The organism is Streptomyces sp. SA15, assembly GCF_002291145.1.
Taxonomy (GTDB): Bacteria; Actinomycetota; Actinomycetes; order Streptomycetales; family Streptomycetaceae; genus Streptomyces.
The window spans coordinates 1-82,861 of the sequence record NZ_NTGE01000110.1; the positions used below are offsets into that span (position 1 = coordinate 1).

The window sequence follows — 82,861 nt, forward strand, 5'->3', positions numbered from 1 at the left end:
CAGCACCCGCACCCCGGACTCCGGGTCGTGCAGCACGGCCGGTTCGACGGGCGCGTCGCGGGTGCCGCCGTCCGGCTCCGGCTCCAGCCGCAGCAGCCCGACGACGCGCCGGGCGGCCACCGCGCCCCGGCCGAGCATGTAGCCCCAGTCGATGAAGTACGCCACCGGACGCACGATCACGGCGACATAGCCGTAGACCGCCACCAACTCGCCCACGGTGATCGCCCCTTGGGCGGCCAGCCGGGCCGCCAGCCAGGTCACGACGGCCAGGAACAGCGTCGGCAGTCCCACCCCGACCGCCTGCATCCAGCTGGTGACGGCCCCGACCCGGTACCCCTGGTCCCGCAGCCGTCCCGAGTCCCGGCGGAACCCGTCGGCGATCAGCCCCTTCCCGCCGAGGCCGTTGAGGACGCGCAGCCCGCCCGCGAGGTCGCCGATCCGCGCGGTCAGCACCCCCTGCCGCTCCCGGTACTCCGACTCCGTGGCCTGTAACCGCCGCATCAGCGGTCCGACGATCACGGCGATCACCGGCAGCCCGAGCACCACCACCACGGCCAGCTGCGCGGACACCGACAGCAGCAGCCCGGCGACCGCGCAGTAGGCGACGACCGCGCCGACGCCGGGCCCGACGACCGTGAGCGCGGAGGCGATCGTCTGCACGTCCCCCACACCGATGGTCACGACCTCCCCGGCCGCCGTCCGCCGCGGCAGCGCCGCCCCCAGCCGTACCACGTGGCCGACCACGACCTTGACCGTGCGGAAGTTGGCGTCCATCCGCACCCGGGTCATCGTGCGGTGGCGCATGATGCTCAGCCAGGCGTTGAACGCCCCGACCGCGACCAGCGCCGCCGTCCATCCGGCGAGGGCGCCCATGTCGCCCCGCTCCAGCCCGTCGTCGACGGCCCGCGCCATCATGTACGGCGTGGCCGACAGCAGCACCATCCACACGCTGCCCAGCAGCGCCCCCGCGACGGACCGCCCCGGCTGCCGCCGCACCAGCCACCACAGGTACGACCATCCACCGCGACAGTCGGGCGTACCCGGATCCTCGTACGCGTCGATCATGTTCTGTTGTCCCCCGATCGTTCACGCCAGACTGTCCCGCCACGCCCGGTGCAGATCCGCGAACCGGCCGGTGCCCTCGATCAGTTCCGCCGGCGTGCCGTCCTCGACGATCCGGCCGTGCTCCATGACCAGCACCCGGTCGGCGATCTCCACGGTCGACAGCCGGTGCGCGATCACGACCGCCGTACGGCCGTGCAGGACCGTCGACATCGCCCGCTGCACGGCCCGCTCGCCCGGGATGTCCAGCGAGCTGGTCGCCTCGTCCAGGATCAGTACGGCCGGATCGGCCAGCAACGCCCGTGCGAACGCGACGAGTTGGCGCTGGCCGGCGGAGATACGGCCGCCCCGCTTGCGTACGTCCGTGTCGTAGCCGTCGGGCAGCTCGCTGATGAAGTCGTGCGCACCGATGGCCTTCGCGGCCTGCTCGATGTCCTCGCGGAGGGCGTCCGGCCGTCCGATGGCGATGTTCTCGGCGACCGTGCCGGAGAACAGGAACGCCTCCTGTGTCACCATGACCACCCCGCGCCGCAGCTCGGGCACGGCGAGGTCGCGCAGGTCGACGCCGTCCAGGAGGACCCGGCCGTCGGAAGGGTCGTAGAACCGGGCGAGCAGCTTGGCCAGCGTCGACTTGCCCGCGCCGGTCGAGCCGACGACCGCGACCGTCTGCCCGGCCGGCAGGGTCAGGTCGAAGCGGGGCAGCACCTCGCCGCCGGTGCGGTAGGCGAACCGGACCCCGTCGAAGACGACCTCGCGGCCGGGCTGCTCGGAGGCTAGGGCCTGCGTCGGAAGTGGCGTCGTCCGCCCGGAGGGCGGGCCGGGCGGCGTCTGGTGCGTGCTCTCGGCGTGCCGGGCGGAAGCCCTCGTACTGGATGTACTTGGGCTTTCGCCCGGTGCGGCGAGAGTGCGTGCCAGGCGTCGCCCGGCAGGCGCCACTTCCGACGCAGGCCCTAGGGGCGGAAGCTGCCGGGGCGTAGCGGGCTCGGGCACGGACGGCGTCTGGGCGAGCAGCCCGGCGATCTTCTCCAGCGAGGCCGCCGCCGACTGGTAGGAGTTCAGGAACATGCCGAGCCGGTCTATCGGGTCGTACAGCCGGCGCAGATACAGCACCGCCGCCGCCAGCACGCCCAGCTCCAGCGAGCCGTCCGCCACCCGGTAGGCGCCCCACAGCACGATCAGCGCGACGGCCGCGTTGGCGACCAGCCGGGAGCCGACGACATACCGGGCCATCTCCAGGAGCGCGTCGCCGTTGGTCCGCTCGTGCCGCTTGTTGAGTACGGCGAAGTCGGCGTCGTTGACGGCCTCGCGGCGGAACGCGCGCACCGGCCGGATGCCGTTCATCGTCTCGACGAACTTCACGATCACGGCGGCGATGGCGGTCGACCGCTTCCCGTACACCCGAGCCGCACGCCGCCGGTACAGCCGTACCAGGAGATACAGCGGCACGAAGGACGCCACCGCGACCGAGCCGAGCCCGAGGTCCAGCCAGAGCAGCAGCGCCGCGATGTAGACGAAGGACAGGATGACGGTGACCAGCTCCTGCAGGCCCTCGTCGAGCAGCTCGCGCAGGGACTCCACGTCCGTGGTGGAGCGGGAGATGAGCCGGCCCGAGGTGTAGCGCTCGTGGAAGTCGATGCTGAGCGCCTGCGCGTGGCGGAAGATACGGCCGCGCAGGTCCAGCAGCACGTCCTGGTTGACGCGGGCGGAGGCGATGATGAACGTGTACTGGAGGCCGCCGGAGGCGAGCGCGCAGAGCAGATAGCCCACGCCGACCGCGACGAGGGGACCGTTGTCGTGGTCGCGGAACGCGGGAACGGCGCTGTCGATGGCGTACGCCACCAGGAGTGGGCCCGCCTGCACGGCCGCCTGCTGGAGCAGCAGGAGGAGCGTGGTGACGGCGACGCGCGCCTTCATCGGGGCGAGGAGGGAGCGCAGGAGGGCCGCGGTGGCACCCGGGGGCGTGGGCAGGACGTCGCGGTCGAAGGCGTCGCCCGAGGCGTGGGGGTCCTCGGCCGGGTTCTTCCGGTCCGGTTGCCCCTTGTCCGGTGGGGTGGTCGTGGGCGCCGTCATCGGGCGGCCTCCTCGGTCCCGGCCATCAGATGGGCGTACTCGGCGTTGGTGCGAAGCAGTTCGTGGTGGGTGCCGACGGCGGCGATACGGCCGCCGGAGAGCAGGGCGACGCGGTCGGCGAGCAGAACGGTCGACGGGCGGTGCGCCACGATGAGGGCGGTGGTGTCCGCGAGAACGTCCCGCAGGGCGGCCTCCACGGCGGCCTCGGTGTGCACGTCCAGGGCGGACAGCGGGTCGTCCAGCACCAGGAAGCGGGGGCGGCCGACGACGGCCCTGGCCAGCGCGAGGCGCTGCCGCTGGCCTCCGGAGAGACTGTGGCCCTGTTCGCCCACCTGGGTGTCGGTGCCCTGAGGGAGGGCGTACACGAAGTCGGCCTGCGCGACGGCGAGGGCGCGCCGCAGCTCCGCGGTGCCGGCGGTGTCTTCGGCGCCCATGAGAACGTTGTCGCCGACGGCGGCGGAGAAGAGGGTGGGTTCTTCGAAGGCGACGGCGACCTTTGAGCGTAGCTCTTCTCGGGACATGTGCGTGATGTCCTCGCCGTCGAGCGTGATGCGGCCCGACGTCACCTCGTGGAGGCGGGGGACGAGGGCCGTGAGGGTGGTCTTGCCGCTGCCGGTGGCGCCCACCAGGGCCATGGACTCGCCGGGGCGGATGTGGAGGTCGATGTGGTCGAGGACGGGGGGTGAGTCCTTGGGGGCGTCGGGGTAGCGGAACCGTACGTCATGGAATTGGAGGCCACTGCTGTCGCCCACAGCGGTAGTGGCGGTAGCAGGGGCAGCGGTCGGCTCCTCCGGTTCCTGGTCCATCACCTCGAAGTACCGCTCCGTAGCCGTAGCCGCCTCCTGGCTCATCGCCAGCAGGAAACCGATCGAGTCGACAGGCCACCGAAGTGCGAGCGCCGTGGACAAGAAGGCGACCAGCGTCCCCGCCGACAACTCCCCGTCCGCCACCTGCACAGCCCCCAGCACCAGCGCCGCCCCGATGGCCACCTCCGGCAGCGTCACGATGACGCCCCAGATCGTCGCCAGCAGCCCCGCCTTGCGCAGCTCGGTCCCGCGCAGGGTGCGGGACAGTTCCCGGAAGGCCCGCGCCTGGCTCCGGTGCCGCCCGAAGCCCTTGATGATCCGGATACCGAGCACGCTCTCCTCGACGACCGTGGTCAGATCCCCCACCTGGTCCTGCGCGCGCCGCGCCACCTTGGCGTACCGCTTCTCGAACACCACGCACGTCACCATCACGGGGATGGCCGGCCCCAGGATCACCAGCCCCAGCGACCAGTCCTGCAACAGCATGATGATCACGCCGACGACGATCGTCACCCCGTTGACCAGCAGGAACGTCAGCGGAAAGGCGAGGAACATGCGCAGCAGCATCAGGTCCGTCGTCCCCCGGGACAGCAGCTGACCCGAGGCCCACCGGTCGTGGAACGCCACCGGCAGCCGCTGCAGGTGCCGGTACAGATCCGCCCGCATCGCCGCCTCGACCCCCGCCAGCGGCCGCGCCACCAGCCACCGCCGCAACCCGAACAGCAGCGCCTCCGCGAACCCGAGCAGCAGCAGGTACAGCGCTCCGAGCCAGACGCCCGCCGGGTCCCGGTCGGCGACCGGCCCGTCCACCATCCACTTCAGGACGAGCGGGATCACCAGCCCCACACAGGAGGCGAGCACCGCGACGAACGCCGCGCTGAACAGCCGCACCCGCACGGGTCTGACGTACGGCCACAGCCGCAGCAGCGTGCGTACGGCGGATCGGTCCGTGGTTTCTTCGGTTTGTTCGGGGTCCTTGGCGGTGGCAGGTGTAGTGGGCATCAGATGGGAGCCTACGGATCGGCACTGACATCGCCCACCGAGTTTTGGCCGGACCCGGTTCGGCCGCTGGTCCTACGACCTGCGCGTTCGAACGGTCATTCCACCTCACCCGACCACCTTGAGCAGCAGCACGGCCCGCGCCGGCACCGTAATCGCCGCCCCCGCCCGATGCACAACCCCCGGCGCCTCCCCCTGCTCCTCCCGTGCCGTGTCGACGACCACCTCGTACCGTTCCGCCCACGGCGGCCCCGGCAGCGCGAAACTCGTCGGGCGGTCCCCGGCGTGCAGGACGGCGAGGAAGCTGTCGTCGAGGATCGGGGCGCCCCGCTCGTCGCGGCCCGGGATGTCCCGGCCGGAGAGGTACATGCCGAGCGTGGCGGCGGGCGCGTACCAGTCCTGTTCCGTCATCTCCGTGCCGCGTGCCGTGAACCAGGCCAGGTCCCGCAGGCCGTCCGCGGAGTGCGCCCGCCCGGAGAAGAAGGCGCGGCGGCGGAGCACCGGGTGGCGGTGGCGCAGGTCTATCAGGCGGGTGGTCAGGTCGAGGAGGGCCTTCCAGCCCTGGTCCTCCAGCAGGCCCCAGTCCACCCAGCTGATCTCGTTGTCCTGGCAGTACGCGTTGTTGTTGCCGCGCTGCGTCCGCCCCAGCTCGTCGCCCGCGACCAGCATCGGCACACCCGTCGAAAGGAGCAGCGTCGTCAGCAGGTTCCGCAGCTGGCGGCGCCTGAGCGCCCGTACGCGCTCGTCGTCCGTCTCTCCCTCCGCGCCGCAGTTCCACGAGCGGTTGTCGTCCGTGCCGTCGCGGTTGCCCTCGCCGTTCGCCTCGTTGTGCTTGCGCTCGTAGGACACGAGGTCCCGGAGGGTGAAACCGTCGTGCGCGGTGATGAAGTTGACGGAGGCGTACGGCCGCCGCCCTCCCCAGGCGTACAGGTCGCTCGATCCCGACAGCCGGTAGCCCAGGTCCCGTACGTCCGGCAGCGCGCCCCGCCAGAAGTCGCGGATCGCGTTGCGGTACCGGTCGTTCCACTCCGTCCACAGGGGCGGGAAGGCCCCTACCTGGTACCCGCCCGACCCCACGTCCCACGGCTCGGCGATCAGCTTCACCCGCCGCAGCACGGGATCCTGCGCGATCACCGCCAGGAAGGGGGACAGCATGTCGACGTCGTGCATGGAGCGGGCCAGCGCGGCGGCCAGGTCGAAGCGGAAGCCGTCGACGCCCATCTCCGTCACCCAGTAGCGCAGCGAGTCCGTGATCAGGCGCAGGACGTGCGGCTGGACGACGTGCAGGGTGTTGCCGCAGCCCGTGTAGTCGGCGTACCGCCGGGCGTCCGACTGCAACCGGTAGTAGCCGCGGTTGTCGATGCCCTTCAGGGAGAGCGTGGGCCCCAGTTCGCCCGCCTCCGCGGTGTGGTTGTAGACCACGTCGAGGATGACCTCGATGCCGGCCGCGTGCAGCGCACGCACCATGCGCTTGAACTCGCCGACCTGCTGACCCGTCGTACCGGAGGCGGAGTAGGCCGCGTGGGGCGCGAAGTAGCCGATCGAGTTGTAGCCCCAGTAGTTCTTCAGGCCGCGCCTGAGCAGATGGTCCTCGTGCGCGAACTGATGCACCGGCAGCAGCTCGACTGCCGTCACGCCCAGCTTCACCAGGTGCTCGATCGCCGCCGGGTGCGCCAGCCCGGCGTACGTGCCCCGCAGCTCCTCCGGGATGCCGGGGTGCCGTTGCGTGAACCCCCGTACATGCACCTCGTAGATCACCGAGTCGGCCCACGGCGTCTTGGGCCGGCGGTCGTCCATCCACTCGTCGTCGGGGGCGTCGTCGTGGACGACGACGCCCTTCGGGACGTACGGCGCCGAGTCCCGGTCGTCGCGCACGGTGTCCGCGACCTGCTGCTGCGGCCAGTCGCGGACGTGCCCGTACACCTCCGGCGGCAAGCTGAAGTCGCCGTCCACCGCGCGGGCGTACGGGTCGAGGAGCAGCTTCGCCGGGTTCCAGCGGCCGCCGGTCCACGGGTCCCAGCGGCCGTGCACCCGGTAGCCGTACCGCTGCCCGGGCATCACGCCCGGCACGAAGCCGTGCCAGATCTCGTGCGTCAGTTCGGTCAGCCGGGCCCGGGTCTCCTTGCCGGCCTCGTCGAACAGGCACAGCTCGACCGCCTCGGCCCCGCCCGCCCACAACGCGAAGTTGGTGCCCGCAACCCCGTCCGGACCGACCCGGAACCGGGCCCCCAGCGGCATCGGCGCACCCGGCCACACGGGCACGGCCGGCGCTTTGCGCTGCGCGCCGTTCACCAGGGCGGCAGGACGCCCCTTCTCGGCGGCAGGCACCGCCTCCTGCTCGGCTGCGCTGGACACCTGTCAGCCTCCCACGGCTCGCGGAACGACGTGGGAAAGGGCGAGTGACGTCCCGGCCACGGCACCCCCTCGCGTCGTTCTCCCCACTGTTCTGCCCAGAGCTTGGGTCGCACTCACGTTTCCCAGAAGCGGGCCCGGTCGTTGGGATCGTCGTGAGGCACGTAACTGGGCGCGCACGGCGCGTGGGGGTCGCACTGGCCGCCGTACTGACATGGGCAGGACTGCTCGCCGGGGCCGCCGGCTGCACGGCCGACGGCACGGGCGGCATCGGAGGCATGGGGGGCATCGGAGGCATCGGCGGGCTCGGCAAACCCCCGGCTCCCGAGGACATCATCCGGATCTCCCCGGACGACGGCAGCAAGGGCGTACGGCCGGACGAGAAACTCCGGATCCGGGTGCCCAGCGGCCGACTGGAGTCGGTGAAGGTCATCAAGTCCCAGGACGCCCAGGAGTCCCCGGTGCCCGGGCACCTCTCCGAGGACGGCCTGAGCTGGGAGCCCGACGACCGCAGGCTCGCGCTGGCCGCCAAGTACACGATCGACGCGGTGGCCCTGGACGGCCAGGGGCGCCGCTCCGCCCGGCACACCAGCTTCACGACGTACGTCCCCGAAGAGCGCTTCGTCGGATACGTCACCCCGGAGAACCGCTCCACCGTCGGCACCGGAATGATCGTCTCCCTGGAGTTCAACCGGGAGATCGAGCGCCGCGCGGCCGTCGAGCGGGCCGTCCACGTGAGCGCGAAACCGCCCGTGGAGATCCGCCCGCACTGGTTCGGCACGTCCCGCCTCGACTTCCGCCCCGAGCACTACTGGAAGCCCGGCACACAGGTCACGGTCTCCTTGCGCCTCAGGGACGTCGAAGGGGCACCCGGCGTCTACGGCCTCCAGCACAAGACGTTCTCCTTCACCGTCGGCCGCAGCCAGGTCTCGCTGGTCGACGCGGCCGAGCACACCATGGAGGTACGGCGGGACGGCGCGCTGCTGGCCACCGTGCCGATCACGGCCGGGGCGCCGAAGACCACCACGTACAACGGCCGGATGGTCGTCACCGAGATGCTCGAAGTGACCCGCATGAACAGCCGCACGGTCGGCTTCGGCGGCGAGTACGACATCCCGGACGTCCCGCACGCCATGCGCCTGACGGAATCCGGCACCTTCCTGCACGGCAACTACTGGGCGTCGGAGGAGGTCTTCGGTGAATCCAATGTCAGCCACGGCTGTGTGGGGCTGAGGGACGTGAAGGGCGGCGGGTCGGACACGCCGGCGGGTTGGTTCTTCGACCGCAGCCTCATCGGGGACGTCGTCGAGGTCGTCCACAGCAATGACAAAAAGGTCGCTCCCGACAACGGCCTCGGAGGATGGAATATGGGCTGGAAGGCGTGGAAGACGGGCAGTGCGGTGAAGTAACCCGACAGGGGGGCGGGTTCTGGCACCTTTCCGTTGAAGTCAGTACTGATGAAGTCGGTACGCAACAGTGACCATGAGCTGACGAGATGCCAAAAATCTTGCGGTTAATATGCGCCGATGCGTGCGGGCCGCGCGCTGGGGAGCGGGTCTGAGCAGGCCCGGCGAGGGGAGAGAACTTGAACGTGCGACCGATATCGGGGGCGTCGGTTGACGCGCGCGCGAGCGAGCCGCAGGGGCGCGTCGGTGTCGAGAGGCCGAGCGCGCGGAGGCCCGAAGGGCTGAGCACGGTCGGGCTCTCGACACCGACTTTGGCGCCCCGGAGGCGAGCGAGCCAAAAAGAGGGGCGAGGCGGCAGGGGGGTACTGGCGCTGATACTCGGCGTCCTGCTGCTGGCCGTCACCGCGTGCGGCGGGGGCGGCGGCTCCGACTCGGAGTCCGAGGGGAAGGACAAGGCCAAGGACTCCTCCCAGGCGGAGACCAAGCAGTCACAGGCCGTCGTCTCCATATCCCCCAAGGACGGCTCCAAGTCCGTCGACACCAGCGGTGCCCTCAAGGTCGGTGTCGCCAAGGGCAAGTTGACCAAGGTCGAGGTCAAGGACGCCGAGGGCACCGCGATAGCCGGGAAGATCACCGCGAACGGCGCCGCCTGGCAGCCGTCCACGCACCTCGCCGCCGGCACCAAGTACACGGTGCACGCGGTCGCGAAGGACTCCGAGGGCCGGGAAGCCGCCGAGAGCGCCAGCTTCACCACCCTGACGCCGAAGAACACCTTCATCGGCAACTTCACGCCCGAGGACGGTTCGAAGGTCGGCGTCGGAATGCCGTTCTCGATCCGCTTCACCCGGGGCATCACGAACCCCGAAGACGTCGAGAAGGCCATCACCGTCAAGACCGAACCGGCCGTCGAGGTCGCGGGCCACTGGTTCGGCAACGACCGCCTCGACTTCCGCCCCGAGAAGTACTGGAAGGAAGGCACCAAGGTCACCGTCGACCTCAACCTCGACGGCGTGGAGGGCCGCGACGGCGTCTACGGCAAGCAGGACAAGACCGTCTCCTTCACCATCGGCCGCAACCAGGTCTCCGTCGTCGACGTGAAGACCAAGCAGATGAAGGTCATGCGGGACGGCAAGGTCATCAAGACCATCCCGGTCACCACCGGCAAGCCCGGCTACGACACCTGGAACGGCCAGATGGTCATCAGCGAGCGGCTCACGGTGACCCGTATGAACGGCGAGACGGTCGGCTACGGCGGCGAGTACGACATCAAGGACGTCCCGCACGCCATGCGCCTGACCACCTCCGGCACCTTCATCCACGGCAACTACTGGGGCGGCGGCGCCTTCGGCAACTACAACGCCAGCCACGGCTGCATCGGCCTGCGCGATGTGAAGGGCGGCTACGACAGCGGCGTGCCGGCCGCGTGGTTCTTCAACCACTCGATGATCGGCGACGTGGTGACGGTGAAGAACTCCAACGACGCGACGGTCGCCCCGGACAACGGGCTCAACGGCTGGAACATGTCGTGGGAGAAGTGGAAGGCGTGAGCGTTCGCTGACGTAGGGCCGGCCCGGTGCTGTGACATACGGCACCGGGCCTTATGTCGTTAGCCCCCGTGCTGTGCCTGCCTGGGGGTCAACCCCCAGACCCCCGGCCGAGTGTGATCGACCGCACCCGACCGGTTGCCGTTAGCCCCCGTTAACCTGCCTGCATGACCGTGAATCTCGAAGTCGCCGAGGGCGTCGGCACGATCCGCCTCGACCGCCCGCCGATGAACGCGCTGGACGTGGCCACCCAGGACAGGCTGAAGGAACTCGCCGAGGAGGCCGCACGCCGCGAGGACGTGCGCGCGGTGATCCTGTGGGGCGGGGAGAAGGTGTTCGCGGCCGGCGCGGACATCAAGGAGATGCAGGCCATGGACCACACGGCGATGGTCCTGCGCGCCCGCGCCCTGCAGGACTCGTTCACGGCGGTGGCCCGCATCCCCAAGCCGGTGGTGGCCGCCGTCACGGGCTACGCGCTGGGCGGCGGCTGCGAGCTGGCACTCTGCGCGGACTTCCGTATCGCCGCGGACAACGCCAAGCTGGGCCAGCCGGAGATCCTGCTCGGGCTGATCCCGGGCGCGGGCGGCACGCAGCGCCTCTCCCGGCTGATCGGCCCGTCCAAGGCGAAGGACCTGATCTTCACGGGCCGCATGGTCAAGGCGGACGAGGCGCTCACGCTGGGCCTGGTGGACCGGGTCGTCCCGGCCGACGAGGTGTACTCCGAGGCGCACGCCTGGGCGGCGAAGCTGGCGCAGGGCCCGGCGATCGCGCTCCGCGCCGCCAAGGAGTCGATCGACATGGGCCTGGAGACGGACATCGACACGGGTCTGGCCGTCGAACGGAACTGGTTCACGGGCCTGTTCGCCACGGAGGACCGCGAGCGGGGCATGCGCAGCTTCGTTGAGGAAGGGCCGGGCAAGGCGAAGTTCCTCTGATGCTCATCGAATTGATCTCGGGGAATCCCTCGAACCGCTTGCAATTGACATGACGTCTGATCCGGGTCCCCCGATGGGGCGGTTTATGGGAGCCTTAAGGCAACCTTAAATCTGCCTTGTCGAGGAGGCCTGTCGATTGCCCGCGATCGAGCCTTCGCCGCAGGTCGGACAGGCTGCCACGGGGTCCGAACTGCCACTGGCATATGCCGATCGACTCCTGGGGAATGAAGGATTCCGGCGGGTGTATTCGTCGGGAACGGCCCCGAGGGGCGCTTTGGGCGGCCATGATGGGGGCATGGCGGGGCTGGAGGGTATCGAGCAGCCGCGGGGAGAGGGCCGTGCGACTGCGGCGCGCTGGTCTCCGGCGGTCGAGGACGAACACGCACTCAAGGCGCTCGAGTTGTTCGGCAACCCCACGGAGGCGGAGATTCCGCTGCCGTCCCGCCCCGAATCGGCGGCCACGGCACGCCGGCTGGCCCAGGTCGTGGTGCTCCGCCAGTGGGGCCTCACCCCCAAGCTGACGGAAGACGCCGTCCTGCTGGTCTCGGAACTGGTCGGCAACGCCGTACGGCACACCGGCGCCCGCGTCTTCGGCCTTCGTATGCGCCGCCGCCGGGGCTGGATCCGCATCGAGGTCCGCGACCCCTCCCGGGGGCTGCCCTGTCTCATGCCGGTCCAGCCGATGGACACCAGCGGCCGGGGCCTTTTCCTCGTCGACAAACTCTCCGACCGCTGGGGCGTGGACCTGATGCCCAGGGGCAAGACGACGTGGTTCGAGATGAGGGTGGCGGACCGCTAGGGCGTGATTCGCCGGACAGGCCCCAAGCCCCTGTCCCCGCGACGACCCGCACCGGCGCCGCCATTCGGGCGAATCACCCGATTTTCGCCGCAACCCCCCTTAAATGGTGCGGTGACCACGACCGACCGCCGGACGGCCCTCCGCACGGGCGCCGTCCTCACCGCCCTCACTGCCCTCGCCGCGCTGGCCGCCTGCGGCACCGAGACCAGAGACCGCGCCCCCGAAGCCCGCGGCACCAAGGCGGCCGTACCCGCGCCGCCGAAGAAGAAGGCCGTCCAGGGCCTGCCCGGCATGCCACCCGTCCTCGACCCGGAGGACGTCTACGCGGCCGACCGCCCGAACCGGCTTTCCCCGGTGGTCAAGGACTTCCCGTCCCGGGTCTACGTCCCCAACACCGAGTCCGACACCGTCTCCGTCATCGACCCGAAGACGTACGAGATCATCGAGACCATCCCCGTCGGCCGCCAGCCCCAACACGTCGTGCCCTCCTGGGACCTGAAGACCCTCTGGGTCAACAACAACCGCGGCCACACCCTCACCCCCATCGACCCGAAGACCGGCAAGGCGGGCAAGGAGGTGGAGGTGCACGACCCCTACAACCTCTACTTCACGCCCAACGGCAAGCACGCCGTCGTCATGGCCTCCCTCGACCGTGAGCTCGTCTTCCGGGACCCGCACACCATGAAGCGGATCAAGACGGAACCAGTCACCTGCTACGGCGTCAACCACGCCGATTTCTCCCTCGACGGCCGGTACTTCATCGTCTCCTGCGAGTTCAGCGGCGAACTGCTGAAGGTCGACACCGAGAAGATGAAGGTCGTGGGGCAGCAGAGGCTGCCGTTCGAAGGTGCCATGCCGCAGGACGTCAAGGTCTCCCCGGACGGCAAGAAGTTCTACATCGCCGACATGATGGCCCACGGCATGTGGGTCCTCGACGGCGACAAGTTCGACATGCCGAAGCTGCTGCCCACCGGCAAGGGCTGCCACGGTCTCTACGTCAGCCGCGACTCGCGCGAGATGTACGTCTCCAACCGCGGCGAAGGCTCCGTCTCCGTCTTCGACTTCACCCAGAACAAGCTCACCAAGAAGTGGCACCTGCCCGACGGCGGGAGCCCCGACATGGGCGGCGTCTCGGCCGACGGCAAGGTCCTGTGGCTGTCGGGGCGTTACGACGGCGAGGTGTACGCCATCGACACCCGCACCGGCATCCAGCTCGCCCGCATCCCCGTCGGCAGCGGGCCGCACGGCCTGGCCGTCTACCCGCAGCCGGGCCGCTACTCCCTAGGCCACACGGGCATCTTCCGCTGACGCCAGGTCAGTTGACACGCCGCCGCACGAGTGACGGTCCCCAACCCGTCGCGTACACCCGGAATCGTGGACCCCATGATCACCACTCGCCTGCGGCGGCGCGCGGCCGCCGCCGTCCTGTCCCTGGCCGCCGTCCTCGCCACCACGGCCGCCACGGCCCCCGCCACGACCGCTCCCACGGCGGCTCCCACCAAGACCGCTCCCGCCTGCCCCCAGTTTGACGACCCGGTCAAGGCCGCCGCCGACCGCCGGGTCGACGTCCGCCGCATCACCCCCAAGCCGGTCTGGCGCAAGACCTGCGGCACGCTCTACCGCAGCGACGGCCGCGGCCCGGACATCGTCTTCGAGCAGGGCTTCTACCCCAAGGACGTCGAGGGCGGCCAGTACGACATCGAGAAGTACGTCCTGGTCAACCAGCCCTCCCCGTACGTGTCCACGTCGTACGACCACGACCTGTACAAGACCTGGTGGAAGTCCGGCTACAACTACTACATCGACGCCCCCGGCGGCGTGGACGTCAACAAGACCATCGGCGACACCCACAAGTGGGCCGACCAGGTCGAGGTCGCCTTCCCCGGCGGCATCGCGCGGGAGTACATCATCGGGGTGTGCCCGGTCGACAAGAAGACCAAGGTGGAGATCATGAGCGACTGCCGGAGCAACCCGCACTACAAGTCCTGGCACTGAGCAGCACTTCCGACCCCACCGGCAGATAACCGGCCGCCTGGAACGCCCGCAGACTGCGGGCGTTCCCCGCCGATACCTGGGCCCACACCGGCTCGCCCCCGCTCAGCTGCCGCGCCGCGTGCACCAGCGCACGCCCCAGCCCCCGATGCCGTACGTCCTCGTCGACCTCGACCGCGACCTCCAGCCGCCCGGCGACTCCGCGCCCCAGGACCAGCAGCCCGCCGTCCGCGGTCCACACCCGCACGTCGTCGCGCCGCTCGCGGGAACTCATCACCCTCGGATGCCCGGGATCCTCGACCTCCTTCAGCGCGAGCGGCGGCTCACCCGGCAGCGGAGCGCCCACCGTCAGCACGTCGATCGTGTCGCTGCGGCGCCCCGTACGGTCCATGAGCGCCGCGAGGAACCGCGCGTTCATGGTCGCGGCGAGGGCGTCACAGTCGACGGCGCGCAGGGTCTCGTACACCCACTCCGGGTCCTCGTCCGTGAAGACCACGGAGTGCGCGGTGAAGGCGAGGACACCGGCGTCGCGAGGGGAGGGCTGGGGCACGACGGTCGTACCGCCGTCCGCCGGCGGGAAGACGCCCCGGGCCGCCGCGTCGAGAATGTCCCGCAGTGTGTCCCTCACGAAGGCGCCCCACTCCTTGAGTCTCCACCCACTGGAAGGCCCACACTCGCAGACATGATCGAACACGGCACCGGACTTTTCACCATCGGCGAGCTGGCCCGGTCCACCGGACTGACCGTGCGCACCATCCGCTACTGGTCCGACGAGGGAGTCCTGCACCCGGTGACCCGCTCCACGGGAGGCTACCGGCTGTACGACGCCGAGTCCGTCGCCCGTCTGGAACTGATCCGTACCTTGCGCGAACTGGGCCTGGGGCTGGAGGACGTACGCAAGGTCGTCAGCGGCGAGAAGGACGTGGCGTCGGTCGCGGCCGCGCACGTGGCGGCGTTGGACGCGCAGATCCGGTCCCTGAAGGTGACCCGTGCGGTGCTGTCGACCGTGGCGCGACGCGGCTCGACCGCGGAGGAGATGACCCTGATGAACAAGTTGGCGCGGCTGTCGGCCGCCGAGCGCAGGCGGATCCTGGAGGAGTTCGTGGACGAGATGTTCCACGGACTGGACACGGCGGACCCCGTGATCCGCGAGCGGATGCGGAGCATGGCCGTGGACCTGCCGGACGAGCCGACGCCCGAGCAGGTGGACGCCTGGGTGGAGCTGGCCGAGATGTTGCAGGACCCTCAGTTCCGGGCGCACATGCGCAAGGTGGCCGAGTTCAACGCGGCCGGCCGTGGGCCCGAGACCCCCGTCGGGGCGTCGATGTGGTTCGCCCGGCGGCTGGTGCAGCTGGCGGCCGAGGCACGGGAGCAGGGCATCGCGCCCGGGTCGCCGGAGGCGGAGCGGATCCTGGGGGACCTGCTGGGCGACGCCGACCCGGCCGCCGTACTCGAACGCCTGAGGTCCACCACGAACGACAAGGTCGCCCGCTACCGAGAGCTGCTGGCCACCGTGAAGGGGCAGGGGCCGGAGGTGGCCCGCCGGGAGGAGTTCGGATGGGTGGTCGCCGCGCTGGAAGCGAAGGCGGGCAGCTAATCTGACCTTCGTCAGGAAGCCGACCAGGCGCGAGCAACACAGCAACACGAGACAAAAAGGGGCGGATCGGTGGCGGACATCGAGGAAGCACGCAAGCAGTTCGAACGGATCGACGCGGACGGTGACGGCCTCATCACCCCCGCCGAGTTCAAGACCGCCCTGGCCCAGGGGGGCGACTGGAACGTCACCGAGTCCGTGGCCGAGGCGATCATCGCCTCCCGCGACCTCGACGGCGACAAGCTGATGTCGTTCGACGAGTTCTGGACGTACCTGAACAAGTGACGCACCCGGAAGGGGCGCCCAGACGGGGTTTCCGGCGGGCGCCCCTTTGTCATGCGGTGCGCGGGAGTTCCCTCACCGCATCGCCGTTGCCGGCAAGACGCCAAAGTGACGTGGCATTCTGCGGCCCGTCCGGCCATGGCGGCGAACAGCCCGCTTCCGTACGGTTGCTGTCGACGGCTGGACGGGCCGCAGGGGGGAGGCCGGGGTGCGGTACGACGCTCTGCCTCACGTCGACGAGCACCCCACGGACGTCGCCGCGCCACCCGACGCCGTCTGGCATGCCCTCTCCGACACCCTGGACGACTCCTTCGCCGGCCCGACCGCCACCCGCTACGCCCGCTTGGTCGGTTGCCACGACCGCACGTCGTCGGGCCCTCGCCCCCTGGCCGAGGGCTCGACGCTGCCCGGCTTCCGGGTGGTCACCGCGGACCGGGCCCGCACCCTTGTCCTGCGGGGCTCGCACCGCTTCTCGGCCTACACCCTGACTTTCCGCATCGAGGAACCCACCCCGGGCCGCACCCATCTACGAGCGGAAACCCGAGCCACCTTCCCCGGCCTGACGGGCACCCTCTACCGCCGGCTCGTCATCACCACCGGCTTCCACGCGAACGGCATGCGCCGCCTGTTGACGGGAGTGCGACGCCGGGCCGAACGGGCCGGATGAGCTGTCAGGCGGCCCGGGCCCATGTGCGCAGCGCGGCCTTGCTCTCGAAGTCGGCCACGTTCTTGTCCAGCGGATCGTCGGTGTACTGGTGAAAACGCCACTTCGCCTTGATGCGGGGCTTGCCCGCGGTGACGTAGTCGGCGATCCATAGGCCGTCGCCTGCGTAGGAGGTCGTGTCGACAGTGAGCCAGTAGTTGCGGTTGCAATAGAGCACGACCCGGTTGTCCGGCCGCAGTTCCTTCACCTTCCGGATGAAGCGGTCCTTCTCGGCGTTGCTCGCGTGCGTCCCCTCGCCGGTCGTCTCCCAGTCGACGGCGAGGATGTCGCCCGGTCTGTCCGGGGCCTTGCCGACGAAGTACTCGGCCTGGGCCGTGAGGTTGCCGGGCCAGAGGAAGTGGTAGAAGCCGACGACCATGTCGGCCTCGCGGGCTCTCTTCGTCTGGGCGGCGAGTTTGGGGTTGACGTACGAACGGCCCTCCGTCGCCTTGACGAAGACGAAGGAGAGGCCGTCGGTGTCGTAGGTGGAGGACTGGTACGAGCTCACGTCGATGCCGCGCAACATGAGGCCTCCCTGAAGGAACTGTGGGGGGACGGGAGTTGTTGTATGCCCCACCGTGGCACGGGTGATCCGGCGGTCACGTGTAAACGCCACCTTCGGGTGGCCGCGGAATCGGGTCAGGCACGCCCACGGCGGTCAGCACTCGATGATGTTCACCGCCAGCCCGCCCCGCGCCGTCTCCTTGTACTTCACGCTCATGTCCGCGCCGGTGTCCTTCATCGTCTTGATGACCTTGTCCAGGGACACCTTGTGCGAGCCGTCGCCGCGCATCGCCATCCGCGCGGCCGTGACCGCCTTCACCGCGGCCATGCCGTTGCGTTCGATGCAGGGGATCTGGACGAGGCCGCCGACCGGGTCGCAGGTCAGGCCGAGGTTGTGTTCCATGCCGATCTCGGCGGCGTTCTCGACCTGTTCCGGAGAGCCGCCCAGTACCTCCGCCAGCGCGCCCGCCGCCATGGAGCAGGCCGAGCCGACCTCGCCCTGGCAGCCGACCTCGGCGCCGGAGATGGAGGCGTTCTCCTTGAAGAGCATGCCGATCGCTCCGGCGGCCAACAGAAACCTCACCACCCCGTCCTCGTCCGCCCCCGGCACGAAGTTGATGTAGTAGTGCAGGACCGCGGGGATGATGCCCGCCGCGCCGTTCGTCGGAGCCGTCACCACCCGGCCGCCCGCCGCGTTCTCCTCGTTCACCGCCATCGCGTAGAGCGTGATCCACTCCATCGCGTGCGCCAACGGGTCGCCGTCCGCGCGGAGTTGGCGGGCGGAGACCGCCGCCCTGCGGCGCACCTTCAGGCCCCCCGGCAGGATGCCCTCGCGGGACATGCCGCGTGACACGCAGGCCCGCATCACGCGCCAGATCTCCAGCAGGCCTTCGCGGATCTCGTCCTCCGTGCGCCAGGCACGCTCGTTCTCCAGCATCAGCGCGGAGATCGACAGGCCCGTCTCCTTCGTCAGGCGCAGCAGCTCGTCGCCCGTGCGGAAGGGGTACTTCAGGACCGTGTCGTCCAGCTTGATGCGGTCCGCGCCCACCGCGTCCTCGTCGACGACGAAGCCGCCGCCGACCGAGTAGTACGTCTTCGTGAGCAGCTCGGCGCCCGCCGCGTCGTACGCCCACAGGGTCATGCCGTTCGCGTGGTAGGGGAGTGCCTTACGGCGGTGCAGGATCAGGTCGTCGTCGAAGGTGAACGGGATCTCGTGCTCGCCGAGGAGGCGGAGACGGCCCGACTCCTTGATGCCCTCGACCCGTTCGTCCGCCGTTTCCACGTCCACCGTGCGCGGTGAGGCGCCCTCCAGGCCGAGCAGCACGGCCTTCGGGGTGCCGTGGCCGTGTCCGGTCGCGCCCAGGGAGCCGTAGAGCTCGGACCGTACGGACGCGACGGAGGGCAGCAGGTCCTCGCCCCGCAGCCGGCGGGCGAACATACGGGCCGCGCGCATCGGGCCGACCGTGTGGGAGCTGGACGGGCCGATGCCGATCGAGAACAGGTCGAAGACCGAGATGGCCACGGGGACTCCTCAGGACGGGGTGGTGCAGGAGGTGGGGTGCCCCGCACACGTACGAGTGTGCGGGGCACCCCACGAAAAGGAACTACTTGTTCAGACCGGGGTACAGCGGGTGCTTGTCCGCCAGCGCCTTGACCCGGGTCTTGAGCGCCTCTACGTCGTACGACGGCTTCAGCGCCTCCGCGATGACGTCCGCGACCTCGGCGAAGTCCTCGGCCGTGAAGCCGCGGGTGGCGAGGGCGGGCGTGCCGATGCGCAGGCCCGAGGTGACCATCGGGGGCCGCGGGTCGTTCGGGACGGCGTTGCGGTTGACCGTGATGCCGACCTCGTGGAGGCGGTCCTCGGCCTGCTGCCCGTCCAGCTCGGACTCGCGCAGGTCGACCAGGATCAGGTGGACGTCCGTGCCGCCGGACAGGACGTTGACCCCGGCCTCGCGGGCGTCCGGCGCCGTCAGCCGCTCGGCGAGGATCCGCGCGCCCTCGACCGTACGGCGCTGACGTTCCTTGAAGTCCTCACTCGCCGCGACCTTGAAGGAAACTGCCTTGGCCGCGATCACGTGCTCCAGGGGACCGCCCTGGAAGCCCGGGAAGACGGACGAGTTGAGCTTCTTCGCGAAGTCCTTCTTCGCCAGGATGATGCCGCCGCGCGGGCCGCCCAGCGTCTTGTGCGTGGTGGATGTGACGACGTCCGCGTACTCCACCGGGTTCGGGTGGAGACCGGCCGCGACCAGGCCCGCGAAGTGCGCCATGTCGACCCACAGGTAGGCCTCGACCTCGTCGGCGATCCGGCGGAACTCGGCGAAGTCCAGCTGCCGCGGGTACGCCGACCAGCCCGCGATGATCACCTTCGGCCGGTGCTCCTTGGCCAGCCGCTCCACCTCGGCCATGTCCACCAGGCCGGTCTCGGAGTCCACGTGGTAGGGCACCACCTGGAACTGCTTGCCGGAGAAGTTCAGCCGCATCCCGTGGGTCAGGTGACCGCCGTGCGCCAGGTCCAGGCCGAGGATGGTGTCGCCCGGCTTGGCCAGCGCGAACAGGGCGGCCTGGTTGGCGGAGGCGCCCGAGTGGGGCTGCACGTTGGCGTACTCGGCGCCGAACAGGTGCTTGACCCGGTCGATCGCGATCTGCTCGGCGACGTCGACGTGCTCGCAGCCGCCGTAGTAGCGGCGGCCCGGGTAGCCCTCGGCGTACTTGTTGGTGAGGACCGTGCCCTGCGCCTCCATGACCGCGACCGGCGCGAAGTTCTCGGAGGCGATCATCTCGAGGGTGGACTGCTGGCGGTGCAGCTCGGCGTCGACCGCGGCGGCGACCTCCGGGTCGAGCTCGTGCAGGGGCGTGTTCAGAACGGACATCGGGTGTACGACTCCTCAGCCGGCGGAAAAGGCGGTGTACTCGTCGGCGGAGAGCAGGTCGGCCGGCTCCTCGGTGACGCGGACCTTGAACAGCCAGCCGCCCTCGAAGGGGGCGGAGTTCACCAGTGACGGGTCGTTCACCACGTCCTCGTTGACCTCGGTGACCTCACCGGACACCGGGGCGTACAGGTCGCTGACCGACTTGGTCGACTCCAGCTCGCCGCAGGTCTCGCCCGCGGACACGGTGTCACCGACCTCCGGGAGCTGGACGAAGACCACGTCGCCGAGCGCGTTGGCCGCGTGCTCCGTGATGCCGACCGTCGAGACGCCGTCCTCGGCGGCCGACAGCCACTCGTGCTCCTTGCTGTAGCGCAGCTGCTGGGGGTTGCTCATGGCCTGAATTCTCCTGTACGCGGGGGAGTGCTGGCGAATGGGGGACTGCTGGAAACGTGCGTGAGCAGCGGAAACATGCGGAGGATCACGCACGGTCCGCGTGGCTCAGTGTCTACTTCCGGCGCTTGTAGAACGGCAGCGCCACGACCTCGTACGGCTCGTGACTGCCCCGGATGTCCACACCGACACCCGGCGTACCCGGTGCCGCGTGCGCGGCGTCGACGTACGCCATGGCGATCGGCTTGCCCAGCGTGGGGGAGGGGGCGCCGGAGGTGACCTCGCCGATCACGTCGCCGTCGGCGACGACCGCGTACCCGGCGCGCGGGACGCGGCGGCCCTCGGCGATCAGGCCGACGAGGACGCGCGGAGGGTTCTTCTCCGAGCGGGCGGCGGCCTCCCGCAGGGCCTCGCGGCCCACGAAGTCGCCCTCCTTCTCGAACTTCACCACCCGGCCGAGACCGGCGTCGAAGGGCGTCAAGGAAGTGCTGAGCTCGTGCCCGTACAGCGGCATGCCCGCCTCCAGGCGCAGGGTGTCCCGGCAGGACAGCCCGCAGGGGACGAGCCCGGCCGGGGCGCCCGCCTCGGTCAGCGCCTGCCACAGCTTCTCCGCGTCGGCCGGGGCGACGAACAGCTCGAAGCCGTCCTCGCCGGTGTAGCCGGTGCGCGCGATGAGGGCCGGGACGCCGGCGACCGTGCCGGGCAGGCCCGCGTAGTACTTCAGGCCGTCGAGGTCGGCGTCGGTGAGCGACTTCAGGATGCCGGGGGACTCGGGCCCCTGGACGGCGATCAGCGCGTACGCGTCCCGGTCGTCGCGCACCTCTGCGTCGAAGCCGGCGGAACGCTCCACAAGCGCGTCCAGCACCACCTGGGCGTTGGAGGCGTTGGCGACGACCATGTATTCGGTCTCGGCGAGGCGGTAGACGATCAGGTCGTCGAGGATGCCGCCGTCGGGGCGGCAAATCATGGTGTAGCGGGCGCGGCCCACCTTCACGCCTCCGATGTTCCCGACCAGGGCGTAGTCCAGCAGGGCGGCCGCCTCAGGACCGGTCACCGTGATCTCGCCCATGTGCGAGAGGTCGAAGAGCCCGGCCGCGCCGCGTACGGCGTTGTGCTCGTCGCGCTCGGAGCCGTAGCGCAGGGGCATGTCCCAGCCGGCGAAGTCGGTCATCGTCGCGCCGAGCGCGCGGTGCACGGCGTCGAGGGCGGTATGACGCTTTTCTGCGGCTTCTGCGGGTTCGGTGCTGCTCATCGGTCGGTCGTCTCCCAAGGCATGACGGCGAGGTCGTTCCTCCCCATCTGTCATCGGAACCTGAGAGGTTCGTCACGACCCCACCGAAACGGTGGTCATGACTTGCACCTTGGGTGGAGCCACTGTCGCAGCGGCCCGCTTTTCAGATGTGCCTCGCCCGCGCGGTAACGGGGCCTGAGAGATTCAAGGGAGGGACTTGCTCCTTCGGCGCCCGGGCATCCGTACGACAAACGTACGACCCGGAACTCTCCCGCGCGGATTCAAGCGGCCGGTATGCAGTTGGCGCGGACATCATTGCACGCATCGGTCCGGCGCGGCAGGGGGAGCCATCTCCTGCGTCCCACAGCGGCCGCACAGGCTTCATAGTGAGGCACAGCACGCTGTAGCAGGCTTGTTGCGGTAAACGGACGGAAATGAGAGACGCCGCGCATTACCTTCTCTTTACACTCGACGGGGATGGGACTCGTGACCACCCCAGGGAGGACGACCACGGTGAACAGGACCACGGCGTACGCGACCACCTCGGCCCTCGCGCTGCCCCAGCAGCCGACGGTCCCGGCCAAGGAGGCCTGCGGCCCGATCACCGCACCCGTCGTCCGCGACCTGCGCGAGCGAGACGGCCACAGCCCCCATGCCCTGCTCTTCGGCCCTCAGGACCTCGTCGTGATCACCGGCCTGCCCGGCAGCGGCAAGTCCACGCTGATGCGGCGCACGGTCAAGGGCCTGCGCATCGACTCCCAGGACACCCGCGACCGCTGGGACGCGAGGATGCCCCGCCTCCTGCCGTACGCGGTCTACCGCCCCCTGGTCCGCCTCGCGCACTACGCCGGCCTGCGCCGCGCCCTGCGCTCCGGCGAGGGGGTCGTCGTGCACGACTGCGGTACGCAGGCCTGGGTGCGGGGCTGGCTGGCCCGCGAGGCCCGCCGCCGGGGCGGCACCCTGCACCTGCTGCTGCTCGACGTCGCCCCCGACACCGCCCTGGCCGGCCAGCGCGAGCGCGGCCGCGGCGTCTCGCGGTACGCGTTCCAGCGCCACCGCGGCGCGGCCGCCCGCCTGATCAGCTCCGTGGAGAAGGGCGACCTGCCCCCGGGCTGCGGCTCGGCGATCCTGATCGACCGGGACGCGGCGAACGTACTGCGCCGGATCGGCTTCACAGGCTGAACACCATCCGGGCCGCACGCTAGCCTTTCCAGCCACAGCAGCGGTTCACAGCAGGCGGTCAGACAGATGGATTTCCCAGCGGATCTCCCCGCGGACTTTCCCACCCAGGCGCACCCCCATTCGCACGGCGGATGGCCCGGCAACGAACTGGAGGAGGTGCTCTCCGCCTCCCTCGGCATCCCCGGAGCCGGGGGGCGGATCATCGAGGTGCTCGGCCGCAGCTTCGTCTGGGTCCCGCTGCCCGAGGGCGGCGGCCCGCACAACGGTCCGCTCGACCTGCCCACGCTGGAGATCGAGGGCCAGGCGTATGTGCCGGTGTTCAGCTCCGAGGAGCAGTTCCGCCAGGTCGCCGGCGCGCACATGTCGTACACCATCGCCCCCGCCGTGGAGTTCGCGCGCGGTCTGCCGCCGCAGGTGGGCATCGCGGTGAACCCGGACGGCGTGCTCGGCGTCCCGCTCCCCCCGGCGGCCGTCGCCGAGTTGTGCCGCGTCGGCCGGACCCCGCTGGACGGACCCACCAGCGGCGGCCGGGTCAAGCTCTACGAACCCGACTGGCAGGACGACCCGATCGACTTCCTGTCCGCGGCCTCGGCCGAGTTCGCCGAGACGGGCGTGGTACGGACGGCCCGCCGCTGCCTCGCCGCCATCGAGACGGCCGACCCGGTCATGTTCGTGGGCGTGGAACTCTCCCAGTGGGAGGGAGACATACGCGCCCTCCCGATGGAGGCCCTGTCCCGAGCCCTGGGCAGGACCCCCCTCCAGTGGCCGGTCAACCTGGTCCTCCTGGACGTGGCGGACGACCCGGTGTGCCACTGGATGCGAGAGCAGGTACGGCCCTTCTACACGAGCGGTTACTAGAAAACTCCGCTAGGGGCAGCCAACCCAGGGGCGCGGGGCTGTATCGATAGGCGGCTTCGCCGCGTGGGCGCGATCAACCACGATGAACCCGCACTCGCCGACGAACCACAAGCCCCGAGTTCTTAGGCACCCTGCTGTCGGCAGAGCCACTTAAGCTGGTGTCATAATCCGGGGCAACTTCCAGAAGGGGCGGTACAGGTGAGCGCCAGCGGCATCGCGGCCGGACAGGTCGAGCACATGCTGCGCCAAGTGACGCCTGGGCGCTACGACGCCTATGAGGCACTTCTGCGCGCCCTCGCGACCCCCTCCTCCGGCCAGGTCTGGATGCTCCTGTGGCACGGCCAGGCAGGCTCCCCCGACGCCCAGTACGGGAACATGGAAGTGGACGGCTACGGCTACGCCCCGTGCGTCACCTCCGCCCAGGAACTCTCCGCCAGCGGCTGGAACCGCTCGTACGAGGTGGTCGACGGGGTCGACGTCGCCCGCACCCTCTACCCCGACCACTACGGCCTCTGGCTGAACCCGCACGCCCCGGGCGGCGGCGTCGGCATCCCCTGGCTCGATCTGCGTCGTATCGCCACCGGCCTGGAGCGCCAGCCCGCCGGGCCCCTGCGGCTGTCCGAGCCCGGCATCGAGATCCCGCAGTTCTACGCCCTGCTCGCGCAGAACGCCCACCGCACCCCGGCGGTCCGCGCACTGCGCCGCGCCTGGGTGCAGCCGGCGCTCGGGGCGCCGTATCTGGCCATCGGGCTGGATGTGTACGACACCAGCCCGCCGGCCGTCGACTCGGTGCGCGCGATGATGCAGCAGTCCATCGGCGCCGTCCCGGACGGGCTGCCGGTCTCGACCGTGGCGATGTCCGACGAGTACGACCCGGTCGCGCTCTGGATGCGGGCCAACGCCCGTCCCTTCTACGACCGTGAGGCCCACGGGGCGCCGGCAGCCCCGGCCGCTCCCGCCTCCCCGGTGCAGGCCCCGGCGGCGGGCTACGGCTATCCGCAGGCCCGCGGCGGCTTCTGACCGAACGGCTCCTCCGGCGTTGGAGGCCAACTCCGGCCCCCGGATGTCTTCGCGCGTAGATCAGGGCGTATGATCCTCCACTGCCCACAAATGTCCCAGCTGGCCCGCGTCCGCCCCCCGTTACCCGCTGTCCGGATAACGGAAGCCTCCTACCCGCATCACGTTTATGCATCCTTTCACCGCCAAGTCTGGCAACAGATCGCCAAAGCGTTGAAGACTCCCGCACCAGGGGTGTTCGCCCCTGTGTACGACGGACTGATCACGCCGCCACAGCGGCAAGTGCGGGCCGGCTACCGCCGGTTGAGAAGAGGGGTCCCTGCCAGATGACGGCACCATTGCACGAGCCGACCGCGGAAGCGGCCCCGAGTGCTGCCGAGGAAGCGGCGGTTGCCACCGCCGGCGAGAAGGCCGTGCAGGGTCGCTCCCTGGGCCGGATCGCCTGGGAGCGCCTGAAACGGGACAAACTCGCCCTCGCGGGCGGCGCCGTGGTGCTGTTCCTCGTCGTTGTCGCGCTGCTCGCGCCCGTGATCACCAACCTGTACGGGCAGGACCCGGACGCCTATCACGAGGAACTGATCGACCCGCTGTTCGGCACGCCCACGGGGTCCCTGGGCGGGGTCAGCGGCGAACACTGGCTGGGGGTCGAGCCGGTCAACGGCCGCGACATCTTCGCCCGCATCCTCTACGGCGCCCGGATCTCCCTGCTGGTCGGCTTCCTGTCCGCGATCGTCGCCGTCATCCTCGGCACGATCCTGGGCGTGCTCGCCGGCTTCTTCGGCGGCTGGGTCGACTCCGTCATCAGCCGTGTGATGGACGGTCTGCTGGCCTTCCCGCAGCTGCTGTTCATCATCGCGCTGGTCTCCGTCATGCCGAACGAGATGCTGGGACTGACCGGCTCGTCCGTGCGCGTGTTCGTGATGATCCTGGTCATCGGTTTCTTCGGCTGGCCCTACATCGGACGCGTGGTGCGCGGCCAGACGCTCTCCCTGCGTGAGCGGGAGTACGTCGAGGCGGCCCGCTCGCTGGGCGCCGGGCGGCTGTACATCCTGTTCAAGGAACTGCTGCCCAACCTGGTCGCGCCGATCATCGTGTACACGACGATGATGATCCCCACCAACATCCTCACCGAGGCGGCACTCAGCTTCCTGGGCGTGGGCGTCAAGCCGCCCACGTCCTCCTGGGGGCAGATGCTTTCGAGCGCGATCGACTACTACGAGTCGGACCCCATGTACATGGTGGTCCCGGGCGTGGCGATCTTCATCACCGTTCTTGCCTTCAACCTTTTCGGCGACGGCGTGCGCGACGCGCTGGACCCGAAGGCCTCCCGCTGAACTGCCGTACCACAAGTGTCCCGTGGCACCTACACACGGGGTCTCTCATCAAATCCGGAGGATCCGAGATCGTGACTACCCAACGCACCTCAGGGCGGCGAAAGCAGGCATGGGCCGCTGTCGCCGCGGTCGCCGCGCTGCTGACCACGGCGGCGTGCGGCGGCGGTGACAGCGACGGCGGCTCGAAGACGGGCGCGGCCGGTTTCGACGCCGCGAACAACAAGGTCGCCCAGGCCGACCTGGCCAAGAAGGGCGGCACGCTGAAGTTCGGTGGTGCCCAGGACGCCGACTCGTGGGACACCACGCGCGGCTACTACGGCATGATGTGGAACTTCGCGCGCTACTACAGCCGCCAGCTCGTCACGAACAAGACGGAGCCCGGAAAGGCCGGCGCCGAGCTGACCCCGGACCTCGCCACCGGTCTCGCCAAGGTCACCGACGACGGCAAGACCTACACGTACACCCTGCGTGACGGCATCACGTGGGAGGACGGCAAGCCGATCACGTCCAAGGACGTCAAGTACGGCATCGAGCGCGTCTGGGCGCAGGACGTGCTCTCCGGCGGCCCGGTCTACCTGAAGGACGTGCTGGACCCGAAGGGCGAGTACAAGGGCCCGTACAAGGACACCTCCCCGGACAAGCTGGGTCTGAAGGCGATCGAGACGCCGGACGACAAGACCATCGTCTTCAAGCTGCCGGCCGCCAACTCGGACTTCGAGGAGATGCTGGGCCTGATCTCCGCGTCCCCGGTCCGCCAGGACAAGGACACCAAGTCCAAGTACGGTCTGAAGCCGTTCTCCTCCGGCCCGTACAAGTTCCAGTCGTACAGCCCGGGCAAGGACCTGACCCTGGTCCGCAACACCGAGTGGAAGCAGGCCTCGGACCCGATCCGCAAGGCCTACCCGGACAAGATCACCGTCCAGTTCTTCTCGGACGCCAACCAGCTGGACCAGCGTCTGCTCAACGGTGACCTGGACCTCGACCTCAACCAGACCGGCCTGTCGCCGCAGGGCCGCACCACCGCCCTCAAGCAGCACAAGGGCAACCTGGACAACCCGGTCTCCGGCTACATCCGCTACGCGACCTTCCCGCAGAGCGTCGCGCCGTTCGACAACATCGAGTGCCGCAAGGCCGTGATCTACGGCGCCGACCACGTGTCGCTGCAGACCGCGCGCGGCGGCCCGATCGCCGGTGGTGACATCGGCACCAACATGCTGCCGCCGTCCGTGGCGGGTGCCGAGGGTCAGAAGTACGACCCGTACGAGATGGCCGGCGCCAACAAGAAGGGCAACGTCGCCAAGGCCAAGGAAGCGCTGAAGGCCTGCGGCAAGCCGAACGGCTTCTCCACCACCATCGCCGTCCGCAACAACAAGCCGGTCGAGGTGGCCACCGCCCAGTCCCTGCAGGCGTCGCTGAAGAAGATCGGCATCAACGCCGAGATCGACCAGTTCGACGGTTCGCAGACCTCCGGCATCATCGGCAGCCCCGAGAACGTGAAGAAGAAGGGCTACGGCATCATCATCATGGGCTGGGGCCCGGACTTCCCGACCGTCCAGGGCTTCGGTATGCCGCTGTGGGACAGCAAGTACATCCTGGAGAGCGGTAACAACAACTTCGCCCTGATCAAGGACAAGGCGATCGACGGCCTGTTCGACGACTACGTCACCACGCTGGACGACGCCGGCAAGACCAAGATCGCTACGGAGATCAACCACAAGGTCATGGAGGGCGCCTACTACCTGCCCTTCGTCTTCGAGAAGTTCATCAACTGGCGCTCGGACCGACTGGCGAACGTGTACACGACCGACGGCTACAGCGGTATGTACGACTTCGTCAACCTCGGCCTGAAGTCCACGACCTGATAACCGGCACACCCGCCGTACGGCACGAAAGGCAGGTGAAGGCCGGCGCGGCGTGATCGCGGGCCACCGGACGACCTCCGGTGGCCCGTGGTCCGCAGCGGGCCGAGAGCTGTGCTCGCTTACCTCATCAGGCGGTTGTTCGCCGCCGCAGTGATGCTCGTGGTCATCATCCTGGTGGTCTTCGGCATCTTCTTCCTCGTCCCCAAGTGGGCGGGCGTCGACATCGCCTCGAGCTTCGTGGGCAAGCAGGCCGACCCCGCCGCCGTCGAGGCGGTGCGGCAGAAGCTCGGGCTCGGCGACCCGATCTACGCCCAGGCCTGGGAGTTCTTCAAGGGCATCTTCGCGGGCCGTACCTACGCGGCCGGCGGCGACGTCAACCACTGCTCCGCGCCGTGCTTCGGCTATTCCTTCCGCAGCGAACAGGCCGTCTGGCCGGTGCTGACCGACCGCTTCCCGGTGACCCTGGGTCTCGCGCTCGGCGCCGCCGTGCTGTGGCTGATCTTCGGCATCGCGGCGGGTGTGCTCTCCGCGCTCAAGCGGGGCAGCATCTGGGACCGCGGCGCGATGGTCGTCGCGCTGTCGGGTGTCTCCCTGCCCATCTACTTCACCGGCATGCTCTCCCTGTCGATCTTCGTCTTCGGGCTGGACTGGTTCGACGGTCAGTACAAGCCTTTGGCGGAGAGCTTCACCGGCTGGTTCGGCGGCATGATCCTGCCGTGGATCACGCTGGCCTTCCTGTACGCGGCGATGTACGCGCGCATCACCCGCGCCACCATGCTGGAGATCCTCGGCGAGGACTACATCCGCACCGCCCGCGCCAAGGGCCTCAAGGAGCAGACCGTCATCGGCAAGCACGCCATGCGCTCGACGATGACGCCCATCCTGACCATGCTCGGCATGGACCTCGGTGCCCTCATCGGCGGCGCGATCCTGACCGAGTCCACGTTCAACCTCCCCGGCCTCGGCGAGGCCGTGCTGGACGCCATCAAAAACCAGGACCTGCCCATCATCCTGGGCGTCACCCTGATCACTTCTCTCGCGGTGCTGATCGCCAACCTCGTGGTGGACGTCCTGTACGCCGTGATCGACCCCCGAGTGAGGCTCGCATGACCGAACTCAGCAAGAGCGGAGCGGCCGTGGGGGAGCCCACCGGCACCTCGCCCGCTCCGACCGCCTTCCTCGAAGTACGCGACCTGAAGGTGCACTTCCCGACCGACGACGGCCTGGTCAAGTCCGTCGACGGGCTCAGCTTCCAGCTGGAGAAGGGCAAGACCCTCGGCATCGTGGGCGAGTCGGGCTCCGGCAAGTCGGTGACCTCGCTCGGCATCATGGGCCTGCACACCGCCGGCCAGTACGGCAAGCGCAAGGCGCAGATCTCCGGCGAGATCTGGCTGGACGGCACCGAGCTGCTGACCGCCGACTCGGACTACGTGCGCAAGCTGCGTGGCCGCGAGATGTCGATGATCTTCCAGGACCCGCTGTCCGCGCTGCACCCGTACTACACGATCGGCCAGCAGATCGTGGAGGCGTACCGCATCCACCACAACGTGGACAAGAAGACGGCCAAGCGCCGTGCCGTGGAGATGCTCGACCGCGTCGGCATCCCGCAGCCGGACAAGCGCGTCGACAGCTACCCGCACGAGTTCTCCGGCGGTATGCGCCAGCGCGCGATGATCGCGATGTCGCTGGTCAACAACCCCGAGCTGCTCATCGCGGACGAGCCGACGACCGCCCTCGACGTCACCGTCCAGGCGCAGATCCTCGACCTGATCCGGGACCTGCAGAAGGAGTTCGGCTCGGCGGTCATCATCATCACCCACGACCTGGGCGTCGTCGCCGAGCTCGCCGACGACATCCTGGTGATGTACGGCGGCCGTTGCGTGGAGCGCGGCCCGGCCGAGAAGGTGTTCTACGAGCCCCGCCACCCCTACACCTGGGGCCTGCTCGGCTCGATGCCGCGGCTGGACCGCGAGCAGCAGGAGCGCCTGATCCCGGTCAAGGGCTCCCCGCCCTCGCTGATCAACATCCCGTCCGGCTGCGCCTTCAACCCGCGCTGCCCGTACGCCGACATCCCGAAGGACGACGTCACCCGCACGATCCGCCCCGAGCTGACCGAAGTCGGCAGCAAGCACTGGGCCGCCTGCCACATGACCCAGGAGCAGCGGGAGCGCATCTGGACCGAAGAGATTGCGCCGAAGCTGTGAGCGAGAACTCCAAGGACACAGTCGTGACCACTCCCGCGAAGAGCGACGGCACCGAGGCGAAGGCCTCAGGCGCGGCCACCCTCACCAAGGACGCCGCCCCCGGCGAGATCCTGCTGAAGGTGACCGGGCTCCAGAAGCACTTCCCGATCAAGAAGGGCCTGCTCCAGCGGCAGGTCGGCGCGGTGCACGCGGTCGACGGCATCGACTTCGAGGTGAAGTCCGGCGAGACGCTCGGCGTCGTGGGTGAGTCCGGCTGCGGCAAGTCCACGATGGGCCGGCTGATCACCCGGCTCCTCGAACCGACTGGCGGCAAGGTCGAGTTCGAGGGCAGGGACATCACGCACCTCGGTGTGGCGGGCATGCGTCCGATGCGCCGCGATATGCAGATGATCTTCCAGGACCCGTACTCGTCGCTGAACCCGCGTCACACCATCGGCACCATTGTCGGCGCCCCCTTCCGGCTGCAGGGCGTCTCGCCCGAGGGCGGCATCAAGAAGGAGGTCCAGCGCCTGCTGTCGGTGGTCGGCCTCAACCCCGAGCACTACAACCGCTATCCGCACGAGTTCTCCGGCGGCCAGCGCCAGCGCATCGGCATCGCCCGCGCGCTCGCGCTCAACCCGAAGCTCGTGGTGGCCGACGAGCCGGTCTCCGCGCTCGACGTGTCGATCCAGGCGCAGGTGGTGAACCTGCTGGACGACCTCCAGCAGGAGCTGGGCCTGACGTACGTGATCATCGCGCACGACCTCTCGGTCGTCCGGCACGTCTCGGACCGGATCGCGGTGATGTACCTCGGCAAGATCGTCGAGCTGGCCGACCGCGAGTCGCTGTACCGGGCGCCGATGCACCCGTACACCAAGGCGTTGATGTCGGCGGTCCCGATCCCGGACCCGCGCCGCAAGTCGGCCAAGAGCGAGCGCATCCTGCTCAAGGGCGACGTGCCCTCGCCGATCTCCCCGCCGAGCGGCTGCCGCTTCCACACCCGGTGCTGGAAGGCGACGGAGACCTGCAGGACGACCGAGCCGCCGCTGATCGAGCTGAAGCCCGGCCAGCAGGTCGCCTGCCACCACCCGGAGAACTTCGAGGACCAGGCCCCGCAGGACACGGTGCTGATCACCGCCGCCAAGGAGGCGGCCGCGCTCGTGGCGGACGAGGTGCTGGCGGAGTCGGCGGAGACGTCGGCGGCTGTGGCGGCGGAGGTTGGTGAGGCGCCTGCGACGTCCTCAGGGGAGTCCACTGACGAGTCCGCCGAGAACAAGGCTGAGGCCTCCTCCAAGGAAACCGAGGCTCCCTCCAAGGAACCCGGAGACAAGTAACCCAGCCCCCCAGCCCCGCCTTGCCTTGCAAGGCGGGGCCCCGCATCGCCGTCCTCGCCGAGGTCACCGGCGCGCTCGCGGTCGTCACCGCCTTCGTCCTGCGCCTGCTCGCCATGCGGTTCCACCGCGGTCGTCACCGCCTTCGTCCTGCGCCTGCTCGCCATGCGGTTCCACTGGCGAGCGCCGCGTGCGTGGAACCGGCGGTCGACGGTGTCGGAGGAGTAGCGCCGGTCCGTGGGCGGAGCTGCCCCATCTCCTCGGTCAGCCAACGGAACGCAGGGACCACCTGCGGCCGCCACAGCGCCATGGTGTGCCCGCCCGCGCTCCTCGGGATGTAGACGACGTGTACGGTCGTCGGCGCCTTCGCGCTCTGTTCGAGGGCCACGCCCGCCTCGTAGCCGTCGTGCGGCTGGCCGGAGAGGTACAGGGCGATCCGGGGCGGGGTGCGGGCCTCGCGCAGCAGCAGGAGTGGGTTGTTGGCGTTGCGGAGCACGGGGTTCTGCGCGGCCAGCGAATCGCGTTCGCCGATCGGGTCGTTGTAGCCGGACAGGCTGATCGCGGCCCGGTAGCGGCCGGGGTGGGCGACGGCCAGCTTCGTCGCGCAGTGCGCGCCCGCCGAGTACCCGGCGACCGCCCAGCCCGCGGGCGCGGACTCGGCGCGGAAGTTGTCCATGACCATCGTGGGCACGTCGATGCTGAGCCAGCTGTCGGCGTTCACCGTGCCCGGGATGTTGGCGCAGCCGGTGTCCACCCCGGCCAGCAGGTTGGTGCGCGGGGCGACCAGGATGAACGGCGCGATACGGCCGTCGCGCATCAGCGGCAGCAACTGCTCGTGGGCGTGCAGCGCCCCGAACCAGGCCTTCGCCGAGCCCGGATAGCCCGGCAGCAGCTCCACCACGGGGAACTTGTGGTGCCGGTAGGCGGGTTCGTCGTACTGCGGCGGCAGCCAGACGTAGACCTCGGCGTTCACGCCCGACACCCGGCCCTTGAGCTGCGTGACGCGCACGCCGCCGGCCGCCCGCATGCCGGGCCCGCCGGCCGGCGTGAACGTCTGCCGGACCTTGGGCAGCCGGCGCAGCGCGATGCCGCCGGTGCCGTCGGCGCCCAGGTTCGCGGCCTGCTGGACGTGGTCGCCGGTGCCGAGCAGATCGGCCCAGTTGTCGTACAGATTGTTCTCGTTGTTGACCATCACGAAGACCAGGGCGACGGCGGTGCCCTGGGCGAACAGCAGCATCAGCACCCGGGCCACGGTGCGCAGGGCCTGCGGCCCCCGGATCCGCGACCACAGGGCGAGCGGCAGGACGAGGGCCATGGCGGCCAGCGCGATCAGGGTGTAGAGGAACGACGTCCCGGTGAGGCTCATGTCCTTACAGAGGGCATGGCGGCTCACTCGGGTTGACGGACGAGTACGGACACTTACCGAGAAATTGCCCGCGGCTCACCTGTATCAAGGCTTTCGGCCAAGGCTTTCGGCCCCGAGGCTTTTGCCGACTCCAAAGCTACCGCTTAGTAGTTTCCTGTTGTACCGTTCAGCCATGTCAGAAGCAGCTACCGTGCGGGCCACGATCGGTGACAGCGAGTTCGACCGGGACACCGCGGTCACCCGGCGCGAGCCCGGGGTCTACGACATCGACCTCTCCGCCGGCTGGACGATCCTCGACGCCGTCAACGGCGGCTTTCTGCTGGCCGTCCTCGGCCGCGCACTCGCGGACGCCCTGCCGCACTGCGACCCGTTCACCATCTCGGCGCACTACCTGACGGCGTCCCGGCCCGGCCCGGCGGTCGTGCGCACGGACGTCATACGGACCGGACGCACGCTGTCGACCGGCCAGGCCTCCCTCTTCCAGTACGACGACCAGGGCCGCGAAGTCGAACGCATCCGCGTTCTCGCCTCGTACGGAGACCTGGACGCGCTGCCGGACGACGTCCGTACGACGGCCGAACCGCCCGCGATCCCACCGATGGACCAGTGTTTCGGGCCCGAGGACGGCCCCGCTCCCGTCTCCGACAGCTCGGCGATCGCCGACCGGCTGATGGTCAAGATGGACCCGTCCACCTTGGGCTGGGCGCTCGGTTCGCCGTCCGGCAAGGGGGAGATGCGGGCCTGGTTCGGACTCGCCGACGGCCGTGACGCCGACCCCTTCTCGCTGCTGCTGGCGGTCGACGCGCTGCCGCCGACCGCCTTCGAACTGGGCCTGACCGGCTGGGTTCCGACCGTCGAACTCACCGTGCATGTCCGTTCCCGCCCGGCGCCGGGCCCGCTGCGTGTCTCGATCACCACCCGTAATCTCGCCGGCGGCTTCCTGGAGGAGGACGCCGAGGTCTGGGACAGCGCGGACCGGCTGGTGGCACAGTCGCGGCAGTTGGCACGGGTCAGGCTGGGGTGACGGCGGGCTGACGGCCCCTTGGGTGGGATGCGGCCCCTTGGGTGGGATGCGGCCCCTCGGATGGGATATGGCCCCTCGGGTGGGATTCTGAGGGCGTGAAGTCCGACCGCCTGCTGTCGATCCTGCTGCTCCTGCAGACCCGCGGCCGGGTACCCGCGCACGAACTCGCCGAGCGGCTCGAGGTGTCCGTGCGGACCATCTACCGGGACGTCGAGGCCCTGTCGGCCTCCGGCGTCCCGGTCTACGCCGAACGCGGCCGGCACGGCGGCATCGAGCTGCTCGCCGGGTTCCGTACGGACGTCACGGGCCTGACCGCGGACGAGTCCCGGGCACTGTTCATCCTGGCCGCCCAGGGCGCGCACGCGGCGCTCGGCCTGGACGCGGCACTCGGCTCGGCCCTGCGCAAGGTGATGGCGGCGCTGCCCGCCCCGCACCGCCCGGCCGCCGAGGTCACCTCCCGCCGCGTCCTCGTCGACGCCACGCGCTGGAAGGGCGGCCCGCACAAGGCCGTCGACCTGGACGTGTTGCAGGACGCGGTCTTCGCCGACCGGCGCCTCAGACTGCGCTACCGGCACAGCGACACGAAGGAGCCGCGGACCTACACCGTCGACCCGTACGGCCTCGTCGCCAAGGCGGGCATCTGGTACCTGGTCGCCGACCGGCGGGCGAAGCCCCAGCTCTTCCGCGCCGACCGGGTGCACTCGGCGGCCGTCCTGGACGACCCGGTACGGCGGCGGCCGGACACCGAACTCGCCGACGTCTGGGAGGTCCTGCGCCGTCAGGTCGAGGAACGCCCCGGCGGACTCGACGTCACCGTCCGCGTCCGGCGCGACCGCCTCGACCTGTTCCTGCGCCTGACCGCCGCCTGGCTCGCCTCCCCTCCCGAGGACGACGGTACGAGCGAGTGGGTCACGGCCCGGCTGTCGTACGGCGTCGTCGGCGAGGCCCGCCAACTGCTCATGTTCGCCGACCGCGTGGAGGTCCTCTCCCCGCCGGAAGTGCGCGAGGAACTGGCCGCGGCGGCCGCCTCCGTCACGGAGCTGTACCGGCGGACGGCCGGCGGGCGGGACTGAAATGCCTGGTCAGCGCGGCTGCTTGGGCCGCGCTTTACCCCATTGACAGGCAGACGACAGGGTGGTCCCAAGGACCCCACAAGTGTTGTTGGTTGAGTGCCCGCCTCAGGACTCCCTCATCCTCTTCGGAGCTGGTTCTCATGAAGCGTGCGCGTCTCATCCCCGCCGTGGCCCTGCTGGCCCTCTCGCCGCTGCTGCTCGCGGCCTGCGGTTCGGGCGATACCTCGTCCTCCGGCAGCGGCAACGGGAACTCCGGGCAGCAGCAGGGCTGTCAGACGCCGTCGGGCCGGCCGACCGGCAAGCCGTCGGGAGCTTCTTCAGGGGCGCCGTCCGGTGCCCCGTCAGGTGTTCCCTCGGGTGCTCCGTCAGGTGCCCCGTCGGGCATGTCGAGTGGCGCGCCCGGTGGGGGGCAGGGCGGACCGGGCGGGGGTCAGGGCGGTGGCTGCGGGGGCCCGGGCGGCGGGCAGGGGCAGCAGGCCCAGCAGGGCTGACGGAGGACTTCGTACCTCTACGGCAGGCGGCGCACCCAGCGGGGGTGTGCCGCCTTCTTCTTTCGCGCCGGGTCAGTCCAGCCAGTGGTGACGGCCGATGCTGATCAGCCGGAGCTGGCGTTCCGCCACCTGCGTGACTCGCTCCCGCTCCTCCGGGGATGCCTCCAGCGCCTCCAGGAACAGTGAGGCGGTGATCAGCATCTGATCGACGTACAGGTTGGCGAGCATGAGGAGGTCGTCCTCGTTCCAGCCGGCGGACTCGGGGTCCTTGGCCAGTTCGGCCTTGACCTCCTGGCCGAAACGGGCCAGTTGGTCCCGTATGGCGTCCCGCACCGGCTGAACCCCGCCATGTCGCTCACGGGCGATAAAACGGACATGGGCTGGGTACGCGTTCACGTGGCGGGCGATCAACTCGACGGCGCGCTTGATGCGTTGGTCGCTGTCGTCCGCCGCGGACACCGTCGTCCGGATCATCGGGTGCAGGCTGCTCAGCGCCTCCTCGACCAGGGCCACGCCGAGATCCGCGGTGGAGCGGAAGTGGCGGTAGAAGGCCGTCGGGGCGACGCCGACGGCGCGTGTGACCTCGCGCAGGCCCAGACTGCTCAGGCTCTGCTCCTCCAGCAATCCCAGCGCCGCGTCCAGGAGCGACTGCCGGGTCTTCTGTTTCTGTGCCTGCCGGATGCCGAGGGTGTGACTCATGCCATGCAGTTAACAACTGTTCTCTGTAATTGGAAAGCGGTACGACGCGCTAGACTGGGAAGTCAGTGAACAAGTGTAACTACAACCGTTCACCGAAACGTAACGGAGGGGGATCCCCGACATGCTGTTCCTCGTCGCCGCACTCCTGATGTTCGGCGTCGTCGTGGGCACGGTCGCCCACGCGCCGCTGGGCTTCACCGCCGTGGCCGCCGCCGTGATCGCCGTCTGGCTCGGCATCTTCGCGGTCCGCGAGCGCCACGGACGCCGTAGCGGCCCGTCCACCAACTGACATCCGCCCACTCGAGCCTTCGGGAGCTGATCCGCCATGCAACTCACCGCACCGGCCACCCGCCGCACCGGAATCCGCGACGCCGACGGCATGGCCGTCGCGTCCTTCGTCCTCGGCCTCATCGGCCTCCTCGTCTTCAACGTCTTCCTCGGCCCGATCGCGATCGTCCTGGCGGCGGTGGCGCTGTGGCGGGACACGAACCGTCGGGGCCGGGCGTACCTCGGAATGGGACTGGGCGTCGCCGACCTGCTGGTCCTGGTGGCGTTCATGCAGGCCGACAGCACGGTGTCCTGGAGCTTCTGAGGCGTTCCGCCTTGCGGAACGACTGCCCGACGCCACCAAGCTCCAGTGCGGCCGAGCCGAGGCGCACGGCCCGACCCCACTGCAAGGGCCACGTAGAATCGGCGTCACCATGGCATACCTCGACCACGCCGCGACCACCCCGATGCTCCCCGAGGCAGTCGAGGCACTCACCGCGCACCTGAGCGTCACCGGAAACGCCTCCTCCCTCCACGCATCCGGCCGCCGGGCACGCCGCACGGTGGAGGAAGCCCGCGAAACCCTCGCCGAAGCTCTCGGCGCTCGCCCCAGCGAGATCGTCCTCACCTCCGGCGGCACCGAGGCCGACAACCTCGCCGTCAAGGGCCTGTACTGGTCCCGCCGCGACGGCGACCCGGCCCGCACCCGGGTCCTCGCCAGCCCCGTCGAACACCACGCCGTCCTCGACGCCGTCCACTGGCTCGGCGAACACGAGGGCGCCACGGTCGAGTACCTCCCCGTCGACCGGTACGGCCGCGTCCACCCCGAGGCGCTCCGCGAAGCCATCGCCCGCAACCCCGACGACGTCGCCCTCGCCACGATCATGTGGGCGAACAACGAGATCGGCACGATCCTGCCGGTCCGCGAACTCGCCGACGTCGCCGCCGAGTTCGGCATCCCCCTGCACGCCGACGCCGTCCAGGCCTTCGGCCAGGTCCCCGTCGACTTCGCCGCCTCCGGGCTCGCCGCGATGACGGTGTCGGGTCACAAGATCGGCGGCCCGTACGGCATCGGCGCCCTGGTTCTGGGCCGCGAGTACACCCCCGTCCCCGTCCTGCACGGCGGCGGCCAGGAGCGCCACGTCCGCTCCGGCACCCTCGACGTCCCCGCGGTCGCGTCCTTCGCGGTGGCCGGCCGCCTGGCCGCCGAGCAGCGCGAGTGGTTCGCCCGGGAGATCGGCGCCCTGCGCGACGCCCTGGTCGAGGCGGTCCGTACGGCCGTCCCGGACGCGATCCTCGGCGGCGACCCCGTGGACCGCCTTCCGGCCAACGCCCACTTCACCTTCCCGGGCTGCGAGGGCGACTCCCTGCTCCTCCTCCTGGACGCCCAGGGCATCGAGTGCTCCACCGGCTCCGCCTGCACCGCCGGAGTCGCCCAGCCCAGTCACGTCCTGCTCGCCACCGGCATCGACCCGGACCTGGCCCGCGGCACCCTCCGCTTCTCCCTCGGTCACACCTCCACGGAGGCGGACGTCGAGGCGGTCGCGAAGGCGATCGGCCCGGCGGTGGAACGGGCGCGCGCGGCGGGACTGACGTAAGGGCGCTTACGCGTGAACGCGTAACGGCCGCTCTTACGCGTAAACGCGTGTCGGCCGCTCAGGCCACCGCCGTACGGGCCTTCCGTACGAGCTCCATGTACCGGTCCCAGTCCCAGTGCGGCCCAGGGTCGGTGTGGTCCGTCCCCGGCACCTCCACGTGCCCGATGATGTGCTCGCGGTCGACGGGTATGGCGTAGCGCGCGCAGACCCGGGCCGTGAGCCGCGCCGAGGCCTCGTACATCTCGTCCGTGAAGTCCTGCGGACGGTCCACGAAGCCTTCGTGCTCGATGCCGACACTGCGTTCGTTGTAGTCGCGGTTGCCCGCGTGGTACGCCACGTCCAGCTCGCGGATCATCTGTGTGACGTGCCCGTCCTTGCGGACGATGTAGTGCGAGGCCGCCCCGTGCCCCGGGTCCTGGAACACCTTCACCGCGCTGGCGAAGCTGCCCTGCGTGACATGGATGATCACCATCTCTATGGCGTAGTCGTCGGGGCGGTCGGCGCGCCGCCAGTTCGCCTCCGACGCCGACACCCATCGCGCGCCCGCGTAGTCGACCTCGCCCTCCTTGCGCGGCTTCTCCACACCGGGCGCGCGCCACCACAGGCGTGCCAGCTGGTCACGGGCCAGCACGGCCGTGCCCGCCGCGGCCGCCGTCCCGCCGATCAGCAGGGCACGGCGGCCGATGCGCCGGTCCGCGTCCGCGCCCGTGCGCTTGGCCTTGTCCGTGTCCTTGGATGCTCGTCTCGCCCCCATGTGATCGTGAACGGATATGCGTGGGCTCCGGTTCCCGCGCACCCGTACCCTTGAAGGGTTATGACTGACACCACGCAGCGCTCCCGTCCTCTTCGCGTCCTCGCCGCCATGTCGGGCGGAGTCGACTCCGCCGTCGCCGCCGCCCGCGCGGCCGAGGCGGGCCACGACGTGACCGGCGTCCACCTCGCCCTCTCGGCGAACCCTCAATCGTTCCGCACGGGCGCGCGTGGCTGTTGCACCATCGAGGACTCGCGCGACGCCCGTCGCGCCGCGGACGTCATCGGCATCCCGTTCTACGTGTGGGACCTCGCCGACCGCTTCCGCGAGGACGTGGTCGAGGACTTCGTCGCCGAGTACGAGGCCGGCCGCACACCGAACCCCTGCCTGCGCTGCAACGAGAAGATCAAGTTCGCCGCCCTGCTCGACAAGGCGCTCGCCCTCGGCTTCGACGCGGTCTGCACCGGCCACTACGCCAAGGTGATCTTGCGCGGTGACGGCACTCGCGAGCTGCACCGCGCCTCCGACATGGCCAAGGACCAGTCGTACGTCCTCGGTGTCCTGGACGACCGCCAGCTCGCCCACGCGATGTTCCCGCTCGGCGACACGGTCACCACCAAGGACGAGATCCGCGCGGAGGCCGAGCACCGCGGCCTGGCGGTGGCCAAGAAGCCCGACTCGCACGACATCTGCTTCATCGCCGACGGCGACACCCAGGGCTTCCTAGCCGACCGCCTCGGCAAGGCGGAGGGCGACATCGTCGACGAGTCCGGCGCCAAGCTGGGCACGCACGAGGGCGCGTACGGCTTCACCATCGGCCAGCGCAAGGGCCTCAGGATCGGCACCCCGGCGCCCGACGGCAAGCCGCGCTACGTCCTCGACATCTCCCCGGTGGACAACACGGTGACGGTCGGCCCGGCCGCCGCCCTGGACGTCAGCGCGCTCACCGCCGTCAAGCCCCGCTGGTGCGGCGCCGCCCCGACCGGCCCCGGCACCTACACGGCCCAGCTCCGCGCCCACGGCGGCGAGACGGAGGTCACCGCCGAACTGGTCGACGGCGACCTCCAGGTGCGCTTCACCGAGCCGGTCCGCGGCGTGGCCCCCGGCCAGGCGATCGTGCTGTACGACGGCACGCGCGTGGTCGGCTCGGCGACGATCGCGTCGACGCGGCGGGCGACGGCCGGGGTGGCCTGACCCCCGCCAACGGGTCGCTGTCGGGTGTCGCTATCGGGTGTCGCTACTGGGTGAAGAACTCTGCCAGCACCGGCGCCAGGACGTTCGGATCCACCATGTGGGTCTGACCCTCCAGCGTCCGGTACGAGCCCTCCGGTGCCGCCTGAGCGACCGCCTGCGCGGCCTCGCGCATCCATGCGGGGCTCGCGTCGCCCGCCATGGCCAGCACGGGGACGGTGATCGAGGCCAGCCGCTCCCGGGGCACCCGGCCGTCGCCCATCACGGCGTCGTCGTAGGCGAGGCTCGGCGCGATGGCCTCCATGCCGGCCCACATGGGGGAGTGGCGGGCACCCTGGATCATCTCCTCGGCCAGCCCGGTCAGCCTCAGGAACAGCTCGACCGCGTCGCCGCGCCGCCCCTGTGCGAGCGCCTCGGTCAGGTGCTCGGTGTACTCGGCGCGCTCTTTCAGACCGCCCTCGTACACCGCGAACGGCACCTCGTACACGGCGACCCGGCTCACCGGCAGCCCGCTCGCCGCCGCGTGCAGTGCCAGCGCACCGCCCGAGGAGACGCCGTACAACGCCGCCTCGCCGCCCACCGCGTCGATCAGCGCCGCGAGGTCCTCTACCTCACGGGCGACCGCGTAGGGGGCCGTGTCGCCGCTCTCGCCCCGGCCCCGGCGGTCGTACGAGACCACGCTGAAGCGGTCGGACAGGGGCCCGGCCAGCGGCGCCACGGTGGCCCCTGTGGACATGGCCCCGCTGATGAGGATGACCGCCGGACCCTGACCGGTGCGCTGGTACGCGAGGGAAGTGCCGTCGCGTGAAGTCGTCTTCTTGTCCATGTCTGTGAAGACTGCCCCACGACGGCGTATTAATCGGTCACAACACTTCTATTGGGACCCCTATGGGACCTCTATGAGGACACTTCCACTTCGTAGAAGCAAAGGTGGTCCTTGATCTCGGCGACGTCGGGCTTGGGCTCGGGATACGCCCACACCAGGTCCGCCGCGTCCGGCAGGGACCAGTAGGACGCGGTGCCCTTGAACGGGCAGTACGTGTGCGTGTCGGAGGGGGTCAGCAGGTCCAGTCGTACGTCGTCGGCGGGGATGTAGTACCGCACCGGACAGCCCGTCTCCCGCAGGAGGAGGGGGCGGTCGCTCTCCGCCAGCACCTGGTCGCCATGGACGACCCGTACGCGCTGGGTGCCCTGCTCGATCGTGATCGTGTGTCCTTCGGCCATACCCGGACAGCACTCGCGGGCCGCCGGTTCTTCCCGCGTACGGTGACTCCATGCGAATCTGCGTCTTCCTCTCCGCCGCCGACCTGGACGACCGATACACCCGCCCCGCGCGGGAGTTCGCGAAACTGATCGGCAAGGGCGGGCACACCCTGGTCTGGGGCGGTTCGGACGTCGGGCTGATGAAGGTGGTCGCCGATGGGGTGCAGGAGGCGGGTGGGCGGCTCTGCGGAGTCTCTGTGGACTTCCTGGCGGCCAAGGCGCGGCAGGGTGCCGACGAGATGGTCGTCGCGCGGGATCTGGCCGAGCGGAAGAAGCTCCTCCTGGAGAACGCCGACGCCGTGGTGATCATGGTGGGCGGCACCGGCACGCTCGACGAGGCCACCGAGATCCTGGAACTGAAGAAACACGGGCACACCGACAAGCCGGTGGTGCTGCTCAACACCGCGGGTTTCTACGACGGCCTCAAGGAGCAGTTCCGCCGCATGGAGGACGAGGGCTTCCTGCCCCGGCCGCTGACCGACCTGGTGTTCTTCGCGGAGGAGCCGGTGGGGGCGCTGGCGTATCTGGAGGAGAGCCGGGGCGTCGAATGACGCGTCTGCGATGCGGCCGCGTGTGATGCGAGCATGGCGGACATGGCTACTCATGTGATCACCGGGGCGGGTTCCGGCATCGGCGCGGCCGTGGCCCGCCGGCTGCACGCGCGCGGGGACGACCTCGTGCTGCACGCGCGCGACGCGGGCCGTGCGAAGGAGCTCGCGGCGGCGTTCCCCGGCGCGAAGACGCTGGTCGGCGATCTGGCGGACCCCGACAGGCTCTCCTGGGCGTTCTCGCACCAGACGCTTCCCGACCGGGTGGACTCCCTGCTGCACATCGCCGGCGTGGTCGACCTCGGCCCGGTCGGTGAACTGACCCCGAAGTCCTGGCGCCACCAGCTCAACGTCAACCTGATCGCCCCCGCCGAACTGACCCGCCACTTCCTGCCCCAACTCCGCGCCGCCCGCGGCCACGTGGTGTTCGTGAACTCGGGCGCGGGCCTGAACGCCCACGCCGACTGGTCGGCGTACGCCGCGTCGAAACACGGCCTGAAGGCCCTGGCGGATTCCCTGCGGCACGAGGAGCACGGCAACGGCGTCCGCGTCACCTCGGTCTACCCCGGCCGCACCGCGAGCCCCATGCAGGCGAAGGTCCACCAGCAGGAGGGCAAGCAGTACGACCCGTCGAAGTGGATCGACCCGGAGTCGGTGGCGACGACGATCCTGATGGCCCTGGACCTGCCGAGGGACGCGGAAATCAACGACGTGACGGTACGCCCGGGCCGCTGACTGAGGGCTCCGCCCCCAGACCCCAGGCCTATGCCCACCCACCACCCGTCTCGCTTGGATGAATGGTCAGCCACATCCAGCCTGTCCGGCGTTTGAGGACGAGGCCGTTCAGGCCGACGGGGGTCCAGGGGGCGGAGCCCCCTGGCGGGGTCGAAGGGGCGGAGCCCCTGGGATGGGACGGGTAGGGGAGGCGGGGGCGAGAAACCGAGGGCCCGCACCAGAGCACACCGCACCCGACAACCTACGTAGGCTTCCAAACGTGAACGAAACCTTCAGCTTCGGCCCCGCCACCGGCATCGGCTCCCTCCCCGGAGCCGACGCCCGCGAGGCCGCCAAGACCGCGACCGGCACCTTCGAGGACTTCCCCTTCCTCCCCGAGCTCCCCGCCCGCGGCCCTGGCGCGGACATGATCGGCCGGACCGCGGGGATGCTCGTCGAGCTGTACGCGCGCGTGGAGCCCAGCGGCTGGCGAATCGGCGACCGCCCGGGCCGGGACACCAAGCGAGCCCGCTCCTGGCTCGGCGAGGACCTCGACGCGCTGGAGGAGTTCACCCAGGGCTACGAGGGCCCGTTGAAGGTACAGGCCGTGGGCCCCTGGACGCTGGCCGCCAACCTGGAGCTGAAGAACGGCGAGGCCGCGCTCTGCGACCCCGGCGCCTGCCGTGACCTCGCCGCCTCCCTCACCGAGGGCCTGCGGCTCCACCTCGCCGAGACACAGCGCCGCGTCCCCGGCGCGAAGCTGGTGCTCCAGCTCGACGAGCCGTCCCTCACCCCCGTACTGCGCGGCCAGGTGAGGACCGCCAGCGGCTACCGCACCCACCGCGCCGTCGACCGGCAGATCATCGAGGCCACGCTCCGCGACGTCATCGGCGTGCACGAGGGCGGACCGGCGGTCGTCCACTCGTGCGCCCCGGACGTCCCGTTCGCCCTGCTGCGTCGGGCCGGCGCGGCGGCCATCTCCTTCGACTTCGCGCTCCTCACCGAGCGTGACGACGACGTGATCGGCGAGGCGGTGGAAGGGGGGACCCGGCTCTTCACCGGCGTTGTGCCGACCACGGACGGCCGATTGTCAGACCCTGCCGGTAGCGTCATGGGTGTCAGAACGCTGTGGCGCAGGCTGGGGCTGCATCCGGGGCTTCTCGCGGACGCGGTCACGGTCACTCCGTCGTGCGGACTCGCGGGGGCTTCCCCCGGGTACGCACGCGAGGCCCTCGCCCATTGCGTCCGGGCGGCGAGATCCCTCGCGGACAACCCTGAGTAACGGGAGGACAATACGGTGGCCGGCGAAAAGCAAGCGGAGACGACGGTGCCCGTCGAGGCACGGGAGAAGCACGCGCAGCTCGCTGAGCAGATCGAGGAGCACCGCTTCCGGTACTACGTGAAGGACGCTCCCGTCATCAGCGACGCGGAGTTCGACAAGCTCCTGCGCACCCTGGAGGCGCTGGAGGAGGAGCACCCCGAGCTGCGCACGCCCGACTCGCCGACCCAGAAGGTCGCGGGCGCGTACGCGACGGAGTTCACGGCCGTCCAGCACCGCGAGCGCATGCTCTCGCTGGACAACGCCTTCAGTGACGAAGAGCTGGCCGCCTGGGCCGAGCGCGTCGCCAAGGACGTCGGCGCGCCCGACTACCACCTGCTGTGCGAGCTCAAGGTCGACGGCCTCGCCGTCAACCTCACGTACCAGCACGGCCGCCTCACGCGCGCGGCGACCCGCGGCGACGGCCGTACGGGCGAGGACATCACGCCCAACGTCCGTACGATCGCGGAGATCCCGGACCGCTTGAAGGGCGACCGCATCCCGGAGTTCGTGGAGATCCGCGGCGAGGTCTACTTCCCGATGGAGAAGTTCCAGGAGCTCAACGCCCGCCTGGTCGAGGCCGGCGACAAGCCCTTCGCCAACCCGCGCAACGCGGCGGCCGGTTCGCTGCGCCAGAAGGACCCGCGCGTCACCGCCACCCGCCCCCTGCACATGGTCGTCCACGGCATCGGCGCCCTGCAGGGCTTCGACGGCATGACCCGTCTCTCCCAGGCGTACGACCTGCTGAAGGCCTGGGGCCTGCCCACCTCCCGGCACAACAAGGTGGTCGACGGCCTCGACGGCGTACGGGAGTTCATCGCGTACTACGGCGAGAACCGCCACTCCGTGGAGCACGAGATCGACGGCGTGGTCGTCAAGCTGGACGAGATCCCGCTCCAGGGACGGCTGGGCTCCACCTCCCGCGCCCCGCGCTGGGCGATCGCGTACAAGTACGCGCCGGAGGAGGTCAACACCAAGCTCATCAACATCCGCGTGGGCGTGGGCCGTACGGGCCGGGTCACGCCGTACGCCCAGGTCGAGCCGGTGACGGTGGCCGGCTCGGAGGTCGAGTTCGCCACCCTGCACAACCAGGACGTCGTCAAGGCCAAGGGCGTCCTCATCGGCGACACCGTGGTGCTGCGCAAGGCCGGTGACGTCATCCCGGAGATCCTCGGACCGGTCGTCGACCTGCGCGACGGCAGCGAGCGCGAGTTCGTGATGCCGAGCGAGTGCCCCGAGTGCGGTACTCCGCTGAGGCCGATGAAGGAGGGCGATGTCGACCTGCGCTGTCCGAACGCCCGTTCCTGCCCTGCCCAGTTGCGCGAACGCCTGTTCTATCTCGCGGGTCGCAAGTCGCTGGACATCGAGCACTTCGGGTACGTCGCCGCGGCCGCCCTCACCAAGCCGCTGGAGCCCGAGGAGCCGCCGCTGAAGGACGAGGGCGATCTGTTCGACCTCACCATCGAACAGCTGCTGCCCATCAAGGCGTACGTCCTCGACCAGGACAGCGGCCTGCCCAAGCGGGACCCGAAGACCGGCGAGGAGAAGGTTGCCACGGTCTTCGCCAACCAGGAGGGCAACCCGAAGAAGAACGCGCTCGCCATGCTGGAGAACATCCAGGTCGCCAAGCAGCGCCCGCTCGCCCGCATCCTCACCGGCCTGTCGATCCGTCATGTCGGCCCGGTCGCCGCCGAGGCGCTGGCCCGCGCCTTCCGTTCGATCGACCGCATCGACCAGGCGAGCGAGGAGGAGCTCAAGAACACCGACGGCGTGGGCGAGATCGTGGCGCGTTCCGTCAAGGAGTGGTTCGCCGAGGACTGGCACCGCGAGATCATCCGTAAGTGGAAGGCGGCAGGCGTCCGTATGGAGGACGAGGGCTCCGGCGAGGACGAGGGCCCCCGCCCGCTCGAAGGGATGACCGTCGTCGTCACCGGCACGCTCGAACACTTCACACGCGACGGAGCGAAGGACGCGTTGCAGACCCGTGGCGCGAAAGTAACCGGTTCTGTTTCGAAGAAGACGTCCTTCGTAATTGTGGGTGACAATCCTGGATCGAAGTACGACAAGGCGATGCAGCTCAAGGTACCTGTTCTGAACGAGGAGGGCTTCAACGTCCTGCTGGAACAGGGCCCGGAGGCGGCGGCCGAAGTCGCGCTTCCGGCACAGGAGTAGCGAGGAGCAGCGGTTGAAGGCCACCCGATCGGCGCATACCAGATGCATATGGGTGGCCGGAGCGCATTCGGGCAACCGCCGACGACCAGTGCCCGTGGAAGCCTTCTGCGGCCTACTGTTGAGATGTGCGCCTGCCGTGCCCAGCTGCGGTTGGGGCATCCCTTTTGTTCTTGAAGGGCCCTTGAAGGACAAAAGGGAAGGGTTTTCCAACGCGGCGCCGCCCAACGGTTGTCGGGTATCGGCCGCGTGGCGTGGGCACCGCCGGCTGTGAGAGGGACGGGAATGGAACCGACCGAGAGCGCCGCCCCGGACTCACGGCTGCGCCTGCGCCGGATGGTCGGCGCATGGCGGGAAAGCCGATGGGCCGGGCGGCCTTCGGAGCGTCCGGGCGCTCAGGGGCGTGCCACCGGACAGTACGTGGCGGGACAGTACACGGCGGCCGAGGGCCTCGGCGCCCCGCAGCTCACCGCGGAACGCGCTTCCGGGCTGCCCGGAGCCGAGGCCGAACGGCACCTGTTCTGGCCCGCCCTGCCCGCGGCGACCGTCGCGGCGGCCGGGTTCGTCCTGGGCGCCGGCTTCTACCGGGCCTTCACCGGCGGCCACGCGCTCTTCCCGTCCGGCACCGTGGGCTGGTCGCTGGCCCTGCTGACCGGTATCATCGTCGGCCACCTGGTGGCGCTCGGCCGCGCCCGCTGGTGGGGCGGCACCGGCTCCGGCGCCGCCCTCACCCTCGCCGTTCTGCTGCTCTACGGCTGGGTGGCCGCCGGCATGGTCAGCCTCACGGTCGTCCTGCTGGTCGGCGTGGCCCGCCGGCACCGCTGGCGACAGGGCGTCCTGCACGGCGCGGTGGACATCCTCGGCATCGGTGCCGGGGCCCTGCTGCTGGGCGCCTTCGGCCGGGTGCCGTCGGTCGAGAACCCCTGGAACCCCGCCAGCTGGACGGTCTACACCGCCTCCGAGGTGGTGCTGGTCGCGGTCGCCTACCTCGCGGTCAGCCGCACCCTGGGCTGGTATCTGCACGCCCCGCGCTCCGGCCTGCCCACGGTCGCCCGTACCGCCCTGGTCAGACAGGGCCTGGTCGCGGTCGCGCTGCTCGGCATCGCACCGCTGATCTGCGTGGTCGCCATCGCCAAGCCCATCCTGCTGCCGCTGTTCGCCATCCCCCTCATCGCCCTCGACTCCACCCTGTGGATAGCCAGGGCCCGGGCCGAGGAGCAGCTGCGTGATCCACTGACCGGGCTTCCCAACCGGCAGTGGCTGCTGGAGCGCATCTGGACCGCCCTGGACGACGCCGAGCGCATCGGTGCCCGCGCCGCGCTGATGCTGATCGACCTCGACCGTTTCCGCTCGGTCAACGACACACTGGGGCACCTGGCCGGTGACCGGCTGCTGCTCCAGATAGCCGACCGGCTCCGAGTGGCACTGCCGCGCGGTGCCGAGGCCGCACGGCTGGGCGGCGACGAGTTCGCAGTCTTACTACCCGTCGCCGACTCCACGACCTCCGCGACCCGGGTCGCCCGTGGCCTCGTCGCCGCCCTGAGCTCGCCGCTCGACCTCGACGGCCTCACCCTCGTGCTGGAGGCCAGCGCCGGAGTCGCCGTCTTCCCCGACCATGCCCTCGACGCCGAGGGGCTGCTGCGCCGGGCGGACGTGGCGATGTACCAGGCGAAGCGGGACCGTACCGGCGTCGAGGTCTACGAGTCCAAGCGGGACTCCAACACCCCGGACCGGCTCGGTCTGCTCGGCGATCTGCGCCGGGCCCTGGACGCGCACGAGGTCCAACTGCACTACCAGCCCAAGGTCCGCTTCGACGGACAGGTGGCCGGCCTGGAGGCCCTGGTCCGCTGGGTGCACCCCGAGCGCGGCAAGGTCCCGCCGGACGAGTTCATCGCCATCGCCGAGTCGTCCGGCCTGATGCCCCATCTCACGGAGTACGTCCTGGAGACGGCCCTCGGCCAGGTCGCCGAGTGGCGCTCGCAGGGGCTGTTCGTCCCGGTCGCGGTCAACGTCTCCCCGCGCGATGTGCACACCCCCGGTTTCGCGGGCTCCGTCGCCGCCCGCCTCGCCCGCCACGGCGTCCCCGCGGGAGCGCTCCAACTGGAGATAACGGAACACGTCCTCCTGGAGGACCCGCAGCGCGCCGCCGATACCCTCGCCGGGCTGACCGGCCACGGCGTGAAGATGTCCCTGGACGACTTCGGCACCGGCTACTCCTCGCTGGTGCATCTACGGCGACTGCCGGTGAGCGAGCTGAAGATCGACCGCTCGTTCGTGGCCCGGCTGGCCGTCGACACCGAGGACGCGGAGATCGTCCGCTGCACGGTGGACCTGGCGCACTCCCTGGGCCTCCTCGTGGTCGCGGAGGGCGTCGAGGACGACGAGACCTGGGAGCGGCTGAGGGACCTGGGCTGTGACGCCGTACAGGGCTGGCTGGTCGCGGCGGCGATGCCGCCGGAGGAGACGACGGCGTGGCTGCGGGCGCGGGGGTCGCGGGGGTGGCAGCGGCCGCAGCGGCCGAGGGCGGCTCTGCCGGCCGCGGAGTGACTCCGGGCGGGCATGCCGAGACAGCACACCTCGGCCTCAGCTCGTCCCTGCCGTGAAGTGGGCGAACAGCAGGGCCAGCCTGCGTTCGTGTGCCTCCTCCGGCAGGCGGCCGCTGCGCATCAGGGTCACCAGGCCGTGCAGGCCCGCCCAGTACGTCTCCGACAGCAGGCCGAGGTGGTCGCCCTCGGCGGCGATCGGTGCCACTGCCCGGGCCAGCTCTCCGAAGGCCTCCTGAAGAGCGGCCGGGGCCTCTTCCGTGGCGAACGGCAGGTCCACGGTGTGCGTGACCATCACCGCGTGCACCCTGGCCGTCGTGCTCGACCTGTTCGTCGTGTTCAGTCGTGTTCATCGGGGTCCGGTTCCTGCTCCAGCCCCGCCTCCACCGGCTACGGCGTGCCGGCCAAGCCGGACGGCGACGCCGCCTACCTCACGATCAAGGGCCTCAGGGACGGCACCTTCGGCCTCCTGGTCCTGGCCCTGCTCGCCTTCGCCGGAGCCCGTGCCGAGGCCTGGTTCATGCTCGCCGTGGCGATCGTGCCGCTCGGCGACACCCTGACAGTGCTGCGCCACGGCGGCACCAAGGCCGTGGCCTTCGGGATCCACTTCGCCACGGCCGTCGTCGTACTGATCAGTGCCGCACTGCTCTTCGCCGTCTGAGAGCGAGGTGCTGGGACAAGGCGCTGGGACGAGTCGCTGGGAAACCGTTTAACGGGCAGGGGCCCCCGCCCCATAGGATTGGCCCCAAACCACACACTCTCACCCCAGAGGATCGCTGCATGCCTGGCATCACGCGCGAGGAGGTCGCCCACCTCGCCCGGCTGGCGCGTCTGGAGCTGAAGCCCGAAGAGCTCGACCACTTCGCGGGACAGCTGGACGACATCATCGGCGCGGTCGCCCGCGTCAGTGAGGTCGCCGACCAAGACGTACCGCCGACCTCGCACCCGCTCCCGCTGACGAACGTCATGCGCGCGGACGAGGTCCGTCCGTCGCTCACCCCCGAGCAGGCGCTCTCCGGCGCCCCGGCCCAGGAGCAGCAGCGTTTCAAGGTGCCGCAGATCCTGGGGGAGGACTAACACCACCATGACGGCCAATAAGATCGAATACTGCATCAAACTCACCGCCGCCGAGACCGCCGCGAAGATCGCCTCCGGCGAGCTCACCGCGGTCGAGGTCACCGAGGCCCACCTGGCCCGCATCGAGGCCGTCGACGAGAAGGTGCACGCCTTCCTGCACGTCGACCGTGAGGGCGCCCTGGCCCAGGCCCGCGCCGTCGACGAGAAGCGGGCCAAGGGGGAGAAGCTGGGACCGCTGGCCGGCGTTCCCCTCGCGCTCAAGGACATCTTCACCACCGAGGGCGTTCCGACGACCGTCGGTTCGAAGATCCTCGAGGGCTGGATCCCGCCGTACGACGCCACGGTCACCAAGAAGCTGAAGGCCGCCGACGTCGTCATCCTCGGCAAGACCAACATGGACGAGTTCGCCATGGGGTCGTCGACGGAGAACAGCGCCTACGGGCCTACCGGCAACCCCTGGGACCTCACCAAGATCCCCGGCGGTTCCGGCGGCGGTTCGAGCGCGGCGCTCGCCTCCTTCCAGGCGCCCCTCGCCATCGGCACCGACACCGGCGGCTCGATCCGCCAGCCGGCCGCCGTCACCGGCACGGTCGGCGTCAAGCCGACGTACGGCGGCGTCTCCCGCTACGGCATGGTGGCGTTCTCGTCCTCCCTCGACCAGGGCGGCCCCTGCGCCCGTACGGTCCTGGACGCGGCCCTCCTCCACGAGGTCATCGCCGGGCACGACCCGCTCGACTCCACCTCCATCGACGCCCCGGTCCCGCCGGTCGTCGAGGCCGCCCGCAACGGCAGCGTCGTCGGCATGCGCGTCGGCGTCGTCAAGCAGTTCCGCGGCGAGGGCTACCAGGCCGGCGTCATCCAGCGCTTCGACGAGTCCGTGGCCCTCCTCAAGGAGCTGGGCGCGGAGATCGTCGAGCTGGACTGCCCGTCCTTCGACCTGGCCCTGTCGGCGTACTACCTGATCGCCCCGTCCGAGTGCTCCTCCAACCTCGCCCGCTTCGACGGCCTGCGCTACGGCCTGCGGACCGGCGACGACGGCACGCACTCCGCCGAGGAGGTCACTTCCCTCACCCGTGAGGCGGGCTTCGGCCCGGAGGTCAAGCGCCGCATCATGCTCGGCACGTACGCGCTGTCGAGCGGCTACTACGACGCGTACTACGGGTCCGCCCAGAAGGTCCGCACGCTCATCACGCGCGACTTCGAGAAGGCCTTCGAGCAGGTGGATGTGATCGTCTCGCCGACCACGCCCACCACCGCCTTCCCGATCGGCGAGCGCGCCGACGACCCGATGGCGATGTACCTCGCCGACCTGTGCACCATCCCGACCAACCTGGCGGGCAACGCGGCCATGTCGCTGCCGTGCGGTCTCGCCCCGGAGGACAACCTCCCGGTCGGCCTGCAGATCATCGCCCCCGCGCTGAAGGACGACCGTCTCTACAAGGTCGGCGCCGCCGTCGAGGCCGCCTTCGTGGAAAGGTGGGGCCACCCGCTGATCGAGGAGGCTCCGTCGCTGTGAGTGCACTGACCAAGGCCAAGGGCTTCAAGAAGTCCAAGTCCGGCACGTACCTGTCCATGGCCGGGACCGCGTTCGGCGCGATCGGCGTCGCCAAGCGGCTCAAGAAGGCCCGCGCCGAGAAGGACACGCTGGTCCTGATCGACGCCACCGTGTCCGCCGTCGCGATCGTCACCGGCCTCGCCATCCTGTACCGCGAGCTGAAGCGGCTGGGCGACGACGACGTCCTGCTGGGCTGAGAGGGAAGTTTCACCGTGACCACCACGACCGACCTGGTGTCGTACGAGGACGCGCTGGCGTCGTACGACCCCGTCATGGGCCTCGAGGTCCATGTCGAACTCGGCACCAAGACGAAGATGTTCTGCGGCTGTTCGACCGCGCTCGGTGCCGACCCGAACACCCAGACCTGCCCCACCTGCCTCGGCATGCCCGGCTCGCTCCCGGTCGTCAACGCGGCCGGAGTCGAGTCAGCCATCAAGATCGGTCTCGCGCTGAACTGCGAGATCGCCGAGTGGTGCCGCTTCGCCCGGAAGAACTACTTCTATCCGGACATGCCGAAGAACTTCCAGACCTCCCAGTACGACGAGCCGATCGCCTTCAACGGCTACCTCGACGTGCAGTTGGAGGACGGGGAGACCTTCCGCGTGGAGATCGAGCGTGCCCACATGGAGGAGGACACCGGCAAGTCCACCCACGTGGGCGGCGCGACGGGCCGTATCCACGGCGCCTCGCACTCGCTGCTGGACTACAACCGCGCCGGCATCCCGCTGATCGAGATCGTCACCAAGCCGATCGTCGGCGCGGGCGAGCGTGCGCCCGAGGTGGCGAAGGCGTACGTCCGTGAGCTGCGCGAGCTCATCAAGGCGCTCGGCGTCTCCGAGGCCCGTATGGAGATGGGCCAGATGCGCTGTGACGTGAACCTGTCGCTGATGCCGAAGGGCAGCGACAAGTTCGGCACGCGGTCCGAGACGAAGAACGTGAACTCGCTGCGGTCCGTGGAGCGCGCGGCCCGCTACGAGATCCAGCGGCACGCGGCCGTACTGAGCGGCGGCGGGACGATCGTCCAGGAGACCCGGCACTTCCACGAGGACACCGGGTCGACGACCTCGGGCCGCGTGAAGGAGGAGGCCGAGGACTACCGGTACTTCCCCGAGCCGGACCTGGTGCCGGTGGCCCCCACGCGCGAGTGGGTCGAGGAGATCCGTTCCGCCCTGCCGGAGCTGCCGCTGGTCCGCCGCAACCGGCTGCGCGAGGAGTGGGGCATCAGCGCCGTCGACATGCAGGCGATCCTCAACGCCGGTGCGCTGGAGCCGATCGTCGCCACGATCGACGCCGGTGCCGACGCGGCCTCCGCCCGCAAGTGGTGGATGGGTGAACTCGCCCGCAGCGCCAACGAGTCGGGCAAGGCGCTGGACGAACTGGCGATCACGCCGGAGCAGGTCGCCCGGGTCACCAAGCTGGTGGCCTCCGGCGATCTGAACGACAAGCTGGCACGGCAGGTCATCGAAGGCGTCCTCGCGGGCGAAGGCACCCCGGACGAGGTCGTCGACAAGCGCGGTCTGAAGGTCGTCTCCGACGAGGGCGCGCTCACCGCCGCCGTCGACGAGGCCATCGCCGGCAACCCGGCCATCGCGGACAAGATCCGCGCCGGCAAGGTGGCCGCGGCCGGCGCCCTGGTCGGCGCGGTCATGAAGGCCACGCGCGGTCAGGCGGACGCGGCCCGTGTGAAGGAGCTGATTCTGCAGAAGCTGGGCGTCAGCGAGGGCTGAGACCCGTGGTACGGCCCCGGAGACCTGGTCTCCGGGGCCGTACTGTCACTTACGGCGTCCCACGATCCGGGCGAAGCCGAGCACGTGCTCCACGTCGGCGTGCATCAGGTCGACCGACCAGCGGGCCATGTCCGCCATGAACTCGCTGGTGCTCTCCTCGGCGCACACCTCGCTCCACAGCAGCCAGTCGCGCCAGCCGTCCTGAAGCCAGTCGGCCGTCTCGACCTCTACGGCCCCGCTGCGCGTCCACAGCCGCCGCCACCAGGCGGGGGAGTGGAACGCCCAGAAGCCCGGATCCTTCTCCCAGTACTCCTTCAGGTGCGCCGGCGGTTCGTCGCCCTCCAGCTCCTCCCGCAGCGCCGGCATCACGACCCCGATCCGCCCGCCCGGCTTCAGCAGCCGGGTCAGCGTGGGCAGGTACAGGTCATTGGTGCCGAAGTACTGGTACGCGTCGACGGAGACGATCGCGTCGAAGCTCCCCTCGCCGAACGGCAGGTCGTGCGCCTCCGCGAACACGGGCAGGACGCGGTCCGCGACGCCGGCCTCGGCGATACGGGCCGCGTTCTCGTCGGGCTTCACCCACAGGTCGGCGGCGGTGACCTGGACGTCGTACTCCCTGGCGAGGAAGACGGACGTCATGGCGCGGCCGCAGCCGAGGTCGAGGACGCGCGCGCCGGGGCGCAGCTCCTCGAGGCCCAGCGCGGGGGCCAGCCACTCCAGCAGCCACAGCGCGTGCGGGCCCATCTGGTTCTCGATGGTCCAGCGGGCGCCGTAGCGGTTGCTGCGCGACCAGCGCGGGTGGGTCAGACGCTCGGTGAGGCGGTCAGTCGAGGTCCTTCGTGTGATGTCTGACATCGGTGAACGGGCTCCTTGAGTCCTTCGTAGGGGAAAGAGATGCGTAGGAGCTCGGTCGGACCTTCAAACAATGCACCTGCTTCGGTCGGCGGCGATGAGCCGGGAACGGCGGACGCCGGGAAGCTAGCAGCCGTGCTGCCGTCCCGCATCCGATTTGTTCAGCGGGACGCGCTACGCTCCCCCGCCATGAGCGGACGCGGTGATTCCGAGACATCCCAGATCCACGGGGACATACAGGAGGACCACGTGGATCCGGCGCAGGACGCGCGGCGGGCCCGCTGGACGGCGGCCGGTACCGGGGCGCTGCTGGCCCTCGCGGGCCTGGCCGCGTCGACGCTCCGCTTCACCGGTTCCGCACCGACCCTCGTCCCGGCCGCCTACGCGGTCGGCGCCGCCGTATGCGCGCTCGCGTCGGTCCTCGGGTCACGGGGGCGGACCAGGCGCGCTCTGTGGCTACTGATCGCCGGGGCGATGGTGATGGCCTTGGGAGACCAGTTCGACTGAGGTGACAGAGTTCCCGTTACTGTCCTGTGATCTGGCTCCCACTCGTGTGAATAAACCCACGAACGGCGCAAACGATCACATTCGCCTGCGAGAGTTGGCCTCGCATTGCTCATGCGTTCTTTGCGGGCCGTTCACATCATGAAGTTTCATGAACGACTGCTCCCGGTCAAAGATCCACAAATCGCATTTCTGGGAGCACGTTCGTGGCAGCCCTCGCGCGTTGGTGTGTCCGACGACGTCTCGTCGTCGTGGTCCTGTGGCTCCTCGCCCTCGGCGGGGTGACCGCGGGGGCCGCCGTCGCCGGCTCCGCCTACTCGAACGACTACAAGGTCCCCGGCACCGAGTCCGGCCGCGCCACGCAGCTGCTGAAGGACGGCTTCCCGGGCCTCGGCGGCGACAGCGACACCGTCGTCTGGCACACCACCTCCGGCACGGTCCGCGCCGCCGACGTGGAACAGACCATGACTCGCGCCCTGGACAAGATCGCGGCCCTGCCCGGTGTGGCCGCGGTGTCCGGTCCGTACGACGATCAGGGCGCCGGCCGGATCAGCGAGGACGGACATACGGCGTACGCCACGGTCACCTTCGACGCCCCGGCCCAGGACATCGACGCCTCCGAGGCGCGGGCCGTGGTCGGGGCCGCGAAGGACGCCGAGAGCGACGGGCTCCGGGTGGAGCTGGGCGGCAGCGCCATAGGGCTCACCGAGTCGTTCGGCGGTCACCTCGCCGAGGTGGTCGGCGTGGCGGTCGCGGCGGTGGTGCTGTTCCTCGCCTTCGGCTCGCTCGCCGCCTCGCTGCTGCCCATCGCCACCGCGCTGGTCGGCGTCGGCACCGCGTACGCCGGGATCGTGCTGCTCGGGCACGCCATGACCGTCGCCGACTTCGCGCCCATGCTCGGCATGCTGATCGGGCTCGGCGTCGGCATCGACTACGCGCTGTTCATCGTCACCCGACACCGGCGGGGACTCAAACGCGGGCTGTCCGTGACGGAGGCGGTCACCAACGCCGTGGCCACCACCGGACGCGCGGTCGTCTTCGCGGGTGCCACCGTTTGCATCGCCCTGCTGGGGATGCTCATCCTCCGGCTCGGCTTCCTCAACGGCGTCTCCATCGCGGCCTCACTGACCGTCGTCCTGACGGTCGCGGCCTCCGTGACCCTGCTGCCCGCCCTGCTGTCCCTCATCGGCATGCGCGCCCTCAGCCGGCGCGAGCGCAGGCGGCTGGCGGAACACGGGCCCGAACCCGAGCTGCCGACCGGGCTCGCCGCCCGCTGGTCGGCGTTCGTCGAGCGCCACCCCAAGCTGCTCGGCGCGATCGCCCTGGTCGTCATCACGGTCCTAGCCCTGCCCACCCTTGGGCTCCGCCTGGGCACCTCCGACCAGGGCAACGACCCCGAATCGTCGACCACGCGCCAGGCCTACGACCTCCTCACGGACGGCTTCGGGCCGGGTGTCAACGGTCCGCTCACCCTCGTCACCCACGTCGACGGAGCCGAGGACAAGCTGGCCCTCGACAACCTCGACGCCACCCTCCGCACCACCGAGGGCGTCGCGTCGGTGACACCGGTGACGTACAACTCCGGCGGTGACACGGCGTACGTCATGATCGTCCCGGAGTCGGCGCCGCAGTCCCAGAAGACAAGCGACCTCGTCGACCGGCTGCGTACCGAGGTGCTGCCGCGCGCCGAGACAGGCACCTCGCTCGACGTGCAGGTCGGCGGGGTGACGGCCGGCTACGACGACTTCGCCGACGTGATCGTCGGCAAGCTGCCCGTGTTCGTCGGCGTAGTCATCGGCCTGGGCTGCCTGCTGCTCATGCTCGCCTTCCGGTCCATCGGCATCCCGCTGAAGGCCGCCGTGATGAACGTCGCCGCCGTCGCCGGCGCCTTCGGCGTCGTCGTCGCGATCTTCCAGTGGGGATGGGGCAGCGAACTGCTCGGCCTGGGCCGCGCCGGGCCCATCGAGCCCTTCCTCCCCGTGATCATGGTGTCCGTCCTCTTCGGGCTCTCCATGGACTACCAGGTCTTCCTGGTCAGCCGGATGTACGAGGAGTGGCTGGAGACCGGCGACAACCGGCGGGCCGTCCGTGTCGGCCTCGCCGAGACCAGCCGGGTGATCAACTCCGCGGCGGTCATCATGATCTCCATCTTCCTCGCCTTCGTGCTCAGCGGCGACCGCGTGATCGCCATGTTCGGCATAGCGCTCGCCGCCGCCGTCGCCCTCGATGCCTTCGTTCTCCGTACGCTGCTCGTGCCGGCCCTCATGCACCTGCTCGGCAGCGCCAACTGGTGGCTGCCGCGCTGGCTGGACCGCCGTATGCCACGCATCAGCATCGAGGCGCCCGAGAGCCGAGCCGCGCATGAGAGGCTGGCCGCCGCGACGGACGCCGAGGTGGCGGACGTCCTGGCGAAGGGGCGGGAAGAACAGGATGTACGGGATATCCCTGGGTGACGACGGCGCCGAACTGCGGCCCCTGGAGCCGTGGCACGCCGAGGAGTTCCTCGCACACCTGGACCGGGGCCGGGAGTTCATCAACCGGTTCGTCCCTTTCGGTGAGAAGGCCACGGACCTGGCGTCCGCCCGTGACATGCTCCAGCGGTACGCCGACCTGCGCGCCGCCGACAACGCCTCCCTGCACGGCCTGTGGCTGGACGGGAAGCTGGTGGGCGGGGTGCTCTTCCTGAACTTCGACGCGGAGAACGCCAACTGCGAGGTCGGCTGCTGGCTGGAACCGGCCGGTACGGGACGTGGCCTGGTCACCCGGGCGATGCGGGTGCTGCTCGACTTCGCGATCGAGCAGCGCGGCATCCACCGGGTCGAGTGGATCGCGGCCGTGGACAACCGGTCGAGCCTGAACGTGGCCCGGCGCCTGGGGATGAGCAGAGAAGGCGTGCGGCGGGAGTGCTATCCCCATCACGGGGTACGGCTCGACCTCGAGGTGTGGTCCATCCTCGCCCCCGAGTGGCGCGCGACACGCGCGCGTGCGGCTCACAACGATCATTAAGCAACCTCTCAGACAGGATCCGTACGGTGCGGAACATGGGAACCAAGACAGCTGACGAGACCGGCGCCGAGACGGGCGCCGAGGCCACGACCGACGAGGAGAAGGTGAACGCCGGCACGATCGGCGAGGTGACGGAAACCGAGGCCCAGGACGCCCAGGACGCCGAGGACACGGGGGCCGAGGCCGTCGAAGTCATCACCAAGGGCGAGGAGGCGGACGCCTCCGGCGTCGGTCAGGGCGCGGGCGCCGTCGTCTCCGCCGCGCTGGGCCTCGTTTCTCTCACCGGCGGCTGGATCGGTACCGTCGCCGCCGCCCGCGAGACCCTCGTCGGCCAGCTGGAGACCTCGTCCTCCGCGAACGTCGCCACGCAGATCAAGGAGGTCTACGGCGACGCCTGGCAGACCACCGCGCTGTGGAGCGGCCTGTTCGCGCTGCTCGCACTGGTCGTCGGCGTCGTCGTCCTGGCCCGTCCCGCGTTCGGGACGCCCGGCACGCCGCAGGCCGCATGGATCAAGTCGGTCGCCTGGGGCGGTGTCGCGCTCGGCGTCATCGGCCTGCTCCTGGCCGTCCTGAAGTACACCGACGCCCTGCTGGGACTGCCCTCCGCGAGCTGAAGCACCGCACGTCCTGAGGGGTCTTAGGGCATCCGTAAGCACCTTACGGAGCTCCTGAGGCCCCTCACGTACATCTAAGGCCCCAGCGGCCTGCGAAGATGCGGAACTCTCCCGATGCGGTGGACCCGCCTTGGAGACGAAGGTTGAGACATCGCAGAAAGCGAAGTCCGAAACCGACCTCTCTCAAGGACACACCATGTACGAGTACGAGATCTCGCAGTTCCGCTCCGCCGAGCTGATCCGCCGCGCCGAGCACGAGCGGCTGGCCCGCGAGGCCGTCCGCGCCCGCCGCGCCGCCCGCCGCGAAGCAACCCGACACGCCGCCGAGGGTGAGGTGCATACCGGCCGCCACCGTCGGTACCGGTTCCCGCGGGCGGCGTGAGCGCCGGGGCCGGGGAGGGCAGCCGTACGGCCTTGCCCGCCCCCGCGGTGACGGCCCTCCCCGGGAAAACGGGTGCCGCACTGTCGGACCCGCGTGCGATGCTCGGGTCCGTGGAGACCAGGTCCGTCAGTCCCGTGTTCGTCGGCCGCGCCGACGAGTTGGACACGCTGAACGCCGCGCTCGCCCGCGCCTGCGCGGGCGAGCCGCAGGCGTTACTGCTCGCGGGTGAGGCCGGGGTCGGCAAGACCCGCCTCGTCGAGGAGTTCGCCACCGCCGCCTGCCGCCGAGGGGCCGTCGTCGCGCTCGGCGGCTGTGTCGAGATCGGCGCCGACGGACTGCCCTTCGCCCCCTTCTCCACCGCGCTGCGCGCCCTGCGCCGCGAACTGCCCGAGGAACTCGCGGCCGCCGCCGCCGGCCAGGAGGAGGAGCTGGCCCGGCTGCTGCCCGAGCTGGGTGAGGCGGGCGCGGGCCGGCACGACGAGGAGGGCATGGCCCGCCTCTTCGAACTCACCGCACGTCTGCTGGAGCGGGTCGCCGCCGACCGCACGGTCGTCGTCGCCCTGGAGGACCTGCACTGGGCCGACGCCTCCACCCGCCACCTCCTCGCCTACCTCTTCCGCACCCTGCGCACCGGCCGCCTCGTCGTCCTCGCCACCTACCGCTCCGACGACATCCACCGCCGCCACCCGCTGCGCCCCCTGCTCGCCGAACTCGACCGACTGCGCACCGTCCGCCGCCTCGAACTGAGCCGCTTCAACCGCGCCGAGGTCGGCCGCCAGATCGCCGGAATCCTCGCCGCCGAGCCCGACTCCGCCCAGGTCGACGAGATCTTCGAACGCTCCGACGGCAACGCCTTCTTCGTCGAGGAACTCGCCGTCGCCGCCCACGAAGGGTGCTGCGCCGGCCTCACCGACTCCCTGCGCGACCTCCTCCTGGTCCGAGTCGAGGGGCTGCCGGAGAGCGCCCAGCGGGTCGCCCGGATCGTCGCCGAGGGCGGCTCCACCGTCGAGTACCGGCTGCTGGCCGCCGTCGCCGGGCTCGCCGAGGACGACCTCATCGAGGCGCTGCGGGCCGCCGTGAACGCCAACATCCTCCTCGCCGCGCCCGGCGGCGACGGCTACCGCTTCCGCCACTCCCTGGTCCGCGAGGCCGTCGGCGACGACCTGCTGCCCGGCGAGCGCTCCCGCCTGAGCCGCCGCTTCGCCGAAGCGCTGGAGGCCGATCCCACGCTCGTCCCCGCCGACGAGCGCGTCATGCGCCTGGCCAGCTACTGGTACCACGCCCACGACGCCGCCAAGGCCCTGCCCGCCGTCCTGGACGCCTCCGTCACCGCCCGCCGCCGGCACGCCTACGCCGAACAACTGCGGCTCCTGGAACGGGCGATGGAGCTGTGGGACTCCGCCCCCGAGGACATCCGGGCCGAGCTGCGCCCCGTCGACTACACCGAGGTCTACCCTCCCTGCGGCTGCGACCCGGCGACCACGCCCCTGCGCTACCTCGACCTGATGGCCGAGGCCGCCGTCGCCGGACGGCTCTGCGGGGAGCGCGAACGCGCCCTGAAGATCACCAAGCGGGCGCTGCGGCTGCTGGAGGACGAGGGAGACTCGCTGCGCGCCGCCTGGTTCTGGGTCCAGAGGTCCCGGCTGGTGCAGGCGCAGGCCCGGGGCGACGGCTGGCAGGAACTGGGCACCGCGCAGGACCTCGTACGCGGCCTGCCTCCGTCCGAGGTGCACGCCGAGGTGCTCTCCACCGTGGCCAACTGGGCGATGCTGCACGAACCCGGCCCTGACGCCCTCTCCGCGGCCGAACGCGCGGTGGAGTACGCGCGCATGGTCGGCGCCCGCGAGATCGAACTGAACGCGCGGCTCACCCGCGGCTGCCTCATGGTCGACGCGGGCGACGTCGAGGGCGGACTGGCCGAGCTGTACGAGGTCAAGGAGCGGGCCGTCGCGGAGGGCATGACCTACGTGGCCGGCCGCGCCCATGTGAACCTGCCCTCGGAACTCGAGGCCGTCGGCCGCTCACGGGAGGCGGTGCCCATCCTCGAGGCCGGCATCGCCTACGCCCGGAAGTACGGCCAGCTGGACTCCGAGGCCTGGGTGTGGAGCAACCTCTCCGACTCGCTGTACTCACTGGGCCGTTGGGACGACGCCGCCGAGGCCGCGGCGAACGCGCTGCGGGCAGGACACAGCGCCAAGCCCCGGGGCGCCGGCGCGCTGCGCCTGGCCAACCTCGCCCTCGTCCGGGGTGACGTGGCCGGGGCCGCTGCCCACCTGGCCGCCGCCCGGGCGCACTACGGCACCCACGACCCCATGCCGCAGCAGGCGCTGCCCCTCGCCCGGATCGTGATCGGCGTGGCCGCGGGGGAGGGCCGCCTGCTCGACGCCCGCGCCGAACTGGAGCGGGTCCTCGACGCCGGCTTCCCGCCCGGCACCCAGCGCTACGGCTGGTCGGTCCTGCTGGCCGCCGCGCTCGCCGAGGCCGACGCACGCGACCTGCCTACGGCCGAGGAAGGCCGGGCTGTCGTACTCGACCGCATCCTCACGGCCGTCAAGAACCTCACCACGGGCGCGCCCGTCTGGCTCGCCGTCGAGAAGTGGGTCCGCGCCGAGGTCCGCCGTGCCGAGGGCCAGGACACCCCCGAGCTGTGGTCGGAGGTGGTCACCGCCATCGAACCCCTGGACCAGCCCTACGACCTCGCCCGCGTCCGGTACCGGCTGGCCGAGGCCCTGCTGGCGGGCGGGGGCGAGCCCGAGCGTGACCGTGCCACGGAACTGCTCCGCCTCGTCCACGCCGTCGCCGAGCACCTCGGCGCACGTCTCCTCGCCGAGAACGTCGCGCGGCTCGCCCAGCGCGCCCGCCTCACCCTGACCGGCAGTCGGCCCTCCACCCCGGACGACCCGGCCCGGACCCTCGGCCTCACCGGCCGGGAACGCGACGTCCTCCGCCTGGTCTCCGCCGGCCGCACCAACCGCCAGATAGCCGAGGAACTCTTCATCTCCCCGAAGACCGCCAGCGTCCACGTCTCCAACATCCTGGGCAAGCTGGGCGTCTCGGGGAGGGGAGAGGCGGCGGCGGTGGCCCATCGGCTGGGGTTGTTTCCGCCGGGGCGGGAAGAGCGGGTGGGCGCGGGATAATGGCGGCAGGCCACTTGGGAGGAGCCGTGTTGTACCAGATCGAGTTCACCGAGCGTGCTGCGGCGCAGCGTGACTCGCTCTCCGAGGACCGGCGCAAGCTGCTGGAGCGCGGTCTCCTGAAGCTGGCCGAGGACCCGTACACACCGGTGTCGCAGGCTGTCAGCGGCGAGGACATCCGAGTCGTCTCCGTGTCGCCCGGACTGACCGTCGACTACATGGTGCACCGGGCGTTCCTGATCCTCGTCTCCGTGGCGATTCTCGACCAGTCGCTCATAGACGACGAGTAACCACCTGCCGCCAAGCGGCCGGGGAAGGAAGAACCGTGTTCAACGCCTTCGAGGACCTGTTCGCCCCCGGCCGCAAGCACACCCGTGACGAGCAGAAGCGGCTTGAGCTGACCCGCGAGGACGTCGGGGACGGTGATCCCGGGCGCGGGCCGATAGATCTGGCGTCCGGGATCGTCGTCGTACGGCCGCCGAAGCCGGACGAAGAAGGCCCCGACGAGGAAGGCTCAGACGAGGTGGACTCCCCGCGGGAGTGAGGGGCGGCGCTAGCTGACCTGCACCTCCAGAATCCGGTCGTCCCCGTCCTGCGGGTCTCCCCGGCCGTCCGTGTTGCTGGTCACCAGCCACAGCTTGTCGCCGCCGGCCGGCGCCACCGTGCGCAGGCGGCCGTACTCGTCCTGGAGGAAGGCCTGCGGATCCGCCGAGGCCTCCGTGCCCTTCAGGGGGATGCGCCACAGACGCTCGCCCCTCAGGCCCGCCATCCAGATGGAACCCTCGGCATGGGCGATGCCGCTGGGGGACGCCTCGCCCGTGCTCCACTGGGCTATCGGGTTGTGGTACTCGGAGTTGCTCGACTTGCCCTCGGCCTCCGGCCACCCGTAGTTGTCGCCCGGCTTGATCGCGTTCAGCTCGTCCCAGGTGTCCTGGCCGAACTCCGCGGCGAACAGGCGCTGTTTGCCGTCCCAGGCCAGGCCCTGCACATTGCGGTGGCCGTAGGTGTAGACGGGGGAGTCCGGGAACGGGTTGCCCGGAGCCGGTTCGCCCTCCGGGGTCAGGCGCAGGATCTTGCCGCCCAGGGAGCTCCTGTCCTGGGACAGGCCCTTCTCGCCGCTCTCGCCCGTGCCGGCGTACAGCATCTTGTCCGGGCCGAAGGCGATCCGGCCGCCGTTGTGGATGAAGCCCTTGGGGATGCCCCTGAAGATCGTGTCGGGCGCGCCCAGCTGCTCGCCGGACGGCTTCTGCTCGTCGTACAGCATGCGGACGATGCGGTTGTCCGAGGCCGAGGTGAAGTACGCGTAGACCATGTGGTCCGAGGCGTAGTCGGGCGACAGCGCGAGGCCCATCAGACCGCCCTCGCCGGCCGGTGACACCCCCGGCACCTCGCCCAGCTCGGTCTTCTCGCCCGACTGCCCGTCGACCCGCGTGATCGTCGCCTCGTCGCGGGAGGAGACGAGCAGGTCGCCGTCCGGGAGCGGGGCGAGGCCCCAGGGAGTGCTCAGGTCCTCGGCGACCGTGCGGACCACCTTCACCGAGCCCTTGGCGGGGGCTGCTGCCTCGCCGCCCTGCCCGGCGGGCGACGACGCCCCGGAGGCCGTACGACTCGGCGCGGCGCTGCCACCGCCGTCCGACGACCCCCCTTCTCCTCCGCCGTCGGAGGAGCACCCGGCCGTCAGCAGGAGCGCGGCCGCGGCCAACACGGCCGACATAGCTCGATGTCGCACGATCATGGTCCCTTCGACGGGCGGTCTCGCGGCACGTTCTACTTGTCATACACCGCTCGCACCTCACAGGTTCCCGATCACCGCAATCCGATGCGAGCCGGCGCCGCCGGTCATGTCGGGGATTCCGCGCCGGCGTGGCCGGTCATTGCCGGGGTTCCGTCGCGAGCGCGTGGCCGGTCATGTCCGGGGTTCTGTGCCGGCGTGGCCGGTCACTTCTGGGGTTCGGCGGGGAGTGCGCTGCCGGTCATGTCGGGGATTCGGCGTCGGCGTGGCCGGTCACTCCCGGATCCGGCCACGCTACGACCGGGGACCGTCACTCCCACGACCCCTGCGCCCCCGGCAACCCCGCCACCTCCGCCAGATCCTGTGCCGTCAGGCGCAGAGTCGCCGCTCGGGCGTTCTCCGTCACCCAGCGTTCCTGCTTGGTCCCGGGCACCGGGACGACGTGGCGGCCCTGCGCCAGCACCCACGCCAGGGCCACCTGCGCTGGGGTGACGTTCTCGCCGTGGCGGTGGGCTATGCGGCGCAGGCCGGCCACTATCGGCTGGTTCGCGGCCATCATCTCGGCGGTGAAGCGGGGGTGGCGGGCGCGTACGTCGTCCGGTTCGAAGCCCTCGCCGGGGGTGAGGGTGCCGGTCAGGAAGCCGTTGCCGAGCGGCATCGCCGCCAGGAAGCCGATGTCGCGCGCCTCGCACCAGGGCAGCAGCGACTCCCGTGCCTCCGGCGACCACACCGACAGCTCCGCCTGAACGGCGTTCACCGGGAACACCTGCTGCACCCGCTGCAACTGCCGGATCGTCGCGTCGTGCAGCCGCGCCCCGGACCGGCGGCCGCCCCGCGCGCCCATCGCGCACAGCCCCAACGCCCGTACCTTTCCGGCCCGGACGAGATCCGCCATCGCGCCCCAGGTCTCCTCGACCGGAACTTCCGGGTCCGCCCGGTGGAGCTGGTAGAGGTCGATCACATCGGTCTGCAGGCGCCGCAGCGAGGCGTCGCAGGCGCGCTTCACGTAGCCCGGCCGACCGTTGGCCACGATGTGCTGCTCGCCCACCAGCAGGCCGACCTTGGTCGACACGAAGGCGTCCTGGCGGCGTTCCTTCAGTACCCGCCCCAGTAGCAGCTCGTTGGTGAAGGGGCCGTACATGTCGGCCGTGTCCAGGAGCGTCGAGCCCAGGTCCAGCGCCCGGTGCACGGCCCTGAGCGACTCGTCGCCACGCTGCCGTGATCCGCTGTACGCCCAGCTCATCGGCATGCACCCGAGTCCGACGGCTCCCACCGCGAGCGCCGCCGCGCCGATCGTCCTGCGCTCCACCTGCTCGTGACCCTCCCTCTCCAGGCCTCCCAACCTAACCTCTGCGGTGCCGCGTCCCTGACATAGCCTCCTGACCATGACAGCTGACGTGTGGCTCCCCATCCCGCCGGACGAGATCGAAGGGCTCCCCGAGGGGCCGAACTACCGCTTCTGGGACGGCGCCGAGGACTTCCCCGCGGACCCGGCCGACTGCGCGTACTACGTCGTCCCCTACATGAAGCCCGTCGAGGTCGGACTGCGGCCCGTGCCCCGGATGAGCTCCGTGCAGGTCGTGCAGACCCTGTCGGCCGGCGTCGACAACGTGATGCCGGGGCTGAAATTCCTGCCTCCCGGCGTGCGGTTGTGCAACGCGCGCGGGGTGCACGAGGCGAGCACCGCCGAGCTCACGCTCACTCTCATCCTCGCCTCGCTGCGCGGCGTACCGGACTTCGTGCGCGCCCAGGACCGGGGGGAGTGGCGCGGCGGGTTCCGGCCCGCGCTGGCCGACAAGAGCGTCCTCATCGTGGGGTACGGGTCGATCGGGTCAGCGATCGAGGACCGGCTCGTTCCGTTCGAGGTCGCGCGGGTGGCGCGCGTCGCGCGCTCCGCGCGCACCACGGCGCGCGGACCGGTGCACCCACTCACCGAACTGCCCTCCCTGCTGCCGGAGGCGGACGTCGTCGTCCTCGTCACGCCCCTCAGCGAGACCACCCGCCACCTGGCGAACGCCGACTTCCTCGCCCTTATGAAGGACGGCGCGCTGCTGGTCAACGTGGGTCGCGGGCCCGTCGTCGACGCCAAGGCCCTGCTCGCGGAACTGGAGACCGGCCGCATCACCGCCGCCCTCGACGTCACCGACCCCGAGCCGCTGCCCCCGGGGCACCCCCTGTGGCGAGCGCCGGGCGTGCTCGTCAGCCCGCACGTGGGAGGGCCCACGTCCGCGTTCCTGCCGCGCGCCAAGCGACTGCTGGTGGACCAGTTGAACCGTTTCGTGAACCGGGAGCCACTGCGGAACGTGATCCTTACGACGGGCATGACAGATCTGGCACCGGACGGGGCAACAGACGTGTAATCCGTTTCGAGTACCGTCCGCGTTCCTGCGGACGCGGTGGGTACTCATATATCTGTTGATCGTCACGGAGAGTAGAGAACCTATGTCCCTGAGTGACGAGACTGGTGTATCGTCCCGACAGGGGCTGCGCCGCGACCGTTCGGCGCCGGGGATGGACATTTCAGACTGTGAGGGGGGCGACGGGCGATGCACGGCCTATGGACGAACGATCCGACGCGGCGGCAGGGCCGCCGACGGCGACCCTGGCACTCGGCCGCGCTCAGACGCGGTGACGACGCCGGCCAAAGCAGCCACCACGGCTGTCACGGCGCCCCTCAGAGCCATGACCACCACTACAGCCATCACCACCTCAACAGCCATCACCACCGCAGGCAAAGCAGCCGCAGGAGGCATGCGCACCCAGCCCACCGGGACCCATGGGACCCGGGGGCGGCGCGGACCGGGAGGGACCGGTGAGTTCGCCCCCTTCTTCCACGACCACCCTCGACGGAGCGCTGCGGGCACAGCCTTCGCCGGGGGCGCCGCTGATCCGCCCGTCGGCCTCCGGCAGCGGATCGAGCATGGTCCCCCAACTCGTACTGGCCCTGGTGTGCGCGGGATACGCCGTCGGTTCCGCGCTCGGCTGGGGCTCGCAGCAAGTCGCGCTGATCATGGGCGACTTCGGGCTGAGCGCCGCGGCCGGCGCCGCCGCCGTGTCCTGCTTCCTCTACGCGCGCAACCGCCGTGTCCGCTTTCGACCCGCCTGGCTGCTGTTCGGCCTCTCCTCGGCGATGGCGTCCCTCGGCAACCTGGTCTGGGGGTGGTACGAGGTCGTCCTCGGACGCCCCGTCCCCAGCCCCAGCTACGCCGACCTGTTCTTCCTGTGCTTCGCGCCGCCCGCGATCGTGGGACTGCTGGTGCTGGCCAAGCGCCCCGTGACGAAGGCGGGCTGGGTCTGCCTCGGCCTGGACGCCTGGCTGATCGGCGGCTCGCTGCTCACGCTGTCCTGGAGCCTCGCCCTCGCCCAGGCGGCGAAGTCCGAGGGATCGAGCGTGTCGCACACCGCGCTGTCGCTCGCCTACCCGCTGCTCGACATCGCCCTGGTCAGCATGGTTCTCGCCCTGCACTTCAGGCGCTCGGCGGTCAACCGTACGGCGGTGAACACCGCGATCGGCGCGCTCGCCCTGACCGTGATGTGCGACGCCCTGTTCACCTCGCCGCTGTTCCACCACACCTACCGCTCCGGCCAGCTGCTCGACGCGGGCTGGTTCGCCGGCTCGCTGCTGCTCGCCTACGCCCCCTGGGCCGCCCCGCGGCCCGGGCAGGCGCACGCGGACCGGCACAGCAGGGACCGGCACCCCAGGGACCGGCACGGCAGCGAGGGGCACACGCGCGTGGTGCACGAGCACCTGCCAGGACAGCGCACCGGCTCGCACCACCACCCGTCCGCGCAGCCCGCGCAGGGAGGTGATCACAGCCGGTATCCGGCCGCCCGGCCCATCGCCGGCTCCCTCGCCGCCCTCACGCCCTATCTCGCCGCCGCCGTCTGCACTCTGGGGATCCTCTACAACGTCCTCAGCGGCCGCAGCGTCGACCGCGTGGTGCTCCTCACCGGCGGCACGGTGGTGCTCGCCCTCGTGGTGCGCCAGGGCATCATGCTGCTCGACAACATCACCCTCACCCAGGAACTGGCGCAGAAGGAGAACCACTTCCGCTCCCTGGTGCAGGGTTCCAGCGACGTCATCATGATCGCCGCGCCCAACGGCATCCTCCGGTACGTCTCCCCGGCCGCCGCCGGGGTGTACGGACGCCCCGCGGAGGACCTCGTGGGCACGGAACTGGCCGGTCTCATCCACCCGGAGGACCTGGGCTGCGTGGTGCACGAGGTGCGCCGCTTCCTCGCCGCCAGCCCGCTCGACGAACCCACCACGCGCATCGAGTGCCGCTTCCGGTCCGGCGACGGCGGCTGGCTGAACGTGGAGTCCACCGTCAACCGTCACCACGGCGGCCTCATCTTCAACAGCCGTGACGTGACCGAAAGAGTGCGCCTGCAGGCGCAGCTCCAGCACAACGCCGAGCACGACCCGCTGACCGACCTGCCCAACCGTGCCCTGTTCACCAAGCGCGTCCAGCAGGCCCTGTCCGGACGCCGCTCCTCCGACCGGGGTACGGCCGTCCTCTTCATCGACCTCGACGGCTTCAAGGCCGTCAACGACACGATCGGGCACCAGGCCGGGGACGAGCTGCTCGTCCAAGCCGCCCGCAGGCTCCAGGACGCGGTCCGGCACGGGGACACCGCCTCCCGGCTGGGCGGCGACGAGTTCGCGGCCCTGATCGTCGGAGACGGCACCCGTGACCGCACCGCCCGCGAACGCCACATCCTGGAGCTCGCCGACCGCCTCAGGACGACGCTCTCGCAGCCGTATCTCATCGACGGCAACGATGTCCGGGTCAACGCCTCCATCGGCGTCGCCTTCGCCGAGCCCGGCCTGGGCGCGGGCGAGATCCTGCGCAACGCCGACCTCGCCATGTACCGCGCCAAGGCGGGCGGCAAGGGACGCGTCGAGCTGTACGCCCCCCAGATGCAGCAGGACGTCGTACGGAAGGCGGAGCTGGCCACGCGCCTGCGTGCCGCGCTGCACGACGGCGAGTTCACCCTGCTGCACCAGCCGGTGGTGTGTCTGGAGGACGGCCGGATCGCGTCGGTCACCGCCCAGGCACGCTGGCGGTCCTCGCAAGGGGTTCTGTTCACGCCCGCCGAGTTCCTGCGCGTGGCCGAGGACAGCGACAAGACCGCCGAGCTGGGCCGCTGGATCCTGGAGGAGGCCGTGGAACAGGCCGCGGAGCGCGCGGCGACCGGGCTGTCCGTACCCGTGGCCGTCCGGATGAGCGCTCGCCGGCTGCTGGACCGCTCGATGCCGCTCGGCTCCATCGAGGCCCTGCTGACCCGGCACGGCCTGCCGTCCGGAGCGCTGGTGATCGAGCTGTCCGACACCGACCCAAGGGTCTCCCTGGACGAACTGGAGCGTCGGCTGAGCGCGCTGCGCAGACTCGGCGTCCGGATCGCCCTCGACGGCTTCGGCAGCGGATACGCGGCGATCACGGCCCTGCGCAGGCTCCCCGTCGACGTCCTCAAGCTGGACCGTGGTCTGGTCGAGGGTGTCGTCGAGTCCGCGCGGCTACACAAGATCACCAGTGGGCTGCTGCGTATCGCCGCCGATCTCGGGCTGCAGTCCGTGGCCGACGGCGTGGACCTGCCGGAGCAGGTCGTGGCGCTGCGCGCGATGGGCTGCACGCACGGGCAGGGCATGGCGTTCTCCGCGCCACTGGACGAGTACCGGCTGCGTCGGGCGCTGAATTCCGGCCACTATCCGGTGCCGCACGGACCGGCCGAGCCCGCGTTCGCGGGCGGCGTGAGAGAGCCGAAGGGGCGTGTCGGTGTCGAGGGTGCGGGGGTGTACACCAGTGGAGTGACCGCTGTTCTCGAAGGTGGCAGTGCCCTCCGCTCACATAATGAGACTCCCGTCCCACCCACTTGACACGTGGTGTGTGCCGGGGAGAGGGTCTGTGCCATGCGCACCCGAATTCTCGTACTTGGAAAGCGCGTCGGCTGACGCTGGTGACCTCCGGACGGACCCGGAACTCCCAGCGACCCCACCCGGCGCGCTCCCCTCGCTTGCCTTATGGCACGAGGGGTTTTTTGTTGCACAGGCACCTGCCGTACAACAGTCGTACACCGCACAAACTTCGCGAAACCTCTCTGCAGAACCCACAGCACCGAGAAGAGAATGCCGATGACCGAGCAGGCCACCGGGGCCCATCACCCGCAGCCGCGGCCCCGATCCGGAGGACATCAGTCCGCCCCCGAGCACGTCACGGGTGCGCAGTCCCTCATCCGCTCTCTCGAGGAGGTCGGCGCCGAGACGGTATTCGGCATTCCCGGTGGCGCGATCCTCCCGGCGTACGACCCGCTGATGGACTCCACCAAGGTGCGCCACGTCCTGGTCCGGCACGAGCAGGGCGCCGGCCACGCGGCGACCGGATACGCGCAGGCCACCGGCAAGGTCGGCGTCTGCATGGCCACCTCGGGCCCGGGCGCCACCAACCTGGTCACGCCGATCGCCGACGCCCACATGGACTCCGTGCCGCTGGTCGCGATCACCGGCCAGGTCGCCTCCAAGGCGATCGGCACGGACGCCTTCCAGGAGGCGGACATCGTCGGCATCACCATGCCGATCACCAAGCACAACTTCCTGGTGACCAAGGCCGAGGACATCCCCCGGGTGATCGCGCAGGCGTTCCACATCGCCTCCACCGGCCGCCCCGGCCCGGTCCTGGTCGACATCGCCAAGGACGCCCTCCAGGCGCAGACGACCTTCTCCTGGCCGCCCACCATGGACCTGCCCGGCTACCGGCCCGTCACCAAGCCGCACGCCAAGCAGATCCGTGAGGCGGCCAAGCTGATCACCGCCGCCAAGCGGCCCGTCCTGTACGTCGGCGGCGGCGTCCTGAAGGCCCAGGCCACCGCCGAGCTGAAGGTCCTCGCGGAACTCACCCAGGCGCCCGTCACCACCACCCTGATGGCGCTGGGCGCATTCCCCGACAGCCACCCGCTGCACGTGGGAATGCCGGGCATGCACGGTTCGGTCACCGCCGTCACCGCGCTGCAGAAGGCCGACCTGATCGTCGCCCTCGGAGCCCGCTTCGACGACCGCGTCACCGGCAAGCTGGACAGCTTCGCCCCGTACGCCAAGATCGTCCACGCCGACATCGACCCGGCCGAGATCGGCAAGAACCGCGCCGCCGACGTGCCGATCGTGGGCGACGCCCGCGAGGTCATCGCGGACCTGGTCCAGGCCGTCCAGAAGGAGCACAGCGAGGGTCACCTGGGCGACTACAGCGCCTGGTGGAAGGACCTCAACCGCTGGCGCGAGACGTACCCGCTGGGCTACGACCAGCCCGACAACGGCTCGCTGTCCCCGCAGCAGGTCATCGAGCGCATCGGTCAGCTCGCCCCCGACGGCACGATCTTCGCCGCGGGCGTGGGCCAGCACCAGATGTGGGCCGCCCACTACATCCAGTACGACAAGCCCGCGACCTGGCTGAACTCGGGCGGCGCCGGAACCATGGGCTACGCGGTCCCGGCCGCGATGGGCGCCAAGGCGGGCGCTCCCGCGCAGACCGTCTGGGCGATCGACGGCGACGGCTGCTTCCAGATGACCAATCAGGAACTGACCACCTGCGCCCTGAACAACATCCCGATCAAGGTCGCCATCATCAACAACGGCGCCCTCGGGATGGTCCGCCAGTGGCAGACTCTCTTCTACAACCAGCGGTACTCCAACACGGTGCTGCACAGTGGCCCCGAGGCGGACGGGAAGCAGCCCAGCTCCGGCACCCGCGTCCCCGACTTCGTGAAGCTGTCGGAGGCCATGGGCTGCTACGCGATCCGCTGCGAGGACCCGGCCGACCTCGACAAGGTCATCGAAGAGGCGAACTCGATCAACGACCGCCCGGTCGTCGTCGACTTCATCGTCCACGAGGACGCGATGGTGTGGCCGATGGTCGCCGCCGGCACCTCCAACGACGAGATCATGGCCGCCCGGGACGTCCGCCCCGACTTCGGCGACAACGAAGACGACTGAGCGAGAGAGACCAAGAGACATGTCCAAGCACACGCTCTCCGTCCTGGTGGAGAACAAGCCCGGCATCCTCGCCCGGATCGCCGCCCTGTTCTCCCGCCGCGGCTTCAACATCGACTCGCTCGCCGTCGGCGTCACCGAGCACCCCGACATCTCCCGCATCACCATCGTGGTGGGAGTGGAGGACCTGCCGCTGGAGCAGGTGACCAAGCAGCTCAACAAGCTGGTCAACGTGCTGAAGATCGTCGAGCTGGAACCCGGTTCGGCCGTTCAGCGCGAACTCGTTCTGGTGAAGGTGCGCGCCGACAACGAGACGCGCTCCCAGATCGTCGAGATCGTCCAGTTGTTCCGCGCCAAGACCGTCGACGTCTCCCCGGAGGCCGTCACCATCGAGGCCACCGGCAGCAGCGACAAGCTGTCGGCCATGCTCAAGATGCTGGAGCCGTACGGCATCAAGGAGCTGGTCCAGTCCGGCACGATCGCGATCGGGCGCGGAGCGCGTTCGATCACGGACCGGTCGCTGCGCGCGCTGGACCGGTCGGCTTAAGGCTCCGAACGGGCGGTCGGCAGCGGCCGGCCGCCCGAATTACGAGACCCCGAGACTTCCCTTCCGCCCGCCGTCATACGGTGGGACGCAACACCTGCACACAAGGAGAGAACCCAAAGTGGCCGAGCTGTTCTACGACGCCGACGCCGACCTGTCCATCATCCAGGGCCGCAAGGTCGCGGTCATCGGTTACGGCAGCCAGGGCCACGCCCACGCGCTGTCGCTCCGTGACTCGGGTGTCGACGTGCGCGTCGGTCTGCACGAGGGCTCCAAGTCCAAGGCGAAGGCCGAGGAGCAGGGCCTGCGCGTGGTGACGCCGTCGGAGGCCGCCGCCGAGGCCGACGTCATCATGATCCTGGTCCCGGACCCGATCCAGGCCCAGGTCTACGAGGAGCACATCGCCCCGAACCTGAAGGACGGCGACGCGCTGTTCTTCGGCCACGGCCTGAACATCCGCTTCGGATTCATCAAGCCCCCGGCCGGCGTCGACGTCTGCATGGTCGCCCCCAAGGGCCCGGGCCACCTGGTCCGCCGCCAGTACGAGGAGGGCCGCGGCGTTCCGTGTATCGCGGCTGTCGAGCAGGACGCGACCGGCAACGCCTTCGCGCTGGCGCTGTCGTACGCCAAGGGCATCGGTGGCACCCGCGCCGGCGTCATCAAGACGACCTTCACCGAGGAGACCGAGACCGACCTGTTCGGTGAGCAGGCCGTCCTCTGCGGTGGTACGGCCGCGCTGGTCAAGGCGGGCTTCGAGACGCTGACCGAGGCGGGCTACCAGCCGGAGATCGCCTACTTCGAGTGCCTGCACGAGCTGAAGCTGATCGTCGACCTCATGTACGAGGGCGGCCTGGAGAAGATGCGCTGGTCGATCTCCGAGACCGCCGAGTGGGGCGACTACGTCACCGGCCCGCGGATCATCACCGACGCCACCAAGGCCGAGATGAAGAAGATCCTCGCCGAGATCCAGGACGGCTCGTTCGCCCAGGCCTGGATGGACGAGTACCACGGCGGCCTGAAGAAGTACAACGAGTACAAGACGCAGGACTCCGAGCACCTGCTGGAGACCACCGGCAAGGAGCTGCGCAAGCTGATGAGCTGGGTCAACGACGAAGAAGCGTGACGTCGAGGTCCGGCTGTGACGCCTGATGAATCCGGTGCCACAGCCGGGCCTCTTCTCGTCCGGGTGATCCTTCCGCAGAGGCGTAAGACGACCCACGCCACGCCACTAGACTGCCGTAATACATACGCGTCAGGCCCACAGCGTCGTGCGTCTTCCACGCGGCCAAGCGACACCGAGGAAGTGCAGGCGCACTCCCGCCCTTCCCCGGCGCCGCTCCCCTCCACCGCCTGCGGCCGTCGGGACGGCCGTCCGCATTGGACATGTGAGGACTAACGTGAGCTCGAAACCAGTCGTACTCATCGCTGAAGAGCTGTCGCCCGCCACCGTCGACGCGCTGGGGCCGGACTTCGAGATCCGGCACTGCAACGGAGCCGACCGGGCCGAACTGCTCCCCGCTATCGCCGACGTCGACGCGATCCTGATCCGCTCGGCCACCAAGGTCGACGCCGAGGCCATCGCCGCCGCCCGCAAGCTGAAGGTCGTCGCACGAGCCGGCGTCGGCCTGGACAACGTCGACGTCTCCGCCGCCACCAAGGCCGGCGTCATGGTCGTCAACGCCCCCACCTCGAACATCGTGACCGCCGCCGAGCTGGCCTGCGGTCTCCTCCTGGCCACCGCGCGCAACATCCCGCAGGCCAACGCCGCCCTGAAGAACGGCGAGTGGAAGCGGAGCAAGTACACGGGCGTCGAGCTCGCCGAGAAGACCCTCGGTGTCGTGGGTCTGGGGCGGATCGGCGCCCTCGTCGCACAGCGCATGTCCGCCTTCGGCATGAAGGTCGTCGCCTACGACCCGTACGTGCAGCCCGCGCGGGCCGCGCAGATGGGCGTGAAGGTGCTGTCGCTGGACGAGCTGCTCGAGGTCTCCGACTTCATCACCGTCCACCTGCCCAAGACCCCCGAAACCCTCGGCCTGATCGGCGACGAGGCGCTGCGCAAGGTCAAGCCGAGCGTGCGGATCGTCAACGCCGCGCGTGGCGGGATCGTCGACGAGGAGGCGCTGTACTCGGCGCTGAAGGAGGGCCGGGTCGCCGGTGCCGGCCTCGACGTGTACGCGAAGGAGCCGTGCACGGACTCGCCGCTGTTCGAGTTCGACCAGGTCGTCAGCACTCCGCACCTCGGTGCCTCGACCGACGAGGCCCAGGAGAAGGCCGGTATCGCCGTCGCCAAGTCGGTGCGCCTGGCGCTCGCCGGTGAGCTGGTCCCGGACGCCGTGAACGTCCAGGGCGGTGTCATCGCCGAGGACGTCAAGCCGGGTCTGCCGCTCGCCGAGCGTCTCGGCCGGATCTTCACCGCGCTCGCCGGTGAGGTCGCCGTCCGCCTCGACGTCGAGGTGTACGGCGAGATCACCCAGCACGATGTGAAGGTGCTGGAGCTCAGCGCCCTCAAGGGTGTCTTCGAGGACGTCGTCGACGAGACGGTGTCTTACGTCAACGCCCCGCTGTTCGCGCAGGAGCGCGGCGTCGAGGTGCGGCTGACCACCAGCTCGGAGTCCGCCGACCACCGCAACGTCGTCACCGTGCGCGGCACGCTCGGCAGCGGCGAGGAGGTGTCGGTCTCCGGCACGCTGGCCGGCCCGAAGCACCTCCAGAAGATCGTCGCGGTAGGCGAGTACGACGTCGACCTCGCTCTCGCCGACCACATGGTCGTCCTGCGGTACGAGGACCGTCCCGGTGTCGTCGGCACCGTGGGCCGTATCTTCGGCGAGGCCGGCATCAACATCGCCGGCATGCAGGTGTCGCGGGCGATCGCCGGTGGCGAGGCGCTGGCGGTCCTGACCGTCGATGACACCGTGCCCGCCGGGGTGCTGACCGAGGTCGCCGAGGAGATCGGCGCGACGTCGGCTCGCGCGGTGAACCTGGTCTGACGCTCCACGGCAAAAGCCGGGTGGGACACAGCCCACCCGGCTTTTGTCATGCCGGTACCTTCTCCGGGTCCGCAGTCTCCTCCCGTACCTCGACCCGCCGTAGCGTCACCGCTGCCAGCACCGCCGCCCCTACCAGCAGCACCGCCCCCGCGATCGCCGCCGCATGCATGCCGCGGGTGAAGGCCTCGCGGGCCGCTGTTGCCAGGACGTCGCCCGCCCGCTCCGGGAGCTGCCGGGCGATGGCCAGCGCGCCCCCGAGCGTCTCGTCGGCCGAGGCTGGGGCCGACGACGGCATCTCGTGGCGGTAGATCGCCGTACCGATGGCACCGAGCACCGCCATGCTCAGCGCGCCGCCGAACTCGGCGGCCGTCTCCAGCAGGGCCGAGGCCGAGCCCGCCTTCTCCACCGGAGCGGTGCCCAGGGCCAGGTCGGCCAGCTGGGACATGACGACGACGGCCCCGCAGGCCAGGGCGGCGCACGCGCCCAGCAGCAGCCACAGGGAGTCCGTGTCCGTGAGGACCAGCAACCCGTAACCGCCCGCGGTGGTCAGAAAGCCGCCGGCGACCACACGCGCCCGGTGCACGCCCCGCCGCACGAGCTGGGATCCTGCCACTCCCGCGAAGCCGATGGGCACCGACGGCAGCAGGCTCCACAGCGCGGCCTCCAGGGCGCTCTTGCCGAGGACCGACTGGATGTACTGCGTCGTGAAGTAGGCGGACCCGATCATCCCGAAGGCGGCGACGAGGTAGAGGCCGAGCGCCGGGGCGAAGCCGTGGCCCCGGAACAGCGCCGGTGAGATCAGCGGGGACGCGATCGTGCGCTGGCGGTGGACGAAGAGCGCGGCGAAGAGCAGGCCCACGGTCACCGACAGCACGTACCCCACGTTCCAGCCCTGGGACGGGATTTCCTTCAGGCCGTAGATCACGGGCAGCACGGCCGCCAGCGACAGAGGCACGCTCAGCAGGTCGAAGCGGCCGGGCTCGGGGTTCCTGGCCTCGGGCAGCAGGGCCGGTCCGACGGCCAGGAGCAGCACCATCGCGGGCAGGTTGACCAGGAAGACCGAGCCCCACCAGAAGTGCTCGACGAGCACACCGCTCATCACCGAGCCGAGCGCGATTCCGGCCGTCATCACGCCGGACCACAGGCCGACCGCCTTCGCGCGCTGGTCCGAGTCCGTGAACATCGTGCGGATCAGCGCCATCGTGGAGGGCATCAGGGTCGCGCCGCCGACGCCGAGGAGCGCGCGGGCCGCGATCAGGGTCTCGGCGCTGTTCGCGTACGCCGCGAGCAGCGAGGCCGCGCCGAAGGCGGCCGCGCCGAACAGCAGCAGCCTGCGGCGGCCGATGCGGTCGCCGAGGGAGCCCATCGTCATCAGCAGGCCGGCCAGCACGAATCCGTAGATGTCGAAGATCCACAGCTGCTGGGTGCCGCTCGGCTCGAGGTCCGCGCTGATCGCCGGGATCGCGAAGTAGAGGACCGAGACATCCATCGAGACCAGGAGCAGCGGAAGCATCAGCACGCCCAGGGCGGTCCATTCGCGGCGCCCGGCTCGGGCGCCCATGGAAGAGCTCGTCGAGTTCGTCATGTCGGCGACTGTACGGCCGTCTTATACGCTTGTCTAGAACGATTGTATAAGACTGCCGTATAGGACGGTTGTATGGATCGGAGTAGGGTGGCCCGCATGGGACACCGTGAGGATCTGCTCGAAGGCGCCAAGCGCTGCCTGCTGGCGAAGGGGTTCGCGCGCACGACCGCGCGCGACATCGTCAAGGAGTCGGGGACCAACCTGGCTTCGATCGGCTACCACTACGGCTCGAAGGACGCGCTGCTCGCCCAGGCGTACGTGTCACTGGTCGAGGGGATGGGCGACGCCTTCGACGGGGACGGGACCGCCATGAGCACCACCGAGCCCGGATCCCTCGAACGGTTCCAGGGGGTGTGGTCGAACATCGTCGGCACCATGCGGGATCCGGGTTCGATCTGGCACCTCAGCATGGAGGTCCTGGTCATGGGCGATCAGATGCCCGAGGTGCGCGATCACCTGGCGCTGGCGCAGCGGGAGGCCGCGCGCGGGCTCATTCCGCTGCTCATGGGCGGGCGCGAGGAGGACGTCCCTGACGAGACCGTGGACACCCTCGGCATGTTCTACGTGACCCTGATGACAGGGCTGATCGCGCAATGGACCTTCGACCCGAAGACCGCGCCCGGCGCGGAGCAGCTCACCGAGGGACTGCGTCAGGTGATCGCCTCAGTCATGAAGGAGTGATCCGCCCGCCCCGCATCTCCAGGGCGCGGTCCGCGAAGTGCCGTACGACCGCCCGGTCGTGGCAGATGAACAGGTAGCCGAGCCCCAGCTCGTCCTGGAGGTCGGCGAGCAGGTTCAGCACGCCGGCCCGCACCGACGGGTCCAGGGCCGACACCGGTTCGTCGAGGACGAGCAGACGTGGATCGGAGGCCAACGCCCGGGCGATTCCGGCGCGTTGGCACTGGCCGCCGGAGAGCTCGTGCGGGTGGCGGTCCCCGTACGACGGGTCGAGGCCGACGCGGTCGAGGAGTTCGGCCACGCGGGCGGGGCCGTCCTCCGCGTTCCAGCGGCCCTGGACCTTCAGCGGTTCCGCCACCGCGTCGCGGATACGGTGACGGGGGCTGAGAGAACCGTAGGGGTCCTGGAAGACGGGCTGCATGCGCGGGCGGAGAGGACGGAGTTCGCGTTCGGTCAGGGCCGTCAATTCGCTGCCCTCGAAGCGGACTTCGCCGTCGTCCGGGCGGCGCAGTTGCAGGACCGCCAGCGCGGTGGAGGACTTGCCGCAGCCGGAGGGGCCGTTGAGGGCGAGGGTCTCGCCGGCCTCCAGGGCGAAGGAGACGTGGTCCACCGCGGTGACGGGGCCGTAGCGGACGACGAGGTCGCGGACGTCGAGCAGTGCGTGACTCATGCGGGCTGCCTCACCTGGAACAACTCGACGGCGGGATCCGGGACTTCCTCCCAGCGGTGGCAGGCCACCAGCCGCTCGTCCGCCGGCCGCGGCTCCGGTTCGGCCTCGTGGCAGGCGTCCGCCGCGAGTGGGCAGCGCGGGGCGAACGCGCAGCCCGGCGGGAGGGCGCCCGGGGCGGGCGGGGTGCCGGGGAGGGTGGGCAGGCGGCGGCCGTGCGCGTGCTCCGGGAGCGAGGCCAGCAGGCCCGCCGTGTAGGGGGCCAGGGGGCGGGCCAACACCTGGTCTGTCGGGCCGAGTTCGGTCAGACGTCCGGCGTACATGACGAGTGCGCGGTCCGCGTGCTGCCGTACGACGTCCAGGTCGTGCGTGACCAGGACGAGCGCGGCGCCGACCGCCTCCCGCTGCTCGCCGAGGACGCGCAGCACCTGGTCGCGGCGCTCCTCGTCGAGGGCGGTGGTCGGCTCGTCGGCGACCAGGACGTCGGGTTCGTTGATCGTCGCCATCGCGATGACCGCCCGCTGCCGCATGCCGCCGGAGAACTCGTGCGGATACGCCCGCGCCTTGCGTACGGCGTCCGGGATGCCGACGCGGTCGAGCGCCGCCACCGCCCGGGCCCGCGCCTCCTTGCGGGACACGCCGGCCACCGAGCGTACGGCGGCGGCGAGCTGGTCGCCCACGGGGTGCACGGGGGAGAGGGCGGACAGGGCGTCCTGGGGGACCAGGGCGATCCGGCGGCCGCGCCGGGGCACTAGGTCCGGATCACCGAGGAGCCGGATGTCCCCGGTCGTCGTCGCACCGCGCGGCATCATGCCCAGCAGCGCGCGGGCGGTGAGGGACTTGCCCGCGCCCGACTCTCCGACGATCGCGAGGACTTCGCGCGGACGGACGTCGAAGGACAGGCCGCGGACGGCCTCGACGCCGTCGAAGGCGATGCGGAGATCGCGTACCGAGAGCAACACCTCAGACTCCAACGGGGGCCTCCTTCGCCACCTGAGCCGTCTTCCTGACCCGCGTGACCTTCCGGCCCTGCGCGTACGCCGCCCCGGACACCGCCAGCCCCGCCAGCAGGGCCAGTGCCACCGCGGGGGCGAGGGCCGCCCACGGGGCGCGTTCCACGTAGGCGCGGGACTCGTCGAGCAGCAGGCCCCACTCGGGGGCGGGCGGCTGGGCACCCAGGCCCAGGAAGCCCAAGGAGGCCAGGGCGAGGGCGATGCCGGGCAGGCGGAGGAGGGCGTGCCGGGCGACGGGCGCCGCCACGGACGGGAGCACATGCCGGGTGAGGATCCACCACGGCGGAGCGCCGATGGCCCGTTGGGCGGTCAGGAACGCCGACGCGCGCACCTCCTGCACCAGGGCCGCCGCGTGCGCGGACAGCGCGGGCCAGGACAGCAGAGTGACCGCGAGGGCGGCGCCGCCGGTGCCGGGTCCCACGACCGCCGCGACCAGGATGCCGACGATCACCGGGGGCAAGGCGTTGGCGATGTCGGCGGCCCCGGCGGCCACGCCCGGCAGGAAGCCCAGCGTCAGGGCGATCAACAGCCCGAGCAGACAGACGGCCGCCGCCGTGCCGACGGTCGAGGCGGCCCCGTGACCGAGACGGGCGAGCACGTCACGGCCAAGGCCGTCGGTGCCCAGGGGGTGCGACCAGGAAGGAGCGGAGAGGCGGGCCGTCGTGTCGATCGCGTAGGGGTCGCGCAGCAGGCCCCAGCCGATGGCCACGGCAAGCACGGTGAGCAGGGTCAACGGGATCGCCGGGTGGGTACGGACCGGTCGGACCGGCGGCAGGGACAGGCCGGCGTCACGCAGGGCCGGGCCCAGCAGCCGACGCCGTACCAGAGCGGCCAGCGCACCGGTGACCAGGCCGAGGGCGAGGAGGGCGAGGATCGCACCCTGGAGCAGCGGCAGGTCCTGCGACCTGGCCGCGCCGAGGGCCGTGCGCCCGATGCCGGGCACCGCGAACACCACCTCCACGGCGACCGCGCCACCGGTGAGACCGACGGCGGCCATCCCGAACTGCGGGACCAGCGGTGGCAGTACGCGCCGCAGGGCGGCCCCCGCGATCCGTGCCCGGTTGACTCCCGCGCCCCGCCACAGCTCCACCCACCGCTCGTCCAGCACGGCGGGCAGCGCGTCCGCGACCAGTCGGCCGAGCAGGCCGCCCGCCGGAACACCGAGGGCGAGCGCGGGCAGGACCATGTATTCGGGCCCCACCCACCCGGAGGTCGGCAGCCACCCCAGCCACACCCCGCACACCAGCAACGCGACCGTGGCCAGCAGGAACTCGGGTACGGCGGCCAGCATCGCGGCGAAGGCCCCGGCCGATCCCCGCCCCCGCACCAGCACGGGCGCGACCAGGACGACGGCCAGCAGCAGCGCCACGCCGAGGGCCGCGGCCATCAGCCCCAGCGACACCTGCAGCCCGGAGACGACGGACGGCAGCACCTCGCTCCCCGACACCCAGGACGTGCCGAGGTCCCCGCGCAGCAGGTCGGCAGCCCAATGTCCCAGCAGAGACAGGGGACCGGCGTCCAGTCCGAGGTCCCGCCGGATGGCGTCCAGGGCCTCCCGTGTCGCCTCCTGTTCGGCGGACCGCGCGCGCAGCACGGTCAGCGCCGGGTCCTTGCCGGAGAGCCAGGGCAGCAGGCCGACGACGGCCAGCACGGCGACCAGACAGAGGATGCGGGTCAGTCCGGCGACGCTGACCAACGCCCTTGTGCGCACGCTCACTTGACGTAGGTGCCCGCCGTGACGAGTTCCCGCTCGCGCGGGTCGTGGGCGGCGCCGACCACGCCGGCGGCGTCGCCCTGGATCACTCGCTCGTGGAGCATCGGCACGGCCGCGTCGGTGGCGAGCACGGCGGCCTCGGCGGCGATGATCGCCGCGCGTCGCGTGTCGCCGACCTTGGTCTCGCCGGCCTTCCGCACCGCCTGGTCCACGGAGGGGTCAGCGAGCTTGGAGAGGTTGAACGTGCCGTTGGAGGCGAAGTCGCTGTGCAGGTACGCGACCGGGTCGCCGGAGTCGAGGACGGTGGCCCGGGAGAGGATGAACGCGTCGAACTCGCCCGCCATCGCGTCGGATTCGATGTTCGCGTACTCGCGGATGTCCAGCTTCACCTTGAACCCGGCCTTCTGCAGCTGCTGTTGCAGGGCCGCGGCCACCTCGGGCAGTTCGGCGCGGTCGGTGTAGGTACCGATGGTGACGGCCTTCCCGGAGGGGCCCCCGGCCTTGGCCCGAGTCACCGGCTTGCGCAGCTCGGCCGCCCACGGAAGGGCGGGGCCGAGCAGCCCCTCGGCGACGTCGGCGCGTCCCTCGTACACGCCCGTCGCGAGCGACTCGGCGTCGATGGCCTCCCGTGCCGCCGCCCGCAGCGAGGCGTCCTTGAAGACGCCCTTCTCGGTGTTGAGGTACAGCGTGTTGGTGCGCGGCATCGGGACCTCGGTGATCAGGTCCTCCTCGAGCAGCGCGGCCTGCGAGACCGGGACCGCCTCGACGATGTCGGCCTCGCCGCTGCGGAGGGCGGCGGCACGGGCGGTCCCGTCCGGCACGAACTTGACGTCGATCCCCGGGGCCTTGGCCTTACCGCCCCAGTAGGCGTCGTAGCGGTCGAGGGCGGCGGAGGAAGTCCCGTTGACCTTGGTGAGCTCGAAGGGGCCGGTGCCCGCGCCGACGGGGTTGACCGTCTTCCCCGCGTAGGCCTTCTCGGCGAGGATCGACAGCTGGGGCGAGCTGAGCCGCTGCGGGACGAGAGGGTCCTCGGTGCCGGTGGTGACGACGACGGTGTCGGCGTCCTGGGCCTTCGCCGTCAGCTCGACGCCGTCGAGGATGCGGGGCTTGGGGGCGGCGGTGGCGGCCTTGCTCAGGGACCGTACGACTGCCTCGGCGGTGAGCTTCGTACCGTCGTGGAAGGTGACGCCGTCGCGTATCTCGAAGGTCCAACTTCGTCCGGCCTGCGTCCACTTGGTGGCGAGCGACGGCTGGGCATCACCGTCGGCGTTCAGCTTCACCAGGGTCTCGGCCGTCGACCAGCGCGACAGCTTGAACGCGTCGTCGGACAGCGGGGACAGCCCGGAGCGCGGGGGCTGCATCATCGCGACACGGATGCGCTTGCCGCCTCCTTCGGCGTCCGTGGCCGACTCCGTACCGGAGAAACAGCCGGTGAGCAGGGCGGAGGCGGCCGTGAGGGCGGTGGCGGGGAGCAGGCGGCGGGCGGGGAGGCGCACGGGACCCTCCGGGTAAAGGGGCGGTCAAAGGCGATAGCGCAGACCGTAGCATGATGACAATCATTTCCAATAATCTGTCCGAATGTCATATGTAGTGACGGGCGTGCCGACGTGAGTGACGACGTGCGCGATGGCTGCCGCGGCGTCCTGCGCGATGTGGGTGGGCCGGTAGGTCGTCTCCGTCCACGGCCGGCCACCCGAGACCCACACGCTGCGCGCTCCGATGCCCTGCGCGCCACGGATGTCGGCGTGCGGCGCGTCGCCGATCATCCAGGCGCCGTCCAGTGCGGCGCCGACGGAGGCCGCCGCCGCATGGAAGATCTCCGGTGCGGGCTTCTTGTGGCCGACGGCCTCGGAGATCACCCAGCCGTGGACGAGACGGTCCAGCCCCGTGTTCCGGATCTTCGTCTCCTGCTGGGCCACACGCCCATTGGTGACGACGGCGCAGACCCATCCGTCGGCGACCGCCGTGCCCAGCGCCTCGCGGGTGGCCTCGGGCAGGATGACGCGCTCGGCGGCGCCCCGGTCGAGGAGTTGGTGGACAGCGCTCTCCGGGAGGCTGCCGTCGTAGCGCTCGGACATGGCTCGGGCGACGTCCTGACGCGGCGTGTAGCCGCTCGCATCCAAGCGCATCAACCAGTCGAGGTCGGCCTCGGGCAGGGCGTGTTCGGCGAGAAATTCGGCCGCCGCCTTCCGGAAGGAGGCATCGCGGTCGACGAGTGTGTTGTCGAGGTCGAGCAGTAGCAGCGGCATGGCTATAGGGTCCGCGCAACGTTTGGCCGTTGTAACGGGAGGTCGACGACCAGGACGTCGAGAGGCCGGCCGAGGCGTCCTGGACGAGCGTGCACACTCGGGCCACCTCCCTGACTCTTCTTGGTCAGACCGCCCCGAGTTCTTACAGCCGCGCCCCCTTCAGCGCCATATGCAGCAGCAGCCGATCCTCCCCGTCGTCCAGGTCCAGGCCCGTGAGCTGCTCGACGCGGGAGAGGCGGTAGTAGAGGGTCTGACGGTGGATGCCCAGCTCGGCGGCCGTGCGGCCCGCCTGGCCGGCGCAGTCGAGGTAGACCTCGGCGGTGCGGGCGAGTTCGCGGTGGGTGGGGGAGAGGAGGGTGCGGACGGCGGGGTCGTGGGTCGCCTCCGGGGGCAGGGAGGTCAGCAGGCGGTACGGGCCGATGGACGCCCAGTCGGCGATCGGGCCGAGGTGCGGCTCCGCCAGGGCGGCGCGGGCCGCCGCCGACGCCTCCCGCCAGGCGGCGCCCAACTCGGCGAGGCCGGTGCGCGCGGCGGCGATC

General features: G+C 70.5%; 73 protein-coding genes, 1 pseudogene and 1 riboswitch. Of the genes and pseudogenes, 48 read left to right on the top strand and 26 right to left on the bottom strand.

Annotated features, from left to right (window positions below; genetic code table 11):
- The 4 genes from CLM62_RS24590 to glgX form a co-directional block, all read right to left on the bottom strand.
- Positions 1-1,065, bottom strand: a 1,065-nt coding sequence (locus CLM62_RS24590; protein WP_143659138.1) for an ABC transporter ATP-binding protein, incomplete at its 3' end; no start/stop codon positions are given.
- A 21-nt stretch (positions 1,066-1,086) separates the two neighbouring features.
- Entirely contained in the window at positions 1,087-3,132 is a 2,046-nt protein-coding gene (locus CLM62_RS51860; protein WP_257004069.1) for an ABC transporter ATP-binding protein, read from the bottom strand.
- Positions 3,129-4,940, bottom strand: coding sequence for an ABC transporter ATP-binding protein (locus tag CLM62_RS24605; protein ID WP_095752077.1), 1,812 nt, complete (start codon positions 4,938-4,940; stop codon positions 3,129-3,131). The genes CLM62_RS51860 and CLM62_RS24605 overlap by 4 nt, the downstream gene beginning before the upstream one ends.
- Positions 4,941-5,045: 105 nt before the next feature.
- Positions 5,046-7,292 (bottom strand): glycogen debranching protein GlgX, encoded by a 2,247-nt coding sequence (gene glgX, locus CLM62_RS24610; protein WP_095752078.1) that lies wholly within the window; start codon positions 7,290-7,292, stop codon positions 5,046-5,048.
- 152 nt (positions 7,293-7,444) lie between these two features.
- Between glgX and CLM62_RS24615 the strand changes: the two genes are divergently transcribed.
- The 6 genes from CLM62_RS24615 to CLM62_RS24640 all read left to right on the top strand — a co-directional run bounded on the left by CLM62_RS24615 (position 7,445) and on the right by CLM62_RS24640 (position 13,968).
- Positions 7,445-8,698, top strand: a complete 1,254-nt coding sequence (locus tag CLM62_RS24615) for an Ig-like domain-containing protein (protein WP_095752079.1) — start codon at positions 7,445-7,447, stop codon at positions 8,696-8,698.
- Between the two features lie 368 nt (positions 8,699-9,066).
- Entirely contained in the window at positions 9,067-10,242 is a 1,176-nt protein-coding gene (locus tag CLM62_RS24620; protein WP_179382216.1) for an Ig-like domain-containing protein, read from the top strand.
- A gap of 164 nt (positions 10,243-10,406) precedes the next feature.
- Positions 10,407-11,174 (top strand): enoyl-CoA hydratase/isomerase family protein, encoded by a 768-nt coding sequence (locus CLM62_RS24625; RefSeq protein WP_095752080.1) that lies wholly within the window; start codon positions 10,407-10,409, stop codon positions 11,172-11,174.
- Positions 11,175-11,469: 295 nt separating this feature from the next.
- The gene (locus CLM62_RS24630) at positions 11,470-11,973 is read left to right on the top strand and encodes an ATP-binding protein (RefSeq protein WP_095752081.1); all 504 of its coding nucleotides are present in this window, start codon (positions 11,470-11,472) and stop codon (positions 11,971-11,973) included.
- A 111-nt stretch (positions 11,974-12,084) separates the two neighbouring features.
- On the top strand, positions 12,085-13,281 hold the full coding sequence (locus CLM62_RS24635; RefSeq protein WP_095752082.1) for a YncE family protein: 1,197 nt from the start codon (positions 12,085-12,087) through the stop codon (positions 13,279-13,281).
- 75 nt (positions 13,282-13,356) lie between these two features.
- Entirely contained in the window at positions 13,357-13,968 is a 612-nt protein-coding gene (locus CLM62_RS24640) for an ADP-ribosyltransferase (protein WP_095752083.1), read from the top strand.
- Here CLM62_RS24640 and CLM62_RS24645 read toward each other — a convergent pair.
- The gene (locus CLM62_RS24645; RefSeq protein ID WP_095752084.1) at positions 13,922-14,593 is read right to left on the bottom strand and encodes a GNAT family N-acetyltransferase; all 672 of its coding nucleotides are present in this window, start codon (positions 14,591-14,593) and stop codon (positions 13,922-13,924) included. The genes CLM62_RS24640 and CLM62_RS24645 overlap by 47 nt on opposite strands.
- 54 nt (positions 14,594-14,647) lie before the next feature.
- On the opposite strand from CLM62_RS24645, the gene CLM62_RS24650 reads away from it, so the two are divergent.
- The 3 genes from CLM62_RS24650 to CLM62_RS24660 all read left to right on the top strand — a co-directional run bounded on the left by CLM62_RS24650 (position 14,648) and on the right by CLM62_RS24660 (position 16,508).
- On the top strand, positions 14,648-15,562 hold the full coding sequence (locus CLM62_RS24650; protein ID WP_095752085.1) for a MerR family transcriptional regulator: 915 nt from the start codon (positions 14,648-14,650) through the stop codon (positions 15,560-15,562).
- Positions 15,563-15,631: 69 nt separating this feature from the next.
- Positions 15,632-15,844: an EF-hand domain-containing protein gene (locus CLM62_RS24655; protein ID WP_095752086.1), complete on the top strand. Its 213-nt coding sequence runs from the start codon at positions 15,632-15,634 to the stop codon at positions 15,842-15,844.
- Positions 15,845-16,049: 205 nt separating this feature from the next.
- A complete protein-coding gene (locus tag CLM62_RS24660; RefSeq protein WP_095752087.1) occupies positions 16,050-16,508 on the top strand; it encodes a hypothetical protein in 459 nt (152 codons plus the stop codon).
- Between the two features lie 4 nt (positions 16,509-16,512).
- On the opposite strand, the gene CLM62_RS24665 is transcribed toward CLM62_RS24660, so the two are convergent.
- From CLM62_RS24665 to gcvT, 5 genes are all read right to left on the bottom strand, one after another.
- The gene (locus CLM62_RS24665) at positions 16,513-17,070 is read right to left on the bottom strand and encodes a glycoside hydrolase family 25 protein (RefSeq protein ID WP_095752088.1); all 558 of its coding nucleotides are present in this window, start codon (positions 17,068-17,070) and stop codon (positions 16,513-16,515) included.
- Positions 17,071-17,202: 132 nt separating this feature from the next.
- Entirely contained in the window at positions 17,203-18,570 is a 1,368-nt protein-coding gene (locus tag CLM62_RS24670; protein ID WP_095752089.1) for an L-serine ammonia-lyase, read from the bottom strand.
- An 82-nt stretch (positions 18,571-18,652) separates the two neighbouring features.
- Entirely contained in the window at positions 18,653-19,918 is a 1,266-nt protein-coding gene (gene glyA, locus CLM62_RS24675) for a serine hydroxymethyltransferase (RefSeq protein WP_095752090.1), read from the bottom strand.
- A gap of 15 nt (positions 19,919-19,933) precedes the next feature.
- Positions 19,934-20,311 carry a glycine cleavage system protein GcvH gene (gcvH, locus tag CLM62_RS24680; protein WP_095752091.1) on the bottom strand — a complete coding sequence of 126 codons (378 nt, stop codon included), beginning with the start codon at positions 20,309-20,311 and terminating at the stop codon, positions 19,934-19,936.
- A gap of 112 nt (positions 20,312-20,423) precedes the next feature.
- Positions 20,424-21,560 (bottom strand): glycine cleavage system aminomethyltransferase GcvT, encoded by a 1,137-nt coding sequence (gcvT, locus tag CLM62_RS24685; RefSeq protein ID WP_095752092.1) that lies wholly within the window; start codon positions 21,558-21,560, stop codon positions 20,424-20,426.
- Positions 21,561-21,712: 152 nt separating this feature from the next.
- Positions 21,713-21,823, bottom strand: a riboswitch (glycine riboswitch).
- A gap of 229 nt (positions 21,824-22,052) precedes the next feature.
- Between gcvT and CLM62_RS24690 the strand changes: the two genes are divergently transcribed.
- The 8 genes from CLM62_RS24690 (at position 22,053) to CLM62_RS24725 (ending at position 31,309) form a co-directional block, all read left to right on the top strand.
- Positions 22,053-22,721, top strand: a complete 669-nt coding sequence (locus tag CLM62_RS24690; protein WP_095752093.1) for an AAA family ATPase — start codon at positions 22,053-22,055, stop codon at positions 22,719-22,721.
- Positions 22,722-22,787: 66 nt separating this feature from the next.
- Complete coding sequence (locus CLM62_RS24695) at positions 22,788-23,579, top strand: enhanced serine sensitivity protein SseB (protein WP_095752094.1); 792 nt, start codon at positions 22,788-22,790, stop codon at positions 23,577-23,579.
- A gap of 198 nt (positions 23,580-23,777) precedes the next feature.
- Positions 23,778-24,599, top strand: a complete 822-nt coding sequence (locus CLM62_RS24700; protein WP_095752095.1) for an enhanced serine sensitivity protein SseB C-terminal domain-containing protein — start codon at positions 23,778-23,780, stop codon at positions 24,597-24,599.
- 323 nt (positions 24,600-24,922) lie between these two features.
- On the top strand, positions 24,923-25,930 hold the full coding sequence (locus CLM62_RS24705) for an ABC transporter permease (protein ID WP_095752096.1): 1,008 nt from the start codon (positions 24,923-24,925) through the stop codon (positions 25,928-25,930).
- 71 nt (positions 25,931-26,001) lie between these two features.
- Positions 26,002-27,792: an ABC transporter substrate-binding protein gene (locus CLM62_RS24710; RefSeq protein ID WP_095752097.1), complete on the top strand. Its 1,791-nt coding sequence runs from the start codon at positions 26,002-26,004 to the stop codon at positions 27,790-27,792.
- A 111-nt stretch (positions 27,793-27,903) separates the two neighbouring features.
- Complete coding sequence (locus CLM62_RS24715; protein WP_095752098.1) at positions 27,904-28,902, top strand: ABC transporter permease; 999 nt, start codon at positions 27,904-27,906, stop codon at positions 28,900-28,902.
- Positions 28,899-29,996, top strand: coding sequence for an ABC transporter ATP-binding protein (locus tag CLM62_RS24720; protein ID WP_095752099.1), 1,098 nt, complete (start codon positions 28,899-28,901; stop codon positions 29,994-29,996). Before CLM62_RS24715 ends, CLM62_RS24720 begins: the two co-directional genes overlap by 4 nt.
- A 23-nt stretch (positions 29,997-30,019) precedes the next feature.
- Positions 30,020-31,309 (top strand): dipeptide ABC transporter ATP-binding protein, encoded by a 1,290-nt coding sequence (locus CLM62_RS24725; RefSeq protein ID WP_257004070.1) that lies wholly within the window; start codon positions 30,020-30,022, stop codon positions 31,307-31,309.
- Between the two features lie 133 nt (positions 31,310-31,442).
- On the opposite strand, the gene CLM62_RS50205 is transcribed toward CLM62_RS24725, so the two are convergent.
- Positions 31,443-32,672 carry an esterase family protein gene (locus CLM62_RS50205; RefSeq protein WP_107483819.1) on the bottom strand — a complete coding sequence of 410 codons (1,230 nt, stop codon included), beginning with the start codon at positions 32,670-32,672 and terminating at the stop codon, positions 31,443-31,445.
- A gap of 172 nt (positions 32,673-32,844) precedes the next feature.
- Here CLM62_RS50205 and CLM62_RS24735 point away from each other — a divergent pair, with 172 nt between their 5' ends.
- The gene (locus CLM62_RS24735) at positions 32,845-33,696 is read left to right on the top strand and encodes a thioesterase family protein (protein ID WP_095752101.1); all 852 of its coding nucleotides are present in this window, start codon (positions 32,845-32,847) and stop codon (positions 33,694-33,696) included.
- 95 nt (positions 33,697-33,791) lie between these two features.
- Positions 33,792-34,769: a YafY family protein gene (locus CLM62_RS24740; protein ID WP_095752102.1), complete on the top strand. Its 978-nt coding sequence runs from the start codon at positions 33,792-33,794 to the stop codon at positions 34,767-34,769.
- A 563-nt stretch (positions 34,770-35,332) separates the two neighbouring features.
- Here the strand turns inward: CLM62_RS24740 and CLM62_RS24750 are convergent.
- Complete coding sequence (locus CLM62_RS24750; protein WP_095752104.1) at positions 35,333-35,959, bottom strand: TetR family transcriptional regulator; 627 nt, start codon at positions 35,957-35,959, stop codon at positions 35,333-35,335.
- Positions 35,960-36,080: 121 nt separating this feature from the next.
- On the opposite strand from CLM62_RS24750, the gene CLM62_RS50210 reads away from it, so the two are divergent.
- The 3 genes from CLM62_RS50210 to CLM62_RS24765 all read left to right on the top strand — a co-directional run bounded on the left by CLM62_RS50210 (position 36,081) and on the right by CLM62_RS24765 (position 37,824).
- The gene (locus CLM62_RS50210; protein ID WP_095752105.1) at positions 36,081-36,248 is read left to right on the top strand and encodes a hypothetical protein; all 168 of its coding nucleotides are present in this window, start codon (positions 36,081-36,083) and stop codon (positions 36,246-36,248) included.
- A gap of 36 nt (positions 36,249-36,284) precedes the next feature.
- The gene (locus CLM62_RS24760; protein WP_095752106.1) at positions 36,285-36,551 is read left to right on the top strand and encodes a DUF4190 domain-containing protein; all 267 of its coding nucleotides are present in this window, start codon (positions 36,285-36,287) and stop codon (positions 36,549-36,551) included.
- A gap of 109 nt (positions 36,552-36,660) precedes the next feature.
- Entirely contained in the window at positions 36,661-37,824 is a 1,164-nt protein-coding gene (locus CLM62_RS24765; protein WP_095752107.1) for a cysteine desulfurase family protein, read from the top strand.
- Between the two features lie 58 nt (positions 37,825-37,882).
- On the opposite strand, the gene CLM62_RS24770 is transcribed toward CLM62_RS24765, so the two are convergent.
- Positions 37,883-38,578, bottom strand: coding sequence for an N-acetylmuramoyl-L-alanine amidase (locus CLM62_RS24770; protein WP_095752108.1), 696 nt, complete (start codon positions 38,576-38,578; stop codon positions 37,883-37,885).
- Between the two features lie 60 nt (positions 38,579-38,638).
- Between CLM62_RS24770 and mnmA the strand changes: the two genes are divergently transcribed.
- Complete coding sequence (gene mnmA / locus CLM62_RS24775) at positions 38,639-39,769, top strand: tRNA 2-thiouridine(34) synthase MnmA (RefSeq protein ID WP_095752109.1); 1,131 nt, start codon at positions 38,639-38,641, stop codon at positions 39,767-39,769.
- A 43-nt stretch (positions 39,770-39,812) separates the two neighbouring features.
- Here the strand turns inward: mnmA and CLM62_RS24780 are convergent, their stop codons facing one another.
- Positions 39,813-40,592 carry an alpha/beta fold hydrolase gene (locus tag CLM62_RS24780; RefSeq protein ID WP_095752110.1) on the bottom strand — a complete coding sequence of 260 codons (780 nt, stop codon included), beginning with the start codon at positions 40,590-40,592 and terminating at the stop codon, positions 39,813-39,815.
- 71 nt (positions 40,593-40,663) lie between these two features.
- On the bottom strand, positions 40,664-40,990 hold the full coding sequence (locus CLM62_RS24785) for a DUF427 domain-containing protein (RefSeq protein ID WP_095752111.1): 327 nt from the start codon (positions 40,988-40,990) through the stop codon (positions 40,664-40,666).
- A gap of 50 nt (positions 40,991-41,040) precedes the next feature.
- Here CLM62_RS24785 and CLM62_RS24790 point away from each other — a divergent pair, with 50 nt between their 5' ends.
- The 5 genes from CLM62_RS24790 to CLM62_RS24810 all read left to right on the top strand — a co-directional run bounded on the left by CLM62_RS24790 (position 41,041) and on the right by CLM62_RS24810 (position 48,325).
- Positions 41,041-41,580 carry a TIGR00730 family Rossman fold protein gene (locus CLM62_RS24790; protein ID WP_095752112.1) on the top strand — a complete coding sequence of 180 codons (540 nt, stop codon included), beginning with the start codon at positions 41,041-41,043 and terminating at the stop codon, positions 41,578-41,580.
- Between the two features lie 42 nt (positions 41,581-41,622).
- A complete protein-coding gene (locus CLM62_RS24795) occupies positions 41,623-42,312 on the top strand; it encodes an SDR family oxidoreductase (protein ID WP_179382214.1) in 690 nt (229 codons plus the stop codon).
- 259 nt (positions 42,313-42,571) lie between these two features.
- Positions 42,572-43,573 carry a methionine synthase gene (locus CLM62_RS24800; protein ID WP_095752114.1) on the top strand — a complete coding sequence of 334 codons (1,002 nt, stop codon included), beginning with the start codon at positions 42,572-42,574 and terminating at the stop codon, positions 43,571-43,573.
- A gap of 15 nt (positions 43,574-43,588) precedes the next feature.
- Positions 43,589-45,781 (top strand): NAD-dependent DNA ligase LigA, encoded by a 2,193-nt coding sequence (gene ligA / locus CLM62_RS24805; protein WP_095752115.1) that lies wholly within the window; start codon positions 43,589-43,591, stop codon positions 45,779-45,781.
- 282 nt (positions 45,782-46,063) lie between these two features.
- A complete protein-coding gene (locus CLM62_RS24810) occupies positions 46,064-48,325 on the top strand; it encodes a bifunctional diguanylate cyclase/phosphodiesterase (RefSeq protein WP_095752116.1) in 2,262 nt (753 codons plus the stop codon).
- A gap of 36 nt (positions 48,326-48,361) precedes the next feature.
- Here CLM62_RS24810 and CLM62_RS24815 read toward each other — a convergent pair.
- Positions 48,362-48,616 (bottom strand): annotated as a pseudogene (locus tag CLM62_RS24815) (TetR family transcriptional regulator); the annotation flags it as partial.
- A 102-nt stretch (positions 48,617-48,718) separates the two neighbouring features.
- Between CLM62_RS24815 and CLM62_RS24820 the strand changes: the two are divergent.
- From CLM62_RS24820 to gatB, 5 genes are all read left to right on the top strand, one after another.
- On the top strand, positions 48,719-48,982 hold the full coding sequence (locus CLM62_RS24820; RefSeq protein ID WP_257004072.1) for a DUF4267 domain-containing protein: 264 nt from the start codon (positions 48,719-48,721) through the stop codon (positions 48,980-48,982).
- Positions 48,983-49,101: 119 nt separating this feature from the next.
- Positions 49,102-49,398: an Asp-tRNA(Asn)/Glu-tRNA(Gln) amidotransferase subunit GatC gene (gene gatC, locus CLM62_RS24825; protein ID WP_018531282.1), complete on the top strand. Its 297-nt coding sequence runs from the start codon at positions 49,102-49,104 to the stop codon at positions 49,396-49,398.
- A gap of 7 nt (positions 49,399-49,405) precedes the next feature.
- Positions 49,406-50,914, top strand: coding sequence for an Asp-tRNA(Asn)/Glu-tRNA(Gln) amidotransferase subunit GatA (gene gatA, locus CLM62_RS24830; protein ID WP_179382215.1), 1,509 nt, complete (start codon positions 49,406-49,408; stop codon positions 50,912-50,914).
- Complete coding sequence (locus CLM62_RS24835; protein ID WP_003993134.1) at positions 50,911-51,150, top strand: hypothetical protein; 240 nt, start codon at positions 50,911-50,913, stop codon at positions 51,148-51,150. Before gatA ends, CLM62_RS24835 begins: the two co-directional genes overlap by 4 nt.
- Before the next feature lie 15 nt (positions 51,151-51,165).
- Positions 51,166-52,680 (top strand): Asp-tRNA(Asn)/Glu-tRNA(Gln) amidotransferase subunit GatB, encoded by a 1,515-nt coding sequence (gene gatB / locus CLM62_RS24840; protein ID WP_095752117.1) that lies wholly within the window; start codon positions 51,166-51,168, stop codon positions 52,678-52,680.
- Between the two features lie 45 nt (positions 52,681-52,725).
- Here the strand turns inward: gatB and CLM62_RS24845 are convergent, their stop codons facing one another.
- Complete coding sequence (locus CLM62_RS24845) at positions 52,726-53,535, bottom strand: methyltransferase domain-containing protein (RefSeq protein ID WP_095752118.1); 810 nt, start codon at positions 53,533-53,535, stop codon at positions 52,726-52,728.
- Positions 53,536-53,721: 186 nt separating this feature from the next.
- On the opposite strand from CLM62_RS24845, the gene CLM62_RS24850 reads away from it, so the two are divergent.
- From CLM62_RS24850 to CLM62_RS24885, 8 genes are all read left to right on the top strand, one after another.
- Positions 53,722-54,039, top strand: a complete 318-nt coding sequence (locus CLM62_RS24850) for a hypothetical protein (RefSeq protein WP_095752141.1) — start codon at positions 53,722-53,724, stop codon at positions 54,037-54,039.
- 203 nt (positions 54,040-54,242) lie between these two features.
- Positions 54,243-56,489 (top strand): MMPL family transporter, encoded by a 2,247-nt coding sequence (locus CLM62_RS24855; protein WP_095752119.1) that lies wholly within the window; start codon positions 54,243-54,245, stop codon positions 56,487-56,489.
- On the top strand, positions 56,467-57,042 hold the full coding sequence (locus CLM62_RS24860) for a GNAT family N-acetyltransferase (RefSeq protein ID WP_095752120.1): 576 nt from the start codon (positions 56,467-56,469) through the stop codon (positions 57,040-57,042). Before CLM62_RS24855 ends, CLM62_RS24860 begins: the two co-directional genes overlap by 23 nt.
- A gap of 35 nt (positions 57,043-57,077) precedes the next feature.
- Entirely contained in the window at positions 57,078-57,656 is a 579-nt protein-coding gene (locus CLM62_RS24865) for a hypothetical protein (protein WP_095752142.1), read from the top strand.
- Positions 57,657-57,852: 196 nt separating this feature from the next.
- Positions 57,853-58,038 carry a hypothetical protein gene (locus CLM62_RS24870; RefSeq protein ID WP_095752121.1) on the top strand — a complete coding sequence of 62 codons (186 nt, stop codon included), beginning with the start codon at positions 57,853-57,855 and terminating at the stop codon, positions 58,036-58,038.
- 98 nt (positions 58,039-58,136) lie between these two features.
- Entirely contained in the window at positions 58,137-61,175 is a 3,039-nt protein-coding gene (locus CLM62_RS24875) for a helix-turn-helix transcriptional regulator (RefSeq protein ID WP_179382218.1), read from the top strand.
- Positions 61,176-61,201: 26 nt separating this feature from the next.
- Positions 61,202-61,462 carry a hypothetical protein gene (locus CLM62_RS24880; RefSeq protein WP_257004073.1) on the top strand — a complete coding sequence of 87 codons (261 nt, stop codon included), beginning with the start codon at positions 61,202-61,204 and terminating at the stop codon, positions 61,460-61,462.
- A gap of 35 nt (positions 61,463-61,497) precedes the next feature.
- Positions 61,498-61,716 (top strand): DUF6191 domain-containing protein, encoded by a 219-nt coding sequence (locus tag CLM62_RS24885; RefSeq protein WP_095752124.1) that lies wholly within the window; start codon positions 61,498-61,500, stop codon positions 61,714-61,716.
- A gap of 9 nt (positions 61,717-61,725) precedes the next feature.
- On the opposite strand, the gene CLM62_RS24890 is transcribed toward CLM62_RS24885, so the two are convergent.
- Positions 61,726-62,907 carry a sorbosone dehydrogenase family protein gene (locus CLM62_RS24890; protein ID WP_095752125.1) on the bottom strand — a complete coding sequence of 394 codons (1,182 nt, stop codon included), beginning with the start codon at positions 62,905-62,907 and terminating at the stop codon, positions 61,726-61,728.
- A gap of 307 nt (positions 62,908-63,214) precedes the next feature.
- A complete protein-coding gene (locus CLM62_RS24895) occupies positions 63,215-64,213 on the bottom strand; it encodes an aldo/keto reductase (RefSeq protein ID WP_095752143.1) in 999 nt (332 codons plus the stop codon).
- A 76-nt stretch (positions 64,214-64,289) separates the two neighbouring features.
- On the opposite strand from CLM62_RS24895, the gene CLM62_RS24900 reads away from it, so the two are divergent.
- From CLM62_RS24900 to serA, 6 genes are all read left to right on the top strand, one after another.
- Complete coding sequence (locus CLM62_RS24900) at positions 64,290-65,264, top strand: 2-hydroxyacid dehydrogenase (RefSeq protein ID WP_095752126.1); 975 nt, start codon at positions 64,290-64,292, stop codon at positions 65,262-65,264.
- Between the two features lie 452 nt (positions 65,265-65,716).
- The gene (locus CLM62_RS24910) at positions 65,717-68,782 is read left to right on the top strand and encodes a bifunctional diguanylate cyclase/phosphodiesterase (RefSeq protein ID WP_095752144.1); all 3,066 of its coding nucleotides are present in this window, start codon (positions 65,717-65,719) and stop codon (positions 68,780-68,782) included.
- 249 nt (positions 68,783-69,031) lie between these two features.
- Positions 69,032-70,888, top strand: coding sequence for an acetolactate synthase large subunit (locus tag CLM62_RS24920; RefSeq protein WP_095752128.1), 1,857 nt, complete (start codon positions 69,032-69,034; stop codon positions 70,886-70,888).
- 19 nt (positions 70,889-70,907) lie between these two features.
- Positions 70,908-71,432, top strand: coding sequence for an acetolactate synthase small subunit (gene ilvN, locus CLM62_RS24925; RefSeq protein WP_095752129.1), 525 nt, complete (start codon positions 70,908-70,910; stop codon positions 71,430-71,432).
- Positions 71,433-71,550: 118 nt separating this feature from the next.
- Positions 71,551-72,552 carry a ketol-acid reductoisomerase gene (gene ilvC, locus CLM62_RS24930; RefSeq protein WP_095752130.1) on the top strand — a complete coding sequence of 334 codons (1,002 nt, stop codon included), beginning with the start codon at positions 71,551-71,553 and terminating at the stop codon, positions 72,550-72,552.
- Between the two features lie 274 nt (positions 72,553-72,826).
- A complete protein-coding gene (gene serA / locus CLM62_RS24935; protein WP_095752131.1) occupies positions 72,827-74,416 on the top strand; it encodes a phosphoglycerate dehydrogenase in 1,590 nt (529 codons plus the stop codon).
- 46 nt (positions 74,417-74,462) lie between these two features.
- On the opposite strand, the gene CLM62_RS24940 is transcribed toward serA, so the two are convergent.
- On the bottom strand, positions 74,463-76,001 hold the full coding sequence (locus CLM62_RS24940) for an MFS transporter (RefSeq protein WP_095752132.1): 1,539 nt from the start codon (positions 75,999-76,001) through the stop codon (positions 74,463-74,465).
- Between the two features lie 96 nt (positions 76,002-76,097).
- Here CLM62_RS24940 and CLM62_RS24945 point away from each other — a divergent pair, with 96 nt between their 5' ends.
- A complete protein-coding gene (locus CLM62_RS24945) occupies positions 76,098-76,682 on the top strand; it encodes a TetR/AcrR family transcriptional regulator (RefSeq protein WP_095752133.1) in 585 nt (194 codons plus the stop codon).
- Here CLM62_RS24945 and CLM62_RS24950 read toward each other — a convergent pair.
- From CLM62_RS24950 to CLM62_RS24975, 6 genes are all read right to left on the bottom strand, one after another.
- A complete protein-coding gene (locus CLM62_RS24950) occupies positions 76,669-77,349 on the bottom strand; it encodes a dipeptide/oligopeptide/nickel ABC transporter ATP-binding protein (RefSeq protein WP_095752134.1) in 681 nt (226 codons plus the stop codon). The genes CLM62_RS24945 and CLM62_RS24950 overlap by 14 nt on opposite strands.
- Entirely contained in the window at positions 77,346-78,320 is a 975-nt protein-coding gene (locus CLM62_RS24955; RefSeq protein ID WP_095752135.1) for an ABC transporter ATP-binding protein, read from the bottom strand. The genes CLM62_RS24950 and CLM62_RS24955 overlap by 4 nt, the downstream gene beginning before the upstream one ends.
- Complete coding sequence (locus CLM62_RS24960) at positions 78,310-80,076, bottom strand: ABC transporter permease subunit (protein ID WP_257004075.1); 1,767 nt, start codon at positions 80,074-80,076, stop codon at positions 78,310-78,312. Before CLM62_RS24960 ends, CLM62_RS24955 begins: the two co-directional genes overlap by 11 nt.
- On the bottom strand, positions 80,073-81,569 hold the full coding sequence (locus tag CLM62_RS24965) for an ABC transporter substrate-binding protein (protein ID WP_095752137.1): 1,497 nt from the start codon (positions 81,567-81,569) through the stop codon (positions 80,073-80,075). Before CLM62_RS24965 ends, CLM62_RS24960 begins: the two co-directional genes overlap by 4 nt.
- A gap of 60 nt (positions 81,570-81,629) precedes the next feature.
- Positions 81,630-82,322, bottom strand: coding sequence for an HAD family hydrolase (locus tag CLM62_RS24970; protein WP_095752138.1), 693 nt, complete (start codon positions 82,320-82,322; stop codon positions 81,630-81,632).
- 142 nt (positions 82,323-82,464) lie between these two features.
- Positions 82,465-82,861, bottom strand: a 397-nt coding sequence (locus CLM62_RS24975; protein ID WP_143659141.1) for a CdaR family transcriptional regulator, incomplete at its 5' end; no start/stop codon positions are given.

What these genes read in the sequence shown, in the direction of transcription:
- CLM62_RS51860 (WP_257004069.1), bottom strand. Translation starts at nt 3,132, where the DNA reads ATGACGGCGCCCACGACCACCCCACCGGACAAGGGGCAACCGGACCGG.
- CLM62_RS24605 (WP_095752077.1), bottom strand. Translation starts at nt 4,940, where the DNA reads ATGCCCACTACACCTGCCACCGCCAAGGACCCCGAACAAACCGAAGAA.
- CLM62_RS24625 (WP_095752080.1), top strand. Translation starts at nt 10,407, where the DNA reads ATGACCGTGAATCTCGAAGTCGCCGAGGGCGTCGGCACGATCCGCCTC.
- CLM62_RS24630 (WP_095752081.1), top strand. Translation starts at nt 11,470, where the DNA reads ATGGCGGGGCTGGAGGGTATCGAGCAGCCGCGGGGAGAGGGCCGTGCG.
- CLM62_RS24640 (WP_095752083.1), top strand. Translation starts at nt 13,357, where the DNA reads ATGATCACCACTCGCCTGCGGCGGCGCGCGGCCGCCGCCGTCCTGTCC.
- CLM62_RS24650 (WP_095752085.1), top strand. Translation starts at nt 14,648, where the DNA reads ATGATCGAACACGGCACCGGACTTTTCACCATCGGCGAGCTGGCCCGG.
- CLM62_RS24665 (WP_095752088.1), bottom strand. Translation starts at nt 17,070, where the DNA reads ATGTTGCGCGGCATCGACGTGAGCTCGTACCAGTCCTCCACCTACGAC.
- glyA (WP_095752090.1), bottom strand. Translation starts at nt 19,918, where the DNA reads ATGTCCGTTCTGAACACGCCCCTGCACGAGCTCGACCCGGAGGTCGCC.
- gcvH (WP_095752091.1), bottom strand. Translation starts at nt 20,311, where the DNA reads ATGAGCAACCCCCAGCAGCTGCGCTACAGCAAGGAGCACGAGTGGCTG.
- gcvT (WP_095752092.1), bottom strand. Translation starts at nt 21,560, where the DNA reads ATGAGCAGCACCGAACCCGCAGAAGCCGCAGAAAAGCGTCATACCGCC.
- CLM62_RS24695 (WP_095752094.1), top strand. Translation starts at nt 22,788, where the DNA reads ATGGATTTCCCAGCGGATCTCCCCGCGGACTTTCCCACCCAGGCGCAC.
- CLM62_RS24705 (WP_095752096.1), top strand. Translation starts at nt 24,923, where the DNA reads ATGACGGCACCATTGCACGAGCCGACCGCGGAAGCGGCCCCGAGTGCT.
- CLM62_RS24720 (WP_095752099.1), top strand. Translation starts at nt 28,899, where the DNA reads ATGACCGAACTCAGCAAGAGCGGAGCGGCCGTGGGGGAGCCCACCGGC.
- CLM62_RS50205 (WP_107483819.1), bottom strand. Translation starts at nt 32,672, where the DNA reads ATGAGCCTCACCGGGACGTCGTTCCTCTACACCCTGATCGCGCTGGCC.
- CLM62_RS24735 (WP_095752101.1), top strand. Translation starts at nt 32,845, where the DNA reads ATGTCAGAAGCAGCTACCGTGCGGGCCACGATCGGTGACAGCGAGTTC.
- CLM62_RS24750 (WP_095752104.1), bottom strand. Translation starts at nt 35,959, where the DNA reads ATGAGTCACACCCTCGGCATCCGGCAGGCACAGAAACAGAAGACCCGG.
- CLM62_RS50210 (WP_095752105.1), top strand. Translation starts at nt 36,081, where the DNA reads ATGCTGTTCCTCGTCGCCGCACTCCTGATGTTCGGCGTCGTCGTGGGC.
- CLM62_RS24760 (WP_095752106.1), top strand. Translation starts at nt 36,285, where the DNA reads ATGCAACTCACCGCACCGGCCACCCGCCGCACCGGAATCCGCGACGCC.
- CLM62_RS24765 (WP_095752107.1), top strand. Translation starts at nt 36,661, where the DNA reads ATGGCATACCTCGACCACGCCGCGACCACCCCGATGCTCCCCGAGGCA.
- CLM62_RS24770 (WP_095752108.1), bottom strand. Translation starts at nt 38,578, where the DNA reads ATGGGGGCGAGACGAGCATCCAAGGACACGGACAAGGCCAAGCGCACG.
- mnmA (WP_095752109.1), top strand. Translation starts at nt 38,639, where the DNA reads ATGACTGACACCACGCAGCGCTCCCGTCCTCTTCGCGTCCTCGCCGCC.
- CLM62_RS24780 (WP_095752110.1), bottom strand. Translation starts at nt 40,592, where the DNA reads ATGGACAAGAAGACGACTTCACGCGACGGCACTTCCCTCGCGTACCAG.
- CLM62_RS24785 (WP_095752111.1), bottom strand. Translation starts at nt 40,990, where the DNA reads ATGGCCGAAGGACACACGATCACGATCGAGCAGGGCACCCAGCGCGTA.
- CLM62_RS24790 (WP_095752112.1), top strand. Translation starts at nt 41,041, where the DNA reads ATGCGAATCTGCGTCTTCCTCTCCGCCGCCGACCTGGACGACCGATAC.
- CLM62_RS24795 (WP_179382214.1), top strand. Translation starts at nt 41,623, where the DNA reads ATGGCTACTCATGTGATCACCGGGGCGGGTTCCGGCATCGGCGCGGCC.
- CLM62_RS24810 (WP_095752116.1), top strand. Translation starts at nt 46,064, where the DNA reads ATGGAACCGACCGAGAGCGCCGCCCCGGACTCACGGCTGCGCCTGCGC.
- gatC (WP_018531282.1), top strand. Translation starts at nt 49,102, where the DNA reads ATGCCTGGCATCACGCGCGAGGAGGTCGCCCACCTCGCCCGGCTGGCG.
- gatA (WP_179382215.1), top strand. Translation starts at nt 49,406, where the DNA reads ATGACGGCCAATAAGATCGAATACTGCATCAAACTCACCGCCGCCGAG.
- CLM62_RS24845 (WP_095752118.1), bottom strand. Translation starts at nt 53,535, where the DNA reads ATGTCAGACATCACACGAAGGACCTCGACTGACCGCCTCACCGAGCGT.
- CLM62_RS24850 (WP_095752141.1), top strand. Translation starts at nt 53,722, where the DNA reads ATGAGCGGACGCGGTGATTCCGAGACATCCCAGATCCACGGGGACATA.
- CLM62_RS24860 (WP_095752120.1), top strand. Translation starts at nt 56,467, where the DNA reads ATGTACGGGATATCCCTGGGTGACGACGGCGCCGAACTGCGGCCCCTG.
- CLM62_RS24865 (WP_095752142.1), top strand. Translation starts at nt 57,078, where the DNA reads ATGGGAACCAAGACAGCTGACGAGACCGGCGCCGAGACGGGCGCCGAG.
- CLM62_RS24870 (WP_095752121.1), top strand. Translation starts at nt 57,853, where the DNA reads ATGTACGAGTACGAGATCTCGCAGTTCCGCTCCGCCGAGCTGATCCGC.
- CLM62_RS24875 (WP_179382218.1), top strand. Translation starts at nt 58,137, where the DNA reads ATGCTCGGGTCCGTGGAGACCAGGTCCGTCAGTCCCGTGTTCGTCGGC.
- CLM62_RS24890 (WP_095752125.1), bottom strand. Translation starts at nt 62,907, where the DNA reads ATGATCGTGCGACATCGAGCTATGTCGGCCGTGTTGGCCGCGGCCGCG.
- CLM62_RS24900 (WP_095752126.1), top strand. Translation starts at nt 64,290, where the DNA reads ATGACAGCTGACGTGTGGCTCCCCATCCCGCCGGACGAGATCGAAGGG.
- CLM62_RS24920 (WP_095752128.1), top strand. Translation starts at nt 69,032, where the DNA reads ATGCCGATGACCGAGCAGGCCACCGGGGCCCATCACCCGCAGCCGCGG.
- ilvN (WP_095752129.1), top strand. Translation starts at nt 70,908, where the DNA reads ATGTCCAAGCACACGCTCTCCGTCCTGGTGGAGAACAAGCCCGGCATC.
- CLM62_RS24940 (WP_095752132.1), bottom strand. Translation starts at nt 76,001, where the DNA reads ATGACGAACTCGACGAGCTCTTCCATGGGCGCCCGAGCCGGGCGCCGC.
- CLM62_RS24945 (WP_095752133.1), top strand. Translation starts at nt 76,098, where the DNA reads ATGGGACACCGTGAGGATCTGCTCGAAGGCGCCAAGCGCTGCCTGCTG.
- CLM62_RS24950 (WP_095752134.1), bottom strand. Translation starts at nt 77,349, where the DNA reads ATGAGTCACGCACTGCTCGACGTCCGCGACCTCGTCGTCCGCTACGGC.
- CLM62_RS24970 (WP_095752138.1), bottom strand. Translation starts at nt 82,322, where the DNA reads ATGCCGCTGCTACTGCTCGACCTCGACAACACACTCGTCGACCGCGAT.